The organism is Paenibacillus sp. FSL F4-0122, assembly GCF_038002845.1.
GTDB classification, from domain to species: Bacteria; Bacillota; Bacilli; order Paenibacillales; family Paenibacillaceae; genus Paenibacillus_AQ; species Paenibacillus_AQ odorifer.
The window spans coordinates 4,440,220-4,555,562 of the sequence record NZ_JBBODI010000001.1 but is presented as its reverse complement, the minus strand read 5'-3'; the positions used below and the strand labels follow the sequence as shown (position 1 = coordinate 4,555,562).

The 115,343-nt window shown below is 46.0% G+C and carries 114 protein-coding genes (1 of these 114 running past the window's edge); 15 read left to right on the top strand and 99 right to left on the bottom strand.

What is annotated here, in order from left to right:
* The 5 genes in view from MHH49_RS19680 to MHH49_RS19660 are tightly spaced (at most 52 nt apart) and all read right to left on the bottom strand, a layout consistent with a single transcriptional unit that may run on beyond the window.
* Nucleotides 1-413: the 5' portion of a GAF domain-containing protein gene (locus tag MHH49_RS19680; protein WP_036675992.1), read on the bottom strand. It extends 46 nt beyond the left edge of the window; only the first 413 of its 459 coding nucleotides appear in the window; its start codon is at nucleotides 411-413; its stop codon lies beyond the left edge, outside the window.
* Nucleotides 414-465: 52 nt separating this feature from the next.
* Nucleotides 466-1,152, bottom strand: a complete 687-nt coding sequence (narI, locus tag MHH49_RS19675) for a respiratory nitrate reductase subunit gamma (RefSeq protein ID WP_036675990.1) — start codon at nucleotides 1,150-1,152, stop codon at nucleotides 466-468.
* Nucleotides 1,149-1,715 carry a nitrate reductase molybdenum cofactor assembly chaperone gene (gene narJ, locus MHH49_RS19670; RefSeq protein WP_036675989.1) on the bottom strand — a complete coding sequence of 189 codons (567 nt, stop codon included), beginning with the start codon at nucleotides 1,713-1,715 and terminating at the stop codon, nucleotides 1,149-1,151. Before narJ ends, narI begins: the two co-directional genes overlap by 4 nt.
* Nucleotides 1,708-3,279 carry a nitrate reductase subunit beta gene (gene narH, locus MHH49_RS19665; protein ID WP_036675987.1) on the bottom strand — a complete coding sequence of 524 codons (1,572 nt, stop codon included), beginning with the start codon at nucleotides 3,277-3,279 and terminating at the stop codon, nucleotides 1,708-1,710. Before narH ends, narJ begins: the two co-directional genes overlap by 8 nt.
* Entirely contained in the window at nucleotides 3,269-6,943 is a 3,675-nt protein-coding gene (locus MHH49_RS19660; RefSeq protein WP_038572510.1) for a nitrate reductase subunit alpha, read from the bottom strand. The genes narH and MHH49_RS19660 overlap by 11 nt, the downstream gene beginning before the upstream one ends.
* Before the next feature lie 387 nt (nucleotides 6,944-7,330).
* Between MHH49_RS19660 and MHH49_RS19655 the strand changes: the two genes are divergently transcribed.
* Nucleotides 7,331-7,750, top strand: coding sequence for a hemerythrin domain-containing protein (locus MHH49_RS19655; RefSeq protein WP_036675981.1), 420 nt, complete (start codon nucleotides 7,331-7,333; stop codon nucleotides 7,748-7,750).
* 277 nt (nucleotides 7,751-8,027) lie between these two features.
* Here the strand turns inward: MHH49_RS19655 and MHH49_RS19650 are convergent, their stop codons facing one another.
* The 4 genes from MHH49_RS19650 to MHH49_RS19635 form a co-directional block, all read right to left on the bottom strand.
* Nucleotides 8,028-8,423 carry a DUF488 domain-containing protein gene (locus MHH49_RS19650; protein WP_094901922.1) on the bottom strand — a complete coding sequence of 132 codons (396 nt, stop codon included), beginning with the start codon at nucleotides 8,421-8,423 and terminating at the stop codon, nucleotides 8,028-8,030.
* Between the two features lie 339 nt (nucleotides 8,424-8,762).
* A complete protein-coding gene (locus MHH49_RS19645; RefSeq protein ID WP_076141343.1) occupies nucleotides 8,763-9,116 on the bottom strand; it encodes a cyclic-phosphate processing receiver domain-containing protein in 354 nt (117 codons plus the stop codon).
* 38 nt (nucleotides 9,117-9,154) lie between these two features.
* On the bottom strand, nucleotides 9,155-9,931 hold the full coding sequence (locus tag MHH49_RS19640; RefSeq protein WP_076141344.1) for an RNA ligase family protein: 777 nt from the start codon (nucleotides 9,929-9,931) through the stop codon (nucleotides 9,155-9,157).
* A gap of 418 nt (nucleotides 9,932-10,349) precedes the next feature.
* Nucleotides 10,350-10,823 (bottom strand): hypothetical protein, encoded by a 474-nt coding sequence (locus tag MHH49_RS19635; protein WP_094901924.1) that lies wholly within the window; start codon nucleotides 10,821-10,823, stop codon nucleotides 10,350-10,352.
* A gap of 386 nt (nucleotides 10,824-11,209) precedes the next feature.
* Here MHH49_RS19635 and MHH49_RS19630 point away from each other — a divergent pair, with 386 nt between their 5' ends.
* Entirely contained in the window at nucleotides 11,210-12,952 is a 1,743-nt protein-coding gene (locus MHH49_RS19630) for an ABC-F family ATP-binding cassette domain-containing protein (RefSeq protein ID WP_094901926.1), read from the top strand.
* A gap of 168 nt (nucleotides 12,953-13,120) precedes the next feature.
* Here MHH49_RS19630 and MHH49_RS19625 read toward each other — a convergent pair whose 3' ends face one another.
* Nucleotides 13,121-13,840 carry a hypothetical protein gene (locus tag MHH49_RS19625; protein WP_076274221.1) on the bottom strand — a complete coding sequence of 240 codons (720 nt, stop codon included), beginning with the start codon at nucleotides 13,838-13,840 and terminating at the stop codon, nucleotides 13,121-13,123.
* Nucleotides 13,841-14,319: 479 nt separating this feature from the next.
* Here MHH49_RS19625 and MHH49_RS19620 point away from each other — a divergent pair, with 479 nt between their 5' ends.
* Both MHH49_RS19620 and MHH49_RS19615 read left to right on the top strand, forming a co-directional pair.
* Entirely contained in the window at nucleotides 14,320-15,351 is a 1,032-nt protein-coding gene (locus MHH49_RS19620; protein WP_339191967.1) for a tyrosine-type recombinase/integrase, read from the top strand.
* Nucleotides 15,352-15,560: 209 nt separating this feature from the next.
* Nucleotides 15,561-15,815, top strand: coding sequence for a hypothetical protein (locus MHH49_RS19615; RefSeq protein ID WP_339191968.1), 255 nt, complete (start codon nucleotides 15,561-15,563; stop codon nucleotides 15,813-15,815).
* A gap of 62 nt (nucleotides 15,816-15,877) precedes the next feature.
* On the opposite strand, the gene MHH49_RS19610 is transcribed toward MHH49_RS19615, so the two are convergent.
* From MHH49_RS19610 to terL, 25 genes are all read right to left on the bottom strand, one after another.
* Nucleotides 15,878-16,087, bottom strand: coding sequence for a hypothetical protein (locus MHH49_RS19610; protein ID WP_340900807.1), 210 nt, complete (start codon nucleotides 16,085-16,087; stop codon nucleotides 15,878-15,880).
* Between the two features lie 4 nt (nucleotides 16,088-16,091).
* Nucleotides 16,092-16,814 carry an N-acetylmuramoyl-L-alanine amidase gene (locus MHH49_RS19605; RefSeq protein WP_341138448.1) on the bottom strand — a complete coding sequence of 241 codons (723 nt, stop codon included), beginning with the start codon at nucleotides 16,812-16,814 and terminating at the stop codon, nucleotides 16,092-16,094.
* 2 nt (nucleotides 16,815-16,816) lie between these two features.
* Nucleotides 16,817-17,131 carry a hypothetical protein gene (locus MHH49_RS19600; protein WP_341138447.1) on the bottom strand — a complete coding sequence of 105 codons (315 nt, stop codon included), beginning with the start codon at nucleotides 17,129-17,131 and terminating at the stop codon, nucleotides 16,817-16,819.
* Entirely contained in the window at nucleotides 17,131-17,325 is a 195-nt protein-coding gene (locus tag MHH49_RS19595; RefSeq protein ID WP_341138446.1) for a hypothetical protein, read from the bottom strand. Before MHH49_RS19595 ends, MHH49_RS19600 begins: the two co-directional genes overlap by 1 nt.
* A gap of 91 nt (nucleotides 17,326-17,416) precedes the next feature.
* Nucleotides 17,417-17,953, bottom strand: a complete 537-nt coding sequence (locus tag MHH49_RS19590; protein ID WP_341138445.1) for a hypothetical protein — start codon at nucleotides 17,951-17,953, stop codon at nucleotides 17,417-17,419.
* A 38-nt stretch (nucleotides 17,954-17,991) separates the two neighbouring features.
* Nucleotides 17,992-20,193 carry a phage tail protein gene (locus MHH49_RS19585; protein ID WP_341138444.1) on the bottom strand — a complete coding sequence of 734 codons (2,202 nt, stop codon included), beginning with the start codon at nucleotides 20,191-20,193 and terminating at the stop codon, nucleotides 17,992-17,994.
* Entirely contained in the window at nucleotides 20,174-20,470 is a 297-nt protein-coding gene (locus tag MHH49_RS19580) for a phage distal tail protein (RefSeq protein ID WP_341138443.1), read from the bottom strand. The genes MHH49_RS19585 and MHH49_RS19580 overlap by 20 nt, the downstream gene beginning before the upstream one ends.
* A gap of 343 nt (nucleotides 20,471-20,813) precedes the next feature.
* Nucleotides 20,814-23,534 (bottom strand): hypothetical protein, encoded by a 2,721-nt coding sequence (locus tag MHH49_RS19575; RefSeq protein ID WP_341138442.1) that lies wholly within the window; start codon nucleotides 23,532-23,534, stop codon nucleotides 20,814-20,816.
* Nucleotides 23,535-23,555: 21 nt separating this feature from the next.
* The gene (locus tag MHH49_RS19570) at nucleotides 23,556-23,960 is read right to left on the bottom strand and encodes a phage tail fiber protein (protein ID WP_341138441.1); all 405 of its coding nucleotides are present in this window, start codon (nucleotides 23,958-23,960) and stop codon (nucleotides 23,556-23,558) included.
* Between the two features lie 97 nt (nucleotides 23,961-24,057).
* Complete coding sequence (locus tag MHH49_RS19565) at nucleotides 24,058-24,609, bottom strand: phage tail domain-containing protein (protein ID WP_341138440.1); 552 nt, start codon at nucleotides 24,607-24,609, stop codon at nucleotides 24,058-24,060.
* On the bottom strand, nucleotides 24,606-25,361 hold the full coding sequence (locus MHH49_RS19560; protein WP_341138439.1) for a hypothetical protein: 756 nt from the start codon (nucleotides 25,359-25,361) through the stop codon (nucleotides 24,606-24,608). The genes MHH49_RS19565 and MHH49_RS19560 overlap by 4 nt, the downstream gene beginning before the upstream one ends.
* A 249-nt stretch (nucleotides 25,362-25,610) precedes the next feature.
* Nucleotides 25,611-29,396: a hypothetical protein gene (locus MHH49_RS19555; protein WP_341138438.1), complete on the bottom strand. Its 3,786-nt coding sequence runs from the start codon at nucleotides 29,394-29,396 to the stop codon at nucleotides 25,611-25,613.
* Nucleotides 29,393-29,794 carry a hypothetical protein gene (locus tag MHH49_RS19550; protein WP_076179866.1) on the bottom strand — a complete coding sequence of 134 codons (402 nt, stop codon included), beginning with the start codon at nucleotides 29,792-29,794 and terminating at the stop codon, nucleotides 29,393-29,395. The genes MHH49_RS19555 and MHH49_RS19550 overlap by 4 nt, the downstream gene beginning before the upstream one ends.
* Nucleotides 29,795-29,800: 6 nt before the next feature.
* The gene (locus MHH49_RS19545) at nucleotides 29,801-30,025 is read right to left on the bottom strand and encodes a hypothetical protein (RefSeq protein WP_339811113.1); all 225 of its coding nucleotides are present in this window, start codon (nucleotides 30,023-30,025) and stop codon (nucleotides 29,801-29,803) included.
* A gap of 77 nt (nucleotides 30,026-30,102) precedes the next feature.
* Nucleotides 30,103-30,537: a hypothetical protein gene (locus tag MHH49_RS19540; RefSeq protein WP_341138437.1), complete on the bottom strand. Its 435-nt coding sequence runs from the start codon at nucleotides 30,535-30,537 to the stop codon at nucleotides 30,103-30,105.
* Between the two features lie 64 nt (nucleotides 30,538-30,601).
* On the bottom strand, nucleotides 30,602-31,129 hold the full coding sequence (locus MHH49_RS19535; protein ID WP_341138436.1) for a hypothetical protein: 528 nt from the start codon (nucleotides 31,127-31,129) through the stop codon (nucleotides 30,602-30,604).
* 65 nt (nucleotides 31,130-31,194) lie between these two features.
* On the bottom strand, nucleotides 31,195-31,575 hold the full coding sequence (locus MHH49_RS19530; RefSeq protein WP_341138435.1) for a minor capsid protein: 381 nt from the start codon (nucleotides 31,573-31,575) through the stop codon (nucleotides 31,195-31,197).
* Nucleotides 31,575-31,895 carry a hypothetical protein gene (locus MHH49_RS19525; RefSeq protein ID WP_341003358.1) on the bottom strand — a complete coding sequence of 107 codons (321 nt, stop codon included), beginning with the start codon at nucleotides 31,893-31,895 and terminating at the stop codon, nucleotides 31,575-31,577. Before MHH49_RS19525 ends, MHH49_RS19530 begins: the two co-directional genes overlap by 1 nt.
* On the bottom strand, nucleotides 31,895-32,278 hold the full coding sequence (locus tag MHH49_RS19520) for a hypothetical protein (protein ID WP_341003359.1): 384 nt from the start codon (nucleotides 32,276-32,278) through the stop codon (nucleotides 31,895-31,897). The genes MHH49_RS19525 and MHH49_RS19520 overlap by 1 nt, the downstream gene beginning before the upstream one ends.
* A 14-nt stretch (nucleotides 32,279-32,292) precedes the next feature.
* Complete coding sequence (locus tag MHH49_RS19515) at nucleotides 32,293-32,517, bottom strand: hypothetical protein (RefSeq protein ID WP_341003360.1); 225 nt, start codon at nucleotides 32,515-32,517, stop codon at nucleotides 32,293-32,295.
* Between the two features lie 20 nt (nucleotides 32,518-32,537).
* On the bottom strand, nucleotides 32,538-33,464 hold the full coding sequence (locus MHH49_RS19510; protein ID WP_341138434.1) for a major capsid protein: 927 nt from the start codon (nucleotides 33,462-33,464) through the stop codon (nucleotides 32,538-32,540).
* Between the two features lie 66 nt (nucleotides 33,465-33,530).
* A complete protein-coding gene (locus MHH49_RS19505) occupies nucleotides 33,531-34,145 on the bottom strand; it encodes a phage scaffolding protein (protein WP_341138433.1) in 615 nt (204 codons plus the stop codon).
* 81 nt (nucleotides 34,146-34,226) lie between these two features.
* The gene (locus MHH49_RS19500; protein ID WP_341003364.1) at nucleotides 34,227-35,060 is read right to left on the bottom strand and encodes a phage minor capsid protein; all 834 of its coding nucleotides are present in this window, start codon (nucleotides 35,058-35,060) and stop codon (nucleotides 34,227-34,229) included.
* Complete coding sequence (locus MHH49_RS19495) at nucleotides 35,060-36,517, bottom strand: phage portal protein (RefSeq protein ID WP_341138432.1); 1,458 nt, start codon at nucleotides 36,515-36,517, stop codon at nucleotides 35,060-35,062. The genes MHH49_RS19500 and MHH49_RS19495 overlap by 1 nt, the downstream gene beginning before the upstream one ends.
* Before the next feature lie 12 nt (nucleotides 36,518-36,529).
* Nucleotides 36,530-37,966, bottom strand: coding sequence for a phage terminase large subunit (terL, locus tag MHH49_RS19490; protein WP_341138431.1), 1,437 nt, complete (start codon nucleotides 37,964-37,966; stop codon nucleotides 36,530-36,532).
* A gap of 724 nt (nucleotides 37,967-38,690) precedes the next feature.
* Here terL and MHH49_RS19485 point away from each other — a divergent pair.
* On the top strand, nucleotides 38,691-39,251 hold the full coding sequence (locus tag MHH49_RS19485) for a tyrosine-type recombinase/integrase (protein WP_341138430.1): 561 nt from the start codon (nucleotides 38,691-38,693) through the stop codon (nucleotides 39,249-39,251).
* Nucleotides 39,252-39,425: 174 nt separating this feature from the next.
* On the opposite strand, the gene MHH49_RS19480 is transcribed toward MHH49_RS19485, so the two are convergent.
* The 10 genes from MHH49_RS19480 to MHH49_RS19435 all read right to left on the bottom strand — a co-directional run bounded on the left by MHH49_RS19480 (nucleotide 39,426) and on the right by MHH49_RS19435 (nucleotide 46,601).
* Complete coding sequence (locus MHH49_RS19480) at nucleotides 39,426-39,815, bottom strand: hypothetical protein (protein WP_341138429.1); 390 nt, start codon at nucleotides 39,813-39,815, stop codon at nucleotides 39,426-39,428.
* Between the two features lie 782 nt (nucleotides 39,816-40,597).
* Nucleotides 40,598-41,065, bottom strand: coding sequence for a helix-turn-helix domain-containing protein (locus tag MHH49_RS19475; protein WP_341138428.1), 468 nt, complete (start codon nucleotides 41,063-41,065; stop codon nucleotides 40,598-40,600).
* The gene (locus MHH49_RS19470; protein WP_341138427.1) at nucleotides 41,028-41,249 is read right to left on the bottom strand and encodes a DUF5659 domain-containing protein; all 222 of its coding nucleotides are present in this window, start codon (nucleotides 41,247-41,249) and stop codon (nucleotides 41,028-41,030) included. The genes MHH49_RS19475 and MHH49_RS19470 overlap by 38 nt, the downstream gene beginning before the upstream one ends.
* On the bottom strand, nucleotides 41,242-41,748 hold the full coding sequence (locus MHH49_RS19465) for a hypothetical protein (RefSeq protein WP_341138426.1): 507 nt from the start codon (nucleotides 41,746-41,748) through the stop codon (nucleotides 41,242-41,244). The genes MHH49_RS19470 and MHH49_RS19465 overlap by 8 nt, the downstream gene beginning before the upstream one ends.
* A gap of 342 nt (nucleotides 41,749-42,090) precedes the next feature.
* Entirely contained in the window at nucleotides 42,091-42,855 is a 765-nt protein-coding gene (locus MHH49_RS19460; RefSeq protein WP_341138425.1) for a hypothetical protein, read from the bottom strand.
* Between the two features lie 283 nt (nucleotides 42,856-43,138).
* Complete coding sequence (locus MHH49_RS19455; RefSeq protein ID WP_341003379.1) at nucleotides 43,139-43,912, bottom strand: BRO family protein; 774 nt, start codon at nucleotides 43,910-43,912, stop codon at nucleotides 43,139-43,141.
* Between the two features lie 36 nt (nucleotides 43,913-43,948).
* Nucleotides 43,949-44,311, bottom strand: a complete 363-nt coding sequence (locus MHH49_RS19450) for a hypothetical protein (protein WP_341138424.1) — start codon at nucleotides 44,309-44,311, stop codon at nucleotides 43,949-43,951.
* 61 nt (nucleotides 44,312-44,372) lie between these two features.
* Complete coding sequence (locus MHH49_RS19445; RefSeq protein ID WP_339192011.1) at nucleotides 44,373-44,807, bottom strand: helix-turn-helix domain-containing protein; 435 nt, start codon at nucleotides 44,805-44,807, stop codon at nucleotides 44,373-44,375.
* A gap of 1,076 nt (nucleotides 44,808-45,883) precedes the next feature.
* Nucleotides 45,884-46,156, bottom strand: coding sequence for a hypothetical protein (locus tag MHH49_RS19440; RefSeq protein ID WP_341138423.1), 273 nt, complete (start codon nucleotides 46,154-46,156; stop codon nucleotides 45,884-45,886).
* A gap of 121 nt (nucleotides 46,157-46,277) precedes the next feature.
* Complete coding sequence (locus MHH49_RS19435; RefSeq protein ID WP_341138422.1) at nucleotides 46,278-46,601, bottom strand: hypothetical protein; 324 nt, start codon at nucleotides 46,599-46,601, stop codon at nucleotides 46,278-46,280.
* Between the two features lie 349 nt (nucleotides 46,602-46,950).
* On the opposite strand from MHH49_RS19435, the gene MHH49_RS19430 reads away from it, so the two are divergent.
* The 3 genes from MHH49_RS19430 (at nucleotide 46,951) to MHH49_RS19420 (ending at nucleotide 48,646) form a co-directional block, all read left to right on the top strand.
* On the top strand, nucleotides 46,951-47,208 hold the full coding sequence (locus MHH49_RS19430) for an XRE family transcriptional regulator (protein ID WP_341138421.1): 258 nt from the start codon (nucleotides 46,951-46,953) through the stop codon (nucleotides 47,206-47,208).
* 386 nt (nucleotides 47,209-47,594) lie between these two features.
* Nucleotides 47,595-47,996 carry a hypothetical protein gene (locus tag MHH49_RS19425; RefSeq protein WP_341003391.1) on the top strand — a complete coding sequence of 134 codons (402 nt, stop codon included), beginning with the start codon at nucleotides 47,595-47,597 and terminating at the stop codon, nucleotides 47,994-47,996.
* A 56-nt stretch (nucleotides 47,997-48,052) separates the two neighbouring features.
* Entirely contained in the window at nucleotides 48,053-48,646 is a 594-nt protein-coding gene (locus MHH49_RS19420; RefSeq protein ID WP_341138420.1) for a hypothetical protein, read from the top strand.
* A gap of 121 nt (nucleotides 48,647-48,767) precedes the next feature.
* Here MHH49_RS19420 and MHH49_RS19415 read toward each other — a convergent pair whose 3' ends face one another.
* From MHH49_RS19415 to MHH49_RS19285, 27 genes are all read right to left on the bottom strand, one after another.
* Nucleotides 48,768-49,715: a tyrosine-type recombinase/integrase gene (locus tag MHH49_RS19415; protein ID WP_339192039.1), complete on the bottom strand. Its 948-nt coding sequence runs from the start codon at nucleotides 49,713-49,715 to the stop codon at nucleotides 48,768-48,770.
* A gap of 288 nt (nucleotides 49,716-50,003) precedes the next feature.
* Nucleotides 50,004-50,819: a sporulation transcription factor Spo0A gene (gene spo0A, locus MHH49_RS19410; protein ID WP_036682806.1), complete on the bottom strand. Its 816-nt coding sequence runs from the start codon at nucleotides 50,817-50,819 to the stop codon at nucleotides 50,004-50,006.
* A gap of 197 nt (nucleotides 50,820-51,016) precedes the next feature.
* A complete protein-coding gene (gene spoIVB / locus MHH49_RS19405; RefSeq protein WP_080742549.1) occupies nucleotides 51,017-52,129 on the bottom strand; it encodes a SpoIVB peptidase in 1,113 nt (370 codons plus the stop codon).
* A gap of 138 nt (nucleotides 52,130-52,267) precedes the next feature.
* Complete coding sequence (recN, locus tag MHH49_RS19400; RefSeq protein ID WP_038572526.1) at nucleotides 52,268-53,995, bottom strand: DNA repair protein RecN; 1,728 nt, start codon at nucleotides 53,993-53,995, stop codon at nucleotides 52,268-52,270.
* A 46-nt stretch (nucleotides 53,996-54,041) separates the two neighbouring features.
* A complete protein-coding gene (gene ahrC / locus MHH49_RS19395) occupies nucleotides 54,042-54,491 on the bottom strand; it encodes a transcriptional regulator AhrC/ArgR (protein WP_036682813.1) in 450 nt (149 codons plus the stop codon).
* Between the two features lie 31 nt (nucleotides 54,492-54,522).
* Nucleotides 54,523-54,996, bottom strand: coding sequence for a hypothetical protein (locus MHH49_RS19390; protein ID WP_232061423.1), 474 nt, complete (start codon nucleotides 54,994-54,996; stop codon nucleotides 54,523-54,525).
* A 262-nt stretch (nucleotides 54,997-55,258) separates the two neighbouring features.
* A complete protein-coding gene (locus tag MHH49_RS19385) occupies nucleotides 55,259-56,161 on the bottom strand; it encodes a TlyA family RNA methyltransferase (RefSeq protein ID WP_036682815.1) in 903 nt (300 codons plus the stop codon).
* Between the two features lie 45 nt (nucleotides 56,162-56,206).
* Nucleotides 56,207-58,111 carry a 1-deoxy-D-xylulose-5-phosphate synthase gene (dxs, locus tag MHH49_RS19380; protein ID WP_036682816.1) on the bottom strand — a complete coding sequence of 635 codons (1,905 nt, stop codon included), beginning with the start codon at nucleotides 58,109-58,111 and terminating at the stop codon, nucleotides 56,207-56,209.
* 99 nt (nucleotides 58,112-58,210) lie between these two features.
* Nucleotides 58,211-59,158 (bottom strand): polyprenyl synthetase family protein, encoded by a 948-nt coding sequence (locus tag MHH49_RS19375; protein ID WP_076098644.1) that lies wholly within the window; start codon nucleotides 59,156-59,158, stop codon nucleotides 58,211-58,213.
* Nucleotides 59,145-59,402, bottom strand: coding sequence for an exodeoxyribonuclease VII small subunit (gene xseB, locus MHH49_RS19370; RefSeq protein WP_036682818.1), 258 nt, complete (start codon nucleotides 59,400-59,402; stop codon nucleotides 59,145-59,147). The genes MHH49_RS19375 and xseB overlap by 14 nt, the downstream gene beginning before the upstream one ends.
* Nucleotides 59,380-60,759 (bottom strand): exodeoxyribonuclease VII large subunit, encoded by a 1,380-nt coding sequence (gene xseA, locus MHH49_RS19365; protein WP_076104386.1) that lies wholly within the window; start codon nucleotides 60,757-60,759, stop codon nucleotides 59,380-59,382. The genes xseB and xseA overlap by 23 nt, the downstream gene beginning before the upstream one ends.
* Nucleotides 60,760-60,770: 11 nt before the next feature.
* On the bottom strand, nucleotides 60,771-61,628 hold the full coding sequence (gene folD / locus MHH49_RS19360) for a bifunctional methylenetetrahydrofolate dehydrogenase/methenyltetrahydrofolate cyclohydrolase FolD (protein WP_036682821.1): 858 nt from the start codon (nucleotides 61,626-61,628) through the stop codon (nucleotides 60,771-60,773).
* A gap of 42 nt (nucleotides 61,629-61,670) precedes the next feature.
* On the bottom strand, nucleotides 61,671-62,123 hold the full coding sequence (nusB, locus tag MHH49_RS19355; RefSeq protein WP_036682824.1) for a transcription antitermination factor NusB: 453 nt from the start codon (nucleotides 62,121-62,123) through the stop codon (nucleotides 61,671-61,673).
* Between the two features lie 257 nt (nucleotides 62,124-62,380).
* Entirely contained in the window at nucleotides 62,381-62,614 is a 234-nt protein-coding gene (locus tag MHH49_RS19350; protein WP_036682825.1) for a DUF2273 domain-containing protein, read from the bottom strand.
* Nucleotides 62,615-62,629: 15 nt separating this feature from the next.
* On the bottom strand, nucleotides 62,630-63,169 hold the full coding sequence (amaP, locus tag MHH49_RS19345; RefSeq protein WP_036682827.1) for an alkaline shock response membrane anchor protein AmaP: 540 nt from the start codon (nucleotides 63,167-63,169) through the stop codon (nucleotides 62,630-62,632).
* Between the two features lie 74 nt (nucleotides 63,170-63,243).
* Entirely contained in the window at nucleotides 63,244-63,660 is a 417-nt protein-coding gene (locus MHH49_RS19340) for an Asp23/Gls24 family envelope stress response protein (protein ID WP_036682829.1), read from the bottom strand.
* Nucleotides 63,661-63,775: 115 nt separating this feature from the next.
* Nucleotides 63,776-65,119, bottom strand: coding sequence for an acetyl-CoA carboxylase biotin carboxylase subunit (accC, locus tag MHH49_RS19335; protein ID WP_036682831.1), 1,344 nt, complete (start codon nucleotides 65,117-65,119; stop codon nucleotides 63,776-63,778).
* Between the two features lie 54 nt (nucleotides 65,120-65,173).
* Complete coding sequence (accB, locus tag MHH49_RS19330; RefSeq protein WP_036682835.1) at nucleotides 65,174-65,683, bottom strand: acetyl-CoA carboxylase biotin carboxyl carrier protein; 510 nt, start codon at nucleotides 65,681-65,683, stop codon at nucleotides 65,174-65,176.
* Between the two features lie 147 nt (nucleotides 65,684-65,830).
* Nucleotides 65,831-66,748, bottom strand: a complete 918-nt coding sequence (locus MHH49_RS19325; protein ID WP_036682837.1) for a SpoIIIAH-like family protein — start codon at nucleotides 66,746-66,748, stop codon at nucleotides 65,831-65,833.
* 67 nt (nucleotides 66,749-66,815) lie between these two features.
* Nucleotides 66,816-67,460: a stage III sporulation protein AG gene (gene spoIIIAG, locus MHH49_RS19320; RefSeq protein ID WP_036682839.1), complete on the bottom strand. Its 645-nt coding sequence runs from the start codon at nucleotides 67,458-67,460 to the stop codon at nucleotides 66,816-66,818.
* Nucleotides 67,461-67,503: 43 nt separating this feature from the next.
* The gene (spoIIIAF, locus tag MHH49_RS19315; RefSeq protein ID WP_076214487.1) at nucleotides 67,504-68,280 is read right to left on the bottom strand and encodes a stage III sporulation protein AF; all 777 of its coding nucleotides are present in this window, start codon (nucleotides 68,278-68,280) and stop codon (nucleotides 67,504-67,506) included.
* Nucleotides 68,281-68,307: 27 nt separating this feature from the next.
* Nucleotides 68,308-69,540: a stage III sporulation protein AE gene (gene spoIIIAE / locus MHH49_RS19310; protein ID WP_036682845.1), complete on the bottom strand. Its 1,233-nt coding sequence runs from the start codon at nucleotides 69,538-69,540 to the stop codon at nucleotides 68,308-68,310.
* Between the two features lie 44 nt (nucleotides 69,541-69,584).
* Nucleotides 69,585-69,974, bottom strand: coding sequence for a stage III sporulation protein AD (spoIIIAD, locus tag MHH49_RS19305; RefSeq protein ID WP_036682847.1), 390 nt, complete (start codon nucleotides 69,972-69,974; stop codon nucleotides 69,585-69,587).
* A gap of 7 nt (nucleotides 69,975-69,981) precedes the next feature.
* Nucleotides 69,982-70,185, bottom strand: coding sequence for a stage III sporulation protein AC (gene spoIIIAC / locus MHH49_RS19300; protein WP_036682849.1), 204 nt, complete (start codon nucleotides 70,183-70,185; stop codon nucleotides 69,982-69,984).
* A 13-nt stretch (nucleotides 70,186-70,198) separates the two neighbouring features.
* Nucleotides 70,199-70,717, bottom strand: coding sequence for a stage III sporulation protein SpoIIIAB (gene spoIIIAB, locus MHH49_RS19295; protein WP_036682851.1), 519 nt, complete (start codon nucleotides 70,715-70,717; stop codon nucleotides 70,199-70,201).
* Nucleotides 70,710-71,711, bottom strand: coding sequence for a stage III sporulation protein AA (spoIIIAA, locus tag MHH49_RS19290; RefSeq protein WP_038572536.1), 1,002 nt, complete (start codon nucleotides 71,709-71,711; stop codon nucleotides 70,710-70,712). The genes spoIIIAB and spoIIIAA overlap by 8 nt, the downstream gene beginning before the upstream one ends.
* Nucleotides 71,712-71,793: 82 nt before the next feature.
* A complete protein-coding gene (locus MHH49_RS19285; protein WP_371915730.1) occupies nucleotides 71,794-72,057 on the bottom strand; it encodes a YqhV family protein in 264 nt (87 codons plus the stop codon).
* A 301-nt stretch (nucleotides 72,058-72,358) separates the two neighbouring features.
* On the opposite strand from MHH49_RS19285, the gene MHH49_RS19280 reads away from it, so the two are divergent.
* Complete coding sequence (locus MHH49_RS19280) at nucleotides 72,359-73,225, top strand: YitT family protein (protein ID WP_081382367.1); 867 nt, start codon at nucleotides 72,359-72,361, stop codon at nucleotides 73,223-73,225.
* 135 nt (nucleotides 73,226-73,360) lie between these two features.
* Here the strand turns inward: MHH49_RS19280 and MHH49_RS19275 are convergent, their stop codons facing one another.
* The 5 genes from MHH49_RS19275 to MHH49_RS19255 all read right to left on the bottom strand — a co-directional run bounded on the left by MHH49_RS19275 (nucleotide 73,361) and on the right by MHH49_RS19255 (nucleotide 77,745).
* Complete coding sequence (locus MHH49_RS19275; RefSeq protein ID WP_036682855.1) at nucleotides 73,361-74,614, bottom strand: aspartate kinase; 1,254 nt, start codon at nucleotides 74,612-74,614, stop codon at nucleotides 73,361-73,363.
* A gap of 193 nt (nucleotides 74,615-74,807) precedes the next feature.
* Nucleotides 74,808-75,356: a dihydrofolate reductase family protein gene (locus MHH49_RS19270; RefSeq protein ID WP_036682857.1), complete on the bottom strand. Its 549-nt coding sequence runs from the start codon at nucleotides 75,354-75,356 to the stop codon at nucleotides 74,808-74,810.
* Between the two features lie 147 nt (nucleotides 75,357-75,503).
* Nucleotides 75,504-76,061 (bottom strand): elongation factor P, encoded by a 558-nt coding sequence (efp, locus tag MHH49_RS19265; protein WP_038572538.1) that lies wholly within the window; start codon nucleotides 76,059-76,061, stop codon nucleotides 75,504-75,506.
* A 47-nt stretch (nucleotides 76,062-76,108) separates the two neighbouring features.
* Nucleotides 76,109-77,179: a M24 family metallopeptidase gene (locus MHH49_RS19260; RefSeq protein ID WP_036682862.1), complete on the bottom strand. Its 1,071-nt coding sequence runs from the start codon at nucleotides 77,177-77,179 to the stop codon at nucleotides 76,109-76,111.
* 74 nt (nucleotides 77,180-77,253) lie between these two features.
* Nucleotides 77,254-77,745 carry a YqhR family membrane protein gene (locus tag MHH49_RS19255; protein ID WP_036682865.1) on the bottom strand — a complete coding sequence of 164 codons (492 nt, stop codon included), beginning with the start codon at nucleotides 77,743-77,745 and terminating at the stop codon, nucleotides 77,254-77,256.
* Nucleotides 77,746-77,952: 207 nt separating this feature from the next.
* Between MHH49_RS19255 and MHH49_RS19250 the strand changes: the two genes are divergently transcribed.
* Both MHH49_RS19250 and MHH49_RS19245 read left to right on the top strand, forming a co-directional pair.
* On the top strand, nucleotides 77,953-78,900 hold the full coding sequence (locus MHH49_RS19250; RefSeq protein WP_094901946.1) for a DUF1385 domain-containing protein: 948 nt from the start codon (nucleotides 77,953-77,955) through the stop codon (nucleotides 78,898-78,900).
* Between the two features lie 7 nt (nucleotides 78,901-78,907).
* Nucleotides 78,908-79,246, top strand: a complete 339-nt coding sequence (locus tag MHH49_RS19245) for a hypothetical protein (RefSeq protein ID WP_036682871.1) — start codon at nucleotides 78,908-78,910, stop codon at nucleotides 79,244-79,246.
* Between the two features lie 87 nt (nucleotides 79,247-79,333).
* On the opposite strand, the gene MHH49_RS19240 is transcribed toward MHH49_RS19245, so the two are convergent.
* From MHH49_RS19240 to mntR, 3 genes are all read right to left on the bottom strand, one after another.
* Nucleotides 79,334-80,263 carry a patatin-like phospholipase family protein gene (locus MHH49_RS19240; protein WP_036682875.1) on the bottom strand — a complete coding sequence of 310 codons (930 nt, stop codon included), beginning with the start codon at nucleotides 80,261-80,263 and terminating at the stop codon, nucleotides 79,334-79,336.
* An 88-nt stretch (nucleotides 80,264-80,351) separates the two neighbouring features.
* A complete protein-coding gene (locus MHH49_RS19235; protein WP_036682877.1) occupies nucleotides 80,352-82,040 on the bottom strand; it encodes a family 10 glycosylhydrolase in 1,689 nt (562 codons plus the stop codon).
* A 263-nt stretch (nucleotides 82,041-82,303) separates the two neighbouring features.
* Entirely contained in the window at nucleotides 82,304-82,729 is a 426-nt protein-coding gene (mntR, locus tag MHH49_RS19230; RefSeq protein ID WP_036682880.1) for a transcriptional regulator MntR, read from the bottom strand.
* A 193-nt stretch (nucleotides 82,730-82,922) separates the two neighbouring features.
* Here mntR and splB point away from each other — a divergent pair, with 193 nt between their 5' ends.
* Nucleotides 82,923-83,999 (top strand): spore photoproduct lyase, encoded by a 1,077-nt coding sequence (gene splB, locus MHH49_RS19225; protein WP_036682882.1) that lies wholly within the window; start codon nucleotides 82,923-82,925, stop codon nucleotides 83,997-83,999.
* A 20-nt stretch (nucleotides 84,000-84,019) separates the two neighbouring features.
* On the opposite strand, the gene MHH49_RS19220 is transcribed toward splB, so the two are convergent.
* From MHH49_RS19220 to MHH49_RS19185, 8 genes are all read right to left on the bottom strand, one after another.
* Nucleotides 84,020-84,733: a cytochrome c biogenesis CcdA family protein gene (locus MHH49_RS19220; protein WP_036682883.1), complete on the bottom strand. Its 714-nt coding sequence runs from the start codon at nucleotides 84,731-84,733 to the stop codon at nucleotides 84,020-84,022.
* Nucleotides 84,734-84,924: 191 nt separating this feature from the next.
* Nucleotides 84,925-85,728, bottom strand: coding sequence for a metal ABC transporter permease (locus MHH49_RS19215; RefSeq protein WP_036682884.1), 804 nt, complete (start codon nucleotides 85,726-85,728; stop codon nucleotides 84,925-84,927).
* 379 nt (nucleotides 85,729-86,107) lie between these two features.
* The gene (locus MHH49_RS19210) at nucleotides 86,108-86,857 is read right to left on the bottom strand and encodes a metal ABC transporter ATP-binding protein (RefSeq protein WP_036682888.1); all 750 of its coding nucleotides are present in this window, start codon (nucleotides 86,855-86,857) and stop codon (nucleotides 86,108-86,110) included.
* 34 nt (nucleotides 86,858-86,891) lie between these two features.
* Nucleotides 86,892-87,890 carry a metal ABC transporter solute-binding protein, Zn/Mn family gene (locus tag MHH49_RS19205; protein WP_052097222.1) on the bottom strand — a complete coding sequence of 333 codons (999 nt, stop codon included), beginning with the start codon at nucleotides 87,888-87,890 and terminating at the stop codon, nucleotides 86,892-86,894.
* Nucleotides 87,891-88,089: 199 nt separating this feature from the next.
* Nucleotides 88,090-90,102, bottom strand: coding sequence for a methionine--tRNA ligase (gene metG / locus MHH49_RS19200; RefSeq protein ID WP_076274223.1), 2,013 nt, complete (start codon nucleotides 90,100-90,102; stop codon nucleotides 88,090-88,092).
* Between the two features lie 348 nt (nucleotides 90,103-90,450).
* Nucleotides 90,451-90,714 (bottom strand): membrane protein insertion efficiency factor YidD, encoded by a 264-nt coding sequence (gene yidD, locus MHH49_RS19195; protein WP_036682893.1) that lies wholly within the window; start codon nucleotides 90,712-90,714, stop codon nucleotides 90,451-90,453.
* A 2-nt stretch (nucleotides 90,715-90,716) separates the two neighbouring features.
* Nucleotides 90,717-91,178, bottom strand: coding sequence for a Fur family transcriptional regulator (locus tag MHH49_RS19190; RefSeq protein ID WP_036682896.1), 462 nt, complete (start codon nucleotides 91,176-91,178; stop codon nucleotides 90,717-90,719).
* Nucleotides 91,179-91,398: 220 nt separating this feature from the next.
* Complete coding sequence (locus MHH49_RS19185) at nucleotides 91,399-93,630, bottom strand: stalk domain-containing protein (RefSeq protein WP_038572549.1); 2,232 nt, start codon at nucleotides 93,628-93,630, stop codon at nucleotides 91,399-91,401.
* A 346-nt stretch (nucleotides 93,631-93,976) separates the two neighbouring features.
* Here MHH49_RS19185 and MHH49_RS19180 point away from each other — a divergent pair, with 346 nt between their 5' ends.
* Genes MHH49_RS19180 through MHH49_RS19170 form a run of 3 tightly spaced genes read left to right on the top strand, consistent with a single transcriptional unit; the run spans nucleotide 93,977 to nucleotide 98,305 of the window.
* Nucleotides 93,977-95,746 (top strand): sensor histidine kinase, encoded by a 1,770-nt coding sequence (locus MHH49_RS19180; protein WP_036682901.1) that lies wholly within the window; start codon nucleotides 93,977-93,979, stop codon nucleotides 95,744-95,746.
* 12 nt (nucleotides 95,747-95,758) lie between these two features.
* Nucleotides 95,759-97,003 (top strand): response regulator, encoded by a 1,245-nt coding sequence (locus MHH49_RS19175; protein ID WP_076274224.1) that lies wholly within the window; start codon nucleotides 95,759-95,761, stop codon nucleotides 97,001-97,003.
* An 18-nt stretch (nucleotides 97,004-97,021) separates the two neighbouring features.
* The gene (locus MHH49_RS19170) at nucleotides 97,022-98,305 is read left to right on the top strand and encodes an ABC transporter substrate-binding protein (RefSeq protein WP_076274225.1); all 1,284 of its coding nucleotides are present in this window, start codon (nucleotides 97,022-97,024) and stop codon (nucleotides 98,303-98,305) included.
* A 74-nt stretch (nucleotides 98,306-98,379) separates the two neighbouring features.
* On the opposite strand, the gene MHH49_RS19165 is transcribed toward MHH49_RS19170, so the two are convergent.
* The 11 genes from MHH49_RS19165 to adhE all read right to left on the bottom strand — a co-directional run bounded on the left by MHH49_RS19165 (nucleotide 98,380) and on the right by adhE (nucleotide 115,276).
* The gene (locus tag MHH49_RS19165) at nucleotides 98,380-99,978 is read right to left on the bottom strand and encodes an ABC transporter substrate-binding protein (protein ID WP_038572551.1); all 1,599 of its coding nucleotides are present in this window, start codon (nucleotides 99,976-99,978) and stop codon (nucleotides 98,380-98,382) included.
* Nucleotides 99,979-100,072: 94 nt separating this feature from the next.
* Nucleotides 100,073-101,035 carry a carbohydrate ABC transporter permease gene (locus MHH49_RS19160; protein ID WP_235219483.1) on the bottom strand — a complete coding sequence of 321 codons (963 nt, stop codon included), beginning with the start codon at nucleotides 101,033-101,035 and terminating at the stop codon, nucleotides 100,073-100,075.
* A gap of 15 nt (nucleotides 101,036-101,050) precedes the next feature.
* Nucleotides 101,051-102,028 (bottom strand): ABC transporter permease, encoded by a 978-nt coding sequence (locus MHH49_RS19155; RefSeq protein WP_235219484.1) that lies wholly within the window; start codon nucleotides 102,026-102,028, stop codon nucleotides 101,051-101,053.
* Between the two features lie 831 nt (nucleotides 102,029-102,859).
* Nucleotides 102,860-103,651 carry a response regulator transcription factor gene (locus MHH49_RS19150; RefSeq protein WP_036682908.1) on the bottom strand — a complete coding sequence of 264 codons (792 nt, stop codon included), beginning with the start codon at nucleotides 103,649-103,651 and terminating at the stop codon, nucleotides 102,860-102,862.
* Nucleotides 103,629-105,482: a cache domain-containing sensor histidine kinase gene (locus tag MHH49_RS19145; protein WP_036682911.1), complete on the bottom strand. Its 1,854-nt coding sequence runs from the start codon at nucleotides 105,480-105,482 to the stop codon at nucleotides 103,629-103,631. The genes MHH49_RS19150 and MHH49_RS19145 overlap by 23 nt, the downstream gene beginning before the upstream one ends.
* Nucleotides 105,483-105,510: 28 nt before the next feature.
* On the bottom strand, nucleotides 105,511-106,341 hold the full coding sequence (locus tag MHH49_RS19140) for a carbohydrate ABC transporter permease (protein ID WP_036682912.1): 831 nt from the start codon (nucleotides 106,339-106,341) through the stop codon (nucleotides 105,511-105,513).
* Nucleotides 106,341-107,225 (bottom strand): carbohydrate ABC transporter permease, encoded by an 885-nt coding sequence (locus tag MHH49_RS19135; protein ID WP_036682917.1) that lies wholly within the window; start codon nucleotides 107,223-107,225, stop codon nucleotides 106,341-106,343. Before MHH49_RS19135 ends, MHH49_RS19140 begins: the two co-directional genes overlap by 1 nt.
* A 128-nt stretch (nucleotides 107,226-107,353) precedes the next feature.
* Nucleotides 107,354-108,760, bottom strand: a complete 1,407-nt coding sequence (locus MHH49_RS19130) for an extracellular solute-binding protein (protein ID WP_036682919.1) — start codon at nucleotides 108,758-108,760, stop codon at nucleotides 107,354-107,356.
* Between the two features lie 437 nt (nucleotides 108,761-109,197).
* Nucleotides 109,198-109,935, bottom strand: coding sequence for a pyruvate formate-lyase-activating protein (gene pflA / locus MHH49_RS19125; protein WP_036682920.1), 738 nt, complete (start codon nucleotides 109,933-109,935; stop codon nucleotides 109,198-109,200).
* A 205-nt stretch (nucleotides 109,936-110,140) separates the two neighbouring features.
* Nucleotides 110,141-112,402: a formate C-acetyltransferase gene (pflB, locus tag MHH49_RS19120; RefSeq protein ID WP_036682923.1), complete on the bottom strand. Its 2,262-nt coding sequence runs from the start codon at nucleotides 112,400-112,402 to the stop codon at nucleotides 110,141-110,143.
* 252 nt (nucleotides 112,403-112,654) lie between these two features.
* On the bottom strand, nucleotides 112,655-115,276 hold the full coding sequence (gene adhE / locus MHH49_RS19115) for a bifunctional acetaldehyde-CoA/alcohol dehydrogenase (protein ID WP_038572553.1): 2,622 nt from the start codon (nucleotides 115,274-115,276) through the stop codon (nucleotides 112,655-112,657).
* Nucleotides 115,277-115,343: the final 67 nt, after the last annotated feature.

Below are 115,343 nucleotides of genomic sequence, written 5' to 3'. Positions count from 1 at the left end.
CGTGCTACCCTGTCCAGGTCTCTCAGCATTTCAGCGGTTACCTGCCGTTCACCCCTGAAACCGCCTAGAAGCACGCCTGCGACGCGGGCATCATTCCACACCGGTACAGCACCAATACTGTTCAAATTCTCCATCTTAGTAATGGGATAATTAAACAAGGTATCAGGCTTCACATCTGTCTGCACAGAAGGGATTAAGAACGGTTTTCCGGTCTTGAACACGATCCCTGCAATCCCTCTGCCGGATTGAAGTACAATCCGTTTGTAACGGTCATTAGTGTTCCCTGAGGCGTATTTCCACCGGATTACATAGTCATATTCCGCAGGTTCAGCAAGAGCCAGCGACATGAAGTCATATCCTAGAGCTGCGCGGATCCGGTCAAGCTCGATTTGATAATCCACCTTATTGTTCATCGTTTTCTCTCCTCGATTAGAACAGGAAAAGAAGTCCACGCAACTCTTTCCGTTAATTCGATTTATTTCTTCTGTATAGGATATAACTTCTGCCTATATAATTCAACGGAACACTCCATACATGGACCAACCGGGTGAACGGCCAAAAGGCAAAGATGGCAAACCCTGACAAGATGTGAAGCTTGAAGGAAAACGGCACATCACTCATCAGTGACGGGTCCGGACGGAACATGAACAGGCCGCGGAACCAGACAGAAATCGTATCGCGGTAGTCAAACTCAGGTTGTACGGCATTCGTTACAATGGTAGAGTACATCCCCATAAACACGATAAACAGGAGGAGTGAGTTGACTATCAGGTCCGACGCACTGCTGAGACGGCGGACATTCTTAAGCGTAAAGCGCCGCGAAGTCAGAATCAGCATCCCGAGCAGTGTGGCTGCACCGAAGATGCCCCCGATGTATACCGCGCCGATGTGGTAAAGATGATCACTTACGCCGATGGATTCCAGCCATGATTTCGGAACAGCGAGCCCGCCAATATGGCCCAGGATAACCGGCATAATTCCGAGGTGGAACAGAATGCTGCCGAATTTCAGTTGTTTCTTTTCAATAAACTCACTGGATTTGGCCGTCCAGTTAAACTGATCCTTACGATAACGAAAAATATGTCCGCCGATAAAGATCACCATACACATGTAGGGAAAAATGACCCATAAAAACTGACCCAGCATATTCATTGACTCAGGGCCTCCTGTTCAGCACAAGCTTTTAATGTTTCGCGCAATCCCTTGACCAGATGGAAATAGGGACTTTCATTTCGTTCCAGAGCCTTGAGCAGATGATACGTACCATCCTCAAGAATCGCTATCAGCATCCGGAAATTCTCCGGCGCTCCCGGGACTTCCAACCACTGCGCGGCATATAGAAATTCACACATAAGCGGCAAATAATCAGGTAGTTCTTCCTCCGGCATTTCCAGACCGAACATTTCGTACAGAAGCTTCAACTTGGCGAGCATTTGCCCCCGTTCCTTGGCCTCCTCAAATTTGAAATAGGTCATATACAAGGCGCAGTCCTTCTGAAAATCAAATGTAGCGGCATAACTCTCCTGAATCTCATCCAGACTGAAGCTCTGCATTTGCTTCCAATAGGTATGCACATGGGCATAACCCGGATGAGTGCTGTCAAACGCCTCTTCCAGAAAAGCCGGATGAAAGTCCAGCTTCTCCGGGTACATGAGCTGCAGGGCGAAATAACCGAAGGATTCCTTGTAATCATGCAGTTTGATCAGATCAATCACGCCAAATCCCCCCGTAGAAATTCTCTTCATACATTTCCTTGCCGGTCTTCATCGTGTCGCCGGCAGAGCTGGCAGGTCCGCAGCCGTCACAACCGGAGCCGGAGCCCATATCGCCCATCCCGTTTCCGAAACCGGTCGAGCCCTGGGCACGGTAAGGGTTCATGTGCTGCTCCTTGTGGGAGGTTGGGATCACGAAACGGTCTTCATATTTGGCAATCGCGAGCAGCCGGTACATTTCCTCTGTCTGCTGTGCTGTCATACCGACACGTTCAAGACGGCTAGCGTCAAACCCTTGGCCTGAGGATTTAGCGCGCATGTAGGAGCGCATCATGGCCATCCGCTGCAGGGCTTCTTTGACGGTCTCCGTATCGCCTGCGGTCAGCATGTTCGCCAGATACTGGATCGGTGTGCGCATCTCTTCGATAGCCGGGAAAATCATATCGGGATTCTTCAGCGAATCTTTACCTTCAAAATAATTCATGATCGGGCTAAGCGGCGGCACATACCACACCATAGGCAGTGTGCGGTATTCCGGGTGAAGCGGGAAGGCAAGCTTGTGCTCAATCGCCAGTTTATAGACCGGTGAGTTCTGGGCTGCCTCCAGCCAATCCTCAGAGATACCATCTTTTCTCGCCTGGGCAATGACTTCCGGATCATGCGGATTCATGAACAGATCACATTGTGCTTTGTACAAATCTTTCTCGTCCGGGGTGGATGCGGCATCAAGAACCTTGTCGGCATCATACAGCAGAACCCCGAGATAGCGGATTCGGCCTGTACAGGTCTCGGAGCATACCGTAGGCAGTCCTGCTTCCACACGCGGGAAACAGAAGGTGCACTTCTCCGCTTTGTTGGTCTGCCAGTTGAAATACACTTTTTTATACGGACAGCCAGTCATGCAATATCTCCAGCCTCGGCAGGCTTCCTGGTCGACCAGAACAATCCCGTCTTCATCCCGTTTGTACATCGCACCTGAAGGGCAGGAGGCGACACAGCTTGGGTTGAGGCAGTGTTCACAGAGGCGCGGCAGATAGATCATAAACGATTTCTCGAAGTTGAATTTAATTTCTTCCTCGATCTTCTGGATATTCGGGTCAAGCGGGCCGGTTACATGCGCTCCCGCCAGATCATCCTCCCAGTTAGGCCCCCATTCCAGATCCATCTTCTCGCCTGTTACAGCAGAATGAGCCCGCGCCACCGGGGAATGCTTTTGCTCTCCTGCATTCGTCAGATGCTCATAATTGTAAGTCCACGGTTCATAATAATCCTTCATCTCCGGCATGTCGGGGTTGTAGAAGATTTTGCCGAGCGCAATCTTGGACAGCTTATTGCCGGATTTCAGCTCCAGCTTCCCCTTGCGCAGCTGCCAGCCGCCCTTGTAGAGCTCCTGGTCTTCCCAGCGTTTCGGATAACCAATCCCCGGTTTCGTTTCCACGTTATTGAACCACATATATTCCGCACCTTTACGGTTCGTCCAGGTCGTCTTGCAGGTCACGCTGCAGGTGTGGCAGCCGATGCATTTATCCAGATTCATTACCATTGCAACTTGCGCTTTAATTTTCAAGCCAGTTGACCTCCTTCATTTTGCGGACGGCTACGTAGACATCACGCTGGTTGCCGATCGGACCATAGTAGTTAAAACCGTAGCTGAGCTGTGCGTATCCGCCGACCATCTGGGTAGGCTTCAGATGAATCCGGGTAGGCGCATTGTGGCTTCCGCCGCGCGTATCCGTAATTTCAGAGCCCGGTACTTGAATGTGCTTGTCCTGGGCATGGTACATAAACATGGTGCCTCTCGGCATCCGGTGACTGACAACCGCGCGTGCAGTTACGACACCGTTACGGTTGTAGACTTCGAGCCAGTCATTATCCTCAATGTGATGTGCCGCAGCATCCTCATTATTGATCCACACGGTTGGACCGCCCCGGAACAACGTCAGCATGTGCTGGTTATCCTGATAGGTCGAATGGATATTCCATTTCCCGTGCGGTGTCAGATATCTCAGAACCAGAGAATCCTGTCCACCCTTCACTTCCTTGTCACGCGGCCCGAAGACCATCGGAGGCAACGTTGGCTTGTAAACCGGCAGCGCTTCGCCGAACTGCTGGAAGATTTCATGGTCAATGTAGAAATGCTGTCTTCCGGTCAGCGTCCGGAACGGAACGAGACGTTCAATGTTCGTGGTGAACGGTGAATAGCGCCGTCCCTGCTTGTTCGACCCGCTGAATACCGGTGTCGGAATGACTTCCCGCGGCTGTGCGGTGATGCTCTGGAACGTAATCTTTTCTGCGGCCCGGTCCGCCGAGATATCTCGCAGCTCTACTCCTGAATCCTTCTCCGCTGCAGCGTAAGCCTTCTGGGACACGCGCCCGTTGGTAGCCGAAGACAGGTGAAGAATCGTATCTGCGGCCTGGCGGGCAGTCTGCAGCTTCGGCAGTCCGTTTTTGATCGTTTCATCGAAATAAATACCGCTGAGCTTCTTCAATTCCTCATATTCTTCGGCGACAGAGAAGCTGATGCCGTGCGCGCCTGCTTTGCCGATTGCGAGGTTAGGTCCGAGTGAAATGTATTTGTCATGAATTTTAGTATAATCACGCTCTACAATAGTAAAGTTCGGCATTGTTTTGCCCGGGATAGCCGGAACTTCGCCTTTGGTCCAGTCTTTGACAAGACCCATCGGCTGTGAGATCTCGCTTACCGAATCATGGCCGAGCGGTGACATCACAACATCCTTATAAACGCCAGGCAGATGCGATTTTGCCATTTCGGAGAATACCTCAGCCAGCTGGCGGTAAATATCCCAATCTGACCGGGATTCCCACAGCGGGTTAACTGCCGGATTGAACGGATGAACAAACGGATGCATGTCAGTCGACGACAGATCTGTTTTCTCATACCAGGTTGCGGCCGGCAGCACGATATCTGCATAGAGGGGTGTTGTCGTCATCCGGAAATCCAGGGCAACCATCAGATCGAGCTTACCTTCGACATCCTCACGCCAGATAATCTCTTCCGGTTTCTGTTCTTCATTCGGCTCGGCCAGCAGACCGTCGGAAGCTCCGAGCAAATGCTTCATGAAGTATTCCTGCCCTTTGGCAGAGCTTGAAATCAGGTTCGAGCGCCAGATAAATAATGAACGGGGAAAGTTCTCCGGTGCGCCGGGATCTTCCACGGCAAACCGTGTTTTCCGTGATTTAATCTCTTCCACGGTGTGACTGATAATCTCGCTGTTAGTCTTCTTGCCTTGCTGTGCGGCTTCCTCGGCGAACAGAAGACTGTTCTTGTTGAATTGCGGGAAGGATGGCAGCCATCCGAGACGGGCAGCCAATACGTTATAGTCAGCCGGATGTTGGTAAGCTACATCCCCTCCAGTCGGCGATTTCAGTGAATCAGTGCCGCTCTCCTCATAACGCCATTGCTCTGTTGCGAAATAGAAGAACGAAGTCGCGTTCTGCTGACGTGCCGGACCCTGCCAGTCCTTGGCAAAAGCAACCGTTGACCAGCCTTCAATCGGACGGCATTTCTCCTGACCAACATAATGCGCCCAGCCGCCGCCGTTAACACCTTGGGAAGCGGTCAGCACCACTAGATTCAGAATGGAACGATAGATGGTATCGCTGTTGAACCAGTGATTAATCCCTGCGCCCATGATGATCATAGAGCGTCCACCCGTATCAATCGCATTCTGGGCAAATTCGCGGGCAATCTGAACTACGACACTCGCCTTTACCGTCGTAATCTTCTCTTGCCATGCCGGGGTGTAATAAGAGGATTGATCCTCATATCCCTTTGCGTTAAGCGGACTTTCTGTACGTGCGACGCCATACTGGCTCATCATCAGATCATAGACTGTGGCGGCATAACGTTCTGCACCGTCGGCAAGCCGTATTTTGCGGGCCGGAATCACCCGCCTGAAGGTGCCGTTGCCGGCATTATCGAAGTACGGGAACACGATTTCCGTCCACTCTTCTCCGTGGCCTTCGATGGTCAAGGCGGGTTCTACTTTACTGCCGTCTTCCCGCTCGAGGATCAGATTCCATTTCTTTCCTTCCTCCCAGCGCTGCCCCATGGTACCGTTCGGAACCATCATCTCACCAGCCACCTCGTCAAAGATTACCGGTTTCCAGTCTGAGTGCTGGGAGTTATCTCCAAGATCACTCGCCCGCAAGAAACGTCCGCCTTTAAGGGCATCCTCATGAGGGTCAAGCAGAATCAGGAAAGGCATATCTGTATATTGCTTCGCATAATTCAGGAACATCGGCTCCTGGCGTTCCTGGTAGAACTCTTGCAGGATGACATGCGTCATGGCCTGGGCAAGCGCAGCGTCCGACCCTGGATTCGGGGCCAGCCAGTTGTCGGCGAATTTGACGTTCTCTGCGAGATCCGGTGCCACCGACACGACTTTGGTTCCCTTATAGCGTACTTCAGTCATAAAGTGGGCATCCGGCGTCCGAGTTAGCGGTACGTTAGAGCCCCACATCATCAGGTAACCGGCGTTGTACCAATCCGAAGATTCTGGAACATCCGTCTGCTCGCCCCAAATTTGCGGGGAAGCCGGAGGAAGATCAGCATACCAGTCATAGAAACTGAGCATTTGACCGCCTAGTAGTGATATGAATCGCGCCCCCGATGCGTAGCTGACCATGGACATGGCCGGAATCGGTGTGAAGCCGGCGATGCGGTCGGGACCGTATTTCCGGATCGTGTAGATCAGCTGGGCCGAGATCAGCCGCAGCGCGTCGTCCCAGGCTACACGTATATGTCCACCTTTACCGCGCGCCTTCTTGTACTGGCTAGCCTTCTCGGGGTCTTCAACAATACTGGCCCAGGCATCGATGTAATTGTCATGCTCCTTCAACGCCGTTTGCCACAGCCGCCACAGTTTCCCTCTGATATACGGGTATTTCACGCGCAATGGACTATATTCGTACCACGAGAAGGTAGCTCCGCGGGGACAACCGCGCGGTTCAAACTCCGGCATATCCGGTCCGCAGGAAGGATAATCGATCTGCTGATTTTCCCAAGTAATGATTCCGTTCTTCACAAACACCTTCCAGCTGCAGGAGCCTGTACAGTTGACTCCGTGAGTGGTACGCACTACTTTATCGTGAGACCAGCGCTGGCGGTACATATTCTCCCAATCTCTATTTTTCTCTTCAAGAATGGACCAGTTTCCGGAATAGCTTTCAACCGGTTTAAAAAAGTTAAGTCCGAATTTCTTCTTCATCGATCCAGAACACTCCCTTCAAAATTTATTCAATTAATACCATTATGGATCTACCCGGCCGTGCTTCCCATTAGGGAAACACCTATTGAACCTCGGGAATTCCCTCGATCTGAATAAAAAGCAAAAAGCCTTTCCCACTGAGGAGAAAAGCTGTGTTCCTGCCGTTTACTTCCCGGGCAGAGGATCCCATTAGGGACTTCCCTCTTTTTGGTCCGGGGAATTCCTTAGCGGGAATTCCTCTGCAAATTCGTGTGCTATACTGGCAAGTGGAAACGGCTTTACCGTCCTTTTTTGAAGACGGTACCGTTTCAGCGAGAAGTAGAATGATCATTATCATATGAAACATATAGATTCTTATATTTTCGAAAAACGGGAGGATGAAGCAACATGCCAGGACCCTCACTACGCCAGTTGCATGCCCACCATGCCATTCATCAGGGCGGGCTCTCCGGCGCTGTAGCCAAGACCGAAGAAGTGGAAGAACTGCTGGAAGCGAAGGAATTTGAAGTGGCGCATCAGGCCGCCGAACATCTAATTGAGTACTGGGAGACGCGGATTATCAGCCATGCTGACGCGGAGGAAGACGGGTTCTACCAGGAAATGGCCGGGAAGAATCCTAACCTGCAAGACGCAGTTCTTGGGCTTACACGTGATCATGAATTATTGCGGATTATAGTAAAAGATGTCAAAGCATTGCTTGCGGAAGAAGGCCTCACTCCGGAGGTGCTTCACCAGTTCCACGCGCTGCTGGTTGTGAACGCGATTCATAGCCGGGATGAAGAACGTCTTCTGTTTGAGGAGGCGTGACCTCATTTCTAGCTTGCATGATGGCACGCAAATCAGCTTTGTTAATCAGTAATTCTTGCAGCGTGTATTCGCCCAACAATGGAAGCGATGATTGGCGAACTGCCCAGGCTCGGGATGAAAGAAGAGCAAATTCATTATGAGTTTTTCGGACCGGCACTCCAATTGAACAACAATTTAATTATGAATCTATTCACCCAGCATCTAATTTTATTTATTAAAAAAAGCACACGGGCCTCCCTCGAAATCCTTAACGATTCGGGGGAGATCCGTGTGCTTTTTATCTGGAAAGCAGCCATTTATATAATACATTCGCATGATTATGTATTGGGTCTTTCGCGGCATATACCAACGTAACATCCTGTTTCAGCACCCGTTCACGGATTGTCGCTGCAAGTCTCACGCGCGTCGGATCTTCCTCCAGTTCCCGGATATAACGGTCACTAAATGCCGCAAAACGCTCCGGCATGTGGTCAAAACATTTGCGCAGCTCCGGGCTTGGAGCAATCTCCTTCATCCATTCGTCTAATGCCGCCTGCGGTTTCGTAATTCCGCGTGCCCACAGCCTGTCCACCAGTATCCGGTACCCGTCCTCCGGAGCCGCCGGCTCATAAATCCGCTTCAGACATATAGAGTACTGATGTTCATCTAAATTGCGGCAGGTATTCACCAACATGTAGTCTCCCTCCTGGTATCCATACTGGAACGGACCGTTGTCCAATTGCTGTATCGAACGTGCGGTCAGCTATTCCAAAAGAGCGATTTCTTAGTACACTGAATATACCATGGAACAAATTTTCCTGCCAAGGACAGTAACTTGGAGGGAATGTGGTACCGTAAACAGGTTGATTGCCGATTAAATCCTAAACCATGTAGAAGAGCCTCACAGAATTGCATTTACTGGTCAGAACTATTATCATATCCATCGTTGCTAAAAGAACTAATAATATTATTCCACTCCGTTTTTTTATTGTTTCGTACTAATAGCTTCATTCCATAATAAAGAATCCTCTTATTAATCTCCACTATATTTATTAACGGTTACGGGATAATAGTAAATTTCTATATCTTCATTTATAAAACCTCTACGTTGAGCAGCCAATAAGGTCTCGTACATATTCCTTCTTCCTACAGGATTATCCGTATGATGATATATCTTATTCGCCCTTAAACCATGCTCACAAAAGTATTTTACGAAATCATACCCATTCTTTAGTTCAATTCCATCGGCGCCTTCACCTAAATCATGGTCAAGAGTTAGGATATTCACTTCATTATTTTCAAATAGTTTAACAGCATCTTCAAATGTCCTTGCCAAGGTGAATCCTTCTGGACAGTCTCGTAAGTCATCAAGATAAACATTTATCATATCGAACCTCAATTTTTGGCAAAATGTTTATTTTTCTATTACTTTCTAAACGTTCTTTCATAATCTTCAAGCCGTATTTTTCTAATTTGTTTACGATCCGTTGTTCTAACAATGATTCCTTCTGATTTGCCTGTTGCGTCGATTCCTACTTGAGTATTCTCGAATCTTTTTAAATAAGAATATGTACTCTCAAGAGAAGTTGGAAACTCGGAACCCTTTATGGTTTCAAGAAGTGGTGCGGACTGCAAATCCATGCTTTCAATAAATCTCTTCTTCTCAATTTCATCATAAAATGGTTGATTTCCGTGATCACGCCACACCGCAATTTTCTCCTGCGATAACTCAAGAAGTCTATATAATTCATCCTTATTCAAGGAGAACATATCAAATACACGATACCCTTGAGTTTTTCTGTCAGAATAGTTCTTGGATGCTTTAGTTTTTCCTCCATAAGATTCCTGATAAATTACGGTTAATGCCCAGTCAGCCTTAGGAAAGATATCTGCAATTACTTTTTCTGCTAACGGCTTAAGAAATTCCGCAATGTTCCCATAAGGATTACCGATTCTATCTCCTTTTGCATATAACAATTCTTCTCTGGAACCAATTAGATAATCAACTTCATTAACATCATTTTTTAATAAAATGATCCTTGAATTTTCACCATCAACTTTTTCGTAAACAAAAATATCGTCTAATTCTGCGAAGCCTCTTGACTCCGTTAAAACATCATTTAACCGACCTCGTTCACCTAATTGATGATATGTAAGAATGCTAGGGTACTTTGTTAAAGAATTAATTTTCTTTAAATCCATAAACTATTCTCCCACTTTCAAATTCAGTTTATATGACTCTTGCTCTTATAAACATAAACCAAAGATAATCAAGGAATATTTTACCACTGATTACGTGTTCACATGTTATTCCTGATGGGATTGTCATAAAGAGTTCTCCTTATTTGTTTACCAATTTAATTTTGAAGATAGGTATCATCAGAATCTACGAAATCACTTTGTGGTTTACGCATGAGGTTCATACCTTCAATACGTTACATTCACTAATACGACAAATTAATATTTTCATAATCTTCTACCCATTCTTTTCATCATCCGTTAATGGTAATGTTGGAGCAGCAAAGAGGGTTCTTATATGTATTTTCAAGTGATACTCATGTAATAGAAAATCAGCAAAATAAGAACATGAAAATAGTTGTAAAAAACTAATAAATCTTCTTTAATAATCTGATTCAAATATTGTTTCGTTTTTATCATTTGAGAAAACAATTTTTAATTGAGCAGTCGGATTCCAAATTCTACTATCTTTTATAATTAGATATTTTCCACCTGTATATTCATACTCACGAGTTTTACTGTCAATCACTACTGAAAATGTTTTAGCATCTTTTAAAACTTGCGTATTATTAATTACAAGTCCAATCGAACCTTTCTCCAAACCACCAATAACTATCTCATCTCGTATCATACCCGTAGATTTAGTATAGTCAGAAGCACTACGATAAATATAAATATAGGGCAAGCTAAAAATGTAATATTCCTCGTCGTTTAACTTTTGTATAGAAACATAATCCAAATTTTCACGTTCGATAAATTTATCTAATTCTTTTTCAGTGATTGCATTCCAGCTACATCCTGACAAAAAGAATAGTACACAAAAAGATAGAATTACATATCTCAAATGAAATTTCATATTCCCTCCATAATTTTAATATTACACTTAAGTTATTTACATCTGTAGCTATGATTCTCCTTAATAAATTCAAGCATGTACGTATCTTAAAAAAAACAAAGGATTTATTCTTACTAAATCCACTATAACATTAAATGGAATATTTTCCGCAGCTTATCTTCTACCAAGGCAATAAATTCCGAGTTGTAGCCATAAGGTATTTATAGGTTTTATGACCATAATTTAATAGTCTGTAAGATTGTATTATCAGATGATTTTAACACCTTTAATGCGAAATGATTGAAGTTGCTTGTAAACAGTGTTACTCTATCAACGGTAAACTCAAAATCTGTGCTCTTCAATACATCTTATAATAGTCACTATTTTTAGTTAAGAAAGGTAACACTATGATAAAAGTTGATAACTTATCCTTCGCATTCCCGCAAAAAGACCTATATAAAAACATTTCATTTACGCTTGAAGAGGCACAACATTGCGCTTTTATAGGAACAAGCGGCAGTGGTAAAAGTACACTGATCGATATACTAATGGATCCAGAAAAATATTTGTTCGAAGGCAAGCTAGAGATGGACCCAACCTGCAAAATTGGGTATGTAAGTCAGTTTTCGCAACTAGACAAATCTAAAGAAACAACCGTTTTTGAATATATAGGAGAAGAATTTATTAAGATACAAAATGAAATAACAGCTATTCTCACTGAAATGGAAACATCATCAGATATTGATTCATTACTCGAAAAGTATCAATTAGCTCTAGATGCCTTTGATTTAATGGATGGAAATGATTTTGAAAGCAATATTAATAAGAAACTAAATTTAGCCAACCTCTTGAAACTAAAAGATGCTAGGGTATCCGACCTAAGTGGTGGGGAATTCAAGCTTATTCAAGTGATGAAGGAAATGCTGACTAATCCAGACTTAATGATTATGGATGAGCCCGATGTATTTTTAGATTTTGAAAACCTAAATGCACTTAAAAATCTTATTAATGCTCACAAAGGAATATTGCTAGTGGTTACGCATAACCGTTATCTATTGAATCATTGTTTTAACAAAATTATACACCTTGAAAATATGGAGATCCAAGAGTTCGATGGGCGATATATTGAGTATAACTTCTCATTACTTCAGACGAAAATTGAGTTACAAGAAATCGCAGTCGCTGAACAAGAAGAGATAGAGAGATACGATAACATTATTGATAATCTTAGAGCGATCGCAACCTATAATTCAGAAGCATCTAGAGGGAGAGCGTTAAAAGCTAGGGTTAAGTTTCAAGAAAGATTGGAAGCGCGAAAAATTAAAGCGCCATTCGTTGATATTAAGCAACCAAAAATCAGTTTTGGTGTGGACAATGAATTTGAAGAAGACATCACTGTTTTAAATGTGAATAATTATAGTGTTTCCTTTGATGAGTTGATTTTAGAAAATGTTAACTTTGAGATGAAACCTACAGATAAAATAGCCCTTATCGGTCCAAACGGTACCGGGAAAACGACTTTACTCCGAGATATCTTTAAAAATAATCATGATTCAATTAAAATGAATTCTGATATTAAAGTGGCTTATCTTTCTCAGCTTCAAGACGAAGTGCTAAAGGATTCTAATACCATACTAGAAGACTTCATCGATGCCGGGTTTGCAACTTATGACGAGATTAGAGCACATCTTTCAAACTATGGCTTTGAAGGAGAAATTCTTAATCAAAAGATAGAATCTTTATCTGGTGGCGAAAAAAATATACTGCAATTGGCAAAAGTTTCTGCTAGCAAAGCAAACTTATTGCTTCTTGATGAACCGACAAGCCATTTAGACACCTATACACAAATCGCACTGGAGAAAGCCATTGAAGACTATAAAGGTGCGATACTCATGATTTCTCATGATTTCTATTCTGTAGTAAATGGGATGGATTATGTACTAATCATTGACGAGAAGACGATTAGAAAAATGAGTATGCGAAAATTCAGAAAGATGATTTATGCTAGTCATTTTGATAAAGATTATTTAGAAAATGAACAAAATAAAAAAGCAGTTGAAATGAAAATAGAATTAGCTTTAAAAGACAATAATTTTGAACTTGCAAAAGGTATGGTTGATGAGCTAGAAGAGCTGATTAAGTTGCTTTAAATTCCAACCCTCTGAATGAAATGATTACAAGAACGATGAAATAAAATGTTGGTGGAAAAGTATCCAAAAAAAAGACACTGATGAATAGATCTCAGTGTCTTTTTACTGCATTGATTTATTGATAGCTCATGCCGCGGACACTCTGATTGATATAACTATAATGAAGTATCATGAGAAATTTTTATCAAAACAGTCTTTAGTCTCGCATTTAATTTTATACCATTGATAACCATAATCCGATAAGTTTGGTAGGATCAATAATTTGTTACCACAGCGGATACAATTATTTTCTGATAAATTTCCGTTCTTATAGTCCACTAAGTAACCTTCTGCTAGTTCTATTTCCTTAATGATATTTTCTAGAGCAACATCGCTTATATCAAAAGGGGTCATATCTCCTCTATTTGCATGGATAGAGCGTGAAAAAGCTCCAAATCCACCAACCAGTTCGTGGTGATGGGTATTAATCCGTCCCCCACCTCTCTCAAATAATTTGATCATCGGTTCATATATATCTGGAAACTGTACTGCGATATTGTCGCGCACATCAAGCAAAGAACACCATCGTAAATAATGTATACTTATTAATTTCATAAGCATAATATCAATTTTATTAAAATTCGGACACGTTTCTAAGAAACTGTCCCACTCATTTTCCTCCATCTTAAAACCTAATAACATATCCATTCCTATGTATATACTTGCTGCTTCCTTTGAGATAAACCGCAAAAACACGCCGACTCTACGGTAATACTCTGCAATCAAATTAGCATCTGCTTCATATTCACCCTTAGATCTTACTTCTTCGTATCTTTTTTTTGAAATTCCAATGTATAAATTCGCATCAATATTCCTAATTCTTTCAACACCTGATTCGTAATAATTCATGAAGATTCCTCCGACTTAACTCATAAATGTAGTTCTCTATATCTGATAGAAGATTGGTTTATTTAACCAGCTCGCCCGATTGTTCTAAGCCCCTGCTTGAGTTTCACCATTTATAAGATGGCTAATCTTTAAATAAAAACAAAACCCAATAAACCAAAAAGGTTTATCGGGTGAGATGGAAAAAGTTTATCGGCTTCAAAACAAGTTTATCGGCTTTTATATACTGACTGTAAACACCTACCAGCAACCCACAATCCCTTACCACACACTACCCCTAACCCTTTCAACTAACCTTATGCTCAATCCGCAGCTTGTCTGCTACCATGGCAATAAATTCCGAGTTGATTCCGGACAAGCTCGCTCACAAAACGCACAACGACGCGGAAAGTTGGGCGTGAACACTTCGTTATTGCGATAAATATTGCGCACCTTTATCGGAACGTTTAGCGAAACTTTATCGCTAAAGGAGACGCAGACAAATGGTACAAAAAGTTCCGAAATTTACGTTTGTATCGAAAGGAGGAAAAGGCGTTAAAATAACGCTCTCTAAGCACATTCCGCAGTTTCTCGATTCTAGACGGTTAGCTAAGCGATCGGATAAAACGATACAAGCGTATGAGCAGGTGCTTGAGCAGTTCCGTAAATGGTATGACGCTACGGATTATACCGAATTCACTACGGAAATTCTGCGGGAATATATAGAATACCTCTCATTTAGCAAAACGAAGTGGGACGATCACCCTACGAGCCCTCACGGAAGTGTAGGACTATCTCCGAGAACAGTTAATAACGTTATTAGAGTTATGCGCATCTTTTTTAACTACCTTATTAGTGAGCGTATCATAACGCACTCACCGATGGACTCGGTAAGTTATCAGCGCGAGGAAAAAGATACATTTGAAGTCTTCTCAGATGAAGACGTAATCAGGCTTCTCAGCGCACCTAATCGGAAGGTCTATACCGGCCGGCGTGATTACTGTATGATGCTCGTTCTTGTCGACTGCGGCCTTCGTATAAAAGAACTAACCGGTTTGCGTGTCTCAGACGTAGACTTCAAACTACGTCAAATTGTAGTTCGTGCGGAGATTGCTAAGTCCAATACGACCCGTGTTGTACCAGTTTCCCAGCGGACATTAAAAGAACTGGAAAAGTTGATTTCGTATATGGACGTTGAAGGCTCAGATTACCTCTGGCTTACCCAATTTGGTGAGAGATATTTTGGGGATACCTTCGGGAAGATGCTTAAGCTATACGCTAAGAGGGCAGGGGTTGTTGGACCGCGGGTCTCCCCTCACACTTTTCGTCATTATTTTGCCGTGAAATTTTTACGAGGTAGTGGCGACACAGTAGCCCTATCCCGTATCCTCGGACACATCTCCTTAGATATGACTCAGGTGTATGTTCGATTTACAGGCACTGACTTAAAGGAACAGCACGATAAGGCGTCACCGGTTATGCAATTAATAGATAGTGGGAATGAGAAAAAGCGCGGAAAGAGAATGTTTCAATAAACTCAGAAGTAATTGGCCCGTCAGTAATTGGCGGGCTTATTGTTGCGTTTAGTAATCTCACGTTATATAATACGAACATATATTCGCACTTGAACGGAGGCAATCGCATGTCCACAGTACCCGCAAGTATTACCGAGGAGGACCGCGCGCTCATAAAGCCATACGTTATACTCCCGATGGTTCAGACCGCATTCGAGCGTGACTCTAACGTGTTCCTTCATCTAAAGACGCCGGACCCTTACGTAGATTGGTTGACGCAGGCACGCGAAAAACTAGCGGTCGAAGCACGCAGGGTCAAAAACGAAGCGCACCGACGCGGAATTAAGATCACGAGTAATCAGCGTATGGACGGCGGTATTTTAGTACGCTACCAGTGCCGCGGTTACATCGGGGATATCGCGTTGCCGGACGGGGAAGTAGCGAAGGAAGCAGCGGGGTTAATGCGTAGGTTCTTGACGCTATAAACGCAAAAAAAAGGCGCAGCCCCTACGGAGTCACTCCCGTAAGAACTGCGCCTTTTAAATCGTTATTCATCCGTCTTATTCCGCGCACCATCCGCGATCCCCTCCGCCAGCATATACGCAACACACGCACCGACCGCGCCAATGACGCCGGTTACGTGCAGCACCGTATTGTCACCCGCGCCCGAAGCCGTAAGTACCGACGTTGCCAACGCAGCCAATAGCGCCCAAAACTTACGCGAGGATAACTTGCGTAAGATATCGTTTTTATTCATCGTATTATTTCGCCTCCTTTGTAATAGTTGCGGTCTTCGTTACGTTATCCCACGCGATTGCAGCGCCAAACTGATCGGACATTTCGCGCAATGGAACGTACACCGCTCCGTCAATCAATACGCCATCCTTCGCCTTACATCCGTTAACTACTACGTTTGCTTTATATACGATCATGTCGTTGACCTCCTGCTTAATCGGATTTAACTTCGGCTCACTTACGCGTGCCGATAGGTGCGCCTCTACTAGTGCTTTAAACGCTGCCCATCCGGTCCATTTACCGCTATCGTACATTAAGCGCGGACATATTTTACCGGACCAATCGTAATGTCGGCGCAGTCTATCCACGCCCCATCCGCGTTCCTTTAACATCAATGCTACGAGGCTCGCCGCATTATCGAGCGTCTTCGCGTAGTTACCACTTTCGCATATCTCTACGCCGATCGACGTACGGTTGCCGGATTTCGCTCCGCTGCCGTCTCCGCTATGCCATGCGTTCTCATTCAGCGGTAAACATTCGACTGCCTCGCGCTCATCGACTACGATATGGAATGAAGCTTGGCGCGCGTTCGTTGGGTTCGTTAACCACGCGCGCTCATTCGCTGCCGAGGACGTCGGATTACCCGTATTGTGAATCGTAATAGTCGTCGCGCTCATAGCGTATCCAGGTCGCCGATTGCACGCGGTTGTCTTCGGTATATAATCCTTCCGGTAATTAAAATCGCCCATATTTACGCAGCATCCTTTCCGTGTACTATCGTTTTAATATCGCGGACATCGAGTGCCAGGTTCTCGTATTGACCGGCCAGCGCTTCGAATCGATCCGTCAGTCCTTCCGCCAGCTTCATCAAGCGGTCTTCCCGCGTGATTGCTTCGCTGTGCATCCGCTCGCGTTCCGTCTTGGCTTCCGTACTTATGCGTTCTTCACGCGCGCGCGCTTCATCGGACATTCGGCGCATCTCTTTCCATAATGTCCACGCGATAACTGCGGCTGCTACCGCAAATATTCCGTTCTTGGCGACCTCCGCCCAAAGTGACCCGTCCATCAAGCGGCCGCCTCCGTTTCAGGCGCAAGATAATCCGCAAGTGCGCGGCCGATCTCGTCGTCGAGCGTTTGGAGTACGGATAGGCGGGATTCAGCGTTTGGTAATGCGGCCAAGACTGCGCTAATTGTTGCAGCGAGCTCTGGCGCTGGGTTAGCGGTATCTATCGTACATTCGAGTAATGCGCGTACTTTCATATGGCGTAAGCCCCTTTCGTAATAAAAAAGACCGCCCCGAAGGACGGCCGTAATGTGTGCGTATAGACTCTCCGTCAGCTTGACGGAGACTTTATTTGCCGAGTTGCGCAATCTTAGCGTCGATCTCCGTTAATTGCGCTTGTAGTTCGGTAAGCTTTACTTTGTCCTCCCGCACTTGTTGTTTATAAGCGTCCGCTGCTTCTTGATTCTGTGCGCCTAAGTTACCGTTATTAGCTAGTTCTTTAGCAAGGTTTTCATGAAAGGGAATATTGTTTTCTTCATTACCTTTAATACTAGCTTCAATTTTCGCGATACTAGTAACGAGAGTCTCCCGCTTGCTCGTTAGTTCTGATAGAGACTTTTCGTTTATGACTCCCGTAGTCGCTTCGCCCATTATGATTTTCTTCCCTTCGACGGCTAACTTAGCGCCCGTCGCCTCAGCTACTGTACGTACAGGCGCATAGGCAGTACCGTTAATGATGATAGCGTCATCAACTTTCTTGCCGTTCTTCTCTATAGTAAATAATCCTTGAACTTTTTGTCCGATAAGACTTACCGAATCCGCAAAGACAGTTACGCCCGAAAATAGTAACGCGCCAACAATGACGCCGGAAATAAACTTTTTCATCTGATAACCTCCGTAATAGTATTTTCCTAATAGTACCATTACGAAGCAGATGTCGTAAACGTTCCGCCGCCACTTGTTGCGTTAGCTGGATTTCCGTGGTTATGATTCGGGACAGATACAGTATGTGAGTGGTTTCGGTCTGCTTTATTGGAAAGAGCGTTCCATAGTGCGTCAAGCTCACTCTGCAGAGTTCCTAGAGACGAATTACTGAAAAACTTAGACCAAGAAGGGACTCGCACATATCCGCTCGACGGCATCAAATCAACCTCTCCGCCTGATAAACCTACTCTTGAGTATCCAGATACTATGAATCCAGAAGAGGGCGAATTGAATATCGTAGACTGATTACCGTTTGCGTTAAATATAATCTTACTCATGCCGCCATCAAACGCAGGTATTTGAATCCCGTTATTCGGGTCCGCATATACACCGAACGCAACACTTGTCGGATCGATCACTACGCGCGGATAAACGGAGTCCGACGTCTGTATCTTAGCGCCCGTTATCGTACCGCCCGTAATAGTCGAGGCGCTAATATGTCCGCTAAAGTTACCGTCAACCGCGCTCATGATCCCGCCACTTGTTACGGTAAACATTCCGTTGCCAACGTTAATCGACGAACCGACGATCGCGCCATTCGTAAAGTTGGACGATAGAATATTCGCAGAGTTAGCGGTCAGCTTATTGAGTACGACGTTACCCGCCATATCTAAGCGGAAAGGCGCGGAGTTAAAGTCGTCATGCCCTGCGCTGATACCGTTCGTATTAATCTTGACTACGTTATTGCCGCTGCCGATGACCATCGAGACGAAACTACCGAGCTGCCCCGCGATTACCTCCGCTGCTATTCCGGTCGCCGTCATCGCTATCCGCGCTGTAGCTCCGGCATCCGTCGTTAAGATAAGTCCGTTTGACGTTAATATGACTTGATCGGACGGGTCCGTTTTCGACTGCAGGACGATACCGCGTTCATCATATTTGATCTCCGTCTTACTCGCGTTGATCTCGTTAACCGCAAGCCGCGCGAACTCTTCGAATACTTCCGCTCTGATCCGCCCGCCACTAAACACGTTCTCAATCGCGCGCCGTCCCGCCTCCAAGTCCGCGAGTATTTGCGTATAATCACGTTTCATTACGTTAGCAACGGTTAGCTGCGTATGTTTATCCGGCGCATACGGGTACTCCGTCATTTCCGTGATTCGCGCTGTAATGCCCGTCAAGCCGAGCGCTGGATCTACGAGCGTAACCGTATCGCCGAGACCGGGGCGCGCTTCTTGCTTATCGATCTTAAATAAATCCGCAGCGCTAACGGACACCTCAAGCGCAGGCACTTCGCGTTCAGCCAAGCGCAATCTCGCGGCGGCTACGAGTTTAAGCGGATCGGTTACGTCTTGCTCCGTTAACAAGTCGTCGTAAAACGGCACACTATCCGAAGCCCACGCGTCAGCATACGGAGATACGAGGTAATTGACGCGGAGGATTCCGTCAGTGATTGCGCCAGGTATCACGCTAAGCCGCGCCTGTTCGTCCGCGGTTAAAATCGACGCAGGCTGACCGATCCATGTCCGTGAGTCTTTCATTTCCGCATATAATCGCGTACATAATGACGCTGCGCTATCGGTAAAGGATGCCTCGATCAAATTGCGAGTTACTTGGATCCGATAGTCTGACGCGGGATTGCCGATCTTCTTGCGCAAATGTAGCGTAAAGTTATCCGGCTCAACTTCCGCACCGTACAGATTTATGACCGCGTTGAGCGCTTCGAGACAGTTGCCGCCACCGAACGCTTTAACGTCCGCGAGGTCGAACGTGTCATCGACCGCAATAGAAAAGCGCCCACCGGTTGCCGCCGAGATGAGCGCTGTTAGTTGCGTGATATGGATTCCGTAAGCTTCGCGGATATACGACGCGTACGGAAATTTATAGTCCGCCAGTTTAAACATGACGTGTGAACACGATATTTGTGCGGTTAGCTTGCGGTCTTCGCGCGATCGTTCGCGCTTGTTAATTACGTAATATTGACCGCGCTCGTCCATTACGTGACCCTTTAGCGGCAACTTATCGCGGAAATCATCCGACGTCATTGGGACGGTGAAAGTCAGCGTATAATCTGCGTTAATCCGGCGGACCCGCGTAATATCGTAAGCGTCACGTAGGATACCGATACGCTTGCGGAAACGGTCGTACGATTGCAAAGCGTTAATCAAATGCGCGCCTCCTTTAATATAGATAGCGGTCACGATGCGTAATGCGCGTTAGGATTTCGCGAGATGCTTCGTTATCTGCGTAGGTGACTTCGTTCAGTCCGAGGCCGAGTTCGAAGAAATCTCCGTCTAGCAAATGAATCGCGTTGACTCCGTTTAGCGTAATCGTCTGCTTCTTGACGTCAATTACGAGTTTATCGCCCGGGCTAAACCCGCCAGTAAACGCGAGCTTATCAACATGCATGTAACGGACTTTAGCGTTAAATTGCGTAGATGAACGGATACCCGCCGTGTGTAGGCGTTCGCGGATCATTGACGTGAGCAACTCCGTAGCTGATTCAAATACTGCGGCAGACGGGATGTCGCGCGTTGGGGCTCCGTCGAACTTCGTTTCGGTGTCAAATACGATGCCGACCGCGAAGTCAGCGTTTAAGCGTGCGGATACGTCCGAGTCCGATGTGATCGTAACGTTAAAGAACGTCTGGATTACGTAGGGACGATTAAAGGGCGCGCGATTGAATGCGCCGAGAAACGACATAAGCGTGCGTCTCCTTTCTAACGTAAATAGTTGCTACGCAAAAAGACCCCCGCGATTGATGGCGAGGGCTTGCGTTTGGAATAGCACTAGTTAGTGCGCAGTATGGTCCTGTAATTTATTAACACAGTTGAATATAGTCGGTTAAAGTCACAACACCTATATAATCACCTGATGTCACCTTTGCCAAGGCCCCACTAACTATCCCGATAGTATCTCCTACCGCAAGCCCAGTCAGTCCGGTATCGGCTATTGCCAAGTACCCCGCTACTTTAACGATACCGCTTGATCCTGTAGGAATGTCTTCCATTGTCACTCCAAAATAACGGATTTTTCCGGTCCCAGTGAACGGCACAATTGACGTATTGCCAGAGTTTAGCATGACGGGCATTCCCTTAGTAATACCATTAGCTCCGCCATTGTACATTTCCCGCGTCTCACCCACGAACTCATAGGCGTACTGTCTCCCGTCTGTGTTGGCGATTCTCACCGGTACAACTTCATTTCCATACCCTTTTAGGTCATAGTCGATGTTCCCAGCCGCGTTCCCACTGTAAACAGTGAGTGCTATATTTCCGTTCATCTTGCAACCGATCATATCAACAGTATCCTTTTGACCACTTCCCAGCGATTCAAATCTTACCGATTCGCCCATTGTTGTGATCAACTTACAGTTGATAAATTTATGATGCGATGGCTCTGAAAAACTCACGTTGTTATGACTTGTGTATGCGTAATAGTCCCACTCCGTAAAGAAATAGCAGTCCTCAAAGAGATAGTTTTGACCACTCCAGGAGCCCTCTCCCCAGGCTTGTTTACCGCCGTAATTTCTACCATCACCTCTATAGCGGATGAAGTTGCAGTTCTTCATTACTTTTTGTGCACCCGGATAATTATAATCATCATGAACTGCGTAGCGTAGGTTCTTGCCCGTGACAGTGATATTTTCAATAGTTCCACTACCAAGAGGGCATATCGTCGAAATCCTACCTTTTGAAGTGTAGGTAATGACCGTATCCTCCGTAGGCAGCTCACCTTTAAGGATGATTTTTTCCTTATCCCCTATCCCTACTATACTCACATGATCCGGTATCCTTAGCCCGTCAAAAGATGTGCTGTTTAATTCTTCTGGTGTGTAGTACCCGAAAATATCATAGACTCCTTTGCTGATTTCAACCGTGTAGGAATTACCTTTGCTTGCATCAGTGATGCTTTCAATGGCTGCTCTTAAGTTGGTGGAGTCACCAGAGCCATCTTGCTTGACAGAAATAACTTTGCCCTGTGGCTGATATAGAGCCGCTTTAGGCAAGTCAGCCACGCTAATGACGTGACCATAATCCTCAAAGCTAGTCATCGTTGTTCCAAGCTCCAGTTGTACTCCGCTCGCAACGCTAACAGGTATAGTTAGGCACATAAAATATACATTCGCGCCCGTAGTGAAGGTTATTGATTCCTGGATACCCGAATTCGGTAGCCCACTAACATACTGTTTTAAGGCGTTATAAAATGCGAGTTGTGAAAGATCCTTGCTGATTTGGCTACTTAAGGTGTATGTGGTGTTAGGTATCAGAGGCAAAAATTCTATTACTTTATTGTCCACGTTTGCGACCAGATTGCCATTCACGTAATTGACGAAATAACCTAGTTTTGCCTTGGAGATATCAAGTAAATTCGTGCCTATTTTTTTCATCACAATGTTACTAGCCGGATCGATATTTTGATCCGCAATGATCTCTTTACCTACGTTGGATTTTTGCACCTCTAAATGGGGAAGGCGAAAGAAAAAAGGCTCGAATCCAGTCATTGACGATCCTTTTTCGAGCTGAACCCCGTCGGTCACCGTGATAGGAATAGTAAGTCTCATGAAATTCACGCTCGCGCCTGTGGTGAATGTTATGGACTCCTGTGTGCCCGTGTTTGATATACCACTAACATACGTTTTCGCACTATTGTAGAAAGCTAACTGCGATAAATCCTTACTGATTTGGCTACTTAGGGTGTATGTGGTGTTAGGCTCTAAAACTATAAGGTCAGTCACCTTATTACCAGCGCTTGCCACCAGATTGCCAGTGGTATAGTCAACAAAGAAGCCCGCAGTGACTTTGCTTATGTCCAGTAGGTTTTTCCCCGTAGTTAGAAAGTCCGTTTTATCCTGTGATACGGATTTAGCAGCGATTCCAGTGCTTTGAAACTCCGCCGCCTGTGCCCACGCTGTTCCATTCCAGTAATAGCTGTAACCATCCGCTGTGACAAGTGCCACACCGCTTGTACCTCCTGGATATGCACTCGTAAGTGCCTCAACCGTAGCGTAGGCACCGATGAATCGCAAAGTACCGATCCCGGCAATACTGGAGGCATTGGCGTTTGCCTGCGCTTTTACCTCTTTGATCGCGTTGACAAGGTTGGACTTATCCGCCGTAGTAAGCAGCGACTTATCTCCAACGTCAACCGTTAGTGTTGCGGTTTCTGCCTGCCGCTGTTGTGCTTCTTCCGCCAACTGCGCATTTACGCTCACAAGTTCCGCACTATGCCCCGCCACATTCTCCCGCAACGCATCCGCATCGTACGCCGTAAAATACCGCGCCACTCCGCTACCGATTCCCCACGCCTTCGCTACTGTCCCGCTAAAACCGCGCGTAACTCCCGTCAGGTCATTTCCGTTTTTCCCTTCGTACCGCACCGTTTCCGCGCTCTCATCTACGCCAATTGTCGCAATATTCGGAGCGTCCGGTAGCTTAGACGCGTCGAGTACGGATACGGTCGTTGCTACGTCCGTAATTGCTGCCGATAGTTCCGTCGCTGGCGAATTTGCTGTGGCAGGAAACATTTCCATTTGCGCCATCTATTCGTTCCCCTCTCGTAATTACTGCGTAAATTTAACGGATGTACTTGATACCGCGAATCTCGGACGGTCGCCAACGAGTAATGTACGCGGATTATCTAGCGGTTTCGTCCATAGTAAAGAGCCGCCAGTCGCCGCCGTCCGTAATCCGATATGCGTTACGAGTCCCCAATCCGCAGTAGCAACGGGGAATACTACTTCCGCGGTATTCGCTACGGTTTGCTGTCCGCTAACTAGCGTCGGCGCTCCGAATGTAACCGCCTGGCGCGCGTATGAGCCTCCGCTGACTTCCGTGCCGGTATCCGCCGCTGTTGGGTCCGATTTATATAGCGCGATATATACCGTAGATGGTCCAGTAAACGCCGTATTGCGTAAAGCTGCGTTGAGTAGCGCCGCGCTCAGATAGTTCGAAATTTGCATCGCCATTATTCGTTTCCTCCTATTTTTAAGCGTCATGATCACGCTTTTTTGACAACGCAAAAAAGGCCCGGCATAATTGCCGAACCCTCCGCGTTTCCTTCGTTTAATCTTCGAGCGTATATTCGTTCGTTAGCGTAAATCCGTTAACCGTAGTCGACCCCGTATTCGCCATCGTAATAACTGGTCGCGCTCTTACATCCGCTTCCGATTCGATTGCCACCGCTTGCCATGACGTATCTATCGTATATTCCGTTACAACTTCGCTACCGGTCGGCCACGGATCATTCATGCGCAGATTAACGTCAATCAAACGCGATCCGGTCGCACCAAGCGCGAGCGTACCTGCGTAAGTCGCTACGTAATACTTGCCGGGCATATCCGCAAACTCTAGCGTAATATCTCCGCGTTTAGCGTTAAACGTCCGCGCTAGATACGCTAATGTCCGATGAAACTCCGCAGCCGATGACGTAATCTCGAACGTTAGTCCAATCGTACGTGGTCCGTAGGAAGCGCCGAAATCAACGACGCCGTCCGTATTAGCGAGCTTCACCGTGTTATCTTCGGTTTCCGGCAAGACCGGCAAGTTACGTTCGTATAGCGCGGCTCCGTGCTCCGATAACCAAACGCCATTTACCGCTACATCGTACGTACTCATGCGGCGATCACCTCCGGCGTTATCACACTATAATGCGCCAGGGCTTCGTCTAAAATAGCGTCTATCCGGTTGAACTCCTCGTAAGAGATTCGGATTAACGGAATACCGTGCGCCTTACAATAAGTGGTTTTAATGCGGTCTCTCCGTTGAATACTCTTAAATTCAAGAAGCATACCGCTATCACCGCGACCGAAGGATACTGGCTGAAAATGCTGCACACCGTCGTACTCAATAAGAACGTCGAGATTGGGAAAGTGAACAGCAAAATCGAACGGCAGTGGTCGGTCGTTTCGGCAATCATTGAACCTATACTGCGGGGTAAAGGCATATTTATGCTCAATTAAGTACCTTCGAACCGCAGCTTCTCCGTGAGACTCAACGCAGTGTGGGCAGCGTTTGCCAGCAAGAAAGTTGTTAGGGTACACAAGGTACGAACCACCACAAATGTTATGGCGCATGTCTATATATGCCCTAGCACTCGTGTATTCTCCAACAACGCTATATTCGTCACCCACAAGCAAGGCCACTTCTTCTTTAAATTGCGCAGATGTTTTCCGTTTAATCTCAGTAGCGCAGTGAGGGCAACGTGTTCCGTTTAGAAAGTTGTTTGGTGCTACTGAGTAGGTGTTGTTGCAGTAAGTATGGAGGATGCTTACGTGTATCAAAGCGCCAAGGTAATCGCTAGTGAGTGTGTATTCCCCATTTGTTCGGACATTTACAGCTTCCGCAAACGCTTCTGTGGTCCAACGCATTGACTTTCTCGCTCCGGGGTTGCGCGCCTCAAGACGCTTACGTTTACGGACGTTTCCACATAGCCTACACGCGGACTGTTTCCCATCGCGGGCACGCTTATCCGGGCTAAACTCCGTCAATGCCTTCTCCTTACCACAGGCGCTACAGGTCTTTTCTCCGATAATGCACATCTCCCTTCTCTCTACTCGTGAGATATTAAACACCTATATAAAAAGGAGCCCGCACAATAGCCGGACTCCCCTCTTCGCTTAATCGCTCTTAATGCCCATCGATGCGAGTCGGCTGACTGCGCGCGCTTTTTCATCGTAATACATACCGATATCTGCCTTATCTGTCAGCGTCACATTCTCCGCTCCCATATCAATGTTATTCGTAATGTAAGTCGGGGCTGCCGGAGATTGCGCAACCATCCGCGGATTTGATACAGCGTCCCATAATGTAGCTTGCATTGCGGCGGTCAACACCATTTCGCCTCCGTGTACTATCGCAGGAACCGCCTCACCTGCCTCGCCTTGGACGATGCCTCCGACCTTAAATGCCTGCAGTTTACCGGTATCCGACGTAATCCCGTATTGATCACGGATTGTTTGGTTCTCCGCCTGCAAACGCGACATCTCCGCCGTATTACCGGACTTCTTCGCTGCGTCATATGCGTCCTTATTCGCGTTATACGTAATGAGATCCGCTGCCTTCTTCGACTCCGCATTGATCTGCGTAATCGACGCCATCTTCGCGCGATATTGCGTCAGGAATCCGTCAAGCTCCGTAAGGATCGCAGTATTCGCGCTACCACTTGCACTAACACGGTACGCTGCGATTCCGTCCTCTATCGATTTGATATCGCCTGAGTACGCATCAAATGCCGCCGTTAATGCGTCGTACTGCGCTTCGGCTGCGGTCTTCTCCGCTTCGTACGCTTTCGTCTGCGCATCCTTTTCGTCCTTAAGCGCGTCTTGTTGATCCGAGAGCGTACGGTCGGTTAATTCTCGGTCGTGTTCGAGTTGCATGCGCGCGATCTCTTTAAGTAACGCGTCACGTTCCGCTATTCCTTCCGGACCGACTGCGCTCGATAACTCCGCCAAGCGCGTCTGTTTCTCCGCTAATTGCGTCGCGTAATCAGCGTCAACATTAAGCTCTTTGTTGGCGTCACGTAACCGCTGGATAGCGTCAATCCGCGCGTCATAATCGGCTAACGCGGCGTCCTTACGTTCTTCGATCGCCTTGAGTTCCGCATCCTTTGCGTCCTTAATTGCGGCTTTCTGCGTCTTAACGAGGTCGGTTGCGAGATCCTGCGTAAGCTTCGTAAGGGATTTACGGAGATTGTAGAGTTGCTCGTCAGCCTGCGCATAATACTCCGAGTCCTTGGCGTAGCGATTACGTACACGAGTCCACGCGTCAATCTTCATTTGCGCGATCTCTGTCTCCGATTTGCCTGCGTCAGACATGCGGCGTTCCTCTGCGCTGATCCACTTCGACGATGCGTTATACTGAGCGCGTGCTTCCGCTTCGGTTGCGGTGGCTACGTTCTTGCGTGATTGGCGGACTTGATCGTCGGCGGCGATGTACTCTGCGCTGTCCTTCGCGTAACGATTACGTAATCGCGTCCAGCTAGCGAGCTTCATTTCCGCGATCTTTAATTCCGACTTACCGCTGTCCTCCATCCGTTTCGACTCCGCATCAATCCACGTAACCGAAAAGTCATAGCGTGATTGGGCGCTGTCTTCTCCGAGTCGTTTAAGCTGTAGCGCTAGTGTACGCGCGTCGTCTACGGACTCTTTGAGGAAAGTAGCGTGCTTCTTGCGCAACTCTTCGTATTTCTTAATCTGCGCATCAGCCGTCATATCGTAAAAGTCCGCTTGGAACTGGACGGTCTTTAGGTCAGCATTGTATAACTTCTCGCGTAGCTCAGCAGCGAGTTCAGCCGGAGTTTTACCCGTCTTTTCCTTCTTCTCCTTCGCCGCTTTCGGGGCATCTGGCGTGATGATATCCTTCGTGAACGTTTGGGTTCCCGTTTCAACCTCGGCGGCCAGCTTTTCGAGATCACGAGCTGCGTCGGAATACTTCTGCTGCTCTTTAAGTGCGTCGTCTCGTTGCTTTTCAAGTTCTTTAGATGCTCCGGACCCCACCATCATCCCCAGCGCGCCATTAGTCACGATGTCCATAACGTTGCCCGATTTTTTGCGCTTGTCAGCCTCCGCCTTTGCCGCCATATCTTCCTCAAAAGTTCCTGCCTTTGTGCCGGATACGGCTGCCATCGCCTTTATCAGCCGCGTGTAGTTATCAATTTGCGTCTGTATTGATTTCGCTACCGCTTCACTTTCTTTAGCGGAATTACGTATACGCGCCACGCTGTTATCGGCGGCCATGTCTGTAAAACGCTTGTCCGTCGCAATTTGGTCGATAATTACATCGATGTTACTAGCGCGAATTCTTCCGTCCTCGCCTTGTTGAGCGTTCAATTCCGGATACTGCTCGACTAACTTCTGCGTAATATCAACGAGGCGGCTTTTCTGCGATGCGTCCAGATCCTGCGCTGCGTTAAGCGTTTTAAATTCCGCAGCCATTGCGGACATTTCCTTTAGCGTCTGCTTTTTCGTAGCAAGGGCTGCATACTCCGCTTTATCCTGAGCGGATATCGCGATAACACCTTTATCTATGACCGCGTTCATTTCTCCGAGCTTCTGCGTCGCATTCTCTACGCCAGTGTAACCGAGGTCTTCGAGCTTATCGTCGAGTATACTGATTGCATCGATAATATCGGGAAGTTCCGTATACATTTCCGGAAGTGCTGTGCCTGCCTTTTGAGCCGCCTGAAGCTCGTTTAACCGCTCTTGTAGCCGCGCGCGTTCTTCGAGAACAGGCGTTAACTCCTCCGTTTTTACCTTTAACTCTTCGACATCCGCAGCCGTGCGATCAATATCCCGCTTATTTAATACCGCATTGAGGTCGGACTGTGCCTTCGCGAGTTCCTTCGCTGAATTAGCGGCTTCTGATTGCGCTGTTGTTAGATAGGCGATACCTCCCGCTAATGCGCCGACGGCTAGCGTAATCCAGCCGATAGGTCCCGCCGCAAGCTGCATCTCCTTCAAACCGGCCGCAATGAGTTTGAGAAGTGGCGGTACAGTCGCGAGTATTGCAACGAGTCCTAATACACCGACCGAACTCGCAGCGGCAGCGGAGACAAGCGCTTTATTTTCGGTGGTAAACTCGGCGAGCGCAATGATTGTCGGAGTCAACGTTTCGAGTACGGTTTTAAACAGCGGTGTGAACGCTTGTCCGAACGCAACCGTTGCTTCGTCCGTTGCGGCAGTGAACCGCGCTTGTGTGCCGGTGAAATCTTGCATCGCTTGGTCCGCATTTCCGGTGAATATCGCGCCCTCGTTGATAAATCCGTTATACGCAGCTTGGATCTTCTGCGCATCGGTCAATCTGCCCGCCGTCGTTCCGATCGTTCGTGCGTATTCCTTTTGCATAACGGATAGATTCTTCGTAACGCCGACCGCATCAGACAGTACCGAGTTACCGTTCTTGATACCATCAAGTGACGCTTGGATAGCGCCGCCCATTGTGTAGAAGGATTGTCTATTGTAGGCTGCTGAATCCGCAAGCGAGTTGATAAGCTTCGTAGACTGCTCCAACCCTAAACCGGTTGACATGGCGGTTTTATACGCTAATACCGATTCGGTCAGAGATAAGAACCCACGCTTGGCTAAATCCTGCGCGGCCTGTTGCGCATCTTTCGTCTGAACTCCGAAGCCCTTTGCCACAGCGTTTAAACCTTGAAAAGCGTTGTACAGCTTCGTAGCTGCGTCAACCGCTTGCTTCATCTCGGAAACGAGTTTCGTTAAAGCAGCGCCAGCACCGAGCCCAGCAAGCGCGGAGCCTAAGTTCTTCATGCCGTCCGCACCGCGTCTGCTTTGATCTTCGAGTTCCTGTATCCGGCGCCTCGCTTCGTCTAAGTTACGCCGAAACTCCGCTATATCAAGCGTAATCCGCGCCTGAATTTCACCTACGTTTGTACCGCCCGTACTCATCTTAGCGCCCTCCTTACTGCATCCGCGATAAACTGTTTATATATCCGTTCATTCGTTCGGAGTGGTCGCGATAAGAACTTCGGACGAGTGCCGGGAGTGGTCGGATTCTTATACTCGCCCATCTCGTGTACACGTAGCGCATAATTAAAGCGCGCACCAGAGGGACCCGTTTCCGTTGCGGAGTAAAATACCTCACCGTATATTCGTCCGTCCCTATTTACGACTTCCTTGCCTGCCGTCATCCGCAACGTACCCGACTTTAACGGAGCCTCATTACGTGATGCCGCGAGTAGGTGGTCGGTAGCGTCGTGTAATCCGATTGTCGCTCCGTCAAGTACGCGCGTTTTCTGGCGCTCTAAAAACTGACGTAGCGCCGCCGTTTCCATACGAAAATCCATCGTCCGTCACACCCTCCCCGCGCTCATCTGATCGCGTAATAGTTTAAATCCGGCCTCGTCAAACTTCGGCGTACTCTGCGTTGCGAATCCGGCTTCACGTTGCAGCCCCGTCGTAAACTTGCGGTAGTCCTCCACGTTAGTCGTATGCGACATGACATTAACATTTAGCGCGTCTAATGTTTCGCCGGCCTTACGCCGCTTATCCGCATCCAGCACGTCGAGTAAATCCATAACGTAATATCCGCGTTCGAACTCGACCTGCGTTTTACCGAGGCGTACGGCTGCGTCAATAAAAAATTCGTCTATCGTTACTCGGCGCTCGCTTCCGCTACTCCCGTCTGCAGGTTCGCGAGTTGCAGAGCGCCTTGCACGTTTTTTAAGAGGCCGCCGAAGTTGTTAACGCGCGCAACGGCGGTAAAATACGCCATCAATTCGTCCGGCGCTACGTTTGCCTCGATCCACTCCGGTTCGAATCCGGTCAATACGCTGACCACTTGAACGACGTCATTTAGCGCGTGCTCGATGAACGCGAATAAGTAAGCTACGCGGTTCTCGGCTGGCGCTGACATAACGCCCATAATCAATTCCGGTAGCATATTAACAGCGGCAAATAGTTCGCGCCATTGTCCGACCGCTACCTTCCGCACCTTTACCGTTCTGTCTCCGAGCTGGATTACGTTTGGGTCAATTACGATATTTGGCGCGGTAGTTTCCGCTTTATCTGAACGCTTAAAAATCGGCATTATATTCGCTCCTTATAAAGAAATAGAGGCGCGGTTAAGCGCCCCTTTCAACGTAAATGTTCTATTAAACTGCGGTAATAAGCTTGTCGCCAAGAATAAGGACTACGCCATCTTCGTCCGGAGTTGACCGTAGAGTGACGTTTGTGATGCGTTCGTTTTCGTTGTTAAACGAGTAGGACAAATCCGTCTCACTGTACGCGAGTGGTAACGTTGTCCAGAAATCAGGATCGTTTTTATGCGCGAGAGGTTTAATAACAGCGATCTTTGCGGAAGAAAGTAGACTCAAGCCTACACCGGTCTTAACAAGCACCTTTGATCCGCCTGTTCCTGTCACGATCTCCGCGCCTGTCATAATCTTCGGAATAATGTCAATTTGATACTCAGCGAACGGAATCTGAGCGCTGACATTACGCCCTGTTATGCGCTTATCAACGACTGTCTCACCCGTCTGATCCGTCTTCTGCTCGCGGTAAGTTGTCTCCGTATTAAGTACAACGCCACCGATCGTAGTCTCAAACGAAATCATGTCCGGACCAGTGCCGTACTCAACGATTGCCGGACCTATTTCGATCTTTTTGAAATCTTGAGCCATTCGTTATTTCCCCCTTATTTTGGACGTACTAAAAAAGAGCCGCCCGATAACGGACAGCCCTGCGTTTATAGCGATGTTGTTAACGTAAAATTCACGGAGTATAGCGCTCGGTTATTCGCGTCAGGACCGAGATACCACGGCGCCGACTGATCCGCCAGGCACTTAACGACGCGTGTGGTTCCGATTATAAATTCCGCTTTACCATGCAGCGCTTCGAATATTGCGTTAGCTTTCGCTTCTGCGGTCGCCATCGACTTCGCGCGAATCACGACTTGAAATGACGGATAAGCAACGGATGACCATTCGCTAGGTGGCGGTCCGCCCGTTATCCGCGTATATGCGCAATCGTCCGGATTCGCCGTTGTAAAATCGTTGCCGACTACGGTAAACCCCGGAACGATTAAGCGGATGGTTGCGTTAATATCTGCGACTGTTAAAAGCGCCACTATACATCCACCTCCGTTATTAGCGGCTTCCCGTTGAGCGCCCGTTTTACGCTGATTGCGATTGGCGTGTACGTTGTCTCCGCTAATAGTTCGTTGGTATACGTGAGGCGGTCGTCGAGTCCGATATCCGCGAGCTTATCGAAGTAAAACGTGCCGACGCTTACGACTTCCGCGCCGTGTTGATTGCGTACGAGTTTGACCGCCTCACTAAAGCGGCATTTCTGCGTATAAGGAACACCGTAAGACGGCTCGTTATAATCCGGATCATATCCGGCAAACGGCGTAATAACTACGTCTTGCTTAAGTGGGATAACCGCCATTAAGGTATCAGCCTCCCGACTCGACGCGCCGGTATCCTAACCCCGTTCGCGTCCCCTATTAGATCCCGGCAAGATTGCGGAATCATACTTATTAGTTCACGCGACCCCTCTCGGAAACTCATCGATGTTACACCGCTAAGTGACGTCGATTGTATGCCGCGCTGACCTTGCACCATAACGTCGCTATAAGCCGTAGCCAGTGCCGCAGCAAACTCGTACACAGCGTCGTCCGGAATCGTATACTTCGAGTAGTAGCGAATTAAAGTACGCTCAGCCACATTTAACATTCGTTGTTTTTTGGCTGCGTCTGAATCCACCCATCCCTCGGTATCAATTACGTTCGCGCTAATATAAGCTTCTGCTGCGATTACTGTCGTTGACATGCGCACACCTCCGTTTATTTACCGGAGGATTTTACGGCAGTCTTGCGCGGCTTAGGCGCTTTTACGACGCTGACTTGCGGCCCCTCCGGCTTGCTTTCGTCTTCCTCCAACGCGTAGCCATAGTCGTGAACGAGAATCTTGCGCAGACCCTCGTCCTCAACTACAGCCGCACCGTTGCTAAACTTGACGCCGTGTGTCGTCCCGTCATAGTTCGGGTTAGGCGTTCTGATTACGTGCATCTGCGCACCTCCCCGGTTAATTAGGCAATGATTCCGGACAAACGTGCGGCGGATTTACCGTCGAACAGCGCCAATCCAGTGTAAAACTCGATACGAGTACGGTAAGCTGGCTTTTCTTGCAAAAGACCAAGGTCCTCAACCATTACTCCGCCGTTAGTCAAACCGGACACATACTCGTCAGCACCGAATTTAACAGCATAGATCGAAGTTGTGTTTGTTGCTGTCCCGGCTGTTTCAGCGTGTCCGATTACCTTGCTTCCGCTAGCATTATCACCTGCATCGAACATAGGCACCCCGTTATAAGTAACTACAGGTTTACCGAACGCATCCTCGCTTTGCGTGAAGTAGCCAAGTTTACGCGCAATGGAATTAACCTTAATCATTGTCTTGGAGTCCATGAACAGCGCGTCCGCTCTACCGCGAGTCTGGTAAATCAAAGCGTCCAGAGCTTCGAGGAACATTGTTGCATTAGCTGCATCGCTTAAATCCAAACCGTTTGTAGCTGCAGTAATCAACTGACTACCAGTAAGGCGTTTCTTCAAACCGTCGAAGGATTTGGAATCTACTGCGGTATCTCCGTTGAAAAAAGTATCTTGAAACTTAAAAGCCGCTGCCTTGGTTTTTAGCGCCGTTTGAATAGCGCGTTGATCATTGATATTGGAGCGTGTTTGTTGGATGAATCGATCCACGTCTGCGTCTCCGCCCAGGATTACCAAACTTTCAGTAACCGGATTAACTGTACCGGTCGATTCTGTGTAAGCTTCGTTAACACCACGAAACGCAACTCCCGGTAGTGTAGCCTCGCGGTTATAGGTGTAGGCGTTACCTTGAATGTCCATGAACGGCATAAGTTGAAGCACTGGCGCATTCTGTACAAATGTCTCAATTACCCCTTGTTGAAGCGTGTTTTGCGAAAGTTTCGCAGATTCCAATAGTGTCAAAGCCATTTATAAATCCCCCTAGTAATGTTTTTTTGTAATAAAAAAGAGCCCACTAGGGACCCTTCTGCTTATTTATTTACTTGCGTATCCTGCCGAAAGCTTCTCTCGCGTACTGAGTCCATCAGTTCCAGGCTTACGACTGCCGCCGTTTGTATCCCCGCCAATTTGACGATTCCCACCGCCAGCCGTGTTCGCTAAATACGGTTCTGCCGCAATAAGCGCCTCGACCGCTTCCTTAACGCCGACCGCGTTCCCTTCGTCATCCACCGTTACTGCGCTTAAATCCGCTAGTTTCAATGCCGCCGCTAACCGGTCAGCCGGTACATTAGCCTCGCGCGCCAATGACTTAAACTCCGCGTTAATCAGACGTTGATTCGCTGTAGTGAGCGCCCTATCCCGCTCAGCCTTTGCGGACTCCGCTGCAGCGAGCGCGGTCGCTTTCTCCGCTTCCAAACGTTCTGTATCGCTGAGCTTCGCGGCTTCTCGGTCAGCCTCCGCCTGTTCAAGCGCGGTCAGCTTCGTTTTGATATCATCGTAATCCTCGCGGCCTTTACGATCACGTGCGAGACGGTCGGCAACAATGCGGTCTAGATCCGCTTGTGTAAACGTCTTGTCCGTATCTGGATCGCCTTCTGCAAATAGCTGTAGATTAAGCGCATATCTTGAACGTTTCATTTTGTTTTCCATCGTATGTCCTCCCGCGTTTAAGCGCCGCGTAGCGCATAGTTTCCGCGAAGTTTATGGCGTCGTTTGCGTTCGGACGCGGAGTCATTGCTCCAGTAATTTCGGATCGCGTATTGGCGATAAAACGTGACGGCATGACGGGTGGAAAAGCTCGCGTCTCGGAATGTCGCCTACATACGGAAACTCGCCAGGAGCCTCCGGGATCAGCTTAACTATGCGCCCTTCCCAATTACGGCAGGCGTCCGTCGCACCGTGACGAGTTACGATCGCGTAATAAGCGCCGCGCCCGACCGCTTCGTTCGTCGAAGCTTCCCGGTGTACTTGCGATAACTTTGTTCGCGCCAGCATATCGGTATAAACTTTTGGATCCCAGCGCCTTCCGGCCGCATCAATTATTCCGGTATTCACGGAATCGCCTAGCGTTTTCTTCATTCCGCTAAGAATATCGCGACTAATCGTACGGCTTCCGTTAACTCCCTTCGCCATATTTCCGCGCAAGGAATCTGCGGTAGCCTGGCGTACTGCAATCCGAACCCTACGCTCAATATTCTGCGTAACGGCCAGTACGTCTGCCTGTGTATCCGCTACGGCCGCCGCGACCATTTCGCGGTTGATACGGCTAAACTTCGCGATCTTTTCCGCCTCTTCTACCGTTGATGCAACGCCTAAATCGACGATCGCGCGGATTACTCCGTCGGTCGCCGCTTTAGGAACGTATTTGTTTACCCACGCCTCAGACTCCGCGTTGAGTCCGCTAAGTATCTTTGAAACTTCCGCGAGTGCAAACTTTGAATTAGCGAGGGAAAGGCCGGCAAGGTCGAGACGGGAGAGCTCTCCGGTTATATCTAGTATCGCAGTTTTGAGCGCTCGGACGAGTTTGGCGACGTCATAATCGTAAATCGGGTCCGGTATGTTCATTACGCAGCACTCTCGTCGAGGTCATTAAACAACGAAGAGTCTACCGTCCCACCCGTTCGCGATTCGTCGCCATCTATCCTTGCGATTGCTTGTGCCGCCTGCTCGTCGTTGCCTCCGTCCAACAGTTTAATAGCGTCAGATACTGCCATCGTAGCCTTGCCACCCGTACGAATTTGCGCTATTTCCGCCATTTCGCGGGCGTCAGTAGGTAGTCCGTCCTTGAAAATAATGTGAGGCTTCGTTGGGATGTAGTCCAGCGCTTCACTTGACTGTGCGTGTTCCAGTAATTGCGCGATTAACAACACTTCCGTCAGCGCCTTATCGAAATACTGACGTTTACGCGTCGTCTTCGAAAGCAGCGGCCCCATCCGATACTTAACGGCGAGCCCTGTTGCTCCGCTTGTGCCGGCGTTCTCTTTACCGAGGGCCACCGGAGGGAGCTCGGAAACGGTTAACAGTGCGTCAATAAGTTTGTCTAGCTCTTTAAACGCGGACTCAAGTTGCCCGTCCCAAGTAACGTACTGCGGTATAACATCGTCTTTCCCTACGATCTCAAAGACTTTAGCGTATGCGGCCTTTTGCTGTGGCACGCCGTCCGGACCGTCTTCTAGTACGCCCGTTGGGACCGCTAAGATTGGGTCAGCGTGTTTATCTAAGATGTTGGATATCTGCGTAAGACGGTGATTAATCTCTCGCAGAAGCGCCCTGTTCTCCGTAATATCATCGACTCCGTGCCACGACGTATCAAGCGCAAAGTTAGGAACGTGGACCACTAGCGGAAGGGGTACACCAGTCTCGATTGAGGCACTCGGCGCTTCTATTTCTTCGGTTATATTCCACGAAATGACCTCGCCGTCTTTAGTTGACTGCGCAGTCATTGCGTATTTAGCCGTGGTTAGTTCGCCAGGCCTATGCGTCTCAACGAAAAGTTCCCATTTTACGGAATTCCCTTCCGTCACCTTTACCGGAACCGCGATGTGATAAGCTGCGATTTTCTTCTCGTTACCTGGGATAGTCTCCGGAAACACATACGCTGCGTTTTGCGCTTCGATTACGGCGCGATATGGGTCAAGTGTCTCGGATAGGGCTCCGCGATATTCTTGCGCCCACTTCACTTTATAGAACGAGTCGCCTCGGTAGGCGTTACCGTAGGCCATTTCGTAATTTACCGTGCCTAATGCGTTGTCCTTAACAATCCGTTCAAGCGCTTTTTGCTCTGTAGAGCTGTCTTCGCCGGCGCTATATATCGGAGATTCACCGAACAGTAGATCCGCGGACTTCTTACAGATCAATCCGGCGTAATTCGTATATATGAACCGGTGTTCTTCCGTTTCTAATAATTGTGCTATCCGTCTAATCATGTATTTGCTACAACTAATCAACTCGGCATTTTCTCGGTAACGTTCTATCCGATCTTCATGCTCTACTGGTGGATAAACTTTTCCTACTTCGAACAATCCCTAACCTCCTCATAATCCTTTTGGTTTTCGCTGCCAAGTCCGCCCACGTCTTCCCGTTCCACCAGCGGCCTCAACTGCACCGGCTAAGGCGTCAGGTAAATCGTCATGCGTGCCGGAAGGGAATTGCTCCATTTGCTCGAACAATAGGCGGTGCGCTCGATTGAAACGTAAAAAACCGCTCTCTATGAGCGGCTCCAATGATTCTATGCGTATTTCTTTTTTAGTCCGCGATATGACGGGCTTTAGTCGAGTAGTTCCGATACGTTCTTTTGATAGCCGTTCTTGTAATTGACGGTACATATCGTGTTGAGCGCCGACGGTTTCTATCGCAAAGACTTTATGTCCGTATTCTACGATTGCTGTAACGGACTGATCTAACGCGATGTGTGCCGGGCATTTACGTGCCCACGCGTCCAGGACATACATAACGCCGGTTAATCGGTCTTTTCCTATCGTTACAATCGCGTTATAGTCTGATCGGCTGTTCTTTCCTTGCGCGATATCCCAAAACGCGTATAGATCAAGCGGTCTAGGGCGCCCTGAGTTGTCAAATAAGTCGGACTCATCGTAGTAATGAAACTCTTCCGGATTAAATATCGCGGATTCTTCGTCAATCGGCGTATTTTGGTACTCTGTATTAAATGCCTTCGAGCCGTTCGCCCATTTCCATGTCATCAGCGTCCATAGCGGCTGAACCGTGGGCCATAATACAACGGATCCGCGATCCATTTCGGCGCGATTCTCTTCGTAGTAAGCTCGCGCATTAGATACCGACTCGTCATCGTCAGTATTCAGATAGATTGCGCGGCAATTGTCCCAAAGATCAGCACGTTCCGGCTCGTCAATCAGCGCTTTATATAGCTTATCGTTGAAGTCCGGCCGTTTCATGACGGTTCGTAGCAATGATTCAACGTGCACGACCGTTCCCATATAGATAATCGCGGTCTTCTTACCTTCCGGATCGCCTAGTGGTACGACCGTCTGCGAAAACCAATCGCGAAGCTTGAGGCGCTGTTCCGGTGTAGCCGCGTTCGTCCTTACGTCTTCCAAGTCATCGCAGATTATTAAATCCGGCCGTACGCCCTCCCAATTTCGCCCCCGCAACGTTTGGTTACTACTCGCGGCCTCCATCTTCGTTAGCAGGCGCGGTACTCCGCTAGGTTGCGGCTCCCATGCGATAAACTCCGAACTATTATCTCTCGGATTCGCTTGTTGCTTCGGCGATAACAGCGGACCGAAATCGCGCCGGAGCTTTTCGTTACTCTTAAGCTGTCCCGCAATCCATTCGAGGTTGCCGGTTGATACTGTCGGAGTCTCCGAAATATTAACGATGTACTTTCGATGACGGTAAACAATCTCGCGTAAAGGTTCCGCCTTCGATAAATACGATGATTTAGCGTGAGATCGCGGCGCCGCACGTACTACCTTAGCGTTTATCGTACGCATTGAAACATCGTCCATTGTTGCGCATATTTCACGGTGAAAATCGGGCGATTCATCTAGACCGGCGATATCGAATCCGTCCCAATTGCCGGCGTTACCGGGATTACGCGTTTCCGAGAAATATTCAAACGCGAAGTAGAGAAGGTCGCCTTCCGCACGGTGAATCCTCGTTAACCTGGCGCTCTCATCCAAGTATTGCGCGAGATCCGCCTCTTCTTCGTGCGTCAGCGAGTCAAGGTTCGCGGTCATCGCGCCGATTAGTGCGTCGAGCTTTCCGATCGTCTCAGCGCGTCCGTCCCGTTTAATCCAGTGATCGTTTATCCACGCGATAGCCGCATCACCTCCTATTCGTTATGTCCGTGCAATTACCGTTAAATTAGCGTTGTTACATCGTGCCCTAGCAAATAGTAGTCCTGCGCCCCTAACGCGCTAATTCAACGGTGATTCTACGGTAAAAACATGCGTAAGCTTGCGGAGTGCATCCGACCTCCGATTATAGTGTAAAGTTCAAAGTTAAAAATGATATCCGGATTGGTCTGGCACGAAACGGCGGACCTTCGAGGGGTGCCGGGGGTGGGCCGCCCTCTCAATTTTTCCCCAATGTATGATTTTGTATCTTTTCGTACATTCAAAACGTTGATTTCATTGGCTTTACGTGGTATGATTGCTTTATGATAGCGTAATCGTACATTCAATGTACTATTATGTATGAAAAGGACGTGTCAAAATGGGCGAGAAGAAAGCTATATACGATGTCCAGCCGCTAAGAACCCGCGAGGAAATCGAAGACATGAAGCAGTCGCTCCGCCGGTGGGGTGGTGAGCGCAATCTATTCATGTTTAACTTGGGAATAAACACCGGCCTTCGCGTATCGGATATAGTCACGCTTAAGGTTGCGGACGTCAAAGATAAGACGCACGTACGTATCGTCGAACAGAAAAGCGGCAAGGTTCGCAACGTTAACCTTAAGGCGATACAGCCGGAAATCACCGAGTATATACGCGGTATGAACGCGGACGACTGGTTATTCCCTTCCCGTAAAGGAAACGGTCATATCACGCCAACTCAGGCGTATAGAGCGCTCGTAAAGGCTGGCGAGATGATCGACCGCACAGATATCGGTACGCACACGATGCGCAAGACATTCGGTTATCACCACTATAAGCGCAATAAGGACGTTGCCGCGTTACAGGAGATATTCAACCACTCTGCGCCATCCATAACGAAGCGTTACATAGGCATCCGTCAAGACGAGATCGACGAGTCTCTCGAAGGGTTTAAGCTATAGGAAGCGTAGGGTACGTAGATAATGCGTACCCTTTTCGCCGTTCCGAAAATTCTCGAAGGGCACGCGTCCAAGCTTCGCAGCCGATGTATTTACCTGCGCTGTAAGCCGTAGTCAAGGCGCACCCAATCGTGTTCCTTCATATATAGGCGTCATAATATGCGCATCCCGTACGCTTTACACATCCGTAGTACGCGCTCGATACTCCGCAATCTTACGGTCTAGCTCGTCCCTATCAAGTCCGGTTATGTCCGTCTTCGTAACGTCTACACGCTCCGTTAACATATCGTTCATATTAAGCAAGAGCTTCGCGGCCGCTGCGTTACCGTCCCGTATAGCTGCGTCTGCCATTGCGTCCACTACTTCCGGTATCCGATCGAGTGTATTGCGCGCTATCTGCCGCTTTAGCTCACGTTCGAATAGCGGATCTTTTAACCAATCGTATATAGACTGGCGTGATACACTTGCGGCCTCTCCGATCTGTTCCATCGTTAGTCCTCCGCGTCTAGGCAACGCAAGATAGTTCAGCGCTATAAGATGATGCGCCTCTAATCGTTTCAATGCCACCGTAATTCCTCCCGTATATTAGCGCCTTAACGACGCGTATAAGTATTTGTATTACCTTGCGTACATAGCGCCTATATCAACGTGTATCTAACGCTAATAAGCGGACAAACGGCGTCCTTAAAGCCGCTACTCATACGCTCGGGCAAAGCGTACGAACAGCGCTATCTATTACGTTATACCCAACCGCCAAACCCGTTCCTAAACGCATATATCAGCGCCCAATATAGCGGTGGACATACGATAATGAACGCTATCATTAACGGCTGTGACTCGCGCTTATACACGCAGATATGATGCGTAATTCCTCCGATACCTAGCGCTATCCATACGCATATGAATACGATTAACATTACGCTATCCCTCCGCTCACGTACGTTCGCTTAACGCTTTAAGATACGCGTTGTTCTATACATAACGTAATAGATGCGGTACATAGCGCGTATAAACGAAGTAAACTACGTTTATTAACATCCGCGCTATTCCTTATCTTTGCCTACATGAGTTACTACTTTGATTAATCATCATGAATAGGTATAAGCTCATTCCTTTGCAAAACCTATCTCAGTCACTAGCGTTCCTTCGAAACTATCTTTATGCGCGATTAATCTATTAATTATATAAGCTCCGCGAAGATTCATGAGCGTAGCGAATTAATCGGATGCGGTAATGTTTTATAAGTTTTTATTATTAAGTATTAATAGAGTAAGTATATATACATCCCAATAAACGGGATTAGGTTATCCCAGAAACTGGGACGACTCATCCCAATAACCGGGATAACACTATAACCAAGCTAGTAATTCGGCGTTTTCTAAGGTGTCTGACGCGTCTTCTACCGCCGCCTCCACGTCCATTTTCAGGACCGCCTTACGCTTAGCCTCATGCTCTCGCGCCTCTGGAAACCGCGCGAAGAATGCTGCGGGCTCCGATATTGGCGCGTGTACTACGTAAATATCGTTATTCCAACGTGGATGCCTACGTATTGTTACGAGTCCGTACGCGACTAAAACTTCCTTATACCCTCTAATCACGTTCTTTCCGCAGTTCATCGACAGCGCGATGTCCTCCGTTGTTGGATACGCGTAACCATAGGCCACGTTGTAGCGCGCCATTAGGTACATGTATAATAACGCGTGGTTCGCTTTGAAATTTGGAAGGCGTGTATACAGCGTAAATATCGCGTTATGAACCATCGTAAAGTCTCGCGTCGGTTCAAACGGCTTGCCCTTCGTTCTGCTTTCCGTTTCCATTTGTTTGTCCTCCGTTTGTTTGGTTGAAATCGGCGATTGCCTGACGCAAATGCGCCGTATTGTTAAAGAAGAAAACGTTGCGGCCTGGATACTTGCGGTTATCGCCGACGCCCTTAAGTACGAAGCCGCTCATCATCAAGTGGCCTGCCACACGTTGTGACGTCACAACAAAGTGCTCACTCATTCGTTTTACCTCCATAGCCGTATAGGTTTACAACATTCAAATCATTTATTAAGTCTCGTGTCTCTCCGTTGTCTAATAGGAAATTGCCGTCGTCTGAAATTCCAACCACTTTATGTAGGGTTTTACCTTTCCCCCAATACTTCGGGCTCGTATGCGCGGCTTTTTTCCAACGCTCAGAAGCTTCTTTTTTGCTTTTAGCGTGAATGAAAATCGGCTCTCCTACGTGATTTATAAACGAGTACATCTTGTCCATTTCTGGGGACACACACCTCTTACCGCTTAGCCTTACATCGTACATAATCTTGTATATAAGTTCTCTCACGTCTTCACGCGAGAGGTTGTATAGTTGTTTTGGAGAGGTACTTCTCGATACCTGTATTGCGGCTTTTGTTAAGAACTTCTCAAATGACTCCTGCGATAGTTTTGACAGTTGTGGATAATCAACCTCATTCTTAACGTAGTGCTCGATATAAAAGTATAAATACTCTACGTCTGCCATAATTGATACCTCCATTTGTTTGATTTAGTTAACGTAAGGACGTGCGGAGTATACCCGCAGCATTCGCAATCCAAACGGAATAGGACCGCTCGAAAGCAGTCCTTTCATATATGTGTGTAACTGTGCGCGTAAAATATAGGTATCAAAAAAATAAATGTGCTTTTCTATATCTCCCGATAAGAAATCACATAAAAAGCAACCTTCGGAAGAAATAAACTTAAACGTAATCCGCCGCATGACTCGTTCGCCTTTTATCCCTTTGGTTTATGCGGGGGTTTTGCGGCAGCGATCTCCCTTATTTCTTCCTGCAAAGTATCTAAATATACATCCTTACGGATACATTTACGCGACCCTTTCCGTAATTAATTTTCGGATTCTTAATAGCCGCATTTTCACGGTTAAGTAAGGTAATCCGAGCTTCTCCGCCGCATATTTTCGTGAGAGAAGGTACTCACCGTCCGGAAGTACGTGGTAGGCCGCGCAATCCCTTGCAGCCATGTCCGTTTCAACAATACCGATAAGCTCACGCATGAAATCCGCCTGTTTACTGGATACGCGTCTATATACGTAATCTTCCGTAGAGTTAACGCCCAATATCGTTCGAATAGCCCCCTCATAATAAGGCGCGATCATTCTACGGCGTCCGTCTACGGTGACTCTCCGCATCCCTTTTCGGCGCGCTTGGGCTTCGTAGTAGCGCGTTAACAACGCCTTATTGACGTAGGTGACGATCTCCCTCGGACTACGGCAGACATCGACGTGTTTAAGCGCGTACTCTAGCGCGCCAACCATGTCCGTCATAACCTCCGCTCGTATCCGTGTTTCCTCAATCACGGCTTCCCGTTCAGTACGTTCGGCAACGTCTAGGGCGCGTTGGTATTGCGTAAACGAGCTACCGAACCCCTCTTCGCGGAATCTTCGCTCTATCCGACCGTTCTTTTCTCTTAGCCAGGCGGTCAATTCGGGCGTTAACGTGTATTCGTAGCCGAAATCGTTATGGCGTACCGGTTTGAAAGGGATTCGCATACGTAAATCGAGCACCATTATGGACAAATAACGGTTAATCTCCGAGTGAACCCAACCGGAATCTTTACGGATATAGAACACGCGCTTGATGGCTTTCTCGCGGATCGCCTTTATCCGATAAGCGATATATTCCTCCGGGCTTGTCAGATTAATCGAAATGTCGTGCGTGAAGTTCGTTTTATATCTACGTGAAGTGTTCGCTAAGAAATCCGTTTCGACATCTTCTAGTATTACGTCGATTATGTGGCGATCACCGGTTATTTGGTACGCGGTTACTGCTTGGCGAAAGTCCATCCGTATTCCTCCTCCGTTTGTTTATGAAAAAGAGGCACTTTCAGATAGAAGGCGCCTCTTTTCGATCTGTCTATGTGTTCAGGTTTAAATTAAGCGTTATCGAGGAAGGCCGACGCGGTTCGAAAGTGATTACGTTATCCGGAACCACGCTACCCGCGAGCATGCGCTCAATATACGCAATACCTTCCGTCGTTACGCGAGAGTATGGACGCGCTACCCCGCCGGGAGACACATACGGTATTACTTCGAAGTAGCGCGGAGTATATCGCTGATAAGGGAGTCCGTCTTGGCGGATCAACTTCCGGTCTCTTAGTGTGTCGCGTAACACTTTCGGTTTCATGCCGAGCAACTTCGCCACTTGATCGACCGTCATCGTCCCGTCTGCATCGATGAACGTATCGAAGGCCTCGACCTTTGGCGCCATTGTGACGATTTGCGCTTCGGCCGCGAGGCGGGCTCTCCGTTCCTCCGCAAGCCGCGTGACCGTCTTAAGTAATAAGTCCGGATCATCAAGGAGCGCATCAGTTGCGTACATCCCCGTTTTGCGGATCGACGGGATTACTTCGTGCGTGATCCAGCGTTTGAAGGCACGCGCTTCGGGCTTGCGGCTGCCGAGTATTAACGAGTAGAGTCCGGATTCATTTACCACATTAACCTCGCCAGATAAGCCCCCTAAGTTGAACTTAGCCACCTCATCAGAGTCTAAGCGCTGCATTGCTATAGTTGGGTTTGATAACTCCAATACCACGCAGATGTCTTTCGCGATGAACCACGGAGTTCCTTCGACCATGACCGATCTCACTTCCGCCGATTCATACGTAAACACTTTCGTTAGCTGGCCCATAACGACGCCTCCTTTTGTTTGGTTGTATATAAACGACTAAGCCACGTAAGGTAGCCGCGTCGGTATTTGATCCGCAATGACGCGAATATCCCCACTATCGTCCCGCACGTTAACGTCCTCACCCTCTCGTACTCTCCGTATAAGCAGAACGCCGTCAGGAGTCACGCCCGTGTAACGCATAATGAACGGAGGTTCTGGCGTCTCCGTCACTTCAAACTCGTGGATTACGAAGTACTTAGGAACGTAACGGTTTAGTGGCAGACCTTTTTTACGCAGCACCTTGCGTCTATACAGAAACTCGCGCATGGTACGCTCGTCCCATCCGAGCACTAGTGCAGCTTGTCCTAACGTAAACGTCGCCGAGCCAAAACGTCCAACAACGCAGCGATCATCGTTCATAGTAGCGCCCTCCCTTATCGATAGTTGCGGCCTCATTACGAAGCCGCGTTTTGACATCTGACTAGTGGACGAAGTAATAGTCCCCGCCCTGCTTCTCGCAGAAACTTTTTGCGAGCTCTTGGTCAAGATCGTGATCCCCCGTATTTATTTCAGCCACTACGCGATACTCGCGTTTCTTGATTAAGAGGCTGTCCTCACCGTAATCAATCAAGAAATCCGCTTTGTGATACGTGTTGTCAGTATCCGGCTCTAGCATCATCCGTCTTCTGTCTAGGTAGAGGAAGCACGCTGCTCCGAGCAATCGGGCCGAGCTAACCGGGAACCCTCGTTCATATCTCCCAAGCGTTGAAGGGCTCGTTCCGATTGCGCTCGCAACCTCCGCGATAGTAAGCCCGAACAGTATGCGATACTTCCGAGCGATCGCCCCTTCTTCCGCCCATTCCCCAGCGCTCATCTTAGCTACGTATTCCTCGCGAGTCATCAGTTCAGTCGTCATTATTAATCGTCTCCCTTATCGTTTGGTTTTTATAGTTAAGCGGATAACCGCTATCTATCTCTTCAACGCAGTCCGAAGCCTATTCGCACACTTTTGCGGGCCTTACGTGGTATTATCTACGGCACTTTTGTAACCCGCACACTTTTACGTCGGATCCGCGCCTTACACTTATAGAGACGTAGTGAATACGAGCGCAACACACTTATGTCCTCAATACGTATGTCCCCGTCGAACTCCCTCCCGCACACTATCCGCGAAAGTTTCGCCTACTTAGATAGACAACACTACGATCCCCTCCCGCACCACTTACGATTGATATAACGTGTGCCGATCGCGTTCCGTACGCTCGCTACATATATAAAGCCGACGTCCTCAAGCGATTCGCACACACTATACGATAATATTGGTGTACACTTTCCTCTCCCGCACCATCTGCGGAAAATAAAATGCCTATACTATAGATATGGACACTAATTACGCAAACTGGTATACGTGCCCTTCGTCCGCGTCTCCATACACTATATATTGTATTCGTAAGTAAAAATAACCCAACATATAGCGTTTGTAAACAGAAATAAATTTATTGATATTTTTGGAACCTTTAGAACATACGTACGTATTACTAATTATAAAGCAAAGGACAACTCCACCGCCCGATAAGCGAAGTTGTCCGGCCATACCCGCAAGAAGTTGGTGACATTGGCGTATCACAGACACCTCCTACGTTGTTACCCGAAGAGTAGCGGTCCATATTAGCGTATGGCACTTCGGTAAAGCGATCCGCTAGGCAGTCCATTCCGGGTGCAACCGGTATGCGCGGATTAAATCGTTGTTCGAGCAACGTTCACAACCGTCGACGTTGGCGCGAAGGCGGTCGGTAATACTAGTCAGCTTCTCCGGCGTTGACGCGCCATCATCGAAGGTAAGTACATAAGCGTTAACCTAACCGTACACCTACGGGATTCAGCTTAATTTCGGCCCATTTATCGTTAACCTCGCGGATGTACAGTCTGCGACGGTCTTTAAGGGCGAGTCTGCGCGAATACTTCATTTACATTCACCTCGGGTTATATTTTCTAAGCGGAAACGGCGTGATTATACTCGTTAACATCTGTTTTTTCGCGGACGATGAAGCCGAGCTCATGCGCCTGATTAGCGGTAATTTCAATGACATTTGCGACGGATCTACGATTAACGGAAGGTAATGCGCGGAAGAATGCGCCGGGAAGGACGACGATCTGTTGACGACGGAATTTACTAGTTGCGGGGAATGTGTAATCGAGTTTAGTAACGATGAAATTGCCTGTTCTGCGGTCGAGCGCGTAACCGATTTCTATTGCTTGTGCCATGAATGACCTCCGCGTTTAAAGTCCGACGACTATTGTATGAGTGCGGAATCCGCGACGGACGGCTCAAACGTGAGCTCTCCGTTTCAACCCGCGCCGCAGCGGGCCATCATCAGGCGGTAGTTTATATCGTCAACCCCAATTCGTCACAGACAGCTCCGACCATATCCCGCACGATGAAATCCAGCGCGGTCATAGCCTGCCAGCGTTCAACTAGTGGCGGAACAACTTCGTCGGTCGTACCGGATACGTCGTCCGCGATCATTACGGAATCATCGCCGTTATTGCTCTCGTAGAAACCTTCTTGAGCTGCGCTCTTACGTACTACCTGCGCCCATAGTGCACCTTCAAATACGAAGATGGCGCGGTCGTGATCGACTAGGAAAGCCGGAATTGTTTCAAACTCGCCGGGGTCGAACGGTCCGAGTACAAGGGTAATTAATTTCATAGGCACAAAACCTCCGTTGTTATAGGAATAGTTCCTTTGCGATAATAGCGCTGAGAGTAACGAAGGCTTTTACGAACGGCCAAATAGCGTATTTAAGCATCGAGCGGCGATTACGTATTGCGCTCCTAGAAAGGCTGCGGCTTGGGTACGAGGAAACGTCTATAGTAGCGGGTGCGATTGTAATAAGATTAGGCATTTTTGAAACCTCCATGTACTTTATTCGTATTACTATTTGAGTTCACTATACTACTCGGGGAGTAGTACGTCAATAGTAAACTCGAAAAAGTTTTACGCTGCGGGTAATACGCTGTATAATGGGGTTAACAAGTTATAAGGAGCGTTTGACGCCGTGGAAGATAACCGTATTAAATTTAAATTGGGCGCTACTCTTGACGTACTCGGCACCACTCGTAATAAGATCGCGGTCGAATCCAAGACGCGGCCGGCGACTATTCTAGACCTCGCAAGTGGGGATACCCGAACGATTAAGCTCGATACGTTAGCGAATATCCTCGACGCCCTCAATGAGCTGGCAAAGGAAAAAGGCATTGAGCGTACTATTGGAATAGACGATATAATCGAGTACATACCGGCCGCCGAACGTTAATAGCGGTCTCTTTACGTAGAATTACCGTCAAATCAGCGCCTTTAACCCGCACCCTTACGTTTACCCTCGGAAGTATCCAGACGCGCTAATTCAAGGGCTTACGCAGGCAGATCGTGCGATATATGAACGAAGAAAGGCGCAGCCCTAACGGATACCCTCCGCTAAGACTGCGCCTTTTCACTACGTTAATAACTTAGCACATCAAAGGTGCTAAAACTCCGTAAAAATCCTTACGTAGCATGGGTTTTTGGCGTTTTCCCTTAAAGAAGAATATCAAGAAAATAACGAATGCAGTAGCGCCGCCTGCACGTTTATCGACGTTCTTGTCGTTTGTAAGGACGTTGTGAAACACGACAACCTTCCGATGACTGAGACGCAGGTTCAACGTGAACCATCGTTTGGATGACGTCGTGATTCACGCCTCCATTCGATGGCTGAACGATTCGGCCAAACATCGGCGCAATAGCGCTTGTCACCGCAAGGGGAGAACTAGTACGTCAGCGTATCGTGCCACGAAAAACGCCACCTCCTCGGAAGGAAATGGCGCTACTTTGTCGAAAGTGTACGTAATCCTCTACGAAAGGACTACGCTTATGAGCCGTTTTATGCAGCCGCTAACTTCTAACGTTCAATTGTATACCGCGCAGCTTGAGCGCGTTCCGATCGTCGTGTTCATCGCGGATGAGCTCGTAGGCAGCGGAGTAATCGAAGATATTACGGACATCTCCGTTAAGGTGCGCGGCGAGTATTTTATGCGGGATACATGTACGTTTAAATACGCCAGTTAGGCGGCACGTTGTTGCACGAGCGACGGAGTTTTGCGTTAAATAATAGGAGGCAACCAATGACTAAATGTGACCAATGTGATAAACCCGCAATTATTAAACACGAGTCTGGACAGCATCTTTGTGTGACATGTTTCAGCACTCTGCAAAACGCAATGTTTCTGCAACAAAGCATGGATGTTCAGCGGCTAAGTATGCTTGCTTCACAAATGAATTATCAGGTGGACAAAATTGAGTCAGTCTCTGGATTACCCGGATCACTTCCTCGTTATAAGGTGCCAGAGCAACCACCTATTTTCACAGGAGACATGAATAATATTAGTATTAATAAAAGTGTGGTCGGGTCCGTCAACACCGGAACAATTGAAAGTATTAACCTATCAATGAATAAGATAAGCAATTTAGGAAATGAAGATCTATCTCATGAAATAAAGATCTTCACCGAAGCCGTTTTAGCTTCTGAAGAGCTTAATCAAGAGCAGAAAAATGATATTGTAGAGCAAGTTGCTTTTGTTGGGGAAGAGTCCGCAAAACCACCCCAAGAGCAGAAGAATGCTATAATGGGAGCAGCGATAAAGAGCGTAAAAGAGACCGTTCTTACCGTTAATGCACTGTCTACTCTATGGGATAAGGTAGCCGGCTACATTCTCTAGAATTAAATGATTCTAAACGATAAACTCTGAAAATAATGGACTCCGCAGCATACCCGCGCGAGTCCAATTTCGTATTTTCACGCGCGCTCAATATTCGGATTAGATAGACTCGCTACGACCCTCAATTAAACATCGCGCTAACTGGTGAGTATTTGTCGTGTTGCTTCGAAATATCCGCCTGAAACATCTCCGTATATAACTGCGCCATATGTAGACTCTTGTGTCCCATTATTCTCATCAAACTTACGACATCCCCCGAGTTAAGAACATAATTCCTAGCGAAGGTATAACGCAATGTATGGCACGATACGCGAACGCCTTTTATCTCAGCAATCTTCCCATACTCAGATACTTCTTCCTGAATCGTACGGCGCTTAAGTGGTTGACCATCAACATTTACAAAGAATATACGCGACTCTACTTCACCACGAAACTCCACATACTCCAACATATGAGCCGCTAATATATCGCTGAACGGGATTAAACGTTCCTGACGGCATTTACCGAACACTTGAATAACACGCTCCTGCCAGAACACATCATCCAAACGGAAGCTCAACGCTTCTTCTAGACGCATTCCTGTATCTAATAAAAGCAGCAGAAAAGTATAGTTACGAAAGCCCGCAGGAGTTGAACGATTCGGAACTTCGAGTAGCGCATGAACTTGGTCACGACTTAGCGTTCTAAGTACTCGCTTCTCTTCTACCAGTCTATCTACTGCCTCCATCGGATTTTCTATCATATACCCAGAGCTACAGAGGAAATTAAAAAATGCACGTAAGCTACGTATGTATTTGTTGATCGTCGGCGTACTGTTTCCTTTATCCATCCGGATCTGAATGAACTCCTGTACGTCTTCTAAAATAACATCAGTTGGTTTAAAAACCTCGTTATCCTCCAAAAAATCCGAGAATTTCGTAAGGGTTTGACTATAAAACGCCGCAGTACTACTGGATAAATTTTTGAGTTTTCGTGATTTTATGAACATGTTAATCGCTACCTGCATCTTCAATTCCTCTTTTTCCTCACGCATCTCGAGTATCTTTTTTCGCTTATCCTTATACTCCATGAGTAACGCCCCCTAAGGGTTAGGATACCCACGCAGACGAATGAATATACAAATAACGCCCGACCACGTTAAGTACGTAGCCGAGCGTTTGTTTGTATATTCTTCTAATATGCGTTAAACTCTCGTTAGCTAAACGTCCGATAAATTAGCGCTACTACATTAGGCGAATACGGAAAGTTTAACGGAGTCGCGCACCGATAGTTTATCGGAATCTCCGTTCAACGAACGCACAAGTTGACGTGAACATACGTTCTATCAATCGTCCCTATTCCGCGTAACACCGGGGTTTCAACTAACCTTATGCTCAATCCGCAGCTTGTCTGCTACCATGGCAATAAATTCCGAGTTAGTAGGCTTAGATTTGGAGATATTAATGGTGTAACCGAATAAATGGCTGATGGAGTCGATGTTCCCACGTGTCCAAGCCACTTCAATCGCATGGCGAATCGCCCGTTCTACACGTGAAGGCGTGGTTTTGAACTTCTCAGCGATTGCTGGGTAGAGCGTCTTCGTAATCGCACCAAGGATCTCGATATTGTTATATACCATGGTGATCGCTTCACGCAGGTACTGATAGCCCTTGATATGCGCTGGGACACCGATTTCATGGATGATCGAGGTAATGTTAGCGTCGAGGTTCTTGCCCTTAGAGAGCGGCACTACATTCGATCTGGACGTCGACGAATAATTGTACATGTTGGAGGAAGAGCTCATGCTGCCTTGAGAGCCGACAAGCTGACGTACACGATTTGCCAGGACCTCCATATCGAACGGTTTCAAAATATAATAGGATGCACCAAGCTGTACAGCTCTTTGAGTGATGTTCTCCTGACCAAAAGCAGTCAGCATGATGATCTTCGGTTGAGGATTCAGATCCATATCACGTAGACGTTCCAATACACCTAGGCCGTCTAAATGCGGCATGATGATATCAAGAATAAGAACATCGGGAATTTTACGCGCTTCGCTAAGCATTTGAAGCACTTCTTCACCATTGTAGGCGATACCCGTTACGGTCATATCTTCTTGCTCAGAAATGTACTCGGAAAGCAAATTCGTAAATTCCCTGTTATCATCGGCCAACAACACTTCAATATTCTGCACTGGCTGCTTCCTCCTTAATTATATCTGCTATTCGAAAATAACATTTTTTTCTTGTCTCTTACGTTTTCGACATGGAGATCGAATTCCCTTCTGTCGAAAATTATTTTTCTTTATTTTTTTTCTGCGTTGGATTATAATTAAATATTTTATCTCAATGTTCGAGGTTCTTCGTAATCGTTCGACAAAAAATCTTAAGGCTAAACCGCCTTAAGATTTAATGAATACCTATTCTCCTGTTTGGTCACACCTGAATCTTGAAGCATCCATTCGATGAAGCACCCATAACCGGACTTAGGATCATTTACAAATACATGAGTTACGGCCCCGATGAGACGGCCATCCTGTACGATAGGACTTCCGCTCATGCCTTGAACGATACCGCCTGTCTTATCGATAAGACGTGGATCGGTGATTCGCAGCACCATTCCTTTAGTGGCTGGCGTTTGCTGATGTGCTACATGAATGATCTCAACCTTAAACCGCTCCACCTGCTGTCCGTCAACTACAGTTAGGATCTCAGCAGGACCTTCCTTGACTTGATCACTCATCGCCACGGGAATCGGTTCTTTGTAAAGACTGTGCTCGGGATTGGAGCTCATTTTACCGAAGATGCCAAAGTCAGTATTGCTCTCCACATTTCCAAGCACTTGGCTTTCTTTCAAAAAATGCGCTCGCTTCTCGCCCGGATCGCCATCCTGGCTTTTGGATATGGAGGTTACACTGGACTGAACAATATGACCACTGCCTACAACAATTGGGGTACCGGTATTCATGTCTGTAATCACATGTCCCAAAGCTCCATATACACCTTGCTCGGGAGCATAAAAAGTTAATGTGCCGACACCCGCTGCTGAATCCCGAATGTACAGGCCTAACCGCCACACTTTGTCATGAATGTCATACGCGGGCTTTAGCTTAGCTGTATGCTCTTTACCTCCGCGTTTGAAGACAATGGTCAAGGGGTTATTCGCTTTACCAGCGCGATCCACCAGCTTGGCCACCTTGGACAACTCATCCAATTTCTCACCATTCATGGAGATCATCAGATCACCCGGCACTAAACCGCTGACCTCTCCTGGGGAAAGCTTAGATTTCTCGGATACTTCAATCAGATGATGACCAACAACCAAAACACCTGCTGATTTCACTTTCACACCGATCGTTTGACCTCCCGGGATCACCTTAAGCTCGGAATGAATTCCTTGTGCAGTCACCTTGGCTGGTTCACCATGCAGTGGTGCAGCAGAACTTAGATTTGTTCCCGTTATGCCCGATAAACTAAGAAAGAAGGCAAATAAAAGGCCTGGCATTAACTTCCTGAGGTTAGGCTTCAATGGCTGTCACGCTCCCTTTTGCTTCTTTCGCTTGACGAAAAAGGTGGTCGCCAATTGCGTACCTATAAGATAACCTTGCCCCCAGGCTTTTATTACTGTCAATCATTGCTCCGCTTAGCTTGTTGCAGCCTTACTTGCCTCGGCCAGATTAAGCATTTCCTGCGAGTGATGCAATGTTTTTTCGGTAATTTCTACGCCACCCAGCATCCGGGCCAGCTCCATTACACGTCCATCGTTCGTTAGGGATTCCACTTCAGTCATGGTTCTTCCATCCTCAACCTTTTTGCGGATTAAGTACTGATGGTCAGCCATACAAGCCACCTGCGGCAAGTGAGTAATGGAGAACACCTGACAGGTAGAGGATAGCTTAAACAGCTTATCTGCGATGGACTGAGCGGCTCTGCCGCTGACACCGGTATCCACTTCGTCAAAAATCAGAACTGGAATTGCATCATGGCGTGCAAAAATACTTTTCATTGCCAGCATAATACGCGACAGCTCACCACCAGAGGCGATTTTGCCAAGAGGTCTCAGGGGTTCGCCCGGGTTAGGGGATATCATAAATTCTGCGCTGTCTATCCCTTGTCTTGTGAGGCGAATACGCCGACCATTGTATTCCACTCCACGGGGGTCCTCCAGCGTGTCTAATTTGACCTGCAACGAGGTTCTTTCCATTTGAAGGTCTTTAAGCTCACCCTCCACTTGGGTGGCCAGATCAGCAGCACAAAGCTTGCGTGCTTCACTTAATTCCGTAGCTGCTTCCATTAATACAGACAGCAGCGAATCGCGCTTCGCCGTCAGTTTCTCCAGATATTCATCTTTATTCTCAAGCAAATCAGTTTCCCGGTGAATTTGTTCATAATAAGCCAAAATCTGTTCTACACTCTCTCCATATTTACGTCGGAGTCCAGTGATCAAATCCAGACGATTCTCGATTTCTTCAAGTCGCATCGGATTGAACTCGATATTTTCCCGGTAATCACGAAGCTGAAAAGCAGCATCCTCTAGCTGGTAATATGAGGACTGCAGCTGTTCGAGCACTGTTCGCAGACCCTTCTCATCGTAACGAACTGCATCCTCAAGTCTGGAAATGACATTACCGATCGATTCCAAGCCTTGTCTGTCGTAAAGCAGCTCATATGCACCCGATACGGAATCCATCATTTTCTCACTGTGGGATAGTTTGACCCGTTCTTCGGTAAGTAATTCATCTTCTCCCGGTTTTAATCCGGCGGATGAAATTTCTTCAAGCTGAAAACGATATAAGTCGAGCATTTGGTATGCCTTCTGGCTGGATTCCTGCAGCTCTCGCAGCTCTTTCTCCACCTTCGCGAAGGCAGAATACCTTTCCTGAAAAACTGCCTTTAGCGGACCAATAATCGGTTCTCCGTATGTATCCAGCAGTCCCAGATGCCGTTCCGCCTTCAGCAAGTTCTGGTGCTCATGCTGGCCGTGTATATTAACCAGCTGCTCGCCGATCTCGCGAAGCATGGTAAGATTGACCATCTGTCCATTTACACGTGATGTACTTTTACCTTGAGAGGTAAGCTCGCGTCGTATAATAAGATGCTCCTCGCGCTGGGCCTCAATGCCAAGACGCTCCAAAGTCTCCCAAACGGGATGACCGCTGGGAAGACTGAAGAGCGCCTCCATCTCCGCTTTTTCACAACCATAACGAATGGAATCCGCTGAACCGCGGCCTCCAACAATCAATCCAAGCGCATCAATAATAATGGATTTACCTGCCCCGGTCTCCCCCGTAAGCACGTGGAAGCCAGGATAAAAATGCACATCAACCGCCTCAACGACGGCAAGATTGCGTATAGACAAGGTTTCTAACACTAATAGAGCACCTCCGAGAAGATGACAGGCATCTGATTAATTATAATTAAGAAATATAACCCATGATTTGTGAAATTACAGTCTTACTGTCCTCAGGTAAACGGCAAATAATAAGGATTGTATCATCACCAGAAAGGGTTCCCATAATTTGCGGCCAGTCAATATTATCAATCAAAGCAGCGACAGAGTTAGCCGTACCTGGTAAACATTTCATCACCACAAGATTAGCCGAGGAATCGATCTGCACAAAATTATCCACAAGAACGCGCTTAAGCTTCTGAATGGGATTGTACCGTTGATCCGTTGGAAGTGAATATTTATATCTTCCATCATCCATGGGTACCTTGATGAGCAACAGCTCTTTTATATCTCGAGATACTGTGGCTTGAGTAACTTGAAAACCTGATTCACGCAAGGCTTCCACAAGCTCGTCCTGTGTCTCGATATCCTTTTGTGTAATAATTTCACGAATCTTAATATGTCGTTGTCCCTTCATTGTTGCCTCCTGGTATATAAAAAATATGGACTCAGTTTGATTCTCCGTCGTCTTTGCCAAGCTTAATTACATGGATCGATGCTGTTGCTACATTAACATATAGAACGCCGCTGCATTCCGGATAGATCAGCAGGTAGGGAAGCAAGGTATCACGTAAGCCGCTGCCAGTGAAATCCAAAGGCTTGCGTGGTCTCGAAAGGATAACCAAATATAACGATCCTTCCTCTTTTGTCGCCACATAATCTATAAATAACCGGCTATACATCTGCGCCCCATTTACGTTGAAAGACAAGGGGATTTTTAATTTCCCTCCAACGACCTCATATCCTTCATCCTCAAGTATATCAATAGAGGGATGTGGAATAATCACTTTATTGAACGGAATTTGATCCTTCATAAAAGAACGCGGAGAACTCTGCAGCCATACATATATCCGATATATTATAAAAATCGATAATGCTACCCCAATAAACGCCATAACGACCTTGTCAGAGCTACCCGCCACTATCAATCACCTCGGTGATTTATTCGCGTGAGGCCCTGGTAAATCCTGCTTCTAAGCTGTCTTTTTACGAGCTTTCCGCATAATTGATATTATTCGCTAATTCAGCATTTTACAATTACAACGAGCACAGTAAATCCAAAAATTCAAAATATAAAGACCCGGATTTTATACCGGGTCTTTATTTTAATAAATTCAATCCATTTGAGCAAATCTGCAAAACACCCCGCTGACCATTTGAGGTTGACGGGGTGTTCATAAAGCTCTAGCGGCGCGGGGAGTTTCCATGAGTAGAACTCACATTAAAAGTACTCGTAGCCTGCTTAATCACTTCATCAGCAAGGGAAGCGAAGTCCTCCACTGGAATGACTGCTGCAACAGCAGCTGCCGGCTGTACGGATACTTCTTCGCCTTCCACCACTTCTGGCGTCAGTCTCCAGTGAGCAAGAAACTCAATATTGCCTTCTCCGCCTGTAATTGGTGAAAAGGTTAATCCATGTAGACCGAATCCTAACTCTGCAGCCATAGTCAGTACATTAATCAATACCTCTTTATGGACCGCGGAATCACGAATCACACCTGATTTTCCAACCTTCTCACGCCCAGCCTCAAATTGCGGCTTGATGAGTGCAGCGATATCTGCTGGACGTTGCAGCAAGGCTTTGAGGGGTGGGAGAATTATTTTTAAGGATATAAAAGATACATCAATACTGGCAAAGTCCGGAACAGGACCCTGCAAATCTGAAGGTGTCATATACCGGAAGTTCGTACGCTCCATGACGCTCACTCGCTCATCATTACGCAGTGACCAATCCAGCTGGTTATAGCCAACATCAATAGCGTACACATGGCTAACGCCATTCTGAAGCGCACAATCTGTGAAGCCGCCAGTGGAAGCACCAATGTCCAGCATGTTCCGTCCCGTAAGATCAATATTAAATTGGCGAAGAGCCTTCTCCAGCTTTAGGCCCCCACGACTGACATACGGATGCACAGAGCCTTTAACCTTAAGGGTAGACTCCCGCGAGACCTTCATGCCAGCTTTTTCAATACGTTCCTCATCCGCGAGCACCAACCCTGCCATAATAGCAGCTTTAGCTTTCTCCCGGCTTTCATAAAAACCTTGCTCCACAAGCAGTACATCAATCCGTTCTTTACGGTGTTCCATGGTCATCTCCCGATCGTTCAAGGGTTACTAATTTCCGGCTTCCACTTAGGAAGACGAAGTTGTTTTGTAATTATAAGCACTTAAAGCCATCATGGACTTGATACGTGCACATAACGCTTCTACGGTAAGGCCTGTTTGCTGACGTTGTTCTTTAATGGAGCCATGCTCCACGAAGATGTCGGGCACACCCATCAGATGTACACGCGCGTCATAAATTTCATGCTCCGCGTAGAACTCCAATACCGCACTGCCGAGACTTCCCGCTTGGCAAGCCTCTTCAATAACAACCATATTGGTCCCAGCATGAGCCAAATCAAGAAGCATGGAGTTATCAAGCGGCTTCAGGAAACGCGCATTCACAACGCCCACCTGAATCCCTTCCCGCTTCAGCAAATCAGCGGCTTCTTCAGCCACTTGAACCATAGGACCACATGCCACTACAGCATATCCTTCTCCTGTACGCAGTCGTTCCCATGATCCTATAGGAAGGGTATGCAGTTCAGCATCCATTGCCACGCCTGTTCCGTTAATACGCGGATAGCGGTAAGCAATTGGACCGTCATTATATTCAAGTGCCGTCTTCATCATATGACGCAGCTCATTTTCGTCTTTTGGCATCATCATAACCATATTAGGGATATGGCGCATAAAAGCAACATCGTACACACCCTGATGAGTCTCACCATCCGCACCCACAAATCCAGCACGATCAATGGCGAACATAACATTGGCGTTATGGCGGCAAATATCATGGACGATCTGATCATAGGCACGCTGCATGAAGGTAGAATACACGGCGTATACCGGCTTCATCCCTTCCATAGCCAAAGCTGCACACAGGGTTGCTGCATGCTGCTCGGCAATCCCGACGTCAATCATGCGATCCGGAAATTCCTTCGCAAAAGGAAACAACCCTGAACCGCCTGGCATCGCAGGGGTAACTGCAATCAGGCGCGAATCTTCACGTCCCAGCTCAATCAGCGTACTGCCAAATACTTCGGTATACATTGGAGGACCTACAGCTTTAAGTGCCTGACCCGACTCAATTTTGTAAGGGGAAATGGCATGCGATTTATAGAAATCAGTCTCAGCCGGTTTGTAGCCCTTGCCTTTGGTCGTCAGCACATGCACAAGCACAGGACCCGCCACGTTATCTGCTTGATGGAAGGTGTCGATCATTTTCTCCAGATCATGTCCATCCACTGGCCCAAGATACGTAAAGCCAAGCTCTTCAAACAATACTCCGGGTACCATCATATATTTAAGACTGTTTTTTAACTGTTCAGCGGTTTTCGCTAATCGTCCACCGATGGCCGGAATCTTCTTAAGCAGCCCTTCAACCTCGTCTTTAGCACGCAAATAATGGCGGTCCGAACGAATTTTGCTTAAATAATTGTGCATCGCCCCTACATTCGGAGCAATCGACATTTCATTATCGTTCAAAATAACCATCAGCTTACGCTTCTCATGGCCAATGTGGTTAAGCGCTTCAAAAGCCATCCCGCCGGTAAGCGCACCGTCACCAATCACGGCAATTACCTTGTTGTCTTCGCCTTTAAGATCACGAGCCATAGCCATCCCCATCGCTGCCGACAAAGAGGTGCTGCTATGTCCAGCTTCCCACACATCATGTTCGCTTTCAGAGCGCTTAACAAAGCCGCACAATCCCTGATATTTGCGCAGGGTATCAAAGCGATCTTGACGGCCGGTCAGTATTTTGTGGACATAGGCTTGGTGGCCAACGTCGTAGATCATTTTGTCACGAGGACTGTTGTAGCAATAATGTAAGGCCAGCGTGAGCTCCACCACCCCCAGATTAGAACCGAGGTGCCCGCCGGTTGCTGTAAGCTTCTCAATCAGAAATCGTCGAATTTCCTCTGCAAGAGTAGTTAATTCTTCGACTGACAGTGATTTCAGTTGTTGTGGATCATTTATTTGTGGAAGCAGCACGAATAGTTCCCCGCTTTCCTAGATGTTGTAAAATATATAAAAACCATTATAACACAAACGAAACGGCTGTCGAAATACAGCCGCTTCGAAAGTTCATACTTAGTGATCACGTGCCATTAAATAATCTGCAATTTCCAGCAGGCGCTGGTTGTCGTAAAAACCGCCATTCAGCACAGCATTTTGAGCTGCTTCTGTAAGCTGCTTCACCTCAGCACGAGATTCCTCTAACCCAATAAAATAAGGGTAGGTTACCTTCTGCTGTTTGATATCGCTGCCTGTTTTTTTACCAAGCTTGCCTTCATCTCCAACCAAATCAAGAATATCATCCTGAATTTGAAAAGCGAGTCCGATGCTTGTGCCAAAATCACGCAGAGCTTCAAGCTGCTTCTCTGTTGCCCCTGCGATACGTCCGCCGGCTAACAACGAAAAGATAATTAAATCTCCGGTTTTATGCAGATGAATATACTTCAGCTGTGCAAGATCTGTTAGTCCTTGCTCGCCTTCCATATCTGCAATCTGACCGCCGACCATGCCGCGTGGACCCGCCATTTCCGCCAGATCCTCCACTATGGATAAAACATTATCAGCAGGGATGCCAAATTTACGGGAGGCTTGTACCACACTGTAAAAAGCATGGGTCAAAAGCGCATCACCCGCAAGAATAGCTGACGCTTCACCAAAGACTTTATGATTCGTCAGCTTACCGCGCCGATAATCATCATTATCCATGGCAGGCAGATCATCATGAATCAACGAGTAGGTATGTACCATCTCAATAGCAGCAGCAACAGGCAAGGCTGCTTCACGGCTGCCTCCCAGTGATTCACAAGCAGCGATCACAAGCAGCGGCCGGAGGCGTTTGCCCCCTGCCATTAGCGAATACTTCATCGCTTGCTGTAAATTTTCCGGAACCGTCCATGCTGCGGGAAGAATAGTCTCAAGCTCCTGTGAGAGCAAATCACTTATCGATGCGATGTAATCCTCCAGCGGCTGCCGCATGCTTTCACTTGCGGAGCTTCCCTCCAGATCATTCTCAAAGCGATTCATCGGCGTCCCCTTCCAGACGTGCACCAAACGGCTTTTTGCGCAGTTCTCCGTCCTCTTGGGTAATCATTTCGATCTTACGCTCTACTTGTTCCAGCTTGCTGCCACAAAGCTGCGACAGCTTCATGCCCTGCTGAAATAAATCGATGGCCTTCTCCAGAGGAACGTCGCCGTGTTCAAGCTCACGAACGATTTCCTCCAGTCGGTCCATAGCGCCTTCAAAATCAAGTTCCGCTTCCTTCGTCATCGTCTTTGCCATCCTCCTTCATCCCCCATACTTGGCAGTTCAGCTGTCCGTCATTCATCTTTATCACCACAAGATCGCCAAGCTGCACTTCGGTCAGCGATTTGATTAAATGTTCTTCCGCCTCGTCATACACTAAGCTGTAGCCGCGCGACATTACTTTTAGCGGGCTCAGCGCATCCAGGTGACGAATCTCTGCCACATAGCGAGATCGCTTCTCCTGCAAACGAGCCTGCATAGCGCCCATTAACTCACGGCGCATGCTGTCCGTGCGCTGACGTGCTGCGGCAACACTGTCGCGCGGATGGAACCGCTGCAGACTGTGATGCAGCACCGCCTTACGCTCGCGGGAACGGCTGAGCCGTGCATCCGCTGAGCGCTGGAGCCGCTCACGCAGCATGTCCAGCCGCTGCGTGTGCTGAATCAGCGTCCGGCGCGGGCCTGCCAGCGCCAGCGAGCGCTGCAGCACCGAGTGGCGCTCGCGTCCACGCTGGGCGCGTTGTTGCAGCGCTTGGCGCAGCCGCTGCTGCAGCTGGCGAAGCTGCGCAGCTAGCTCGCCGGCGTGAGGCACGGCCAGCTCAGCGGCCGCTGTGGGCGTAGCCGCGCGGAGGTCGGCGGCGAAATCGGCAATCGTGAAATCGGTCTCGTGGCCGACGGCCGAGATGACCGGAATCCTTGATGCCGATATCGCTCGTGCGACTTCCTCCTCGTTGAACGCCCACAGCTCCTCCAGCGAACCGCCGCCGCGGCCGACGATAAGCACGTCGGCTTCACCCATGGCGTTCAGCGCGCCAATCGCCTTCACTATCGAAGGCGCAGCGCCTTTGCCTTGCACCAGTACGGGATAGATTACAATAGCTACCTGCGGAAACCGCCGCTGAAGCGTAATCACAATATCTCGTACAGCTGCTCCTGTTGGGGATGTAATCACACCAATACACTTCGGGAACCGCGGCAATGAACGCTTGCGAACTTCTGCAAAAAGGCCTTCTTTTTCAAGCTTGCTCTTCAGCTGCTCATAGGCCAGATATAAACTGCCAATCCCATCAGGCTGCATATGTGTGGCATAGAACTGGTATTGCCCATCCCGTTCATAAACGGTCACATTGCCTCTGGCAATTACCCGAGCGCCTTCTTTCGGAATAAAGGGCAGCCGCTGGTTATGAGAAGCGAACATAATCGCTTTAATACGGCTGCTCTCGTCCTTAAGTGTGAAGTACATATGCCCGCTGCCATGATGTGTAAAGTTGGAAATCTCTCCGCGAATCCACACATCCGAAAGTAAATTATCCGAGTCTAGCTTCATGCGGATATAACGGTTGAGTTCTTTTATCGAATAAACCTGCCGCTCTGCCGCCATGAATCTTACCCCTATTCCAGGCCGTGACGGCGTTTAGCCGCAATCAGCGTGTTGCTCATCAGCATTGTAATAGTCATCGGTCCAACCCCGCCTGGAACAGGCGTGATGTATCCGGCAACTTCTTTTGCACTTTCATAATCAACGTCACCTGCGAGTTTACCGTTATCCAGACGGTTCATGCCCACATCGATGACAACAGCACCCGGCTTCACATAGGAAGCATCAATGAAATTAGCTCGTCCGATCGCTACAACCAAAATATCCGCTTGACGGCTAATCTCTTGCATATTAGCTGTACGGGAATGGCACATAGTTACGGTAGCATTTTCGCGTTGCAACAAGAGGGAAACTGGCTTTCCTACAATATTGCTACGACCAATTACAACGGCATGTTTACCTGCCATACCTGTTCCTGTACGTTTAATCAGTTCGATTACTCCTGCAGGAGTACATGGAAGAAGACTGTCGGCACCGATGACCAGGTTGCCTACATTGACAGGGTGAAAGCCGTCTACATCCTTTTCCACGGAGATTGCATCAATAACAGCCTTCTCCTCGATATGCTTAGGCAATGGGAGTTGAACCAGAATTCCGTCGATATCATCGCGTCCGTTTAGCTCTGCTACCAGTGCCAGAAGTTCTTCTTGAGAAGTGGATTCATCCAATTTATGCACTTCCGAATGGAATCCTAAGCTGATACAAGATTTCTCCTTATTGCGAACATAAACCTGAGATCCCGGGTCTTCACCTACTAGAATAACAGCCAAACCGGGCTTTACGCCGCGTTTCGCCAGTTCAGCAACCTCTTGGGCAATGCTAATACGAATTTCCTCGGATACTTGTTTACCACTGATGATTGCTGCTGTCATGTTAGTCTCTCCCCTTTTATATACTTTACTATGGTTTATAAATTAAGAATGGTCAGCTTTAATAGTATCTATCTCTTGGATCATTTTGCCGAGTACTCCGTTAACAAACTTCCCGGAATCATCCGTTCCAAAATGCTTGGCCAAATCGATCGCTTCATTCACCGCAACCTTCGCAGGCACATCATTAGCGAACACCATTTCATACGCTGCTAAACGTAGAATCTGACGATCCACACGTGACAGACGGCTCATTTGCCAGCCCTTCAGGTAATGTTCAAGTATATCGTCGATCGCTACCTTGTGCTCCCATACCCCATTCACATGCTCTACCACATAGTGTTTAAGCTGAATCTCGTCCGTGATTACACGTTCGGTTTCATTCTCTTCTGAAGCTTCCTCGAGCAGCATTTCTACGGCTTCCGCGCTTTCCACATCGTTCATTTCCATCTGATACAGGCTTTGGACAATAATCTCTCTAGCTATACGTCTTTTCATGTGTTCCTCCTAAAATCTTATATCGCATTAAAATATTCACTTGTACTGCAACAACGTCTACGACCTAAATATCGCTTCACACTTATTCATTCTTTCCCTAATCCTGTGAGGATTATTGCACAAAGCGAAGATACCTTCAGAGGAAGCTCGCAAATATACCTATCCCTTGTCGCAAAAAAACCGCAATGCCTTTCTTCCGGGGGCAACGGACAACACAAACTTACGGTTTCCTGCTCCGGGAAAAAGACTATCGCGGTTCACTTAAAGGGACGCCAGCGTCCGGATAATCGCGAAACCAACTCCTGCCATTGAAACAGGGGCGCTTGCGCGGTATCCTTTCTTTTGCCGAGCGTATATCCGATGAACACTACCAGTGCAAAGAACAGCATATCCCAAAAACCGCAAATTAAATAAATCAAACCCAGACCAATGCCGAAAGTCACTCCGGCGATTCTACCCCCGTGACTTTCCCATACTTCTTTCCAAGACATAAGGGAAACTCACCTCTATTCCACTCGACTTTTGAAGCTTGGAGACTGCGTGAGGTTAGCAATATATACAGACACATCAGCAACCGGAATGCCGGTTGTCTCCTGCACGAAATCATGCACCTGACGTTGTACTTCTGTCGTAAGCAGCGGTAATGAATGCTCACCGTCCACTACTGCACGAATTGTAATTTCAAGGCCAGCCTGAGAGACACGAATACGTGACTTGAGATCTCTGATTCCCTTCACTTTACCAGCAGCCTTAAGACTCAGATTCTCAATAGTTTCCATTGAAATCTGGATATCCCCATACTCTGTACGCTGATCGACCGAAGGCAATGAAGCGCGATCACGGCGCAGAGAGATGTAGAAAAATCGGATGCTCAGAAGGAACAAGACAACTGCTACTATTATTGCTGTAATATAAGCTGCTGGTCCATTCTCAATCTCCAAAGTTCTAGGAATCGCACCGCTTAAGAGGAGGATGGCAATAACAGATAGTATTCCGATACTTAAGCTGTAGACAAACAGCAAAAGTCTGTCCAAAATTTTTGCCACGAGTCTCATAACCTCCTTAAATTAGAGTAAACCCTCGACTTTGCTGTCGGGGGTTTATGGAAGAACGATGACTGCTATTTCACACGAAGAATCGTTTCAGCTTCTTCGTTCTTGTCTACAGTGTTGTTGTTCTTGAATTGCACATCATGAATATGCACATTCACTTCCACAACAGTCAGACCAGTCATAGTCTCGATGGAGCGCTTAACATTGCGTTGAATTTCAGCAGCCACTTCAGGAAGGCGATTGCCATATTCAATAATTACAGAAACATCCACCGCAGCTTCACGTTGTCCAACCTCTACTTTAACTCCTTTGGATAGATTCTTACGTCCAAGAAGTTCAACAATACCACCGGCGAATCCGCCGCTCATACCTGCTACACCTTTAACCTCAACGGTCGCCAGACCTGCAATAACCTCGATTACTTCAGGAGCAATCTGGATTTCACCGATTTCCGTCCGTTCGTATTCTGTCGGCAATGTACTCATTTTAGACTTCACACCTTTCAAGAAAGATTGTTCATGATTTCAAGCGTAAAGCACGTCTCTTATTAAACATACTATATCATTTGACGAACTTTATGACAAACAAACCGAAGTCGTCCTAAATTTCATACTCTTCAAGAAACTTAATGTCAAAGTTACCATCCAAAAATACAGGATGCTCCAACAGTTTCTGATGGAAAGGGATGGTAGTATGAATGCCTTCCACGGCGAATTCAGCCAAGGCGCGCTTCATCTTCGCAATCGCTTCCTGACGTGTAGGAGCCCATACAATCAGTTTTGCAATCATAGAATCATAGAAAGGGGAAATCGTATATCCTGGGTACGCCGCACTATCTACACGAACGCCAAGGCCTCCGGGTGGCAAATAAAAGCCGATTTTTCCTGGTGAAGGCATGAAATTACGCTCTGGATCTTCAGCATTTATACGGCATTCAATCGACCAGCCATTAATCACGATATCTTCCTGAGTGAATGACAGCGGATTGCCTTCTGCTACAGAAATCATTTCCTTAATCAAATCCACGCCTGTAACCATTTCCGTTACTGGATGTTCGACCTGAATACGAGTATTCATCTCCATGAAGTAAAACTGTCCATCCGGTCCAAGCAGGAATTCAAGTGTTCCGGCTCCCGAATAATTCACGGCAAGTGCTGCTCGAACTGCTGCATTACCCATTGCTTCACGAATTTCAGGTGTGAGCACTGAACAAGGTGCCTCTTCAATCAGCTTTTGGCGACGACGCTGCACGGAGCAGTCCCGTTCGCCTAAGTGCACTACATTGCCATGTTTATCTGCAATAATCTGAATCTCCACATGCTTCATGCCTGTTAGGAATTTCTCCAGATATACACCAGCGTTACCAAACGCCTTTTGTGCTTCCTGTTGTGCAGCAGTGATCTGCTTCACCAAAGATTCCTCGTCCTCAGCAATCCGTATTCCCTTACCCCCGCCACCCGCAGTAGCCTTAACGATGATTGGGTAACCAATATCGCGGCCCAGCATGACAGCTTCCTCTACATCGCCTACAAGACCATCTGAGCCCGGGATAATCGGAACTCCAGCCAGTTTCATGGTTTCCTTCGCCACAGCCTTGTCACCCATACGGTTTATGGCATCTGGAGAAGGTCCTATGAAGATAATATTGCAAGATTCACAAATCTCTGCAAAATCCGCATTTTCAGCTAAAAATCCATAGCCAGGATGGATGGCATCACATTCCGTTAAGGTGGCTACACTCATAATATTTGTAAAGTTCAGATAGCTGTCCTTGGCCGGCATCGGACCGATGCAGTAAGCTTCATCAGCCAACCGGACATGCAGTGAATCCCGGTCGGGTTCCGAATAGACCGCGACGGTGGAAATGCCCAGTTCACGGCAGGCCCTAATAATGCGGACCGCGATTTCGCCGCGGTTGGCAATCAACACTTTTTGAATGTTCATGCGTTTCCTCCCAAAGTTTTGCGAAGCTTCCGCTCCTTAAGTAGTCTGCGGTATTTATTCCGGTTTAACCAAGAATAGTGGTTGACCATATTCTACAAGCTGACCGTTCTCAGCAAGTACAGACACGATTTCACCTTTGATCTCCGCTTCCAGCTCATTCATCAGTTTCATCGCCTCGATAATGCAAACCGTTGATTTTTCACTTACACGGTCTCCAACATTAACAAACGAAGGCGTTTCCGGAGAAGCGGCACTATAAAAGGTCCCCACCATTGGAGACACAATTTTATGTAGTTTGCCTTCATCAGCTGCTTGTGGCTGCTGCGCTGGAGGAACTTCACCAACTACCGGATAGGATACTTGCGGTACGCTCTGCGGCTGCGGGGCAGGCGTAAAGGGATAGGCAGCATAAGGAGTCGCCTGTACTGCTGTTCCATCAGCTTCAGGGCGATCCGGTTTGCGAATTGCAAGCTTCATTCCTTCGCTTTCGATCTCCAACTCATGTACAGAGGAGGTCTGGTCCAGCAATTTAATCAATTCCTTAATTTCGCTCAACTTGAACATATATCAGTTCACTCCTTCAGCTTTCTCTCGAAGCCACTTCTTAAGCGGACAAGATAACTTTATGTATTATATCACAATCGGTAAAAATGGAAAGAGCCCGGGGCAACCCGAGCTCTTTCGTCATTTTTCTTTTAATTTTACAGCTTATTATTGCTCAGAAACGTATTGTACACTAATTTTATCTTGAGATACACTGAGTTCCTTCATTACGAGATCCACGATACTAACCGCTTGCTTTACATCCAGTTTGTCGCTGAGAACAACCACTTTGTAGCTGTCTCCAGCTTCTTCCTTTACAATCGCTTCTCCATATTTTTGTTGAAGCTGTTCTTCGATACCGGTAATTTTGGATTCTTTTTCTTCAAGATTAAGAAGTTGTTCTTGAGCGACTGCGTTATCAGCAGGTGTTTTATCCATGTCATTAATCAAAGCAAGCAAGTCTTGTTGGTTCTTAAGATTCTTTTGCTCACGTTCATAAAGGTAGTTAGTGAACATGCTGCTCGCCGATACACTTTGAGAAGCTACTTCATCGAGAATTTCTTTGTCATTTTTGGCTGGAGTCTTGGTGGTTGTATTTGCGGCTGTATCTTTAGCAGATGTATCTGTTTTCGCGGCATCTTTAGCAGCAGTGTCGGTTGTTGCCTTCTCTGAGTCACTGCTATTTGCGGCAGCTTTACTGCTATCGTCCTTAGCAGCTGTAGTTGTACTGTCGTCCGTTTTAGCAGTAGTAGTGCTATCATCCGTTTTAGCGGTAGCAGCACTGTCATCCGTTTTGGCGGCAGTAGCGCTGTCGTCCGTAGTAGCGGCGCCAGTAGTGCTATCTACAACGCCTTCATCAGCAACAACATCGCCTTGACTAACAACTTCGTTCACAACAACACCTTTGTCACCAACCGTGGGCAACGCTGCACCTGCTGTGTCTTTCAGGGAATCAACCTGCATTGTGCCAGCCGTGTCTTTTGGAATCGAAGCACCTGAGTCTTCAGTGAATAAATAGTATGCAGAGAGGACCACCATCAAGCTGAGCATAGAAACCAACCATATCGTTTGTCTTTTGCCGTTCATTCCATATTCCTCCTAAAATTTAATCTAGTGGCTGCTTCGGAAGCACTCACTTATTGACTTTCTCCTGCTACTCTTGTTTGCGTGGTACTACTGAAATGCGCTGGATCGGGACGTTCAAGCCTTTTTCTATAGCCTGCTCGACGAGTCCACGAACAACCTTGTTCTCTGCCCCTTTGGCAACTACCAGTACGCCGCGTACCTGAGGTTTAATCCGCTTCGTCACAATGGGTGTTTCGTCCCCTGATTGCGAGTAGGTTACGATTTCGCCATCCCTCGTATATTGTGTCGTATGACGTTTCCCCCCACTGGCATCCGTCTCTTCACTAAGCTGCTGGGAGTCATTCATATTACGAACCACGACAATTTCTTCTGTAGACTCCACTGTAACCATGATATCGACCGTACCGACGCCAACGATTTTCTCCAAAATCTCCTTCATCCGGTTCTCCATCGCTAGTTCGATGCTGTCGAACGAATTGGTTGTTGTGGTTGGATCACTCTGCACCAGCGCCGTTTGAGAGGACTGATTCAGCGGCGGCTCACGCCCTGTATTCTCGTTATCAATCCTCTTCACATTGACGAAGGAATTGAATAGCATGATCGCTGCGCCCAGCAGACCCAGAATGATCAGCCAGCGAAAGGTATGGCTTCTCTTTGGACTGCCGGCCCCACCCCCAGCCCACTGCTCAAGCTTTTTCAGCCAATTGCCCACTCCCATCCCTCCTAAAAATTATAGTTATTTAGAAACTGCAAGCTCATGATTTGACGTTACTAGCCACGCTGCCATCCACCTGAATGACTTTGGGATCCAAATCCCACTTCAGCTCCAGCAGCTTTACAATGGACTCCATTTCACTCGAGGACGCGCTGTCTTCAGCTACAATTCCGTTCACTGCTTTATTAGGTTCAGCTGATGATGTCGCTTCACTCTCTACGTTATCTCCCGGATTAGCGCCAATTTTAACTTCTACAGGTGCTACAGGAGAGATTGTAATGGGTGCTGTAGTCGCTGGGCTGGAAGCTCCGGAAGTATCCGGGGAGTTAGCCGTTGTCTGAGGCATAGAGACCCTTACATTAGAAATGACAGGGACGTCTTCGTTACCGGTGCCGCCAGACTTCTCCATGCCCAGCGTTACGGTGACATTAACCCCGCGTTTGCCGGTTTCGCTGATAATCTGCTCTTTCATCTGACCCGCCACCTCTTCGGCAGCGAGCTGCAGACTCTGTTCCTGACGGCCTTGTGCAAGCTTTTGCCCATCTGCCAGAATCTGTTCCAAGGATGGGTCTCCCTTCCCTCCGCCAGTGAACAAACCGCCTTCTTTCTCTTGCTGTCCCATAGCGACACTCAGTTCGGAGATTGCATCACCTTTCAGGAGAGAGACGATAGGGCTGAGCATCGTGAGCAGGATTAGGAGACTTAGCACCAATCTTGCATAACGCTCCATGGATTTGCTTGGGAGCAGCAATTCAACAAATGACGCCAACAGCACAACCAGGATGATCTCCCGCAGCCAATCGCCCAACCAGCTCATGGTTTCCCTCCTAAAGGTTTTGTTGCTTCACCTCATCATTACGGTCAAGTTGCCCGCAGTCAGCATGATCGTAACCGCCATAAAAAACATTAAGGAAACAGCAGCCAAAGCAGCGAATACGTACACCATGCTTTTTCCAATCGTCTGGAGACAGACCACAATCGGTGTCTCTCCCAGCGGCTGCATCACAGCGGCGGCTATGTTGTAGATAAGGGCAAGCACCAGGATTTTGATTGCCGGAAAAGCACACAGGAACAATATGATAATGACACCCGATAAGCCGATCGCATTCTTCACCAGCAGTGAAGCTGAGATTACTGTGTCTGTGGCATCCGCGAACATTTTGCCGATGACCGGAACAAAATTCCCTGTAATATATTTAGCGGCCCGAATGGTGACCCCATCCGTTACTGAGCTTGTTATCCCTCGAACGGAAATTACACCTAGAAACACAGTTAGCAGTACACCTAACAGTCCAGCACCGATGTTTCGCAGCAGGTTAGCCAGCTGGGTTAGTTTATATTTCTCCGACAATGCGCTGACCAGATGCAGCACAGCCGAGAAGAACAGAAGCGGAAAAACAAGGGTGTGGATCATGGTGCCAACCGTATGAATCATAAAAACAATTAACGGATGGGTGACGGAGACCGTAACGATATTCCCCATCGAAGCCAGCAGCGCGAACAGCAGTGGAATCATCGCCATCATGAAATCGATCATCCGGTCGATAGCGTCCTTTGCATAACCAATAGCGATATTGAAGCTGTTCACAGCAATTACCAGCACCACCATATAACAGAGCGTATAAGCGACCTTACTGACCGTTTTTCGCTCAAAAGCGGTTTGCAGCGTCTCCAGAATCATGCTGAGCACACTGATCATCACAATCGTCACGAGCAGCTTTCCGTTGTACAGCACCTCATGCCACATAAAGCCTAGAAGCCCAGATAACACACCCTTCAAGCTGAGCCCCTTATCTCCTGGAAGCAGCATGTCCATTAGCGTAGGTGTGGCCCCGTCCGGGAAAAAACCACCATAATCCTTCATCAGCTGATCCCAATACGACTCCACTTTATCTTTTGGCAAATTATTCACCTGGCTCTTGACCCACTGGTCTACCGGGGAAGAACTGCCGGATTCTGGTGTTGAGGAAGCTTGCACACTCTGAGCTGTACCTGCAAACCATAGAATGAAAAAGAATGGAAGCAGCAGCAGTATTATTTTTAGTTTTGGAGGACGGAAAACACTGCGCTCTTGCATAATTTCTCCTCCCGATTCGTTGCTCAGCTCTCTTTACGATTGCTTTAAGCAGGCAGTAGTTTCATGACGGTTTCGATAATGATGCTGATGATGGGTACGGCTAGTACCATAATTAGCACTTTGCCGGCGAGTTCTATTTTGGAAGCAATGGATTCCTGACCAGCATCTCGTACAATTTGTGCACCGAACTCCGCGATATAGGAAATGCCGATGATTTTGAAAACAGTCTTCAAATAAATCATTTCCATCCCCGATGACTCAGCCACCCGCTCCAGTGTAGAGAGGATCATTCCGATCTTGCCGATCAGAAACATAAAAATTAGAATTCCTGTTGTAGTAGCAAGAAGAAAGGCGAACATCGGTTTTTGTTCCTTCAGTACGAGAATCAATATGGTCGATATCAGCCCAATCCCAACAACTTGAATAATCTCCATAGCACGCCTATTGAAAAAGAAAGATCGTTTTTATTTCCTGCAGCAACCCGTCCAGCATACGAATCACCATGAACAGCACGACTACGAACCCGATCACGGTGACCCAATGTGCGAAATCCTCTTTTCCCATCTGTTTGAGCACCGTGTGTATCATGGCGATAATTATGCCAATGCCGGCAATTTGAAAAATCGCATTGACTTCAATATTCATTCCTGGCACCTCGCTAAAAGATCAAAATGACGATCAGTACTCCAAGCAGCAGACCCAGGCTTTTACTTAACTTTTCATATTTGCCTTGATCCTCTCTGGCCACCGACTCCTCCTGCTTCAATTGCTGCAATGCTAACGCGATATGAGTGCTCTGATTCGACCTATCGCTTGTGCCGAGAGTACAGCTGAGCTGGCGAAGAATCTCTTTTTCTGTCCCCTTCATAGCGGTAGACTTCCAATATGCTTCCATCGCCCGCTGGATGGCATCCTGGGCGCTTCTGTCATAGGGAGGGCTCATCTCCTCCGCTGTTTTGACAAACAACGATTTCAGCGGGTCCTTAGACTGATTCCCAATCCGCCGCATGGCTTCCGGCAGTGGGGTGAAGCCGTACATGATCTCTGTTTCCAACCGCTGTAGTGCTGCTATTAAACCTCTGATATGTCTGGGCCTGTCTGCATATTGACGAGCAAACTGGAGACCTGCAAGTGTACCAGCCACCACAATGAGCACAGCACCGAACAGCTTAAGCATGCAAATCACCACCTAGTCGATCCCCGGGAGAGATAAGCAGCATTCCTCTTTTCTGGCCATCCAGAATACGAAACGTGAGGCCTGCTTCTGAACGATGGAGTATGACATATCTCTCGAACATCTTTTGTTCCAGCAGTCCTCCAAGACCCGGCCTACGAGCCAACTCTGTTACATCTTTTCCGTGAGCGGAAGCAATGACAGATATTCCGGCATGCAGTGCCTCGGTAACCGCTTCGGCATCTTCAGGACGGCCAATCTCATCCGCGATTAATACATCTGGAGATAGCGACCGGATCATCATCATCATGCCTTCTGCCTTGGGACACCCATCAAGAACGTCTGTCCGCGGACCCACGTCAAAGGCGGGAACACCACGCCGGCTGCCAGCAATTTCAGACCGTTCGTCAACAATTCCCACCTTCAGCCCCGGTCTATTCCCTTCGCGCTTGCCCAATTCCCCTAAGGAGATTTGTCTTGCGAGATCGCGGAGTAGGGTAGTCTTGCCATGTTGTGGAGGGGAGAGAATCAAGGTGTGCATCATTCGCTGCCGCCCCTTGTCCAGTAAATAAGGCAGCACTCCATCTGCGATTCCAGGTACTTCACGAGCAATACGGACATTAAAGCCAGTGATATCACGAAGATGTTCTACACCTCCACCACTCAGTACTGTCCGACCAGCAAGTCCTATCCGATGACCGCCGGGAATCGTAATAAATCCTTTTCTCAGCTCTTCTTCCATCGTATATAGCGAATGGTTGCTGATCAGATCTAGCAGTCGATGAGTGTCTTCCCGATCAGGCTTGTAAGCTTCTTCAGGCCTCTGCGTCAAACTGCCATTCACTCTTAGAAAGTGATATTTACCAGAGTAGTTAATTTCCAGCGGACGACCTTCACGGACACGAATCTCCTCCACCATTCCTAGCAGCGGAAGGGGAAGGCACTTTAACAGTGCTCTTACTTTTTCAGGAAACAATTGCAGCCAGTCATCTGCCATACAAAGTACCCCCAAGCTGTCCTCTACTTAATTGCTTTATTCCATATTTATGCTTGTACGCGCCTAATATGCCTATCATCTATCATTTTTTCAAAATCCCGATTAAGAGAAAGGCTACACCGCAGCCCACCCAGCCTAATTTGCTCCATGACAGCTGCTGCGCCATCCCAGTCAGGCCAATAGCTGTCGTCAATATCAATATGGTCGGGCCTACCAAAGCCAGTCCAGAATTGACAGCCAGCGCCTTATCGACCTGATTTAATCTGAGCATTATCAGCGCAGCTATAATCTCTGCACTGCCCGAGAACAACCGCAGAGTCGCCATCCAGCTTACATACTTGTCCAATCTACTCCACTCCTTTTACTAATTCATTCATACCAAAAGACATCTGAGGCTTGTTTAGCTTTCTATTATTCATGGATATGCGTGGCTTTTTCACTTTAGACAATGAGAAATGACAGATTTACAGATCAGACTGTGAAAGAATTCATAGTGAGTGGGTTCATAAATAAATATAATCAGTACGATAAAATAATTTTTACGAACGCCTTCATCTGTGGTATCCTTTTTAATTGGAAATATAGTGAGTTTATATTTTCAAAAAAAGCAAACTAAAAAGACATAAGAAAAAGAGGGGATTTGTGTCATGCACGTTCGAAATTACGGGCTACCGCTCAGCATGCGGTCCGTAGTCAGACCAGTAAGAGAAGCGGCAATCATTATTTTTTCAGCTTTTTTAGTCGCCGCAGGGATGAGATTATTTCTAATTCCTCATCAACTGCTAAGCGGCGGGGTAGCGGGGGTGGCTTCAGTCATCGGGTATGTAACTAATCCGAAGTACATCTCAATCATTTATTTTGCGATAAACCTTCCTGTTCTGATCTGGGGATTTATTGCAGTGGGGAAAAAGTACATCTTACTAAGCATGCTTTCCGTTTTAGCTACCACCTGGTTCATGACAATTATTCCTGCGGTGAAAGTGACCAAAGACCCGATTTTGGCTAGTATTTTTGGCGGCGTAATTATTGCTGGCGGGGTTGGATTTTCTCTCCGTGCCGGGGGCTCATCTGGAGGATTTGATATATTAGGCTCGATTATTACACGTAAGCGGGATATTCCTATTGGGAATGTACTCTTCGTAATGGATGGGATCGTTATTCTGAGTTTAGGCTTCTTTAAAAGCTGGGACTCAGCCTTATACGCTATGCTCTGTATTTTTGTGAAAAGCAGAGTGGTTGATATGATTCATATTCGTCATGTCAAGCTAACCTGCTTCATTGTTACCAAGGAACGGGATAAAATGCTGAATCGTCTTAGAGAGCTGCCTCATGGCATCACAGTAGTCAACGCAGAGGGCGGTTACAGTCACGAGGGCAATACAATGCTGATGACCGTAACGACCCGCTATGAGCTGTCAGAGCTGCGTAAGACTATCCTTGAGACGGATCCAAGCTCTTTCGTCAATGTACTTGAGACTGTTGAAATTCTAGGCCGATTTAGACGTTTAGGATAAATACCCATATAGATGTAAAAAGGAACGCTGCATTCAAACCTGCAGCGTTCCTTTTCATTTATAGCTGATGCCCAAAAAGGAGACCCCGTAGCTAAATAGCTGTAGGGTCTCCCATTTTTATTTATTGAACGGCTCTTAACGACGATCCTTAGGACCACCAACAAAGGCCTGCTCAGTTGTATCCAGATTATAAGCGGTGTGAAGCGCCTGAATGATCGATGGCAAATTGCCGGATTCGATTACACAAGAAACCTTAATCTCTGACGTGCTGACCATCTTAATGCTTACGCCCTCTTGGGAGAGTACATCAAACATTTGAGCTGCAACACCAGGATGGCTAACCATACCCGCGCCAACAATAGAAACCTTCACGAGGTTATCCTCGGACGTTACTTCACGGTAAGGTAAAGTTTTATGGATTTCTTTAATTACTTCCTTCGCACGATCCAGTTCATCAAGTGAAACTGTAAATGAGAAGTCAGCCTGCTCATTCTGCACACCACTTTGTACAATGATATCTACGTTTACGCCTTCTTCAGCCAGCTTGCCGAAGACTTGAGCGAGTACACCCGGTACATCAGGTACTCCTAGAATACTGACACGCGCTACATTCTTATCATAAGCAATCCCACTAACTACGACACCTTGCTCCATGCTTGCTTCCTCCTTCACAACAGTACCTTCATTATGATTAAAGCTCGATCTAACGACCAGCTTAACTTGATGACGCTTAGCATACTCCACTGCACGCGGATGTAGTACGGCCGCTCCCAGATTGGCAAGCTCTAGCATCTCATCGTAAGAGATTTCGTTCAGCTTGCGGGCTGTTTTCACAATGCGTGGATCTGTAGAATAAATACCATCAACGTCGGTATAAATCTCACATACATCTGCTTGAATAGCAGCAGCAAGGGCTACAGCTGTCGTGTCCGATCCTCCGCGGCCCAGGGTAGTGATCTCACCATCCAAAGTCATCCCTTGGAAACCGGCAACGATAACGATCTGTTCGCGTTCCAAAGACGCTACTACACGGTGTGGATCAATATCATTGATACGAGCTCTACCGTGAGTTTCGTCTGTACGGAACCCGGCCTGCCATCCTGTATAAGATACTGCATTCCGCCCGATCCCATGAAGAGCTATGGACAAAAGAGCAACGGAAATCTGCTCTCCTGTTGTCATCAGCATATCCATTTCACGTGCAGGCGGCTGCCCGTTTAATTGCTTCGCCGTATCGATCAAATCATCTGTTGTATCCCCCATAGCAGATACAACTACAACGCAGCGATGTCCCTCATCCTGCTTGTCTGCGATGCGCTTGGCAACACGTTGCATGCGTTCTGTGTCGCCGACGGAGCTGCCTCCGAATTTCATAACATAAAGTGACAAAGTCCCACTCACTCCCCATATCGGTCTATGTAGTTGCTTCTAATCGGTTTCCCGCTTTAAACCAGTATAATACGAAAATAGCGTAATGCGTTAATGATTTCATTAAAAAATTATTGATTTTCCAGAAGCTAACAAAAAGATAAGGTCAGCTTCAAGACACTAGCTGACCTCATTTCACCCGTCTTCCAGTTTTTTATTGAGAAGCAGGTCGATAAGTCAGGGCCATCACTCCAGAGCTGAATCTTTTGGAGTCCACTAGCTCCAACGTCTTCTCTTCACCAACGTTATCGAACAGGCGCTGACCACTACCCAGCAGAATCGGGAAGACCAGAAGCTGATATTCATCGACAAGGCCAAGCTGCATGAGGCTCTGCGCAAGCGTACGACTGCCAAAAACGAGAATATCTCTCCCCGGCTGCTCCTTCAGCTTGGACACCTCCTGAACAAGATCGCCCTTGATCAAGCTTGAATTGCTCCATGTTGTTTCTTCGAGAGTTGTGGAGACTACGTACTTAGCGTATCCATTCATCATTTCACCGTACTCACCCGTCTGCTCAACCATATTTGGCCAAGCCTCTGCAAAACCTTCGTAGGTTGTCCGTCCTAACATTAGAGCGTCAGCAGCTTTCAGTTCAGCAAATTTGAAATGCTCCTGTTCTTCACTTCCGAATGAGAAGGTCCATTGTGGATTTTCCATAACACCATCAAGGGATATGAACTGAGATATAATTAATTTTCTCATATGCGCCTCCTTCTAATCCTTTAATTCGTAAGTATAATATCCCACACCTATACTGTTCCTCATGCATCCTCGTTTATATACCAAAAACCCCCCACCGTAATAACGGGGGAGGCTGATTGGTTATAAGTTCAGCAAGTATGATGCTTCCTACGCGCGGGAGATATATTTACCTTCGCGAGTATCAATAAGCAGCACATCTCCTTCATTGATGAACAAAGGAACTTGTACAGAATGACCTGTTTCAAGCTTGGCCGATTTAGTAGCACCTTGAGCTGTATTTCCCTTCACACCTGGCTCAGTTTCAACAACCTTCAGCTCTACGCTGGTAGGCAGGTTGATCCCAAGGATTTCACCTTGGTAACTGATGATGTTTACAGTCATGTTCTCTTTAAGGAAGTTCAATTCCCATTCAAGCTGCTTGCTGGACAATTCGAATTGGTCATAGGTTTCGTTGTCCATGAAAGCATGCTCAGATCCGCTTGCATACAAATATTGCACGCCACGGTTCTCAATAATAGCACGGCCAATAGTTTCACCTGCACGGAAAGTACGCTCTACAGTGTTACCATTGCGCAGGTTTTTCAGCTTAGAGCGAACGAACGCTGCACCTTTACCTGGTTTAACGTGCTGGAAATCAAGAACGGTAAAAATATCACCGTCCACCTCTACGGTCAAGCCTGTCTTAAAATCGTTTACTGAAATCACTAAAAATCCCTCCTGAATTCGATAATTAAACCACTACTTTTTCTTACTTACAGTACTGTATATTCTTTGGACGAATGGGTCAGCAGCGATATTCCGCTCTCGGTGATCACAATATCGTCTTCAATACGTACTCCGCCAATCCCCGGCAAATAGATACCTGGTTCCACAGTAACCACCATTCCCGGCTGCATGATATCGTCACTCAGCTTGGACAAACGCGGCCATTCATGAACTTCCATTCCAAGTCCATGACCCGTGCTATGTCCAAATTGATCACCATATCCGTAGCTAGCGATGATATCACGTGCCAGTGCATCACATTCCCGTCCAGTCATACCCGGTTTGATATGTGCCAACGTATGTAGCTGAGCTTCCAGCACAATATCATAGATTTCTTTTAGCTTCGGATCTGGAGCTCCGAGTGCAATGGTACGAGTCACATCTGAGCAGTATCCATCGAGTAATGCGCCGAAATCAAGCGTAATAAATTCATTACCTTGAATTACACGGCTGCTTGCTACGCCATGCGGCATGGACGAACGTTCACCTGAAGCAACAATCGTATCAAACGATGACGCAGTTGCCCCGTGGGTACGCATATAGAATTCCATTTCCAAATCGACGTCTCTTTCAGTCATGCCTGGTTTGATCACATTCAGAATATGATTGAATGTAGCATCAGCCAGATCAGCTGCACGTTGCATAACAGCAAGCTCTTCAGCATCCTTGAACATACGGAGGTCTTCCACGGCTTTGGAAACTGGAACTAACACTGCCGGCTTAAGGGCTTCCGCATATGAGGTATAAGCGCTGAATGAGACATCATCCTGTTCGAAACCAACACGTACCTCACTGCCTGTTGGCAGCAACTCGCGTACTGTATCAATAAATTTAGGACCATGCTCTACAACCTTAACTCCTACCGCTTGATCCGCAGCCTGTGTCATGTACCTGAAGTCAGTTAGCAGATAACAATCATCGCTTGTCACCAATACATAACCGGACGATCCGGTAAATCCACTTAAATAGCGGCGGTTATAACCGCTGGTTATCAACATTGCTTCCAATCCTTTATCCTGCAAAACCTTACGCAGCTTGGAGACGCGCTCGTTACCCATTTTCATTCTCCTCTCGAAATAGCCACATTGTATTTTAACATAGGGATATCCCCTTGAGAAGTTTTTTCGAGCCGTTAGGCAAGTGCAGTCGCTTGCTCACGCTTTCGTTCGTCGGTATACTCAATCGCCGCTGTGTATCCAATGAACATCCCCCAAAGTAAAAAAAGGCAGAACTCACTAATCACAGTGTTCCACGGCAGCTTAAAAGGCGGCTGCATAAGAAACATTTGCGAGCCGGGAATAAATATAACTACCCACCACAAAACACCATAAACCAATCCTGGCCAAGGTCCCTTCAGCTTGCGCAGAATAAGCACATATAGCAGTGAGGCTATCACTGAAAATAAAATGAAAAACAAATAACCCACGAGATGTCCATACATTGTTGTCAGAAAAGTATGTTTAAAAAACGGCTCTGCTAAATAACCAGGACTAACCTTGGTAAAGCTGAACCAGTAGATTAACCAGTGCAGCCCTCCCCAAATCAAACCTGCGAAAAAACCTAATTCGAGCGCAAAAAACCAAATATTAGTATGATCTGATTGTTGTTGATGTGATTTGCTCATAGAATTGCCTCTCTTTCCGTATTTTTAATAACGATTTGTCTCTCCTTGTCCATATAAGGTAGTATGTGCAGCAAAAGGCGATCCAACTAGTAATGTCTTCAAAAATTAGTTACAATGTATTATATAAATCATATTAATTACGGGAAGGTGAATTGGTTGTCCCAGGAAACTCCCAGCTATGGCGGCCAAGCCGTCATTGAAGGCGTCATGTTCGGCGGCAAGCATATTAATGTAACAGCCGTGCGACGAAAGAATCAGGAGATTACATTTTTGGAGGTGCCAAGAAGCGATAAGAGCTGGGTCACTAAACTGCGCAAGATTCCGCTGCTTCGCGGCCTTGTCAGTATTATAGATGCCAGCGCCAAAGGCTCTAAGCACTTGAACTATTCGGCTGAATCCTATGCCGAAGATGAATTGGAACCCGAAGAACTGGCGAAAGAGAAAGCTAAGCCGAAGAAAAAGGACGAAGGCTGGAGCCTCGGAATGATTTTTGGCGTTGCTGTAATGGGTATTCTCTCCTTCTTATTCGGAAAGCTCATTTTTACGCTTGTACCAGTATTTGTCGAAGATTTTTTATTCAAGAATGCATTTGATAACTATGTACTGCACAACCTCATAGAAGGCGGCATTAAAATGGTTCTCTTGCTGGTCTATTTATGGGCGATTTCGCAAACACCTGTGATCAAGCGGCTATTCCAGTATCACGGTGCGGAACACAAAGTCATCAGCGCCTTTGAAGCAGGCGAAGAGCTGACTGTCCAGAACGTTCAGAAATACAGCCGTCTGCATTACCGCTGCGGAAGCAGTTTTATGATGCTGACGATTATCCTCGGCGTTATTATTTACTCCGTAGTACCATGGGATAATCTTTGGGAACGTGTGATCCAACGGATTATTCTGCTGCCTGTCGTAATCGGTGTTTCGTTTGAGGTTCTGAAGGGTACCAACGCAGTAAGAGAAATTCCAGGTCTCAAATACTTGGGATACCCTGGACTATGGCTGCAGCTGCTCACTACCAAAGAACCAAAGGATGATCAGGTAGAAGTATCCATCGCCTCTTTCAATCGTATGCGTGAGCTTGATGCAGAGATTGAAGCCAGAGGATATACGGAGGCAAGTGTGTCAGGCGGCATATTGGATCCTGCGAAAGGATGAGTGTCCTATGATCAGGCATGCTTTAATTTTTTGGATTTCAGTAATTCTTGCAATATTCGGTTTTGTGATTGGAGTCTTGACTGAGCCTTTCTACACGCTGTCGAAGCTGATTCTCCCCTTAGTATTGTTAGCGATTATCTATTATGCTTACAAAATGGGACCAGGGAAATACGCTCGCAGCAGTAATGGATCTAGAATCAAAGTCAAACCTTCGCAGAAAACCATGACCAAGGTAGCTGGGATTCGCAAAACACAAGCAGCACCAGGCAAACGCAAAAGTTATCCCTTCCAAGTCATCGAAGGAAATAAAGGGAAAAACGATGATCAGCTTCCGAAGTACCATTAACTAAATTATGACAAACACCAAAAAGCATCCCCACGTTTCAAAATAACGTGCGGGATGCTTTTTTTCTGATATTATGAAGCTTGCTTGTTATCGGGGGCGCCATTCCTTAAAGAAGTCTTCCCCTGCTTTCAGTCCGGCGGCATACAATTCGTCGCTTTGCATCTTCGTAATATTAAATTGGGTCGTGCCGATACCAAGCGTTGGGATGGTTACTGTGCGGACATATTTATCATTTTCAATATATTTCTCATCATGAGCAGACAGCATGGTACTGACCATAGCTTGCAGCATACTGAATGGTCCCCTAATCCTGTGGGGCTGCGGGTCGGTTTTACCTACTGTTTGATACCCTACGGTAGGGATTCTTTTCCCCGGCACTTTACTATTCTCATTCATCCCGTCAAATAGCCATAAAGGAAAATTGCTTAATAATCCTCCGTCCACAACGTATACAAATTGCTCAATAAAAGACTTCCCTCTAGCGGACTGTCCATTTAACCTGAGCATCACTGGATCAAAAAAATAAGGAATACTGCAGCTCATACGGACAGCCTTAGCCACCTCAAAATGTTCAGGAGAGATTCCATACTGTTCCAACCCATCTGGTAAGACCAATATCCGGCCATTGGTAATGTCAGAAGCAATTATAGATAGTTTGCCTGGAGGCAGATCACGAAAAGTGATAATTCCCTTTTTAAGCAAAAGCGATCTCATCCACGATTCCAAGGCTTCACCCGAATACAATCCCTTCTTCAATAACACTCGCAGTGCAGGACCTACCCAAGCCGTATTATAAATGGGAGCTCGCTTCATAAACGATGAAAAAGAAGTTCCTTGGATAATCCGACTCATTTCCTCACCTTCATAACCCGCAGCCAGTAAAGTCGCTACAATCGCGCCTGAGGAGGTTCCAGCGACCTTTTTAAAGGTTCGCCCCGCCCTTTCTGTGGCTTCAACTGCTCCAGCGAGAGAAATCCCTTTTACTCCCCCTCCTTCAAACACAGCGTTAATCTCCATACACGAAAATCCCCCGTTTCCCATAGATTCTATTGCTTATCTATGAGCACGGGGGAGCATTCATGACTCCTTATCTAGAACAGTTATCTTATTTGGACTGAAAATAAAAGGTCAGCAAATTTGATAATCCAAACGGATTGCGGACTACAATGTCATTTGCTCTGAACATAATACTGCCTGCAACCTCTTTATATTTCTCATTATATTTAAGCTGGTTGATGATTTGGTCGCCACTTTGCCATTCTGCTTTCTGGTCACTTGCTCCAACCTTATAAGCGGCTTGCCCAATATAGAGCTTAACATTCGTATTCTCTACCTCTTTAACCCACCAATCTACTAGCTTATCGTAGCGGGCAGTGCTAAAGGACAGACTCCAATAAATTTGCGGTGCGACATAGTCAATCCAGCCTTGCTTGATCCATGTCCGAACATCGGCGTACATATCGTCATAAGCGGTAACTCCAGCTGTGGTATCCGAACCTGTGCTGTCTTTTTTGATATTACGCCATACACCAAACGGACTAATTCCATAAGAAACCTTCGGTTTCACCTTATGAATCTGTTCTCCCAATTGACGGACGAATTCATTGATATTATCGCGGCGCCAATCCGCCTTAGAGGACAGGTTCTTCGTGTTATAAGTCTTATAAGCAGTATCATCGGCAAAAGATACACCTGAAGGATAGAAATAATCATCCAAATGGACACCATCTACATCATAGCCTTTGACGACCTCCAACACTGAATCGATAATATGCTGGCGGGCTGCTGGGATCCCTGGATTGATGTATTTTTTACCTCCTGCGTCTACAATCCATTCCGGATTTGACTTAGCCACATGATTACTTGCTAATGCGGATGTAGAAGCATCCGTTGTCGCGCGGAATGGGTTGAACCATGCATGGAACTGCATACCGCGTGAATGTGCAGCGCTGACCATATAGCTCAACGGGTCATAACCCGGATTTTTTCCTTGTGTGCCGGTCAGCACCTTAGACCAAGGAACTAGAACAGAAGGGTATAGGCTGTCTGCTGAGGTTCTAACCTGTACATAAACAGCATTAAAACCAACAGCTTTTAGCTTGTCCAGCAGATTATCAAATTCTTGTTTTTGTTTCGCTTCGTTACCTGCAGAAGCTACTGAAGGCCAGTCCAGATTAAATACTGTAGAGATCCAGGCTCCCTTCATCTCCTTGTTAGCCGACGCACCAGGGATACTTGGAACTGTTGGCGAGGTCGGTTTTGGAGTCGCTGTAGGGGCTGGGGTCGGCGTTGGCGTAACGACTGGAGTCGCTGTAGGTACTGCTGGCGTTTCCGGATCAGCAGCCTGCGGCGGCTCTGTATTAGAGTACAAAGAAATATGTTTGGTAGCCTGATCCCAGATAACCTGTAACCCCAATTGCTCACTTACAAAACGAAGCGGCACCATAACCCGTCCCTGCTTAATCTGTACTGAGGTGTCGAGGGCTACAGAAGCATTATTAACTAATGCACTTTTCTGGCCACTGGTCAGCTTGATCTCTGTATCTCCTTGCGTGATTGTAACTGTCTTACTGCTTTGATTCCAAACTACTCCAGCACTCAACCCTTTACTAATGACGCTAATTGGCACCATCGTTACATTCGAAGCTGTGATATACGGCGGCACATCGCTTGCCAGCGCCTCGCCATCCAGTTCAATGGTAATCTGCACAGCTGCCGCACGTGCCCCAGGAGACCATAAAGGCAGAAACAATACTAATACTAGCAATCCCAACATCCATTTACGATAATTCATAATTCCTCCCCAAATCTAAAATAATATGTATCCAATAAAAAAAGAAAAAACGGATCAATCCTCCAAGTTGATGTACCGATTCCACCCTTCAAAAGAGCGGTATCAATCTCAGCCAGAAAAAGGACTTATCCGTTTTGACGCTAAAAACTGGGAAAGGTTGCACTAAACAAAATAGAAACGGCTATACCATCAAGTAGTTTATGCTCACCAAAGCCTTGCTGGGCATAACTTTAAGGACGGTATCCGTTTCGGGAAAAAACATTTCAAGAATCGCTTGCCAGTTCATTGTGAATAGCATATAAAGTCTGCAGACGTTCTTCATCGCGGCGGAAATATTCCACCAACGTTTCGATACGTGTAATCGAATCCCAACTCAAGTGGTGCTCGATCCCTTCAACATCATTATAGATAAATTCCTGCTGTACTCCGATCAAACCGAGGAATTCTTCCAATAGTTGATGACGATCAACAAGACGTTTCCCTACTTTTTTCCCTTTGTTGGTTAGGACAAGCCCACGATATTTCTCATAGATGAGATATTCGTCCTTATCCAGTTTTTGGATCATCTTGGTCACAGAGGAGGGATGTACTTCCAGTCCCTCGGCAATATCCGAGACCCGCGCATAACCTTTCTCATCAATGAGCTTATATATGCGCTCCAAATAATCCTCCATGCTGGGTGTTGGCATTAAAATTTACCTCTTTTCTATAATGAACCTGGCGCCGAGCCAAACCTTGCTCTAACAATGATACATGTTTCTAACGCCCCTTGGCAAGTCCTTCAAGAGAACATGCTGAGGAGTTACCCATGATTGCCATGCTTCTAATGAGACTCAGTTAGGCATAATAAACTTACTCATCTTTCAGAAGGAGCGTGAATTCATGACTATAGTGACACCTGAGACCCCTCCCGTAAAGAGAACCAGAAAAGCTACAGCCCTTTTTGTCCCCGAGCTTGTTTTCTTCGAGCCGGATGCTTTAAATTACCCGAAAGGTGAACGGATCATGGAATGGGTGAAGGCTAACAATATTCCCTATCGCATGACTACATCGCATAACCGCATAATGAATTTCCCGGGTGACACAGAGGTCGAGCAATATAAAATTGCCAAAAGAACACTTGTAGTCGGCCTGCGCAAAACCTTAAAGTTTGACCAATCCAAACCCTCCGCAGATTATGCAATTCCGATCGCAACTGGCTGCATGGGCCACTGCCATTATTGTTATTTGCAGACTACTTTAGGTGCAAAGCCTTACATTCGTGTATATGTAAACACCGAAGACATCATTGACGCCGCCAAAAAATATATCGAGGAGCGTAGCCCTGAAATCACGACTTTTGAAGCAGCCTGTACCTCAGATCCATTAGGACTGGAGCATATTACCGGATCTCTGTCAGAACTCATCACATTCATGGCAGCGGAGCCCCTTGGCCGCCTGCGCTTTGTGACCAAATACCAACATGTTGAACCTCTACTCGATTTGCAGCATAACGGACATACCAGAATTCGTTTTAGCGTAAATGCTGACTATGTGATCAAAAATTTCGAGCCTGCTACCTCGCGGTTTGAAGAGCGAATTGAAGCGGCTGGAAAGGTCGCACGTGCCGGCTATCCACTGGGCTTCATCATTGCCCCAATTATTTGGTATGACGGCTGGCAGGAAGGCTACGCGGAGCTGCTGGCCAAATTAGCCAAGACCCTCCCGCCGGAAATAGGAAAAGGTCTAACCTTTGAAATGATTCAGCACCGATTCACCAAAACAGCCAAGACTGTAATTGAGAAACGTTACCCGAAATCTAAACTAGAAATGGACATGGAGAAACGTAAAAAGAAATGGGGCCGCTGGGGACAGAACAAATATGTCTATCCGGATGAACAGCAAACCGCCCTGCGAGAATTTATCACAGAGCGGATTTTCGAGCATTTTCCTGAAGCAGGTATTGATTACTTCACCTAAGCTCTAAAAATTCTTGTATTTTAAAAAATTAGCCAATCCGGCGTTATTCCTTGTAGCCACACTGTTATCCGGAACATTTGATCCGTGAACAGCAAAACACCCATAAATACCATTAGGACGCCGCCAATCTTCATCAGCAGATTCGAATACTTGAGGATACGCTTCACTCCGCCAAGGAAAAAGGCTAAAAGAAAAAATGGCAAAGCAAATCCGATGCTATACGCGGTAATCAATGTAAACCAAGTGCCTGGATCGCTTGCCGACAGTGCAATAATTGCCGTCAAAATCGGTCCGATACAAGGTGACCAACCAGCAGAAAAACCAATCCCGAAAATAAAGGAGCCCACATAACCCGCCGGTTTCCATTTTAAATCAAGCTTCCGTTCGCGAAGTAGAAACTGGGGCTGAAAAATCCCAAGCAAAAATAAACCCATTACAATAATTAGAATCGCCGACAATTGCCGGATCAGATCACGCTGGCCATTAAAGAATTGCCCGAATAACCCAGCCCCAAAACCAAGTGTGTAAAAAACAGCAGAAAAACCTAATATAAATGCCAATGTATGAGTCAGGGTGCGTATACGAACCTCTTTAGAGTTGCTGCCTGATTTTAATTGTTGAACGGATAACCCGGTAATATACGATAAATAAGAGGGGTACAGCGGTAAGCAGCATGGCGATATAAACGATGCCACCCCTGCAGCTAAAGCAATTCCTGCATTGATATTAGACAAAATAGCGGCTCTCCTTCCGGCATTCGAGTCACTTCATGGAGCTGCTTATGGCTCCTTTTTTTAATATAAGAAAGGATTAATTTCTCATTATTACTTTTCTTATATTTCACACCTAAACGCTTATCGTCCTTACAAGGACACCGAAGGCGTTTACGCTTGCCTAATGCGATACCGATTACTTAATTCGCTGTTTATGCTGGCAATCCCTTTTTACCGATCAAGGTTAATACCAATAATGATATGAGCAAAAGCACAATAGTTGCACCGGGAGCCAAATTCCACACTCCAGCTACTACTAGTCCTCCTACAACGGCAATCTCCGAAATGATAACCGCCAGGATGACCGAGGATTTAAAGCTACGAGATAGCAATAAGCTGATTGCGACCGGAATAGTCAACAAAGCAGATACTAATAGCGAGCCCACAATCTTGATCGCTGTGCTAATCACAAGTGCTGTCAGGATGGTGATCAGCATGTTAAGCAGCTTCACCGGCAGCCCACTTACACTTGCCGCATCCTCTTCAAAGCTAAGCAAAAAGAACTCTTTAAAGAACATCGATACTACTACTACAACAGCTATAGTCACAATGCCTACAACGATCAAATCAGTATTATCGAGCGTATAAATGCTGCCGAACAAATAACTCATTACGTCCGCATTATACCCTTTTCCTAAGGTGAAAAAGAGTGAAGCCAACGCCACTCCGCCCGACATTATAATGGCAATCGACAGCTCCGCATAACTCTTATAAGCCTTGCGAAGCTTTTCAATCGCGAAGGACGCTACCACTGCAAAGATAAGGCCTGCGCCCAGCGGATAAAATCCTGTTAGAAAACCGAGTGCCACCCCCGCTATAGTAACATGAGCCAGCGTATCACCAATCATGGATAATCGTCTAAGCACAAGAAAAACGCCTATAAGCGGCGCTGTTATACCAATCAGCAGTCCGCCCGCAAGCGCCCGCTGAAAAAAATCGCTAAATAGTATTTCCAACTTAAACTCTCCTTCATACAAAACTCAAACCATATTAAAGCCTTTTTCAAACCATTTCCAAACCATTTTCAAACCTTTATCGATCCCTCCCAAACCCTCCCTTCCAAGGGAGGGCCCCAAGGGCTCTGCCCTCTGGACACCCGTTAAGTGCAACTAGCGTAGGAGTTAGTGTTACTGAACATAGATAGGTTGGGGAAAGATCGCTTTCGTCCCTAAAGGGACACGCTTGTACTTTGGTGGTGCTTAGGTAAGAGAAAATAAGAAATAGGAACAAGGTTAAAATACCTCTTAATAAAACCATGTCTACTGACTAACTTCCACACGCAAGTTATGTATGCCCTGAGAACAGAGGCACCCCTGTTCAGAGTTCAATTATGACTTAAGAGAGCGTGTGCTGCAGGTTCTCTTCTGTGCAATTCTGGAGATCATGTGAGTGGCGGGAGTAAAAGTTGATTTTACCATTTGTCTGCACGGGCTCATGACCTAAATAATTTTTAATCATGTCGATATCATGCGACACCATCAGGAAGGTCATATGATGATGAGCATGCATATGCGTAATTAATTCAAAGAATCCCGCTTGTGATTCGGCATCAATACCCACGGTAGGTTCGTCCAAAATCAGCAGGTCAGGATGGTTAATCAGCGCCCGAGCCAGAAAAACACGCTGCTGCTGACCGCCTGACAGCTGGCCTACTCTTTTCTCCGCAATATCTTGTATCCGCATGACTTCAAGTGCATCCTCACATTGACGATGCTGAGCCTTAGATACTCTGCGGATTAGATTCTTGTTATTATATAGCCCTGACAGAACTACTTCACGCACCGTTGCTGGAAACAATGGGTTGAAAGCATTTTTTTGCGGAACATATCCGATCCGTTCCCAGTCTTTAAACTTGCGGACAGGCGTTCCGAATAATTTAATTTCACCACTGCTCGCCGGAAGCAAGCCGACGATCATTTTCATCAATGTTGTTTTACCAGCACCATTAGAACCAATGATACCAAGGAAATCTCGTTCTCTTACACTATAGTTAAGATTCGATATCACCTTCTGTTCCCCATATGAAAAAGAAAGATCCTGTATATCGATGATATGCTGATGGCAGTCCAAGGATACCGATTGCATGCTTAAGTACCGCCTTTCCCTTATACTTTCCTTATTATTGTAAGGCCATAATCAGATTTTGCAAATTTTTCTCCATCAGAGTGAAGTAATTATCTCCGTTCTTCTCTTGCTCCGCAGTAAGTCCCTCTACCGGATTAAGCACCATAGTGGAAACGCCCGCTTCGGCTGCAAGTGTCTTAGCCAGTTTATCGGAGACAAGCTCTTCAAAAAAGATATACTTAATACTTTCATCTTTTACCATTTTCGCAAGCTTCACTAAATCCTGTCCGCGCGGCTCGGCGTCCGGCGAAAGTCCCATAATCGCATGCTGATCCAATCCATAATCACGGGCAAGGTAAGAGAAAGCCTGATGTGATACTACGATCTTATGGTTGGGCAGCTTAGCAAGCTCCTCTTTGAATTTACTATCTAATGCCTGCAGACGTTCAGCAAGCTTATTGTAACGCTCTTCATAACCTTCTTTATGCTCAGGATCCACGGACTGAAGGCTTTCTTTAATATTCTGAGCCATAGTAATGGCTGATTTTGGACTTACCCAAGTATGCGGGTCCGTATGCAGGCTGTCTCCTGAGGCATTACTGTTATGATCCGTATCCTCATTTTGATGAGACTCTTCCTCACTTGCCCCATGATCATGCCCGTCATCTTCATCGGTCATGATATAATCAATACCTTGGCTTACTTCAACCGCCTTAACTTTACTGCTGCTATCAAGGCCTTTTAAAAAGTTAGGGACCCAGCCTTCTAAGCCTGCACCGTTATATAGAAATAGCTGTGCCTTAGAAGTGTTGATAATGTCTTGACTGCGCGGTGTCCAATCATGTGGCTCCACACCCACTGGAAGCAGGTTAATAGCATTGATATCTTCCCCGCCAATCTCCTTAGCAAACTCGTAAATAGGATAAAAGGTTGTAACTACATTTACTTTCCCTTCAACTATACTTCCACTGCTCTTAGGTCCGCATGCACTTAGTGTAAATACCAGTACCAGTGCAAGGACGAGCAAACTTATACGCGATTTCATTGCTGCCATTATATTGATCTACCCCTCAAATCGTAAATTTTACTATTAGTAGTATAATAGTAATCGTTACGATAAGTCAACAAAGTATCCAAAAAGAAACGGCAATATCGCCTTTAATAAAAAAGGAATGTTCCCTCAGCCAACCCGGCTGAAGAAGCATTCCCTTGATCAAACAACCTCATTAAAAAATTTCTGCAACAGTATTGTCTTATTTCACTACTGCTCCGTTTGGCATGCTGTCCGGCACGGTAGCGATCGTTAGCTGGTCACCTTTAGAAGCCGCCAAAATCATCCCTTGGGACAACTCCCCACGTAGCTTCACTGGCTTAAGGTTTACGATACAGATCACTTTACGTCCTACCAGCTCTTCCGGTGTATAGAATTTCGCGATACCAGAAACCACTTGCCGTTGCTCATAACCCAGATCCAGTTGCAGCTTCAGCAGCTTGTCAGCTTTTTTCACTGGCTCTGCAGCAATAACTTGAGCAACACGCAGCTCTGCTTTAGCGAAATCGTCAATGCCGATTTCCTCTTTATGCTCTTCCACTGGCTCGGAGTCCGCAGCAGCAGGAGCAGCCGCTTCCGCCACTTCAGCCGCAGCTTTGCCAGCGCCCATAGCCTCGGCAATATAAGCTACCTCTTGCTCCACATCCAGACGCGGGAAGATTGGATTGCCTTTCACCAGCTTTGTTCCCGCCGGAATCAGGCCAAAAGTCTTACCGCTATCCCAAGTCGTTAACTCACCAGGCTCAATACCCAGCTGTTCCCAGATCTTCGCTGGTGTTTGTGTCAAGAACGGCTGCAGCAGGATTGAAGCAGTACGCAGACCTTCCACAAGATGTCTCATCACAGAAGCCAACTCGGCAGTTCTATTTTCATCTTTGGCAAGTACCCAAGGTTGGGTCTCATCGATATATTTGTTGGTGCGGCTAATGAATGTTCCGATAGCTGTCAGCGCCACGGAGAACTCCATTTTTTCCATAGCTTCTTCTACTTTGGCATAAGTATTCTCAGCTGCAGCTTGAAGCTCACCATCAAATGCTGTTACATTCCCGTCATATGCCGGAATCTCGCCTGCAAAATACTTTTCAACCATAGCCCCTGTACGGTTCAACAGGTTACCAAGGTCGTTGGCAAGGTCATAGTTAACCCGGTCTATAAAGCTTTCCGGTGTGAACGTGCCATCAGAACCAAACGGTACTTCGCGCAGCAGGTAATATCGTAATGCATCCAAGCCATAACGATCAATCAGTGTCACAGGATCAACTACGTTACCTTTAGATTTCGACATTTTTCCATCTTTCATGAGCAACCAGCCATGGGCAAATACCTTTTTCGGAAGGGGTTCACCAAGCGCCATCAGAATGATCGGCCAGTAAATTGTATGGAAACGAACAATTTCTTTACCAACGATGTGTACATCCGCGGGCCAGAACTTGTCATACAAGGTGCGATCCTCGGAACCATAACCCAGAGCAGTAATATAGTTAGTCAAAGCATCAATCCACACGTACACGACATGCTTCTCGTCGCCCTTAACTTTTACACCCCAATCAAAGGTTGTGCGGGAAACTGCCAGGTCTTCCAGTCCGGGCTTGATGAAATTGTTAATCATTTCGTTCTTACGGGATTCCGGCAAAATAAACTCTGGATTCTCCTCGTAAAATTGCAGTAACCGATCCGCATATTTACTCATCCGGAAGAAATAACTTGCTTCCTTCACCAGCTCAACCGGGTGGCCGCTGTCTGGGCTTTTTGCACCAGTAATCACACCGTTATCATCACGCACAATATCAACTAATTGCGTTTCTGTGTAAAAGGTTTCATCTGGGATACTATACCAGCCCTCATATTCACCTTTATAGATATCTCCTTGCTGCAGCAACCGATCAAAAATATCCTGTACCACTTTTTTATGACGCTCTTCCGTAGTACGGATGAAGTCATCGTTCGAAATGTCCAGCTTGCGCCATAGCTCCTTAATACCAACAACAATGTCGTCTACGAACTGCTGAGGGGTCTTTCCTGCTTCCTCTGCCTTCCGCTCAATCTTTTGTCCATGTTCGTCTGTACCGGTTAGATAACGCACTTCGTAGCCGCGCAGACGTTTGTAACGGGCCATTGCGTCTCCTGCCACGGTTGAATAAGCATGTCCGATATGTAGCTTGTCACTCGGATAATAAATTGGTGTCGTTAGGTAAAACGTTTTTTTCTCACTCATTCGGTAATCATCCTTTCTTATTAAAAAACAAAAAACTCCCGTCCCCATAATGGGGCGAGAGTATAACTCACGCGATACCACCCAAATTTCCTGTCTCTTCACAGAGCACAGGCTTCGCCAGTTCCCTCGCGGGAACTGTCCATTAACGCTGGATCACGCTGTTATCTTACGTGAACCTCAATTGCAGTCCCCGCTCGAACACAGTTCCTCCCGGACCATATTCAATCTAACGCTCCATACCGGCTTTCAGCACATTCCGGCTCTCTGTAATGGACGTAACGATTTACTTATCCGTTCTTCGGAATTCATACTATTACTTGTGAATATACCCAAAGGTAAGGCACCATGTCAAGTCGCAGGGGCAGAATCCTTCTCAGCAGATTCATCTTGAAGCGGCGGCACAGGATCAAGTCCTCCAGGATGAAAGGGATGACATCTGGCAATCCGCTTAGCTGCAAGCCATGAGCCTTTCAGTGGACCATGGACTTCAATGGCTTCCAAGGCATAGGCAGAGCAGGTTGGATAGAAGCGACAGGTTGCTGGTTTAATAGGGGAAATGTACCTGCGGTACACCCGAATAGGCGCCTGAATCGTTCTGCGTAGGGTCACCATTTCTAAAGTCCCTTTTGTTTATCTGATGCTGCAACTAGTTCTTCTTCCCGGTTCTCTTCACATTCTTTGCAATAACCGAACACCTCAAATTTATGCTTGACTACCCGGAATTGATCGGGTGTATCCGTTAAATTCATCGGGCAGAAATTAATCGGGTAGGTCTTTTGGCATTGAAGGCAGATCATATGATGGTGATGATCCTGATGATTGCAGCTTCCCTTGAACTTCACTCCGTCTTCAAAGACAATCTGTTCAAGCACACCAAGCTCTTCCATTACACGAAGATTGCGGTACACCGTATCAAAGCTAAGCCCGCTATACTTGCGGCCCATATGCTCATATACATCCTTCGCTGACAAATATCCCTTATTCTCGCCGAATAACTGGGCAAGCGTTTTGCGTTGGTCGGTGATTCGCAGTCCTTGCCCCGACATGACTTCTAATATTTGTTCTGTCGACAGCATACGCTCATCTCCCATAAGATCAGTTCATTTATATTTCACTCTCTTAATAATGCCCCAAAATAAATGCCCCGTCAATGAAGCACAATGAAGCACCCCTACATAACCAATGAATTATTATATTTAAACAAAAGCCCGGCTGCGTATTCCTTTACGGAATATTCAGCCGGGCCTTTATTGTAGATAATTCCCCAATAGAGCTTATAGGGATATTCCTATTCTGTTATTTCTTTGCTGGAAGTGGAGTGATGAGGAAATTGACCGGCAAGTTACTGCCTGAAGCTGCTGTGAACAAAATCTCCACACTGCCGCCATACTCACCACTACGATAAACCACACTGTTCATATCAGCATTAGCAAGACTTCCCACGCTTGGCATATGCACGATTTGATTATTAACCATAACCGGCCCCATATAGTTACCGCCACGTGGATTAAACGTAATCAAGGAGTTTGGTGCAACATTTTCGAATCTGATCTTGTATAATACCCCGAAATTACCGGCATTGGATGCTTCCGTACCTGCCATTGGGTCTACGCCAGCCAGGTTCTTATCACTGGAATTATCGCCTAGCAGAAGTTTTGCAGGGGTTTTTCCTACCTCATCGGTAACCGTGATAATACGAGTAGAATCTTCGTAAGTTCCCCGATTATGCACTCCGTCTTGATCCAGAACTGGAAGTGTTGGAAGTGTAGTCAGTGGATCTTTATTCGCATCAATTAACATGACATTATAATCGATTGGATAATCACTAAATAAGTCCGCTTGCAGTGAAACAATTTCACTTGGTTTCATCGCAATTTGGTTTAGATCCGTCAGAATTGAGACGCTTTCCCCGGGTTGCAGAACAATCGTTTTATAATGCTCATTTGTAAGCATAGATTTCCAATAACGTTCTACAGACATTTTACCTGTACCTTCAGGATATGTGCTTGGGCCTGCAAAGCCAACATATTCTGTTGTAAGCGTAGTTGGGTAAAGATTGTTATTCGTAGCAATCACATACACTTTAGCTTTAATATTCAGGTTATTCTTGTGGTGAATCAAGAAGCGGGTTTTACCTAATGAAGTCTCACGGTAAGTAACACCTTCTGTATACACCGTTTCTGGGCTGTTGCTGCGAATTAGTTTATAAGGCTCGGAAGAAAGATTATAAGCTACTTGCTGCCAAGTAGGAACCATCGATCCATCGATGCTAAACACACTGCCCGGAGATGCAAATAATCTGTTGAAATCTTCTTTACTGTACAAGATTTCATCCGAAATATTAACGGTTTTCTCAAAGGTACTGATCGCGCCATGTGAATCTTTTACTTGGACAGCAATTGTCGCTGGACCCGGAGTAAAGAAAGCTTCTGCTTTGTTCGTCCAAGTTACGGTAATTTCATCACCATCAGGATCGTTACTTAGATCGGTATAAGTAATCATTTCACCCATCTTATATGAATCCTTGTCTGTAGTGAAATTAGCAACTGGAGGTGTATTAGGTTTAAGCACTGTGATGGTCATGGAGTAAGGATCACTCCACTGTTGATTCGCATCCATTACGGAATAGGTTACTACATAATATCCTGGTTGATCATAGATATCCTGCTTGTTACCTCCCCAGCTTTCATCCACAATAGCTACACCATTTGGTGACGAGCTGGAGGTAACGAAGGTCACTGGTTCGCCGGCGTAAATTTCAGTTGGCACTGTGAAAGAAGCTTTAGGTTTGTTGTTTAATGTAAGGATTACCCGCTTTTGTACATTATCAACGGTGTAAGGAATGCCCAGTGCCCCAGTTATGGATGTCAATGGAACCATGAAAGTACCCTTGTATTGGTAAGCTGGACCTTTCATTGTCTTCTTTTCACCATTAACTGTATAGACCTTGCTGTCGGTCTTAAAGCGCATAACGTCGCTTCCCTTGGTAACAATGGTTTCTTTCGTTTTATAATCATAAACGTATTTCACACCTACACGTTCTACCATAGCCCGGATCGAAACGTAGGACACGCCGTTTTTCACTGCCATAGGCTGATTAGCTAAATATTCCTGGCCGTTCTGATACATTTTGTTGCTGTTCATCATAAGGATAAGCTGATTGCTAGCCGCAGCACGAGCACCATCTGTTGTTGTAGTAGGTTCTGTAGTAACTCCAGGTGTTGCAGTTGGAAGCGGTGTTGCAGTAGGTTCAATTGTTGCTGTAGGTTCAACAGTAGTCGTAGGATCAACTGTCTCTGCAGGAATAGGAGTTGGTGTTGGTGACACTACTCCTCCTGGCGTCTCCGTCGGCAATGGCGGCAATGGATCGGTAGATTCTGGCATTACCTCCGGCGCAGCTGAAACAACTGTCCCTATTACAGTAGTATTACTTGGGGTATTATTGACAGCTTCAGCAAAAGCCGGCACTGCCGAGGCGGCCTGAGATACAGCCAAAACAGCAACTAACGTTAACTTTTTCAAATCCATGATATAACTCCTCTGCTCCTATTTGTAAATATAAGTAGGACTCTATCTTTTTCATACTCCTCTTATATTCCCCGCAAAATGCTACCACCCACGATAGGGCGGCAAAAAGCTTTTGCCACGATCGTCATAACAAACATAGTATTAGACGCATGCCACCATAAAAAGTTTCATTATTAAGTAAAGAAAGATTAACGCTGTATTAAATAACATTCTACAACCACGCTGTTTCCCCTGAAAAAAATGAGATTTTTTCTATAAATATGTTTATTTTTCGTCTGACTATATTCGCTTTCATTTGCTTTTGTTACAATGTATGGAAGAATATCTTTTACATGCGAGGGATAACATGTCCAAAAAAATCTCCATCCTCGTTCAATTAATCATGGGCTTCTCTCTAATCATCTTCACCATCGTAGGATTCACCATTTTTTTGTCCTACCGCTCTTCCTCTCAAGCTGTTTTAAACCGCTCCAACCAATATATCCTGGAATCCGTCAAGCAACTTCAAGGTAAAATGGACGCAATTCTTCAGGATAACGATAAGCTTTCTTCTACGATCATGTTCAGTCCCTTGATTCAAGAAACCTTGGGAGACTTAGCGTTGTCACGTTCACCTCGTACAGACGCCATGGAAATTACTCGTTACATAGATCAACAGACACGTTCCATAAACTCTGACATCCAGTTCAAGCTGCTCGGGCTGTCCGATGATCAGGTGTATACCAACAGCAGTTCCTTAAAGGTCATCTGGGACAGCGAAAAGGAAATCCGTGATGCTTATTGGTTTCCGGCTATAGCACAGAATAAAGGCCGAATGGTCTGGTTCGGTGTAGATGTATGGCAGAACGGTAATATCCCTGTGGTGATGGGTGCCAGACAAATTAATGATTGGAATGATCTAAACCGGTTAGGAACCCTGTTTCTTGTCCTCCCTGTCGAGGTTATCCATAACGCTGTCAGCCAATTTCACCTCGGCAAAAATGAGAAAATCCAAGTTGTTGATTCATTTAATACCATTGTCTATTCCACAGATCCAAAAGAAATTGGACTCTATATGAACGACGGGCTTCTAAAACAATTCAGCAATCATAAAGCCAGAATCATTCCACAAAAAATAAACTCACGCAATCTATTCGTATCCTATGCCTATTCCGACTATAGCGAGTGGAGCGTTTTTGCTTACATTGATTCTAAAGACGCTGTCAAAGATTTAAATACGATTCGCCGGAATATTATTTTAATTGGCCTGCTGGGGATGGGCGCTGCCCTACTATTCACTTTCTTTTTCTCTTGGACCCTATCCAAGCCCCTTCGTAATCTGGCAACCAAGCTGAGCAATGTCGAACGGGGAACTACTTTACCTTTTGTAAAAACAACCATGAACAAAGAAATGGCTATCCTTTATTCAAGCTATAATTCGATGCTCCAAAACCTGGATCATACTATCGCTGACCTATCCAGCAAGCAGATCAGTGAAAAGCAAGCTCAGATCGTAGCACTCAAAGCGCAATTCCGCCCGCATTTCCTTTATAACACTTTGAATACAATCTATTGGTCGCTCGCCAACAAACGCATGCAGGAAGAGTCCCAAATGGTACTCGCTCTAAGTGACCTGCTCCGCTATAGCATTGACCGCGGATCCGAATTCGTTACAGTTGAGGAGGATTTAAAGCAATTAGAACGGTTCATTTTTCTCCAGAAGCTGCGCTACGAGGACAAATTGCAGATTGATCTTTTTGTAAATCCTGAGGTTATGAATGGCCAGCTTATGAAATTAACCCTTCAGCCACTTGTCGAAAATGCCATTACTCATGGACTTGAACCCACACTTCGGGAAGTATGGCTAATTCGCATACGTGCCTATAGTGAAGGAACATCTCTGGTGTTAACTGTAGAAGACAACGGGGACGGCATGAGCGAGGAAAGTATGGCAGACGCATTAGTCGGCGGTGAGGTTAATCCGGAGAAGCTGCTTCATACCGGAATTGGACTATCCAATCTAAATCATCGCATAGAGCTGATCTACGGACAGGAATTTGGTCTACAGCTATCAACAAGCGAGCTTGGTGGCTTATTTGTGAAAGTCACTGTTCCATTACAGTATGATCAAAGTTAAGGAGGCACAACGATGAATGTGTTAATCGTGGACGACGAAAGTTTTGTTCGCCGTTCTCTGTCAGAAATGCTGGGAAGTGCGAATCATAACTTTAGCATTATTGGCTCGGCAGAGAACGGTTTAGAAGCTGTGCAACTGTTAAAAGAGCATATGGTTGATCTGGTGATATCCGATATACGAATGCCCGGCATGGATGGACTGGAACTTGCAAAGCATATCCATGAATGTTATCCAGACACTGAAACCGTGCTGCTCACAGGTTATCAGGATTTCACCTATGCTAGTCAAGCCATCCGTTATGGTGTAAAGGAATATTTGGTTAAACCAAATTCAGTAGAACATATTCTTGAAGTCGCAACAGGCGTATATGAACGTCTTCAATTGAAGAAACAGCAGAGGCAATTAACGCAGCTGAGAGAAAAAAACCTTCGGGAGAAACGCTTATCTGATCTTCTTTACGGCATCCCGTTACCCTATTTTGAAGAACAACTTATTCCTCCTTTTCATTCCTTTGTAGTCATAACCGTAAACCATCTTGGAGTAGGCATGCCGCAGAACTGGTCGGAACAAGCCATGTATGCAGCGGTCGTTAATATATTAGAAGAATGTTTTGCGCTGTACGCCAATGTTGTTGGTATTCAAGAGGAGCAGGAAGCCATCATGCTATTATTCTATCCTCTTGAGCAGCCTAACGGCGTGGATGAGGTATTGACACAAGAGCTGTTGCATAAGCTATCGGGTATTCTGAAATCGCCATTCTGTGCAGGGGTCTCCAATCCTCACTATCAATTGGGGGCACTCGCGACCGCCTATCACGAGAGTCTGGAAGCTTGTCAGCAGGTCAAAAAAGAGAGTACGCCATCCGTTATCTTTTTCAGAGACCTCACCATACATTCGGCTTCTCCACAGCTCGCTGAACACTTACAAGTAAAGGCAACGCGCAGGGTAATCTCTATGATGATTGAGGTTATGAATTCCCGGCTCCAAGAGAATCTCTCCCTCAAAATGATCGCAGATGAACTGTATATGAATCCTACCTATCTCGGCCGATTGTTTAAAGATGATGTAGGGGAACCTTTCTCTAGCTTCCTTACCAAACTTCGTATTCAAAAAGCTACTGAATTATTAGAGAATGTTACTCTCAAGGTGTATGAGGTTAGCGAATTAGTAGGCTTTAAGGATCCTGCGTATTTCAGCCTTATTTTTAAGAAATACATGGGGATGACTCCTCAGGAATTTCAGAAGCACAACAAATAAAGTAGAGGTGTGTTTCTCTTGAATGTAAATGGTAAGTTGATTACTGTCCTATTAACATTTGGCTTATTACTTAATACAAGTGGTTGTCAGCTCTCCCCTTCCAAGGAAGATACCGCTTTACAAGACCCGATACAGCTGAACATCTGGCTCACTGCCGGATCAGGTCTTGAGTCGCTCATTGACCAATATCAATCTCAACATCCCGAGCTAGAGATTCATATTCAAACCTCCACCTCCACGCAGCTTCCAGCCAAGCTACAGACTTCATTCGCAGCAGGTTATAGTTCCCCGGACGTGGCTGCCATTGATATTAGCTATTTGGATCGCTTCAAACAGTTCCCTGATTATTTTTATAACCTAAAAACTTTTGAAGCTGACAATCTGAAGGACCAATTTCTGAATTGGAAGTGGCAGGAGGTGCTGGGTAATGATTTTATTTTCGGATTACCAACGGAAATTGGACCCTATGCCATGTTATATCGAACGGATATATTCGCATTATCAGGTCTCCCTACTAAACCAGAGGAAGTGGCTAAAGAAATCCAAACTTGGGAGCAATTCCTTGAAGCGGGCACCAAAGTACAGGAGAGAACAGGAAAAGCTTTTGTAAATGACTTAGAGAACCTCTATCTCACCCTTCTACGTCAGTCCAAGCTTCAATATTACAGTCCCACAACGCAAGAATTGATCCTCGACAATAATCCAGCGGTCAAACGAGCCTGGGACTTCTCAATTCAAGCCCTTAAGCTAAATCTGTCCGCCAGTATTGCAGTGGATACGCAACGCTGGGGTGCAGGCCTGCTCAACGGAGATTTTGCAGTCATGCTCTGTCCGGCTTGGATGATTGGTCATATCAAGAGCAGTGCTCCAACTGCCAGCGGTTTATGGAATGTAACACAAATCCCAGAAAACAGCGCTAATCGCGGAGGCTCCGTTCTGACCTTACCAAAGACAGGTAATCATCCTGATGAATCCTTTGCTCTTATTAAATGGCTAACCGAACCAACGCAGCAATTGGTTTCTTTCAAGGTACAAGGGGCTTTCCCTTCCACCCCCGAAATCTATGATGACCCAGAGATCCACGATCTGCATGATCCTTATTTTCCTAATTCAGAGCTTGGTCTGACCCTTTCGTCAGCAGCAAAAGCAGTAATTCCGACCTATTACGGCCCTCATCACGCTGACGTGGAGACAAGCATGCTCGAATACTTGACCAAAGCTGAAAAAGGCGAGCTAGCTCCTGAACTGGCTTGGACCCTTGCTGTTCAAGCCGCAAAGCAAATAGACAGCTCCTTCCGCTAAGTAATATCATAAAAAAGGCTCTCCCCGGCTAAATTAGCCTGCTGGGGAGAGCCTTTTTTTAAATCATTTTCGCTTTATTTTTGCGCAGCCAGGAAAGCATCCAGCTGTTTTTGTTTCTCTGCAATAATCTTATCGAGCCCTGCCTTTTTCAGCTTATCAGCATACTTAGTCAGTACGGTATCAGGATCAACAGAACCCGTATCCAAACTGATGTCGTATTCATCCATTACAGCTTTACAAGCAGCCATTTCAGTCTTCATCGCGGAGGCGTCGAAGTTGAAACCAAGCGCTACAGAAGCTTTACCTTTAGAGTTAAAGGCTTTGAATTGTTCCCATTTGTCTGGAGCTTCACTTTCCCACACGGGGTTCAGGAATTGACTTCCAAGCATCCAAGCTGCAGCCGTATTATAATCAGCTGTTTTATCTGTAGCTTTGATCGTATCACCACTTACGACTTCATAGTGCACACCTTTTATACCGAAAACAAGCAGATTGTTGATATCTTTATCTGTGTGCAGAATATCTAGCACCATCATAGCCCGGGCCGGATCACCAGAGGAAGCAGAGATCGCAAGCATAGATCCAGCAGCATCACTTGTAGAAATCGTTGGATCATTGAATGCAATTTGTTTCAGCTTGCCAACCAAGCCGGTAGCATTCGCCAGCTCACTATCTTTACCTGGTTTAAGCGATTGCACTGTCATAAAGACATTGCCAGCCTTCATTGCATCCTGAGTCGAATTCGTAGCAACTGCGGCGTCTTTGTTAATGTAACCCTTTTTCATATACTCACGAGTAAGTTTAATGATTTCTTTATAACGATCCATCTCAATCATCGATTGAATCTTAGTATCTGAGGAATCTTTAAGCAGAACACCAGGAATGGCAGCATCACCAAGGGTATCGTATTGTGCCATGTACTGTGAGTTAAAGGTCTCACCTTGTTTGAAATACAATGGAGTCAGGTCAGGTCTTTTCTCCTTCACTACTTTGAGAACTGCATCCAGATCTTGAATGGATTTCACATTCGACATATCGATGCCCAGTTCATCCGCAATATCGGAGCGATAGACAACCCCACCTTGTGCAGCCAGCTCCTTGTTTGTAGGAACAGCATAATTCACACCATTGATCGCTGAACCTTTTAAGAATTGTGGATCCAGATTTTTTAGAATCCCTTGGCCGTATTCATTTAGGAGATTACCATATTTGCCGCTATCGTCATTAATCGGGAGATAAGCGCCTTTAGCTGCATTCGTTACGTAGTTCTTCCATTGAGCTGTAAAGATGATATCGAATTTTTCCTGACTCGCAATTTTCAGATTGACATCATTGTCCCATGGACCCCAATCGATCGGTGCGATATCCAATTTGGCGTTGATTTTAGGTTCCAATAACTTATTGATTTCATCTTCTACTGCTTTTTCATCCTTTTGCACTGCACCGACATAGATTAACTTGACGGTATAAGGCTCCAATTCTTTTGCCGGTTCGGCAGTAGGATCTGCGGCTGGCTCATCCGTAGCAGCAGCATTGGTAGCGGTTGCATTTTCACTTGGAGCAGGTGAAGCTGCTTCATTATTCCCGTTATTCCCACCGCAGCCTGCTAAACTAAGACTCAGTACCATCGTTAGCAATAGTGTCATTAGTGCGCTTTTTCTAACAGCTTTCATATACACCATAACCTCCCTCAAAATATTTATATATGCTGAATCGGCCGTTCACACCTTAGCATAAAGCGGCCGAATTAAGCCATGACAATCGTCCTTAACCTTTGACAGCACCCACGGTAAGCCCTTTAATAAAATACTTCTGGAAGAAGGAATATACAAACACGATAGGTCCAATACCAATAACAGCCATCGCCATTCTTACCGTTTCTGTCGGAATATTGATCTCTACACCTTGTGCAGCTAAGGCAGCCATCGCCTGAGGACTTGCAGTCAGGAACTGAACATTCAGCATCGTCTTATACATTAGGTATTGTAAATTGACATGACCTTCGGGTGAGATAAAGATCAAACTAAGGTACCAATCATTCCAATAGGCCAGGGTCTGAAACAAACCTACTGTAGCTAACACTGGCATAGACAAAGGCAAAATAATTTGAACGAAGATCCGGAATTCTGGTGCCCCATCGATCTTAGCAGATTCGATTAAAGCTGGTGGTATGGTATTGGCAAAAAAGGTCCGTAAGATGATAACAAAGAAAGCAGAAACCAGCAGCGGCATAATTAGAATCCATAACGTATCCTTCATATGCATCATTCGCGTGTAGACCAGATACCAAGGCACAAGGCCACCATTAAACAACATTGTAAAAAACATAAAAAATGAGAAGAAATTACGATGTGGAAAATCTCCACGTGAGATAGGGTAAGCGTACATAGCCATAATGATAAGACTCAGAATCGTGCCCACCACAGTCACAAATAACGAAACGGAAGCTGCATCGATAATTTGCCAATAATCTTTTAACAGAAATTCATAAGAAGAAATATCCCACTTGTTAGGAAAAAAGCTGTACCCGTTCTGAATAACGGAATTCTCGTCCGAAAACGATACAATAACTACGAGGATCAGCGGCACCACACAAATCGCTGTGTATATCCAAAAGAATATATTAATTAGCAAATTAGATATATTAGATATTTCATTGGGTTGTCTTTGCCGTTTTGTGCGCTTTCCTGTACGCCGTGACGACCCTATTGCTGTTTCTGTCTGGCTCAACACTCCCACCTCCCTTTAAAATAAAGCATCATCTTTACTGATTCGCCGCACTGCTAGATTCGCCAAGAAAATCAATAGAAATCCTACAACAGATTGAACGAGACCCGCGGCTGAAGACATTCCTATATCACCGATTGCAAGGAAGGTCTGATATACATAAGTGTCGATAACCTGCGTCGTCGAGTATAACGCTCCTGCATTTCTCGTAACCTGAAAGAATAATCCGAAGTCTGCGTTAAAAATCCTACCTATCTGCAGCAGCGTCATTACTATAATAACTGGACTGATCAGGGGCAGCGTGATTTTTCGAATCTGCTTCCATTTAGAAGCTCCATCAATAAGTGCCGCCTCATAATATTCATTATCTATTCCAATGATAGCGGCCATATAAATAACCGTTGTATACCCAATCTCTTTCCATATCTTCACAATTACAAGAATCCCAGGCCAATATTTAGACTGTGAATACCATTCGATAGGATCTACCCCAAAGAACGGGAGTAATGTCTTGTTCATGAACCCATGCTCTGCACTCAGAAAGCCGTATACTAAGTAACTTACGACGACCCAAGAGAGAAAATAAGGGAGAAACATAGCGCTTTGATGGAATTTCGATAGCCATCTGCTACGCATTTCGTTAAACATAATTGCGAAAGCTAGCGAAAAAAATAGCGTCAGTATAATAAACGCCGTATTATACAATAACGTATTCCTCGTAATGATCCAGGCCGTCTCCGTCGAGATTAAATATTTGAAGTTTGCTAACCCGACCCAATCACTACCCAGAATCCCTTTTTGGTAATTGATATCCTTAAATGCAATTACCGTTCCTAACATCGGTATGTAGTTATTGATGATTAGAATCACTATCGCAGGTAACATCATCAAATAGAACACCCAGTATTTCTTCATTACTCTAAGAAAATTCGGCGTTCTTCCCCTGCCTGGTTTCTTTACTTCTGACAAGCTGACGGAAGGATTCGTCACACTCATTTTTGGTTCCCCCATTCTCCATCATCCCATTCTTAAGCCCCAATTACTCTTGCTTGCCTAACGTTTTGTGTATCCTCCTTACACTCTAATTAAAACATATGATAATTTATGGGAGTATAGGGAACATATTATATTTCTATAAAAAAAGAGACGATTATCCTCGAAAATCGAGGATAACCATCTCTTCAGCCTCTAAATAGAGGCAAAAAATTTAATTAATCATAGCTTATGTACCTTAATCGCATTTATCACAGCCAAGAACTGATCGATAATCTTTGCTCTTTATCACAGCCAAAGGCTGGTTGATAATCTTCGTACTTTATCACAGCCAAGGGCTGGTCGATAATCTTTGTACTTCATCACAGCCAAGGGCTGGTCGATAATCTTTGTACTTCATCACAGCCAAGGGCTGGTCGATAATCTTTTCTCTTCATCACAGCTAAGGCTGGTTGATAATCTTTTCTCTTCAGCACAGCGCCAAGGGCTGGTTGATAATACCTGCCTGCCTTAGATTAACTAGGCAATCAGCCCTTGTGTTCCCAGAAAGGCCCACATCCGTAGGTGTGGGACGGCCCCTATACTACTACGAAGAGGGGTGAGGGAGAAGGAACGGAGAGGAAGTTTGGAACTGTAGGAGCGTAGCGTTCGCCTTTATCCTCGGATTTCAACCGCTAATAGCGGTTTCTAATCAAGAAATCTGAGGATAACAGCGACCGGAAGTCCAAACATTCCTTGGAGCGACGCTAACCTCGCCACTCAGCAACAAACATTCCTTGGAGCGACGCTAACCTCACCACTCAGCAACAAACATTCCTCAGAGCGACGCCGACCTCACTGCACTTCGGTCCGGCATCGGTCGCGATACTCCTTAGGCGACATCCCCGTCTGCTTCTGAAATACCTTGGTAAAATAACGCCGCTCCTGATAGCCAACTCCGGAGCCAATCATCGTAATACTCTTATCACTGTTAGTTAGCATAAACTTAGCAGCTTCAATTCGTTGTAGGGTCACGTATTCCACAAAAGTCATAGCAAAACGATTCTTAAATAAGAGACAGAAATAACTGCCACTAATCCCGATCTTATTCGCCACTTCCTCAATCCCAATATCAGAATGGAGATGTTCTGTGATGTACTTAGCTGCTTGGTTCATCAGCTGATCCGGTGTTTTTTTGCCAGAATCATCTTCACCTTCAGGGATTTCCTGAAAAATTGGAATGCTATTATACAGTTTATTCTTAAACTGCTTACTACGGATCTTAGCCCCAATTTCCCGTACCTTATTGCCAAGCTCTTCATAATGTATCGGCTTACAAATATACTCTTTAACACCTAGCCGAATCGCTTCACGTGCATAATCAAACTCCTGATATCCGGTAAGAAGCAGCACCTCGCTATCCAATCCCATCTCCCGCAACTTACCGATAAAAGTTAACCCGTCCATCACTGGCATACGGATGTCACATAACACAAGATCAGGCTGTTTCTCCTCGGCAATACGCAAAGCATCCATTCCACTTCGCGCCATACCGACAACCTCCATCCCCATCTCCTGCCAAGGCAATACCCTGTTCAGATTATTCAGAATTGGGGCTTCGTCATCAACCAATAATACTTTTAGCATAATGATCTTCCCCCTGCTCGTATTTAGGTATGACACATTGGATAATAGTACCATGACCTGGACTAGAACAGATAAATATTCCGTACCTGTCACCGTATTCAATGCGGATGCGATCTGCTACACTGCGAATACCAAGACCTCTGCGTTCAAGATTCATCCGGTTATCCCGTTCAACCTTAACTTCTTGCTCCACAGGATCATTCACAATATATTGAAAAATAGCTAACTGAGAAGGTGTAATACCAATACCATTATCTTCAATACGTAAAATCAAATCCCCCTGCTTCTCCCAAACTTTCACAGAAACATGACCTTTGTAATCAATGCCCTCAAATCCATGTTGAATACTGTTCTCTACAAGCGGTTGTAAAGTGAGTTTAAGGATACCGCAACTCATCAATTCATTCGGAATATCGATCTCATATTCGAACAAATCTTCAAAGCGGAATTTTTGTATATCCAAATAATTGCGCAAATGTTTAACTTCTTCATCCAGCGTAATCTCTTCCCGATCCTGAATGCTAATTCGCAAAATACTGGCCAGCCTGTAGACCATCTCACTAACTTTTTTACCTTCATTCTGTATAGCGAGAACATTGATTGATTCTAATGTATTGAATAAAAAATGTGGTTTAATCTGTGCCTGCAGAACACGCATCTCAGCTTGATTCTTGCGACGCTGCTCCACATGAATTCTGTTAAATAACCCATTAATTTTATCCATAAGATCATTAAATCCCTTAGCAAGCAGCGTTAACTCATCATTTCCTTTAACTTCTACCCTAGTGGTCAGATCTCCGTCTTCAACCCGGCGCATAAAACGAACAATGACGGCGATGCCGCCGGTAATCCGGTTCATAAAAAATAAATTGAAGATCACAGCTGCCAATAAGCAAAGGAAAATCACAGCGACGAACCAGCGAGCAAATACTGTAACTTCGTGAGACAACGTATTCCAAGAAGTCACAGATACCAGACTCCATGGATAGTCCTTCAAGTGATACATGGAAAGAATGCTTTTCTCCCCGTTGTACTCTGTTTTGAAACTCTGAAACCCTTTTTTAAAGGTAATCTCTTTATCCGCGAAAGACTGGAAGTCCTGTCCATCCAGCTTTTGATCTGGGTCAAAAAGAATCATTCCATCATCATTTACAAGCATAAAGGAAACATCCTGATTGCTATCCCCAATTTTTAGATTGCGAAATATGGATTCGAACTCCCAATTCTTGATCTGCACAACTAGGATACCTATGTTCTGAAAGAAGCTCAATTCCTTCACTAAGCGAATTTGTGTAAACACAGGTTCAGTACCCGTAAGCTCGGGATACTCGTGAGGAGCCAGCCATTTCGGCACACCATTCAAGTCCATAACTTCCTGGTACAGATCACTTTTTTTGAATGTATCATAGGGTAGCGTTCGGAAATTTTCCTTGTTAAAAAGCGACACGATTTCAGAGTTACCTCTACCGTTAAAATTGTACAAAAACGCATAACTGATCGATGGATGATTAAACAACAGACTACGGAAATTGCGCTGGCTCGCATTCAGATTCAGTTGCTCAGCATCAGTCAAATCCTGATTGGTAGGATCATCTGCACTAAGGGCCATATGAAATACCGAGGTAGCAATTCCGTTGTCTGTAACGTTATCCATATCTTTTAGTACATTAGAAATACTGTAGCTAATCGCTTTAAGTGAGTATTCCGACTGCTGGCTGTACTTTTTCTCAATAGAATTATAAGTCACAAAAAACATAAGCATGCCTAGAATAAATAAAGGAATGATAATCAGGCCCAAAAATGCCGTAAATAATTTATAGCGCAAATTCATCGGCTAGTGCTCCTGACTGAGAATAAAGTTATCCTTTTACGCCGCCCGCTGTTACACCTTCAATAATCTTCTCCTGCAGAATAGCATAAATGATAATTACCGGCAGGACGCTGAAGACGATACCGGCTGACATTTGTGCATAGTTCATCTGGTATTGATCACGGAATTGGACCATACCTACTGGAAGCGTTCGCAGCTCGTCATTTGACAGGAAGTAGTTAGCTAGCAAGAACTCGTTCCAATTTCCCAGGAAATTAACAATGAATACAGTAACCATAGCCGGAACCGTTAGAGGTACAATAATTCTAGCAAAGATACCCGGTGCCTTCAAGCCATCCATGACCGCAGCTTCTTCTATTTCTCTAGGTAAATTTCGCATAAATGCTGCTAAAATAATGATCGTAAACGGAATCGCATTGGCGATATAAGGAATGATCAACGCCCAGTGGGTGTTCAGTATTCCTAACTTACGTACAATCGTATAAATCGGCAGCATTAAAGCATTATTCGGAATGAGCATTCCTACTAAAACCAGTGAGAACAAAATAGTATTCCATTTCCCCTGACGCATCCGCGTAACCGCAAAAGCAAACATAGACGCAAGCAGAATGGACACTACAGAAGCAAGTATCGAAATGTACAAACTGTTGAAAAAGTAAGTACTGATCTTGGCATTTACCCAAGCTTCGACGTAGTTATTGAAGACGAATTCCTTTGGAATGCCAAAAGGATTAAGCGCAATCTCATTATTATCCTTTTTCACAGATGAGAATAATACGAATAGGAAAGGAAACAGGATCACTAACAAATAGAATAAAAGGGCAATATGTGGCAGACTCTTTTTCAGGGCGCGTGGCATCAGTATTCAATCCTTTCTGTACGACGTGCAATCAGCAGCTGATAAAGGACTGTAACCACCAGTGTAAACGCAAAGATCAGGACAGCGATGGCATTTCCGTATCCATACTTAAAGTTCGTGATCGCATATTTAATCATGTATGTTGCCATTACATCGGTTGAACCTGCAGGTCCCCCCTTAGTCATAACGATGACAATATCCGCCGCTTTCATTGCTCCAGCAATGGATAGCATAATTACAACCGAGATGATCGGTACGATTAGTGGGAGCGTGATACGGGTAGCGCGTTGAAATCCGGTTGCGCCGTCAATGGCTGCAGCTTCATCCAATTCACCAGGAATAGCTAGAATCGCCGCTAGGACCATAACGATATAAAATCCAGTCCACTGCCAAGCATTCGTCAACAAAATAGAAAGCATTGCAAATCTCTCATCTGACAGCCAGTAAATAGGATTAATTCCTACTAGACTAAGGAGCTTATTAAAAAGTCCAATGTTGGGCTCATAGATAAACCCCCAGAGAATACCGATAACCGCTGTAGACATAATGGAAGGCATAAAGACTGCTGTCTTATATAAGCCTTTTAACTTCTTCACATTAGAAATCAATAACGAGAAGAATACGATCAACGGTACCTGGATACATACGGAGAAAAGAATAAACCAACCGTTGTTTTTAACGGATATCCAGAATCGTTCATCTCCTAATGCTTTCTCATAATTACTTAATCCGGCTGATTTAACCGTCTCCGATACACCGTTCCAACTGGTAAAACTGTAATAAATAGAACTGAAAATGGGGTAAATGAAAAACATCGTGAACAATATCAATGCTGGAAGAACGAAAAGGAAAAATACCACTGGATTTCTTAATGCTTTATTCATGACTACCTCCGGTTGCTTTGACATCTGGCGAATAGTGAATGCTTCAGATCAAGTGCAAACACATATTTTCTTTGATTTTAAAAATGTACCCTGGATTTAGCACCAGGGTACATTCAGTTTGCAGCTATTTATTCAACTGCTGCGTTTGCTTCTTCTTGTACCTTTTGCAAAGCTTCGCCCATTTTCTCAGGAGTCGTCTGATCGCCAATCAGTTTTTGAATTTGAATGTTACTGATTTCTGTAGTTACATCAGCTTGAACAAGAGAGTCAAATGCTGGGAACGAAGATTGTGAGTTGTTAAGTACACCTACGATTTCGCTCATCAGATCATCAGTAATATTCTCATTCAATACGTTTTGGTCAATCTTCATTGCTGGCAATACACCATCTTCAACAAGTCCACGCAATTGCATTTCTTCATTAAATAAGTTTTTAATAAAAGATTTCACAGCAGCCAATTGACGTGGATCTTTCTCAGCAGATGCAGAGAAACCATAACCATTGTTCACATCGCGCATCAATGCAGTTTGGTCGCCCGCTCCGCCTTCAACTGCTGGGATATTGAAGAAGCCAACTTTACCGATCAAACCTTCGCCAGATTGGCCAGTTTTAAATACGGAGGATTTCCAAGTACCATCATACAGCAGGATCGCTTCACCACTAGTAAATTGTGTTGTGTATTCAGCATATTCAAAGCCAAGTTCGCCTTTTTTGAAGTAGCCTTTATCAACCCATTCTTTATATTTCGCAAATCCTTTTACTACATTTGGATCAGACCATTTAGCTTCGCCTGTTGCAAATTTAGCAGTTACATCTGGACCTGCATAACGTGACCACAAGTGGTTAGCTAACATAAGTGGTACCCAACCAGCTTTGGATGCACCAGCCAAAGGTACTTTTCCATCAGCCTTGATATCAGCCAATTGTTGTTCCAATTCGGCAAACGTTGTTGGAGCCTTCCAGCCCTTGCTTGTATAGTATTCTTTGTTATAGAAGAAGCCTTCTCCAGAACCACCGATAGGCAATCCATAGATTTTTCCTTCATAAGTGAAAGGATCAAGATTTGAGAATTTATCCTTAATTCCAAGTTCCTCAAGAATTGGAGTCAGGTCAAGTAATTTACCTTCTTTAGCATAGATCTTGGAGTCAGGACTACCGAACAGATCGAAGATTTCCGGCGGATTACCCGCAGCCATTTCACCACGCAATTTTTCTTTACGGTTTACATCTGAATCTACCCCATCGAGTTTAAAGGTCAGACCCGGTACATCCTCTTGTACCTTGTTAACTACTTCTTCGAGAATAGCCAGACGTTTCTGCTTGTCTGCACCGATTTGAGTGTGACGAATCGTCATTTCAAATGGCTCGTTATTTACCGGTTCTTCTGTTGCAGGAGCATTTGTAGCGGCTGAATTAGTCGCGGTAGCGTTTCCATCTCCTTTGTTAGAAGACTCATTGTTGTTGCCTCCGCAACCAGTCAGTAAAGCTGATGATACGAAAATCAGGGACAATAGCAAAGTCATACTTTTTTTCATTTCTTGTGACCCTCCCTATATATTGATGTGCTTTACACTTCTTATTATAGAAAACAGACTTCATTATCGTAAGGTTAAGATTCATCCACTATAGGGATAAAAATCTCTAATGTAAGCGGAATCAACTACATTATAAGTTATATTACATAACACAAAAATGTTAAATCGCTTAATTTATTTGTTTTTCTCATCACAAAACTTTGTTTTCACTCTAGAAACAATTAATAAAACATCCAAATAGTCACATTACCTGACATATTCATTTATTATCCATCCCATTAACCACGTGTAACTATAGCATGTCTTTATTAGGAATAGTATAAAACTACCCCCTCAGAGGAGCTTTATCCCCTCCCTTTTTACTTCCTCATAACAAAAAACCGCACCTTCAGTGATCAACCACTGAGGGTACGGTCTCTCTTAAAAATATATATCTATTATACCAATGCCGTTTGCTTACGACCTTCTTCTACCAAGCGATATGCCCGTTGCACTTCTTCTTCTGTTGGAGAAGGTACTCCATCCAGTTCATAAGCTTTGCCGAGCATTTCCCATTTATAGATACCCATCTGATGATAAGGTAAGATTTCGAATTTCTCGACGCCATTTAAGGTTCCAATATAACGACCTAAGTTAATGAGATCCTCTTCACGATCATGAATACCAGGTACATACACATGTCGGATCCACATCTTACGATTATGGTCTGAGAGCCAGCGTGCAAGCTTCAAAGTTCGATCATTGGATTTACCAGTTAACTTGATATGCGCTTCTTCATCAATATGCTTCAGATCAAGCATAACCAAATCTGTAACGTCCAATAAGTCATTAATCTTGTCACCTTCGTTGTAGCCATTACTATCTAATGTGGTATGCAGATTCCAACGTTTTTTCACTTCCGTGAATAACTGCTTTACAAATTGCGCCTGCAAGGTTGGTTCTCCACCGGATACAGTTAACCCGCCACCGGATGAACGATAGTAGTTTATATATGGCTCGATCTCCGAAAGCACTTCTTCTAGAGTCATTTCTTTACCTTCATCTAAAGCCCAAGTATCAGGGTTATGGCAATACTGACATTTCAGCAAGCAGCCTTGCATAAACAAGACAAATCGAATACCAGGTCCATCAACGGTTCCAAAGGTTTCCAAAGAGTGTATGCGACCTTTAATCATAGGATGTCATCCTTTCGCCACGACAGACTAACAGTCCCTCTTTCAACGATGAAGCTTCCTGTCTTTGAGACTGTCATATCCCTAAATCGCGGCTATAAAATTTAAAATTTTAACAATTCTCAAACAAGATATTACCGCCCTTGAGACAAGGGCGGTATCTTCCTTGCAATTATTTCAATGTAGTACTAATTCAAAGAGAAACAAATTACATCGAACCGTGGAATGTACGGTTGATTACATCCATTTGTTGTTCGCGAGTCAGCTTGATGAAGTTAACTGCATAGCCGGATACACGAATAGTCAATTGTGGATAGTTCTCTGGGTGCTCCATAGCGTCCATCAGCTGTTCACGGTTAAATACGTTAACATTCAAATGCTGAGCGTTGTTATGGAAGTATCCATCCATCATGTGTACCAGGTTAGACTTACGGGAATCCTCGTCTTTACCAAGTGCCTTAGGTACGATGGAGAACGTGTTAGAGATACCATCTTGTGCATCGGAGTAAGGCAGTTTAGCTACAGAGTTCAGGGAAGCCAAGGCGCCTTTCTTGTCACGTCCGTGCATTGGGTTAGCACCCGGTGCGAAAGGTTCACCTTTCTTACGTCCGTCAGGTGTAGTACCTGTCTTCTTACCGTACACTACATTCGAAGTAATGGTCAGTACCGATTGAGTTGGCACAGAATCACGATATGTTTTGTTTTTACGGATCATAGTCATGAAGGTTTCAACCAATTCTACTGCGATGCTGTCTACAGCATCGTCATTGTTACCGTAGCAAGGGAATTCGCCTTCGGTTTCGAAGTCGATCGCAATACCTTGTTCGTTACGAATAGGTTTTACTTTGGCGTATTTAATTGCGCTTAGTGAGTCAGCTGCAACGGACAGCCCAGCAATACCACAAGCCATCGTACGCAGAATGTCACGGTCATGCAGCGCCATTTCGATACGTTCGTAAGAATATTTGTCATGCATATAGTGAATGATGTTCAAAGTGTTAACATAAGTTTTAGCCAACCACTCCATCATCGGTTTGAAACGTTTCATTACTTCGTCATAATCCAGATATTCAGAAGTGATCGCTGGGAATTCCGGTCCAACTTGTGCTCCGGATTTTTCGTCTATACCACCATTGATAGCATACAGCAATGCTTTTGCCAGGTTGGCACGAGCGCCGAAGAACTGCATTTGTTTACCGATACGCATTGGAGATACGCAGCAAGCAATCGCATAATCTTCACCCCAGTATGGACGCATTACATCGTCATTTTCATACTGAATTGCACTAGTTTCAATGGAAACCTTAGCACAATATTTTTTGAAGGCTTCAGGCAATTTTTCGGACCACAGTACAGTTAAGTTTGGTTCCGGAGCTGGACCCAAGTTGTACAGGGTGTTCAAGAAACGGAAGCTGTTCTTGGTAACACGAGTTGTTCCGTCTTCAGCCATACCACCGATGGATTCAGTTACCCATGTTGGGTCACCGGAGAACAGATCATTATAGTCAGGTGTACGCAAGAATTTCACGATACGCAGTTTCATTACGAAATGATCGACGATTTCTTGTACTTGTTCTTCAGTCAAAGTACCTTCAGCAATATCGCGTTCTGCATAGATGTCCAAGAAAGAGGACACACGGCCTAGGGACATCGCTGCACCATTTTGCTCTTTAACTGCTGCAAGATACCCGAAGTATACCCATTGAGTAGCTTCTTTGAAGTTGGTCGCTGGTCTGGAAATATCCATACCATGAGCGGCTGCCATTTCTTTCAATTCGCCAAGTGCACGAATTTGCTCGGACAGCTCTTCACGCAAACGAATAATATCTTCAGTCATGGAATCAACTTCAAGCTCAGTTTGTTGTTGTTTTTTGTCTTTAATGAGGAAATCAATACCGTACAGAGCAATGCGGCGGTAGTCGCCGATGATGCGTCCGCGGCCGTAAGCATCAGGAAGACCTGTAATTACGCCGGATTTACGCACAGCTCTCATGTCTGGTGTATATGCATCAAATACGCCTTGGTTATGCGTTTTGCGAATGTTCGTAAACATGTCAACGATGTTTTGTGGAAGCTCGAAGCCGTAAGCCTTCGTAGCATCAACCATCATCTTGATCCCGCCAAATGGCTGGATGGAACGTTTGAAAGGAGCGTCAGTCTGTACGCCTACAATTTGTTCCTTGTCTTTGTCAATGTAGCCTGGAGCATGTGAAGTGATTGTGGAGACAGTATCTAGGGAAACATCCCATACGCCGCCTCTTTCTCTTTCTTCCTTGCTCAATTGGGAAATAATCTTCCATAGTTCAGTTGTGTTACTAGTAGGTCCTACGAGGAATTCTTCGTTTCCTTCATAAGGCTTAATGTTACTTGCGATAAAGTTGTTAACGTCAACTTTTCTGGACCATTTACCTTTTGTAAAACTTCTCCAACCGGATTTCACTTCTTGTACATCTTTTTCAATCACCGACATGCTAAATCCCTCCATCTATATTTATAATATTTGTAGAGATCGCGGGCTTGAAGGTTGATCCCGTGTCTCGTGATCCCAAGAAAGATATGGTTGTTCGAAAATTCACAATCATTGTTCCATGTATGGGACCGTTGTTTATATAAACATTTTAGTTTATTTTCTATAAATAGACTGTGACAAATATCACCTTTCCGGTGATATTTGTCACTTATATCTAGTCCACAACCATCCTATTATCTACTTAACCAAATATTAATTATCAAATCTTCCGTAGAAAGCATTACGGTACACATCTGCAAGTTCAGATACCAGTGGCAGCTTAGGATTGGCAGTTGTACATTGATCTTCAAATGCACGGTCAGCCAAGTAATCTACACGGGATTCAAAATCCTTAGGATCAAAGCCCAGTTGTTGGAAGGATTCTTCGATACCCAGTTTTTTGTTCATATCGCGAATAGCATTGATCAGGCTAGTTACACCTTCTTCAGTTGTGCGAGCTGGCAATCCCAGAATACGGGCGATTTCTGCATAACGCTCGTCAGCTACGAAGTGTGAATATTTAGGGAACGAAGCGAACTTCGTAGGTTTCTTAGCATTGTAACGAATAACGTGTGGCATAAGGATCGCATTAGTACGACCGTGAGCAGTGTGATATTGACCGCCCCATTTATGCGCCAAACTGTGGTTAATACCCAGGAAAGCATTAGCAAAGGCCATACCAGCAAGTGTTGATGCGTTATGCATTTTCTCACGGGCAACTCTGTCGCCTTCAAGCGCCGATTTTTCAAGGTATTGGAATACCAATTGGATTGCTTTAATTGCCAGACCATCAGTGTAGTCACTCGCCATAACAGATACATAAGCTTCGATGGCATGTGTCAATACGTCCATACCTGTATCAGCTACAGCAGTTTTTGGCAAGCTATATACGAACTCTGGATCAATGATAGCTACGTCTGGAGTTAGCTCGTAGTCAGCCAAAGGATATTTAGTGTGTTGTTCAGTTGTTTTATCGGTAATAACTGCGAAAGATGTTACTTCCGAACCCGTACCCGAAGTAGTTGGAATCGCTACAAACTTAGCTTTGTTTCCAAGTTTAGGAAATTTGTAAACCCGTTTACGGATATCCATGAATTTTTGTTTCAGACCGTTAAAGTCTGCGTCTGGATGTTCATAGAATAACCACATTCCTTTTGCAGCATCCATTGGGGAACCACCACCAAGTGCGATGATGCAGTCCGGTTGGAATCTGTTCATCATTGCTGTACCTTTTTCAACTGTAGTTGTCGATGGATCTGGTTCAACTTCCGAGAACACTTCTATCGCTACAGGAGTTTGGCGTTGACGCAGGTAATGTTCAACTCTCTCAACATATCCGAGCTTAACCATCATTGGGTCAGTGATAATTGCGACACGTGTGATATCAGGCATTTTGGTCAGGTACTGAGTAGCGCCTTTTTCGAAATATATCTTGTCAGGTACTTTAAACCATTGCATATTCACGGTACGACGATTCACCCTTTTCACGTTGATCAAATTAATTGCTGTAACGTTTTGCGACACGGAGTTACGACCATAAGATCCGCAGCCCAGCGTCAACGAAGGGATGTTAGTGTTATAGATATCGCCGATCGCACCATGAGTGGAAGGCGAGTTAACGAGAATACGTCCTGTTTGCAGACGGTTGGAGAACTTCATGATTACTTCTTCGTTGTTGGAGTGGATAGCCGAACTATGGCCCATACCACCAAATTCAACAACTTGTGCTGCGCGTTCGATACCTTGATCTGCGTTTTTAACTTTGTAGCAAGCAAGCACAGGACTCAATTTTTCAGCGGACAATGGATATTTAGTGCCTACACCTTCAAGTTCTGCTACCAGAATCTTAGTGCCGGCAGGAACTTGAATGCCGCACATTTCAGCAATTTTCACTGCGGATTGTCCAACGATTGCTGGGTTAACCGCACATTTATCAACGTTCATAGCGCCGCTAGTAAGTTTGGCAGCTTCTTCTTTGTTAACAAAGTAGCAGCCATTAGCGATCATTTTCTTTTTCACTTGATCAAAGATTGGTTCTTCGATAATAACAGCTTGCTCGGAAGCACAGATCATACCATTATCAAATGTTTTGGAAAGAATGATGTCCGTTACGGCTTGATCGATATCCGCGCTCTTTTCGATGAATGCAGGTACGTTACCAGGACCTACGCCAAGAGCTGGTTTACCACAGCTATAAGCTGCTTTTACCATTGCTGAACCGCCTGTTGCGAGAATAAGTGCAACGTCAGGGTTGTTCATCAAAGCGTTTGTTTTGTCCATTGTTGGCATTTCAATCCATTGGATACAATTCTCAGGTGCGCCAGCTTTTACAGCCGCATCATGAAGAATTCTAGCAGCAGCTGCACTACACTCTTGCGCAGATGGGTGGAAACCGAATATAATAGGGTTCCGTGTCTTAATCGAAATCAACGCTTTAAACATCGTGGTGGATGTAGGGTTGGTTACCGGTGTGATACCCATTACAATTCCGACGGGCTCAGCAATTTTTTGGAAGCTTTCATAAGCATTGTCTTCAATAACGCCTACTGTTTTATCGTATTTAATTCCGTGCCAGATATATTCTGTCGAGAAGATGTTTTTAGTAATTTTGTCTTCGTAAACCCCGCGGCCAGTTTCTTCTACAGCCAATTTAGCGAGGTACATATGTTTGTCGAGTCCAGCCAACGCCATTGCATGAACGATTGTGTCAACTTGCTCTTGATCCAGCGCCATGAATGCCTCATGTGCTTTTTTCGCTTTATCCACTAAAGTCTGAATATACTCTTCAGCGGTAGTTTGTTTAACTTGGGCGGCGACTTCGTTCTTAACTGCCATCTCCCTCGTCCTCCTGTCAATTTTTAGGTTGTTTTTCTCTACACATTTATCTTATCACATCATTTCC

Coding starts and splice junctions, on each gene's coding strand:
- narI (WP_036675990.1), bottom strand. CDS start 1,152: ATGAATATGCTGGGTCAGTTTTTATGGGTCATTTTTCCCTACATGTGT.
- MHH49_RS19660 (WP_038572510.1), bottom strand. CDS start 6,943: ATGAAGAAGAAATTCGGACTTAACTTTTTTAAACCGGTTGAAAGCTAT.
- MHH49_RS19655 (WP_036675981.1), top strand. CDS start 7,331: ATGCCAGGACCCTCACTACGCCAGTTGCATGCCCACCATGCCATTCAT.
- MHH49_RS19650 (WP_094901922.1), bottom strand. CDS start 8,423: ATGTTGGTGAATACCTGCCGCAATTTAGATGAACATCAGTACTCTATA.
- MHH49_RS19645 (WP_076141343.1), bottom strand. CDS start 9,116: ATGATAAATGTTTATCTTGATGACTTACGAGACTGTCCAGAAGGATTC.
- MHH49_RS19640 (WP_076141344.1), bottom strand. CDS start 9,931: ATGGATTTAAAGAAAATTAATTCTTTAACAAAGTACCCTAGCATTCTT.
- MHH49_RS19635 (WP_094901924.1), bottom strand. CDS start 10,823: ATGAAATTTCATTTGAGATATGTAATTCTATCTTTTTGTGTACTATTC.
- MHH49_RS19630 (WP_094901926.1), top strand. CDS start 11,210: ATGATAAAAGTTGATAACTTATCCTTCGCATTCCCGCAAAAAGACCTA.
- MHH49_RS19625 (WP_076274221.1), bottom strand. CDS start 13,840: ATGAATTATTACGAATCAGGTGTTGAAAGAATTAGGAATATTGATGCG.
- MHH49_RS19620 (WP_339191967.1), top strand. CDS start 14,320: ATGGTACAAAAAGTTCCGAAATTTACGTTTGTATCGAAAGGAGGAAAA.
- MHH49_RS19610 (WP_340900807.1), bottom strand. CDS start 16,087: ATGAATAAAAACGATATCTTACGCAAGTTATCCTCGCGTAAGTTTTGG.
- MHH49_RS19605 (WP_341138448.1), bottom strand. CDS start 16,814: ATGGGCGATTTTAATTACCGGAAGGATTATATACCGAAGACAACCGCG.
- MHH49_RS19600 (WP_341138447.1), bottom strand. CDS start 17,131: ATGGACGGGTCACTTTGGGCGGAGGTCGCCAAGAACGGAATATTTGCG.
- MHH49_RS19595 (WP_341138446.1), bottom strand. CDS start 17,325: ATGAAAGTACGCGCATTACTCGAATGTACGATAGATACCGCTAACCCA.
- MHH49_RS19590 (WP_341138445.1), bottom strand. CDS start 17,953: ATGAAAAAGTTTATTTCCGGCGTCATTGTTGGCGCGTTACTATTTTCG.
- MHH49_RS19580 (WP_341138443.1), bottom strand. CDS start 20,470: ATGATCCGCGAACGCCTACACACGGCGGGTATCCGTTCATCTACGCAA.
- MHH49_RS19575 (WP_341138442.1), bottom strand. CDS start 23,534: ATGGCGCAAATGGAAATGTTTCCTGCCACAGCAAATTCGCCAGCGACG.
- MHH49_RS19570 (WP_341138441.1), bottom strand. CDS start 23,960: ATGGCGATGCAAATTTCGAACTATCTGAGCGCGGCGCTACTCAACGCA.
- MHH49_RS19565 (WP_341138440.1), bottom strand. CDS start 24,609: ATGAGTACGTACGATGTAGCGGTAAATGGCGTTTGGTTATCGGAGCAC.
- MHH49_RS19560 (WP_341138439.1), bottom strand. CDS start 25,361: ATGCGTTGGACCACAGAAGCGTTTGCGGAAGCTGTAAATGTCCGAACA.
- MHH49_RS19555 (WP_341138438.1), bottom strand. CDS start 29,396: ATGAGTACGGGCGGTACAAACGTAGGTGAAATTCAGGCGCGGATTACG.
- MHH49_RS19550 (WP_076179866.1), bottom strand. CDS start 29,794: ATGGATTTTCGTATGGAAACGGCGGCGCTACGTCAGTTTTTAGAGCGC.
- MHH49_RS19545 (WP_339811113.1), bottom strand. CDS start 30,025: ATGGATTTACTCGACGTGCTGGATGCGGATAAGCGGCGTAAGGCCGGC.
- MHH49_RS19540 (WP_341138437.1), bottom strand. CDS start 30,537: ATGCCGATTTTTAAGCGTTCAGATAAAGCGGAAACTACCGCGCCAAAT.
- MHH49_RS19535 (WP_341138436.1), bottom strand. CDS start 31,129: ATGGCTCAAGATTTCAAAAAGATCGAAATAGGTCCGGCAATCGTTGAG.
- MHH49_RS19525 (WP_341003358.1), bottom strand. CDS start 31,895: ATGGCGGTTATCCCACTTAAGCAAGACGTAGTTATTACGCCGTTTGCC.
- MHH49_RS19520 (WP_341003359.1), bottom strand. CDS start 32,278: ATGTCAACGACAGTAATCGCAGCAGAAGCTTATATTAGCGCGAACGTA.
- MHH49_RS19515 (WP_341003360.1), bottom strand. CDS start 32,517: ATGCACGTAATCAGAACGCCTAACCCGAACTATGACGGGACGACACAC.
- MHH49_RS19510 (WP_341138434.1), bottom strand. CDS start 33,464: ATGGCTTTGACACTATTGGAATCTGCGAAACTTTCGCAAAACACGCTT.
- MHH49_RS19505 (WP_341138433.1), bottom strand. CDS start 34,145: ATGGAAAACAAAATGAAACGTTCAAGATATGCGCTTAATCTACAGCTA.
- MHH49_RS19500 (WP_341003364.1), bottom strand. CDS start 35,060: ATGAACATACCGGACCCGATTTACGATTATGACGTCGCCAAACTCGTC.
- terL (WP_341138431.1), bottom strand. CDS start 37,966: ATGCGTACGATAAACGCTAAGGTAGTACGTGCGGCGCCGCGATCTCAC.
- MHH49_RS19485 (WP_341138430.1), top strand. CDS start 38,691: ATGGGCGAGAAGAAAGCTATATACGATGTCCAGCCGCTAAGAACCCGC.
- MHH49_RS19475 (WP_341138428.1), bottom strand. CDS start 41,065: ATGGAAACGGAAAGCAGAACGAAGGGCAAGCCGTTTGAACCGACGCGA.
- MHH49_RS19470 (WP_341138427.1), bottom strand. CDS start 41,249: ATGAGTGAGCACTTTGTTGTGACGTCACAACGTGTGGCAGGCCACTTG.
- MHH49_RS19465 (WP_341138426.1), bottom strand. CDS start 41,748: ATGGCAGACGTAGAGTATTTATACTTTTATATCGAGCACTACGTTAAG.
- MHH49_RS19455 (WP_341003379.1), bottom strand. CDS start 43,912: ATGGGCCAGCTAACGAAAGTGTTTACGTATGAATCGGCGGAAGTGAGA.
- MHH49_RS19450 (WP_341138424.1), bottom strand. CDS start 44,311: ATGAACGATGATCGCTGCGTTGTTGGACGTTTTGGCTCGGCGACGTTT.
- MHH49_RS19445 (WP_339192011.1), bottom strand. CDS start 44,807: ATGACGACTGAACTGATGACTCGCGAGGAATACGTAGCTAAGATGAGC.
- MHH49_RS19440 (WP_341138423.1), bottom strand. CDS start 46,156: ATGGCACAAGCAATAGAAATCGGTTACGCGCTCGACCGCAGAACAGGC.
- MHH49_RS19435 (WP_341138422.1), bottom strand. CDS start 46,601: ATGAAATTAATTACCCTTGTACTCGGACCGTTCGACCCCGGCGAGTTT.
- MHH49_RS19420 (WP_341138420.1), top strand. CDS start 48,053: ATGACTAAATGTGACCAATGTGATAAACCCGCAATTATTAAACACGAG.
- MHH49_RS19415 (WP_339192039.1), bottom strand. CDS start 49,715: ATGGAGTATAAGGATAAGCGAAAAAAGATACTCGAGATGCGTGAGGAA.
- spoIVB (WP_080742549.1), bottom strand. CDS start 52,129: ATGCCAGGCCTTTTATTTGCCTTCTTTCTTAGTTTATCGGGCATAACG.
- ahrC (WP_036682813.1), bottom strand. CDS start 54,491: ATGAAGGGACAACGACATATTAAGATTCGTGAAATTATTACACAAAAG.
- MHH49_RS19385 (WP_036682815.1), bottom strand. CDS start 56,161: ATGGAACACCGTAAAGAACGGATTGATGTACTGCTTGTGGAGCAAGGT.
- MHH49_RS19375 (WP_076098644.1), bottom strand. CDS start 59,158: ATGAATCGCTTTGAGAATGATCTGGAGGGAAGCTCCGCAAGTGAAAGC.
- xseB (WP_036682818.1), bottom strand. CDS start 59,402: ATGACGAAGGAAGCGGAACTTGATTTTGAAGGCGCTATGGACCGACTG.
- xseA (WP_076104386.1), bottom strand. CDS start 60,759: ATGGCGGCAGAGCGGCAGGTTTATTCGATAAAAGAACTCAACCGTTAT.
- folD (WP_036682821.1), bottom strand. CDS start 61,628: ATGACAGCAGCAATCATCAGTGGTAAACAAGTATCCGAGGAAATTCGT.
- nusB (WP_036682824.1), bottom strand. CDS start 62,123: ATGAAAAGACGTATAGCTAGAGAGATTATTGTCCAAAGCCTGTATCAG.
- MHH49_RS19350 (WP_036682825.1), bottom strand. CDS start 62,614: ATGTCTTGGAAAGAAGTATGGGAAAGTCACGGGGGTAGAATCGCCGGA.
- MHH49_RS19340 (WP_036682829.1), bottom strand. CDS start 63,660: ATGAGTACATTGCCGACAGAATACGAACGGACGGAAATCGGTGAAATC.
- accC (WP_036682831.1), bottom strand. CDS start 65,119: ATGAACATTCAAAAAGTGTTGATTGCCAACCGCGGCGAAATCGCGGTC.
- accB (WP_036682835.1), bottom strand. CDS start 65,683: ATGTTCAAGTTGAGCGAAATTAAGGAATTGATTAAATTGCTGGACCAG.
- MHH49_RS19325 (WP_036682837.1), bottom strand. CDS start 66,748: ATGAACGGCAAAAGACAAACGATATGGTTGGTTTCTATGCTCAGCTTG.
- spoIIIAF (WP_076214487.1), bottom strand. CDS start 68,280: ATGAGCTGGTTGGGCGATTGGCTGCGGGAGATCATCCTGGTTGTGCTG.
- spoIIIAE (WP_036682845.1), bottom strand. CDS start 69,540: ATGCAAGAGCGCAGTGTTTTCCGTCCTCCAAAACTAAAAATAATACTG.
- spoIIIAD (WP_036682847.1), bottom strand. CDS start 69,974: ATGGAGATTATTCAAGTTGTTGGGATTGGGCTGATATCGACCATATTG.
- spoIIIAC (WP_036682849.1), bottom strand. CDS start 70,185: ATGAATATTGAAGTCAATGCGATTTTTCAAATTGCCGGCATTGGCATA.
- spoIIIAB (WP_036682851.1), bottom strand. CDS start 70,717: ATGCTTAAGCTGTTCGGTGCTGTGCTCATTGTGGTGGCTGGTACACTT.
- spoIIIAA (WP_038572536.1), bottom strand. CDS start 71,711: ATGGCAGATGACTGGCTGCAATTGTTTCCTGAAAAAGTAAGAGCACTG.
- MHH49_RS19280 (WP_081382367.1), top strand. CDS start 72,359: ATGCACGTTCGAAATTACGGGCTACCGCTCAGCATGCGGTCCGTAGTC.
- MHH49_RS19270 (WP_036682857.1), bottom strand. CDS start 75,356: ATGAGAAAATTAATTATATCTCAGTTCATATCCCTTGATGGTGTTATG.
- MHH49_RS19260 (WP_036682862.1), bottom strand. CDS start 77,179: ATGGGTAACGAGCGCGTCTCCAAGCTGCGTAAGGTTTTGCAGGATAAA.
- MHH49_RS19255 (WP_036682865.1), bottom strand. CDS start 77,745: ATGAGCAAATCACATCAACAACAATCAGATCATACTAATATTTGGTTT.
- MHH49_RS19250 (WP_094901946.1), top strand. CDS start 77,953: ATGTTCGGCGGCAAGCATATTAATGTAACAGCCGTGCGACGAAAGAAT.
- MHH49_RS19245 (WP_036682871.1), top strand. CDS start 78,908: ATGATCAGGCATGCTTTAATTTTTTGGATTTCAGTAATTCTTGCAATA.
- MHH49_RS19240 (WP_036682875.1), bottom strand. CDS start 80,263: ATGGAGATTAACGCTGTGTTTGAAGGAGGGGGAGTAAAAGGGATTTCT.
- MHH49_RS19235 (WP_036682877.1), bottom strand. CDS start 82,040: ATGAATTATCGTAAATGGATGTTGGGATTGCTAGTATTAGTATTGTTT.
- mntR (WP_036682880.1), bottom strand. CDS start 82,729: ATGCCAACACCCAGCATGGAGGATTATTTGGAGCGCATATATAAGCTC.
- splB (WP_036682882.1), top strand. CDS start 82,923: ATGACTATAGTGACACCTGAGACCCCTCCCGTAAAGAGAACCAGAAAA.
- MHH49_RS19210 (WP_036682888.1), bottom strand. CDS start 86,857: ATGCAATCGGTATCCTTGGACTGCCATCAGCATATCATCGATATACAG.
- MHH49_RS19205 (WP_052097222.1), bottom strand. CDS start 87,890: ATGGCAGCAATGAAATCGCGTATAAGTTTGCTCGTCCTTGCACTGGTA.
- metG (WP_076274223.1), bottom strand. CDS start 90,102: ATGAGTGAGAAAAAAACGTTTTACCTAACGACACCAATTTATTATCCG.
- yidD (WP_036682893.1), bottom strand. CDS start 90,714: ATGGTGACCCTACGCAGAACGATTCAGGCGCCTATTCGGGTGTACCGC.
- MHH49_RS19190 (WP_036682896.1), bottom strand. CDS start 91,178: ATGCTGTCGACAGAACAAATATTAGAAGTCATGTCGGGGCAAGGACTG.
- MHH49_RS19185 (WP_038572549.1), bottom strand. CDS start 93,630: ATGGATTTGAAAAAGTTAACGTTAGTTGCTGTTTTGGCTGTATCTCAG.
- MHH49_RS19180 (WP_036682901.1), top strand. CDS start 93,977: ATGTCCAAAAAAATCTCCATCCTCGTTCAATTAATCATGGGCTTCTCT.
- MHH49_RS19175 (WP_076274224.1), top strand. CDS start 95,759: ATGAATGTGTTAATCGTGGACGACGAAAGTTTTGTTCGCCGTTCTCTG.
- MHH49_RS19165 (WP_038572551.1), bottom strand. CDS start 99,978: ATGAAAGCTGTTAGAAAAAGCGCACTAATGACACTATTGCTAACGATG.
- MHH49_RS19155 (WP_235219484.1), bottom strand. CDS start 102,028: ATGAGTGTGACGAATCCTTCCGTCAGCTTGTCAGAAGTAAAGAAACCA.
- MHH49_RS19150 (WP_036682908.1), bottom strand. CDS start 103,651: ATGCTAAAAGTATTATTGGTTGATGACGAAGCCCCAATTCTGAATAAT.
- MHH49_RS19145 (WP_036682911.1), bottom strand. CDS start 105,482: ATGAATTTGCGCTATAAATTATTTACGGCATTTTTGGGCCTGATTATC.
- MHH49_RS19140 (WP_036682912.1), bottom strand. CDS start 106,341: ATGCCACGCGCCCTGAAAAAGAGTCTGCCACATATTGCCCTTTTATTC.
- MHH49_RS19135 (WP_036682917.1), bottom strand. CDS start 107,225: ATGAATAAAGCATTAAGAAATCCAGTGGTATTTTTCCTTTTCGTTCTT.
- MHH49_RS19130 (WP_036682919.1), bottom strand. CDS start 108,760: ATGAAAAAAAGTATGACTTTGCTATTGTCCCTGATTTTCGTATCATCA.
- pflA (WP_036682920.1), bottom strand. CDS start 109,935: ATGATTAAAGGTCGCATACACTCTTTGGAAACCTTTGGAACCGTTGAT.
- pflB (WP_036682923.1), bottom strand. CDS start 112,402: ATGTCGGTGATTGAAAAAGATGTACAAGAAGTGAAATCCGGTTGGAGA.
- adhE (WP_038572553.1), bottom strand. CDS start 115,276: ATGGCAGTTAAGAACGAAGTCGCCGCCCAAGTTAAACAAACTACCGCT.